The sequence below is a fragment of the Enterobacter sp. ENT02 genome (assembly GCF_019219165.1).
Classification (GTDB): Bacteria; Pseudomonadota; Gammaproteobacteria; order Enterobacterales; family Enterobacteriaceae; genus Enterobacter; species Enterobacter mori.
The window spans coordinates 115,344-229,684 of sequence record NZ_JAHUWD010000003.1 but is presented as its reverse complement, the minus strand read 5'-3'; the positions used below and the strand labels follow the sequence as shown (position 1 = coordinate 229,684).

Genomic DNA, 114,341 nt, shown 5'->3' with positions numbered 1-114,341 from the left:
GGAAGCCTCCGCAGCGGGCGCAGCGGAGGTGACGGCGTCCTGCATCTCAGCGAGGCTGGTTTTCGAAGAGGTAAAACCGCGCGTCAGAACGTCTGCGATGCGCCCCGCATCCTGATCGGCCAGACCATACGCGGCCTGCGTACTGGCGATCATATCGGCCGCTCTTGCCGCGTCGACATTCCCCGCCAGGCTAAGGTTGACCGCTGGCGCGGTGGCCGCAAGCAACCCATCAGCGTCAAAACCGGATTGGGCCAGCTCGCGCTGCGCCAGCGCGATCGTATCGACAGGGACGCCGGTGCTGGCGCTGACCTCCCGCGCCTGCTGTCGGATGGCCTCAAGCCGGGCGTCGCCCTTCGCCAGACCAAGGTTCGCCTGAATGGATGACATCTGCTTCTCAAAACTGATGCCAGGGGCCATAAACCGGGACGTCTGGTCAAAACCTGCCTTTGCCATACCCACGCCCGCATTAGCCAACTGATGCACCCGCGAGGCCACGCGTTTGCCTGACTCGTAGCGAGTCTGAACGGTATTAAGCCGCTCCTGCTGCTGATTGACGCGGGCCAGCGCATCACGCTGTCGATTAAGCTGCTGCGTTTTTTCGCTGATGTGGGTGCGTAAACGACGCTCGTCCGACGAGAGCGTGCGCGTATTTATTCCCGCCTGAGCGAGTTCAGTGCGCTGGCGTTGTACCGCGTAGCGCAGGTTGTTGTACTCGAGCTTAAGGTCGGCTGCTGATTTTCGGGCAGCGGACAGCGCATCTGCCTGCGCCTGGGTGGGGTTTTGCGTGTTCTTAAATTGCACCGCCAGGGCCGCGGCCTGCTGTCCGGCCTGGTCAAGCGACTGTTCCGTCATGGCGAGCCGGGCGTTTGCTTTCCTGAAGCCGTCAATACGCCCCGCCTGCTCATCGAGCGCGCGCAGCGCCGCCTGCGAATCAAGGATCTCGCCCTCGAGAGAGAGGCCGGCATGTTGGATAGCCTTGAGCGGTCGGGTGGCCCGGTCAACGGCACTCAGCAGCTCCTGAAGTCTGACATTATTGCTCATGGTGGTTTCCGCTTCGCTGCAGCGCCTTTTCGCGCCATATAAGGAGTTCGGTCACGCTCAGGGAGTACAGTTCTGACAGCGGCCAGTGAAAGATCACCGCGATATCCGCCATCAGGTCGTCGACCGACAGGTTTTCAGGAAATTTCAGCGAGCCGAAGTCGGTGACAAAAAACCGACCACCTTACCGGCAAAAGAGAGAAGGTCGGAGGCATCCAGACGCGCAATCTCATGCTCGGTTAATGCGGGAGAGGTCATCCGTGGCAGTACCTTAATCAGGGCATCCACATCGGATTGCGCCAGCGACGCCAGCGAGACGCCACGCAGGGTGCCGGCATTGGGTTTGACGACGGTCACTTTTTCGATTTTTTGTTCACCGCGCAGAACGGGGCTATCAAGCATGACGGTGTGAGGATTTTCGCTTTCGTTGATATTTTCCATCTCGTTACTCTCAAAAAAAGGGGAGTAACCGGCCAGCAATTCTGGCCGGTTAAGAAGTTACAGGCCGATGGCCTTACGATGTTCCGCCAGACGATCGACACCGTCGACTTTCAGCACCATGTTGATGATGTCAATCTCGATGACCTCTTTGCCATCAATGGTGAGCTGGTAATAAGCACACTCGGTCGACATCTTAGTGGTGCCGCTTTCACCCTGCTTGTTCTCACCACCGTCAAACTCTTTGTGACGGCCGCGCATCACAATCTCGACCGCTGAGATTTCACCGGTGTCGTCACGCTGGAAAGAGCCTGTAAAACGCAGCGGCACGCTGTCCGCGCCCGGAGAGGCATACTGCGCCCACAGCGCGACGTCAGGGAGACCGCCGATGGTCCACTCCAGCGCCAGGGCATCATCGTCCAGGCCGAGGTCGACGGAGACCGAGCCCGGCATACCGCCGCCGCGATACTTCTCCAGCTTGCGGGTCAGCTTCGGTAAGGTGACGGACTCAACCACGCCCATGTAGCTCAGGCCGTCGTTGAACATATTCAGATATTTAAGTTTGCGTGGTAACGCCATGCTTCAGCTCCTTAGCTGTTAACCGAATCTGACAGATCGGCCAGATAGGTATCGGTGATGCGCTGGCGCAGGGTCAGATTCTCCAGCGGCGGAACAGGGGTGTAGTCGTAATCGATATACAGTTTCCCCGCTTTCAGGGTCGACACGTCATTGGATTCCGGGTCATACCAGCAGGAGCCGTCAACGATGTAGCCGTTGGTTTTCAGTTCGCGGAATTTGGCGTTAATGCCGGAAATGATGTCGCGAATCAGCGTTGGGGTAATGGGCTTATCCATTGCCCATGCGTGCGCTTCCGCCATGGTGTCGGCCAGTACCTGCGCGGTACGGGTGTAGTTTTCAAACAGGAATAACGGGTCGTCAGAGCAGGTGCGGTTGCCCCAGAATTTGAAACCGTCATTGCGAATCAGCGTCGTCACGCCAGCCTGGTTAAGCAGGTTGGCATCGGTGGCCTGTTCCTGCAGATCCCAGGATACGGAAGCGCTCACGCCGGTGACGCCGTTGACGCCCACGTTTGACAGGGTTTTATGCCAGCCGGTGGTCTGGTCGATTTTGGCGCGCAGGCCAAGCGCGCGCGCGGTTGCCCAGGCCATTTTAGTGGCGTTCGTCGCGGTATCCCACGCCAGGAAGTCCGGATGGATGACCATCAGCTCACGCTGGCTAAAGTTTTTGCGGTAGGCGATCGCCTCAGGAATGGTTTTACAGCCCCATGCGCTGACATAGCCAAACGCACGCAGGCTCTGGCACGTCGCGGCCAGCGCGGTGGCCACTTCCAGCGAATCCAGCCCCGGAACGCCGAGAATACGCGGCTTAACACCGGTGACGGTTTTTGCGGTCAGAAGCGCCTTCAGGCCGGTGTATTTACCGTTTTCGTCGGTGGTACCGATGATGTTAGAGATAGTCTCTTTCTGTGCGGCTTCAGGGTTTTCCGGGTCGTCGATACCTTCAGCAACGCGGACAACCACAACGACCGGCTTGCACTGGTCGGCGATAGCCTGAAGGGAAGCGGACAGCGTCCCCTGTTTACCGGCTTTCGCAATGGCGGATTGCACATTGGTAATGAGCACAGGCTCGTTAAGCGGGAATGTCTGTTCGTCAGCATCGCTGGCCGTACAGACCATACCGATGATTGCCGTCGAGACGGTGGAAATGGTGCGCGTGCCATCGTTGATTTCGATGACTTCCACGCCGTGGTGATAGTCGCCCATCTGTTTAACTCCGTGGTTTAGTGGTGAGGCTATTTTCTCTTGAGCGGAGGAGGTATGAAACGTAATGACGTTGGAGAGAAAACAGCACAACGCACAGTTAGCGGTTGAGTTTATTAACAGGGGAAATTGATCGGTTTGAGCGTCCAATTTGGTTAAATTGAACGCTGCTAACATGTAGCGCTATTGTAGTTATCGTTGCGCCATTAACGAGGCAGTAACAATGTTTCTTTGATTGTGCATCACTGGGGAAGTGACTGCATGGTATCCATTCGGCCTTTGCTGGCTAAGGTTATTTATCGGTGATGGAAGAGAAGAGGGCCATGAAGAATATCCTTACGATTAAGCCCTCTATAGGCGGTTTTTTATCTTTTCAGTAGTCTGTCACATCGGTAGTACAGGCCATTCAATCTTCGGTGCGACATTGGGTGAAACTCGGCTAAGGCAAACACGGTACTTTTTCCACGCCGCCAACATGCTGACCTCGTTCTCGGTCGCCGCCCCTAAAACTATTGCATCCTGTAATGTTTCAATGGTAAGCGTAGCTTCCTGCATCAGCCGTTTTTTTTCACTTTCGGCAAATGACACCGCTGCGGTGCGTTCTGCTTCCATGTCTTTCTCCCAACCTTCGCCATCCCAGCGCATATAGTTTCCGTCAGGGGCTATTGTCGTTACATCTGCAGGCAAAGCCCCGAGCCTGGTGATGTACACGCGCTCGCCCGTTTCTTTGCTGTAGAGCGTTTGATTTCTAAAGTCCTCGATTAGCTCCCACTTCGTTCCGTTAAATACGGCGACTTTTCCTTCTGGCGTGTTGGGTGGCGCAACATTGGTGCAGTCCGCCGGAAGACCTGTATTAGCTGGTATGTAGACATCACCCGCGCCAATAAACTCTCTGGTGTCTACGCAGAGGTTATAAATTCGGATAGTGCGGTCTTTACCTGAAAATTTAAAAGCCATTATGCAAGCCTCACAATGTAGTTATAAGCAATATTTTTAATGGTGTTCTCTGCGTTACCGGCATTGGCAATGGTGATGGTGTGGGTGTGTGCCCCTATTACAACTGAGTGAGTGTGCGACCCTACAGCCACCGAATGCGTGTGGGCACCTACGGTGACCGTATGCGCATGCGCGCCAGCGCTAGCCGCTGTTCCGCTTACACTGTGAGTATGCGCTCCTGCATTGACGGTATAAGAGGACGTATCAGCATAGCCAGCTTTGTTGTAGACATTTCGATCAATATAAACGCCATTCCCGCCGCCGCCATCACGCCATGCTCGCTGAGCGTGGCTGTGGTCGCCTGCGGATTCGGCCGTACCGGAAATGCTGTGTGTATGCGCACCGGTGCTGTTTGATGTCTTTGTTCCATAATCAAAGGCACTGGTCGTTTTCGTCCCGTAATCAAATGCGCTGGTATTTTTCGTCCCAAGATCGGTTGATGAAGCAGATGCCCCGTGAGTGTGCGACTTTATTCCGTCCTGCTCCTGTGACAGCACTGCGCGACCGCTTGCGGGTTTCCCCTTAATCGTCCATCCGCGCATATCCGGGATTACACCTGACGGATAGGCCGAAGCCAGAAGGGGATAAGCCGATTTATCGAAGGTTTGTCCCGCCATAATGGCATACCCGACTGGCGCTACGTCCGACGGCCACGCAATTGGCGCGCCAACAGGAAACGCATCATCTGGCGTCCAGACAGTCCATGCCCCCGTAGAATACTGGCTACGTGTATAACTACGGGAACTGTTGTAAACGCGGAAAACCTGCGTGACACCAGCATTTTTATAGATAAGCAGCGTCCCGGCGTTATTTTCTGGATAGTGCCTTGCGGCAGAGGTATTGGCGTTCGCTGGCTGATAATAAATTCCCGGCGTTTTCAGCGTATCCAAATCCTCTGTCGAAAGTCCGATAGCTTGACTGTTAAAAATATCCTGAGAGGTTACATCGATATCATTCGTCAATGCCCGACCGTTTACCTTACGCTCGGTCGGCACGCGCCCATTAGCGTTGTCATTGGCAGCCTTAACTGCTTTCAACGTCGCTGCGAGAGTTTCAGACGCACTATCGATCGCGCTGCTGAGCTGAACGAGCCCCTTGCGCGCCGTAGTGGCATCCACCGCGGTGTACTTGGCGTTTGCCAGATCGTACGCCGTCTTCACCGCCTTCGGCGTCGCCGCCTGCACCTCAGACACACTGTCAGTCGCGCTGCTAAGCTGGACAATCCCCTTTTGCGCCGTGGTGGCGTCCTGAGCCGCGTATTTCCCTTTCGCCAGGTCGTACGCCGCCTTCACCGCTTTCGGCGTTGCAGCGAGCACTTCGGAGGCGCTATCAATGGCGCTGCTGAGCTGTGTAAAGCCCTTCGCAACAAGGGTCGCGTCCGGATGGCGGCGCGACTGCTCGTGCTCCGCGAGCTTCCCGTCAACGTAATCCTGCGTCGCCATTACCGTTGAGGTGTCAATCGTCAGCTCAACGGACGCGATATCGCTGACCATGATGACCATGCGCAACGTCTGCGCGCGCCCCGAGCCCTCCACCAGCGTGGGTTTATAGCTTTCAGCCATGTTCCCGACGGCAATCAGCGTTCCGGCATCGTCATACAGCCCCATCTCGCGCATCCAGAAACCGCCAACCTCAGGCGGGATCAGCAGCTCTGCCACAACGTAGTTTTTGTTCTTCTTGTCCTGGCTGATTTTATTCAGCGCGTGGCGCCAGACTTCCTTCACCAGCTTTGTCTGGCTGGCATCAGGCACCGGTAACGCTCCGCCACCGTCGCCGACCGCCATCGCTGTAAAGTTCACTTTCTTCCCGTTCGGGACGGTTGCTGCAGCCAGTTTTTCCGCACCGGCTTTGGTGATAACCGTTTTATATTTCACTGTCATTGTGCTCTCGCTTATCCGGGGTAAACCGTGATGATGTCGCCGTCATAGCTCAGGGCGCCGGTATAGAGATAACCCGGGATGTCCTGGATGATATTCAGGCCGATAAGGTGACGGCTGGCAGGCTTTGCATCAGCAATAAGCCTCTCCATCTCGTAATACATTTCCTCGGTGATGCCCGTGTCTAACACGCCGATATCAAGGCGGAAGGTGCCGGGCGGATCGTTGGTTTGCCACCACTCGGTGACGTTAATCAGATAACCCAGCGGCTCCACTACGCGACGCACGGCGCCTATCGTTCCCTTGTGGGCATGGATAAACCACGCCGCGCGGATCACGTCACGCTTGGTGGCCTCCGGCCAGTTCTCATCCCAGCGGTCGACCGAGAACGCCCAGGCCAGCCACGGCAGCAAGTTTGCCGGGCAGGTATCTGCGCTCCAGAGATGGCGCAGCGGCACCGGCGTTTTTTCGATCTCCGCGCAGGCGCGCGCGGCCGCCACCTCAAGAGGCGACGAACCAACCGGCAGAAGACGGGTATCACTCATCGTTCCCCCCTACGGTCACGCTGTACTGGCTGCACCATGAGGCCTGCGTCTCATCGAGCACGATATCGGCTGCCGGCGCCGTCAGCTCCACGCGCTGCACCCCTTCCACATGAAGTGCGGCGTAAATAGCAGACTTGCGGATATCGCGCCCCAGCCGGTGCTGTGCCGTGATATAGGCCTGCAGCCGGGCTCTGGCCGCGTTGAGCACGGGTTCACTTTCAGGGCCAGGGAATAAGAACAGCGAGGCCACAATGCTGTAGTCGACAATGTTGGCTGACTGGACGGTCACGCGGTCGGCGACAGGCCTGACATCCTCATCGTTCAGCGCATTGCGAACGGCGGTGAGCAGCGCTTCGGACGCCACGCCGTTATTCTCCCGGGAGAGCACGGAAACCGTGACGTTCGCAGGCTGGGGGCTAATCACGGAAATGTCCGCCACCCGCCCATCCGCGCTGCGGCCATGGAACTGATAAGCGCCCGTCGAACCGGCCACGCTTAGCCCTTCCGGCGCCTGCTGGATCCGCAGACGAAAGTCGGTATCGGATTCCATGACCGCTGGCGTGGGCGGGAACGTGGTGTCGTCGGCGGGCGTAATCACCAGACGCTGAAGATTAGCGTTTGCCCCAATCTGGTCGAGATCGCTGCCCGCGGCGTAGGCCAGCATGACCGCTCGCGCGGCCTCATTTACGCGCTGACGCCAGATAACTTCCCGATACGCGTTTTCCTGCAGGAGCTTCACAATCGGCTCTGACTCCAGCGTCAGCGTGCGTGCGATCGCCTCTTGCTCCGCCTCAGGATAGAGCGAGACAAAGGTGGCCTTACGTTCTGCCAGCAGCGTCTCATAATCCACCTCCTCCACGACATCAGGCGCGGCGAGCTGGCTCAGATCAACAATAGCCATAGGGTTTAACTCAGTGAAATGGTGATAGAAAAGGAGCGATCGGACGTTGGTCGCGTGCCGGTGATATCGACATACAACGTCCCGTCATTCTCCGAGCGTTCGAACGCGATTGCCGTCAGGGTCATCCGCGGTTCCCACTTCTGGATCGCGGAGTAACAGGCGGCCATAATTTGCAGGCGCAGCGCCGGACTCTGGGGCCGGTCGATCATCGCCGCCAGCAAGGAGCCGTACTCACGACGCATGACCCGCGAGCCAACGGGCGTAACCAGAATGTCGCGCACGCTTTGCCTGATATGTTCAGCTTCTGAAATGCTGAGCCCGGTTTGACTGTTCATTCCCGTGTAGCGCACCGTCATTGTGTCCCCTTAGTCCAGCTTCCGCCGCTTTGCACACTGCCGTGGGCATGGTTGTCCACCTGTACCCCATTGGAGGTGAATTGACCGCCGGAGTGTTGGATATTTCCGGCCATCACCCCGCCCTTTTGCACCTCAAGCGAGGCGGTAATTAACTTGTTGGTACACACTACTTCGGGTGTATCAAGCGTGATGCGGGTCGCGGATTTCACGAGCACCACCGGTACGGTCGCGCTCAGTGATTCCGATGCGGTGATGGCTGCCGTTTTGATGCCGGTTGCCGTCAGCGCCCCGCTCCCGGGCTCGTACTCGATAACCGCCCCGTCGGGAAAGCTAACGTAAAGCGCATCGGGTGACGTCGACGGTGCCGGATGCTCGTCAGAGAAAATGCCCGGCAACACAAAGGCGGTATCCAGCTCTCCGCCGATGGCCAGCAGCAGTACCTGTTCGCCCTCGGACGGTGCCCACCACACGCGCGAACGGCCAGCGCGGCAGGTCATCCAGTTCAGCCAGGTGGTGTTCATCCCACCGGACTGGACGCGACAGAGCCCTCTTTTGAGGTCAACATCGGTCACAACACCGACACGAATAAGATTGCGGATCGCGCGAGCGATGCCGTGTATGGAGGTTAATGTATTCATAAGAAGAGAATGCCGTGCAGGGCGATCGGCAGCAACGAGACGGGGTTTGATGCGGGATGAAACAACAAGCAGTATTGCCGACTGGCCAGCCAACAGGGCTGCGGGCTGGCCATCAGCGCAGTCACACCTCCCAGCGGCTCACCAGCTCACCGTTGATGTACAGCTCAATCGGGCGCGTGACGGGTTTCGGCAGCGGCGGCTCCGGGGAATAGGTGGCGAGCAAGGTCCCCTCCTCCTGGGCAACCAGAATGCGCTCGGTCAGCTGCAGGCTAAAGCCGATCTCTGCCGTTTCATCGTCATTTAAGGCGACCTGAAAGAGAAAGCCATTTTTTTGCCCCTGTTCGAGGGTAAACATGTCCGGCTGGTTTTCCCGAAGCCAGGCCAGCACCGGAACAAAAATGCCCTCGCTGTCGCCGGAAAAACCGCTGACTTTCGCCTTCAGCTCATATTTCTTTTCAAACGAGAGCGAGGACGCCAGGCGTGCATCGATATTCCCGCTCCCGACGGACATCGCCAGGCGCTCCGGGTTTGCGCGCAGTTGTGGAACAGCGTCAATTAAGGCCTGACGCAGGCTCTTGAGTTTGTGCATCGCGTGTATCCTGACAGTCTTTAATGGTTTCAACCTGCAACGCGCAGGCAGTAAGGGCATGCTCAAGCCTGCGAATATCGGCACTCAGATCGCCGTTAGTGGTGGGCTCGCTTGCCGGCATCGGGCAGAGGCTCACCTTCGGGCAAGCGTGGTAAACAATGTGCGGCGGAGGCGCAGGCGGCGCGGACGTGCAGCCTGCGGACAGCATCAGGCAGCTGAGCGGTATACCAGCGGCGTAACTCTTCATTTTCATTTATCAACTTCCCAATGGCCACTTCGCGTCTGGCCAACGTTTCTCCGGCAGCGGCAAGCTCATCGCGGAGCCTGACCTGCGCGTTTTCATTTTCTCTGGCCAGCCGCTGCGAGACGTTAAGCTGTTGGTTCAGCGTGTTGATCGCGCTTTTTTGTTCGCGGACGATCTGGTTGGTTTTGGTCAGGGAGCGGGACAGGTTCTGATTGTCATGTCGATACCACAGGGTCATGGCCACCAGCGCGGCCAGCATCAGAAGAAGCGTTCTCATCGGCCCTCCTTCAGACACCAGGCCTTTTCACGGGCGCGACGGTTTTCAAGCCCAGCGTTTTTGTTCCCGTTGACGTACACCCAGCGGGTCAGCTCACCGCACGCCTGCGGCCACTCCTTGCGATTTATCAACGACACCAGCGTCGAACGGCAGGCGGCGCCGGTTCCCACGTTAAAGGCAAAACTGACCAGCGCATCATAGACACGGGGCGGCATCTCCACCGGTGCGCAGGCGGCAAGCCGTTTCTCAACCTTCATGACGTCGGCAATCAGGTTCGCCGCCGCGTCACGTTCGGTAATGTCTCTCGTCGGCACGACACCGGCCGTGTGGCCAATGCCTGACGTCCATACGCCCGCGCTACACCGGTAGGGCGACAGACGACACCCTTCGAGATCGGCGATCAGCACCAGCCCTTCGGGCGAGGTTTTCAGTAGCCGAAAGTCCGGCATGAGCACCGCCAGCGTAAGCACGCTGGCGATGCTGCAACGCTTAATGATTGAGTTCACGAATGCTCTTCTTATCGAGGCCTAACGATTTGAGATAGCGCCAGGTTTTTCGCTTAAACCAGTAATTCGTCAGCGCGGTAAAAATGGCGCAGAGACTTCCCACGTAGAGCGCGACTTTCTCAGGAGACATCGCCCCAAACCAGGCCAACGCCACGGCCAGCCAGTAGGCAATAAACGTGGTGATTTTCTCCAGACTCAGTCCCATAGGTTCACGGTTTCTTTTCTGGGTGCGCTATCCACCTCAGGCATGTCTATTTCGCAGCCATGAGGCAGAACAACGCCGTACTCAGCGAGGCCAGGATTGGCTTTCAGAACGGTTTCGACGACGCCTGCCGTGCGCCCGTAATAACGGGCACAGATGGCATCAAGCGTATCGCCCTGCATTGCATAGATCTTCATCAGACGCTCCAACATCCGGATTACCAGGTACGGTAGAGTTTCCAGAGCCAGCGCCCTTTCCGCTAGCGCTGGCGGATGGACAATCGCGGACACAACAGGCCGTCCGCGAGCCGCGAGCGGCCGCCTGGCGAGCACAAAATCTGAATGAAGCGCGTCGTGCCGGTATAAGAGGCTGAGGCTAGCGCCAGCTCTCGTCTTCCCAGACTTCGCGGAGAATGGTGTCCAGCGCTTCGCGTTCGGCCTCGCCGTCAACGCCCAGCAGCTCAACGCCGGTCATGGAGCCTTCTTTCACCGTCACCCGCGTTGACGGGAACAGGGGCCTAATCCTGCGGGTGAGTTCGCACTGGAATGCCGCCACGATGGACGGGCCAACGTGCTGATCTTTATCCAGCGTGATATTCACCCGCACATTGCTTTCTTTTTTGATTCGTTCTGGAACAGGCGATGCCGAGAAAACAACGGTAAACGCATTGTTTTTGATTAAATTCCCTCTCGCAATCTCAGCAATTAAATTCAGGGCAATCTCACGATCTCTCTCCTGACAGGTTCCTTCTGTCGTCAGTCGCGCAATCATCTCGACTCGTTCAATCATGACTTGCTCATTCAACTCTCTGTCCACACAACCTCCACCACGAGATACTGTATAAACATACAGTAGCACGTATTCATAAAAAGAGTGAAGCGAAAAATCAGAATGCCTTGCGGTATGTACATGATATCGATGGAGATTAGCGTTCCCGTTGGGTGAGCAGGCCCGTTAAATGCCCAATACGTTCAAGGATTTTCCGCGCCTTTTCCTGATAAGAACGCGCTGCCGGAAAGAGCGAACCGTCAGCGGCGCCTCTGCACCATTTGTCGTTAAAGCGGCTGACGCCGCCCGCCATAAGATGCAGGGCCTCTCCCCGGCTGATGGCGATTCCGGTGGCGAGCCGGATCTCGTCAATCACCCTCTCCGGAACCCCGTTCTGCGGATCCCGCTCATAGACAAAGGGTGCCGATGCGCCGGGCCGGATGCGTTTGATGCGCTCGGTTAATGCCCGTCGCGCACGCCGGTTAAGGGGTTGAGAGGGATCGCTCACCGTACAGTTAATGACAGAACTCCGAGGAGGTGCAGGCGCAACCTGAAGGTCCACGGCCCGCTTCGGCACAATTTTCCACTGCGTGAGCCGGGTCAACACCGGGCTGCCCGCACCGACGGCGGAATCGTACACGCCGCGGATGCGAACGGTCTCCTCGCCGTACTGGTTAAATTCGGCGCGCGGTTCATACAGCGTGCGCACCTGCAAATCATCGCGACGCACAAACGGCCCGCCCTGTGCGGTGACGTAACCCGCCCAGTCCCCGGCGTCCGCCGCGTCATGGACGGCTGCAAACTCCACGCTCAGACCGCGCGCGGCCTCGGTGTCCGTCAGTCGACGCAGCTCGCGGTAGACCGTTACCGGCGCGCCGCCGATGAACTGAAACTGGCGAATGTGCCAGCGCCCTGCCCAGGCCGACACGGCGCACGCCGTCTCCTTTAGCAGCCCGCCGCTTTCATTATCGGTTTCGCCATCCAGCGCATAGCCGTCGATGTTCTTTGAGATGTATTTGGCGATATAGCCGGTGGCACTGCCTTTTTGCGGATCGATGGCGTCCGCGTGAAAGCGCACCCGTGCGGCGCTTTCGCTCTGCAGCTCAGCGGCATCCTCCTCCCGCGCGTAGTCCCCTATAATCTGGCGTACACATTCGACATCTTCCGGCAGCATAAACATCAACATGTGCCAGTGGGGCGTACCGTCGTGATGGGGTTCCGCAACGCGGATACCAAAAATGCGCCGCCCCTCCCGGTGCAGCTTTGCGCGAATGCGCGCCCACAGCCGCGTGAAGTAGCGCTGCGTATCCGCCGGGCTCGCCCCGTCCCACTTCGCGTTGGGGTAGCCTGCGCTCACGGTCGCGTGATACCGCGCAGGCGCGGTTAACGTATAGAACTCGCCCACATAGCCCAGCGCCTGGCAGATGTTTTCGAAGCCGCGAATGCGGGTCATCAGTTCACAGCGACGTATCGCCGGATTGGCTACCGAGCTGTCGTATTTATCAATCAGGCTGATGCGATTGCCCTCTTCATCTTCCAGCTCCATGCCCTTGAGAAATTCGCGGGTGCGGCGCTTCTGCTCGCGCCATTCCGTCACGCAGCGCTTGCTCGCATACGCCGTTCTCTTTTTGCTGACGTTGCCGAGGGCAATCTGCACATGCTCGCGCCAGGCGGCCGCGATCCGACGCAATCGCCCGCGCCACCACGCCTCGGAAAACAGGCGGATCACCGCCGCGGCAACATCATCTTTGTTGAAAAACGTCGTCGACACCCGCTCCCAGTGCGGGGGCGATACGTTAAACTGCCGTGCGATCAGTCCGGCGCGCTGATACCAGACGTACAGCGTCTGGTATTCACCCATGTCAGCATCGTTAATATTCGCCAGCTCGCCGCGAATAAAGCTGGCGATATCGGCGGCCAGCAGGTCGATATCCGCGCGGGACATATCGGGAAGTCGGTTATAGCGGGCAACCAGCTCGACCATCCGCGAGGCAAGGTATTGCAGAAGTCGGGTGTCGAAATGGCCTTCAAATACGGCCCGGGAGACCGCGTCGTGCAGGCCCGCGCAGGCATAGCGTTCAGAAACCTGCCGCAGGCGGGGCAGTATCCTGTTGCAGAAGCGGATCAAAAAGGCATTGGCCTGCGGGCTGCCCCGACGCTGTTCGAGAGCGTCGACCGTGCGCCAGACGTCAACGCGCACGCAGTCAGGCTGCTGTGAGAGGGCAATTCTTGCCTGCTGCAGCGCCGCGAAAAGGCGATCGCGGCGCTGCAGTTGGGCATGGGTAAGGTAGGGGCTGACAACGGCCGACCGCGGAGCGTTCCATGGATACTCAAATGACGTAGCCAACTCATCCTCCCCGGACGTGTTTATTTTTCATCTCCGCGATCTCCTGGCAGGTGACGCACAGCGCCACGCCGGGCACCGCCATGCGGCGCGCTTCGGGTATCGGGGCCTCGCAGTCCTCGCAGAGGAAACGCGAAGGTGATGCGGGCCGTCTGCGGGCGTGATTAATGTGCCGCTCTCTGTCTTCCTGCTCGCGCGCCTGCGCAAGATCGATAAAATCGGCCATCAGTGCAGCTCCTGTGATTCGCGCTCGTAGCGGGCCGCTTCGAGGCACAGCAGTTCGGCAACGTCTTCTCCGCTCATGCCGGTTTTAAAGATATGGCTTGCCAGCGCCTCCAGGCGCAGGGAGACCGCGCGGGCTCGCGCGCATCGCTCCTCTGTTTTTGCCTCCTTCAGCAGGCGTTTCAGTTCTTCACTTCCGAGTGGATAAGAGCGGTTTTCACTGTTTCGCATCACGCGTTCTCCTTAATTTCAGGCAATAGAATGCCCCGCGGGTTTACGCCATTCGTTTTTGGGTTGGGTTACATCGGCATGGTCAGCCGTTCAGGAAATAAACTCACAACAGCACGAAAATGGTTCATGGCGGTAATCAGCGCCCGTTTCTCCTCAGTCGTCAGCTCGCTGATATCGCACTCGTGGCGGGCGACGGGCAATCTCGCCAGGAAAAAGATGGCGGCCAGCGCCCTGCAGTTCTCCTCAAAACAGGGATCGCGCTTATCGCGCAGCTCGGCCATAAACCGCGCCAGCTCTTTTCCGCTATCGCTCCCGTATCGGGCGCGCAGTTCAGCGACGTGGTTAAGCCCGCTAAGACGAGCCCCCACGCTAAGTGGAACCCTCGCACGGGCAGCTTCTATCGCCATATCACCCCTCGCGTAAATTCACGCACGCTAATGCGCTGATAACGGGCACAGCACGGCTTTTTCCGCCGTTTGAGGATTGCGATTTCAGAAGCCATGCTGCATGATTCCCATTTTGATACTGTCTGCAATCATTAGCCTCTGTTTGCCAACGCCTGCCGCTGATTGCCCGAATTTGTAATGATACTAATACCCAAATGAGTATTAGTAAACACCCAAAGGAATATATTTTGATATTGGATTCTCAAGTGAATAATGAAGAGTTACTCGATAGAATCTGTCAGGTATATGGTTTCACGCAGAAAATCCAGCTGGCCCGTCACTTTAATATCGCCGCCAGCTCGCTTCAGAACCGCTATGCGCGCGGTACCATCTCTTATGACTTTGCGGTTCAGTGCGCGCTGGACACCGGCGCCAGCCTTCGCTGGCTAATGACCGGACAAGGTGCGCAGTTTGAAGGTAACCCCGCGACGGGTGATCCCGTTTCGGTTTCCGCGTTCACCCTTAGTGATGGAAGACTGGAAGAAAATACTATTTTGAGTATCGATTCTGCTGTCTTTAGCAAACCGCTGGCGCGTGGCATCGCCGTCCGGGCGGAGGGCAAGCTGCACTTTATCGAGAAAGAGGCGTCGTTAACCGACGGTCTGTGGCTGGTTGAGATTGAAGGTACCACCAGCATCCGCGACTTAACGCTGCTGCCGGGTAAAAAGCTCCACGTGGCGGGGGGCAAGGTTCCCTTTGAATGCGGTATCGACGAGATCAAAACGGTGGGTCGCGTGGTGGGGATTTACAGCGAGGTGAGCTGATGGCGTGCGGGTAATCAAAACCGCATGTTCGCAATAAAAAAAGCCAACCCCCGCATTCCTGCGGCGTTGGCCCTGTTTTTAAGGCAGTGACGCTTACAACAAGTTAAAAGACATAACGCATGCCAAGGGTAAATTCATTAGAGACGATGTGTGCTTTCATTTGTTCGTCTTTTAAGCCACGCGCGTTGGTAAAGTTGTTATATCCGCTTTCGATCTTACCCATATCGATATAACGGTAGCCCAAATCAACATACAGACGTTCAACCGGCATATAGCTGACTCCTGCACCTAACGCGTAGGTCAAATTGCTTTGGGTGGTAGACGCATATTCACGACCTGCATTACCCTGCCAGCCGCCCGCTTTGATCTTACTCACACCCACCCCTGCGGTACCGTACACGGAAACACCGTAACCCAGCTCATAATCGCGATATACGTTGAGCATCAGACGCTCGGTTTCGGTCTGCAGGTGGTTATAGCTATTAGCGAATGTGCTGGAGCCGCTGGTGTATTCCGTCTTCTGCTTAAAGGTATATTCACCTTCGGTACGCCAGCCGTTACCGAACTGATAACCTGCGGCAATCGCCGCGCCGCCAAAGTGCTCTTTCTCTTTACCGCCGACGAACTGCCCGACACCCGGGCGAGCGCTGGTATCCATCTCTTTCGCTCGCTGCTCGATCTGCAGGTATTTTGCCGAACCGTAATACCCTTCCTCGGTATTTGCCGCCAGAACGGTCATAGGGATTATCGCGATCGGCAGGGCGACTACAATAGCTTTCATCTTCATCTACACTCCGTTGAAAAATTATTCCGCTCGTCGAACCCTCGTTCGCCGATGCCAGGAAAACACACTCAGTGAGACGAATCATAGGCAGTCCCGAAAGGGCAAACTATTAGGATGAATACGCGTTTTACCTGGTAATTTTACGTAGGGATTTGTCTCGATTTTTACTCTATTTTTTCTATTTCAATCAGTTACCGGTGATTAGGGAGCGCCGTAAGGATAGACAGTATGAAATAGCTGTCATTGGTATCGAGTAAGGCAACGGTAGACGATTAAATTTCCTGAAGCTGCCTCGATATTTCCATAATTAACTTTTTATCACCAACTGAATTTTATTTTCTCCGCGATCTGATACGAAAAACAATATCCACCGTTTGCACGCTAACCGGACTGATACTGCCCCTGTTCATCCTCGAGCGGAAACGCAGTAAGACAGTTCTGCATGTTGCGAGCTTTATTCACGGGTGGGCTGTCAATACCTTCCCCTTAGCGGCAAGTGGCTCTCAAATACAGGTTTTATCAACGGCATGCCTGTCAAAATCCGGGTGATGAAGGATTGTATTGTCATTACGCCACAACATACACGCGAATTATGGGGATGTCTGGAAGGGATGAGTGTGGTGAATATCAATAAAAAGAAAGTGGCGCAGTGGCTGAAGACATTTCCGGGAGCGCTGAATGATTTGGATGATGTGCCGGTGATAAAACGAGGGTAAATGGCGTTTAAAAAAATAAAATCCCGGTGTTAAAACCGGGATTGGATAACTTAATATAGATGCTACTTTTTAAGCAAGCGCGGGAGTTGATTATTTAACTCAAGGATACAGGCATCCATATACTTCTGGGTTTCAACAACCACCTTCTTATAATTCTCACTTTCCCATTCTGACAGATTCGCTTCCACAGGAACTGGGGAACATTCAGCTACAGTATAAGCGGAAAACATATTTCCACCCTCAGGTTTCTTATAGAAAAGCACCTTATATTTCAGCTGATAAACGGGAGTAGTTGCCGTAGCATCTTTAAAGATCAATGCCCAGGTAGCATGGCCAATATAGAGTTGCTCTTTATAAACATACCCGCTGGATTGGGAGTCCATCCACTTGCTGATAGTTTTCTTTGCACCTTGAACGAGATAAGGACCAGTAGGATTTTTGATCGACTCGATGATTTCCCCTTTATAATTTTCTTTATCAAAACTGCTAGGTTTTATATTTCCGGTTAACACAGACAAAACGGCTAGCCCTTTTCCTAAAGCGTTATGAGTCGGGGTAACTACGCGTAGTGAATTATCTGCGATACGATTATCATTAAGTTCTGCCAGTGCTGACACAGCCGTAATCTCAATTGAACTACCATTTGAAGAGGTTACTTTTTCAGGTTTTATCTTGCTGGCACAGCCCGTTAGCGCTACAACGAACAGTAAAGTAATTGCTGTGAATTTTGTTACTTTCATTTTCTTTCCTTGATATAAAATTACGAAGGAGAATATCCTTCTACTTGCTTACGCTTTCCGCTCTTTCGTACTTAGTTCAGGCCTAATTCGTTCCCCCCTGCTTCCTGCAATATCTACTACCGTTAAACGCCGAAAATTTGCCAGTGTTCAAGCGAAGAAACTGGAATTCTGAGTAAAGCCTGATAGAACGTTCCCGATTCAATGGCCGGGATCATTCACTCAACGATACCGATCAGGAATATTTTGTAACTGCATACCTAAGGACCAATTTTCTGGTATATTTTTCTTTCTGAACCAGTTAGCACCACTGTCGAGCCATTTTTGTCTGTAGCGTTTGATCGACTCCAAATTCATATCTTCATACCCAAACTCAACACCACAACAGTCACATATGTCATAACTTGGTATTTGACTATCTTCCCCCCAAGGAGGATCTAACTGTTCAGCGCCACATACTCGACATACATAAAATTCATTATTGTGCATTAAACTAGTCCAGGTTCGATTTACATCCATAATCAGCAGGGTCCGGCTTAAACATTGTCTTAGGAACTCCATCTGCCGTTTTAACAGCAAAAGTATTTGTTGTTCGGTTGTAATACAACGTTTCCCCGTTAGAATGTGTTTTAGTAAACCTATCCGCCCCGCCGATATGCGCCTGTTTGCCCGCAGCAAGACTGAAGTTATCGCCCGTCGAGAAGAAAATGCTGAAACTTTCGCTCTGGCCCTGCGCCTGAACGGCAACTTTCTGGCAGAGGCGTGATTCAGCACCGACACGCCGGCCACAGTCAGCATGGAACAAGGAAGACTAGTGATCGAGCCGGTTGGCTGACGGATAAAAGGATCCCGGCCCGGTGGCCGGGATCCTTTTTAAGCGATCATATTGTCTAAAATACGGCCTATTTCATTAAGTAATGTACAGACTTCTTCTTTAGAAGCCCCTATTCTGGTTCCAAACTCAGGAACAGAGATACCATTACAAATCTCATTCAAAGCTGAATTCAGGATTAATAGCTCATTCTCACCAATAGTTAATTGAGCTTGTTTACCTGCAACAGATATTACGTCCATTCATCACCTCAAATTATCAAAGTATGCCCTACCGTTTACCGGTCTAAAAGCCGTTCCGCCATCAGATGCTTTTGGATTACGAATTACAACAGTACCTGTAGATTGATCCCAGTAAGCCGAACGACCATTACTCAACTCTTTGGTAGATGTAGGATTCTTAACAACATTTTCAATGTGTTGTGCAAACTGAGCCCTTGTTCTTATACCCAAGCCAGTAAACTCCCCTTGCTGAAGGACATGTTTCTCAAAAGCATGCCCTCCCGCAATCTCTTTACCGACTAATTCAGAATTTAAATTCTTCCCATTCGTTGAACTATGGGCTTCATTGTTCCGCGCATTCTCCTCATCCTGCGGCTCCCAGCCTCCCGGCGAGCCTGAACCCGCACCGCCCAATTCTGCTTTCTCACCATCCGTCAGATCCTTGCCAATATTCGGGTTTGAAGCACTCCCTGAATCGTACTTATCCTGCAACGAACTGAGATACTTACTGGTGATCTCATCATTACCCATCATTTCAAGGGTAACAAGATGATCCAGTTCATCAGCGGTCATCTTGTCCGCCATATCCTTAACCGCAGCCCCGGCAAGTCCGGCAACGCCCGCTTTTGCACCGATTTCCAGCACCTGCTCTGCAACCTTCGTCCGGCACGGCGCAGCAACCGCGCAACCTCTGGCAACCAGCGCCAGCGAGTTATTCTCAGTCGACGATTTTCCAGCCTGCGCTCCCGCTATAGCTGACCCCGTACTGTCTCCCGCAAGCCCACCGGCCATCCCCGATGCTATCGTCGCCAGTGCGCTGATCGTCTGCTTCTGCGACTCATCCAGCTCATCTGCGGTCTTGCCCGGATACAGCGACGCCATTATCGCGTTTGCCGCAAGCTCTCCCGTCGCCGCGCCTGCCGCACCCGCTGCCGCACTGTTTCCCTGCAGCGCCGCAACCGCACCGCCCAGGATGGCATGCGCAATGGTTTTCGCTGCCGTATTGTCATCGATCCCCATGCCGTGACCAATACGGTATGCCAGCTCCGGTGCCGAGGCCCCCGCCAGCGCTGCCTTAAGGTCACTTCCCGCCAGCCCCTGAAGCGCGGCCGTCGCCGCCTGGATACCCCTCTGCAGGTCGCTGCCCGTGCCATATTTCGCCGTCGTGGTTTTGTACGCATCGGTCCCGCGCAGCGCATCCTGATAGGCCTTTTTCAGTGCGTCGCTGGCATCCGCCCCCGGCTCGGTTATCCCTTTATCTGCAAGCTCTTTTCTGCCTGCATTCAGCCCGTTTATCTCGCCCTGCGTATTCGCAATATCCACCGCCTGCGAGCCAATCTCACCAATCAGCTGCACTTCCTGCAGGCGCTGCTGCTCCTTCTCCTTGTCAAATATCGGGCTGATGCTGCCGTTGGCATGCTCCGCATCGCGGCTCAGGTCAGCCACATCCTGCTTCTGGCTCTCCTTATCGCGGATGATGAGGCTGCCCTCGCTCACCGCCGCCTGTGTAGTCCCTTCCGCGTGACCGCTGTTGCCGCCCCCGGCCAGCAGGGCATTCGCCATATTCCCGGCAAACTGTTCGCCGATGCTGCCGCCCGAGCTGATGCCCGCGCCCTGATGTTCGGTCTTAAAGTCTGCCTGGTTATGGATATCGCTGAAGCCCAGTGTCCCGGTATCGAGGCGGTTTTTATCCGCCGTCGCCGTCGAGGCAATCACCCCGCCGTCAAGCTGCGTATGGTTGCCCACCGTCACGTCAAACCCGCCGCTGCCGGCGAACAGCCCGCTCTGCTCCTGCACCGAGTCGTAGTCACTGGTCATTTTGTCGCGGCTGACGTTGATGCTGCCAGATGCCGTGCCTGCACCAAAGGTGTAACCCACACCGCCGCTGACGCTGTTCTGCTTGCTGTTGTAGTGGTCGCTGTCCTGAGTGCTGGCAATCGTCAGGTCACGACCGATATCCGCCACCACGGTTTCGCCGCTCACCTGCGCACCGGCGATTGTCGCGTCGCGCCCGGTGTTGATGGTCACGCGGTTACCCGCATCCACCGTGGTCTCGTTCTGCCAGACACCGTTGCCCTTCTCATGCCCCTTGCTGCTGTTGGCGTTTGCCGAGATGCTGATGCCCGCACCGCCGGAGCCGACACCCACCCCGAGGCCAAGGCTGCCGCCGCTGCTGCTGTTTTTACCCGTCGTCTGCTGCGTGTCCTGCGAGGCAATCAGGTTGACGTCCCGCGCCGCGTCCAGCGTCACGTCCTTCCCGGCCTTAATCTGGTTGCCCGCCACGGTGATGTCGCTTCCGGTGGCCTTTATCGTGACGTTATTGCCCGCGCTTAGGGTGCTGCCCGTGGTCGTCTCGCTCTCCATATGCGATGACGATTTGGACGACTGTGACCCAATCGACGCGCTGACGCCGACAGTGTTGTTATTGCGTTTGTCAGAATCGCCCTTCGCCTGGTCCAGCGCCACGGCCTGGCCAGCCTGTACGCCGGAAAGCGCCGCCTGCGTGCCCTGCAATGCGGCCAGGCGCGAGTCGCTGCTCTGCTTCGCGCTCTGCGCCGTGGTCACCGCGTTATTCACCGCGCTCCCCGCCGCCCCCGACAGCGCCACCGTCAGACCGCTGCTCTTCTGCTCGAACCTCTCATCGCGGGTGCGTTTATCGTGCCCCGGCTCAATCACCACGCTGTCGCCGGTAAGATGGATATCCTTCTGCGCGATGATATCCGCCCCGCCGATATGCGCCTGTTTGCCCGCCGTGATGCTGACGCTGCCGCCTGTCGAGCCGACCGTGCTGAAGCTTTCACTCTGCGTCGTGCCCTGCTCCCGCAGGTCGTGGGTGGTTTTGCTGCTGCCGATGGTGAAGCCGATACCGCCCGTGCCCATCAGACCCGACTTTTTGGTCTCCTTGAAGCGCCAGGAGGTGTCCGTGTTGGTCGCCGCCACGATGTCCACGTTATGACCTGCGGACAGGGCAACGTCGCCGTCTCCGGCGACCGCCGAACCTTTAACCAGCAGGTTGTTCCCTGCCGACACCGTCACGTTGTCGCCGCTCAGCAGCGAGCCTTTCTCCCGCGTCGCGCTGTCTTCCTCAATGGTGTGGGTGGTCTTCTTGCTGAGGAACCCCTTTTTGGTTTTGGTTTCTTCCTTAAAGTGGTAGTCACTCTCCGTCGCCGTTGCCAGGTTCACGTCGCGACCTGCCGCCACGCCGATATCACCTTGCGCTGTCACCTCTGCCGCCTGTGCGGTCACGTCCCGCCCGGCAAGAATGATCGTGTCACCGCCGCTGGCGATTGCCGTGCTCTGCTGGCGTACGGACTCATCGATAACGGTTTTCTTACCGCCCTGGCTGCTGCTCGTGGTGGTGGCTTCCGCCAGCAGGTTCACGTCCCGCCCGGCCTGAATGCCCACATCCCCTTCTGCCGCCATCGCCGCCGCACGGGCATTCACGTCGTTACCCGCCTGCAGGGTGAGGTCGCCGCCCGCACTCAGGGTACTGCCCTGATGCGTAACGGACGCCGTCTCCGTTGTCGTGCGGTTGCGACCGGAACGTCCCTCGCTCGTCGCCATCTCGTTGGCGGTAATGTTGATATCGTTCCCCGCCGCCATCCCCAGGCTGCCGCCCGACGACACGTTTGCGCCCGTCACGTTGATATCCTGTCCGGCGCGCATTGCCAGCCCGTCGGTGGCAGTGATGGATGCCGTCTTGCCGACATCCGTGCCGCTAAAACGCACATTGCCCGCATCGACATTCCACTGCTGCGCGCGAGTCACGTTGTTAATACTGCCCGTGACGCTTTCCAGCCCTACCGTTTTACCACTGATGGTGGAGCCGATGTTGTTGATGTCCCCCAGCGCGCTCAGGTTCAGCCCACCGCCCGAGCTGACGAGTCCGGCGTTGAGGTTGCTGATGCTGTTGCTGCTGTCGATGGACAGGGCATTCTGCGCCGTGATGGTGCTGCCGCTGTTGGTGACGTTGCCGCCCGCCAGCTGCACGTTATTACCGCTAATCACGCTGCCGCTGTGAACGGTGACATCCTTCGGTGAAAGGTAGACTTTCGGGACCATCACCGTCTGGCCGTTAATGCTCGCCGCTTCCCACCACAGCAGACTGTGATCAAGCGCGGCAACCTGCGCTGCTGTCAGCGCCACACCAAATGTCAGCCCCAGCGCCTGCTGCTGCGTGGCTGCGCTGTCCATCAGGTAGCGCATCTGATCGAGATCGGAACCGATGCCGTTGATATACCGGCTGCCGGTCTGGTTCAGAATGGCGTTGCTGACGTAACGGGTATCGAATGCCGCGTCGCCGAGGAAACGGTAATCGCGATCCGGGTTCAACCCCAGACGGTCGAGGAAATACGCCGAGCCAAGGAACTGGTTCCGATCGGTGTAGGCACTGTTGGTCTCACGCGGTGCATCGCCAGGCTTGATGCCGAGCATGCCATAGAGTCCATCAAACAGGCTGTTGTCCACCTTCCCGAGGCCATCAAGCTTAGGGCTCACCGTAATCAGATACGGGCTATCGGGGTCGGTAGATGGTACGAAGTAACCGTTATCACCGGACGGCAGTGGATAGTTACCGCTGCTGCCGTTCCGATCGGAAAGGGATGAACCGTCGGCGATGTCTTTCAGGGCGTCGGTGAAATTATCCAGAAGATCGGGGGCACTCATGTTTGTGCTGCTACCTGGAGTCAATGACTCACTGGTCAACCCCTCACCGATAGCTTCAGGCGTAAGTGTATTCAGCGTTGGGGCATGAATAGTGTTATTGAATCCCCCCGCGTTTGCAGTGACGTTGGTATTGCTGATGTCACTTTTAAAGTTCGCACTGACGTTACCGGCAGCACTGATAACCGAGCGGTATACACCGCCATCGGCCACAAATTCTGTCGTTCGTTCACCGAGGAGATAAGGCACCCAGCCATACCAGCCATAGTCCTCATCAAACCAGCCCCAACTTCCGTCTGCATAGTGCGTCAGAGGTTGCCATTTGCTGTCGTTGCAGTCCTGATAAAACCACTCACAACGATATTCAGCCTGAACGTAGGTAACGCGACGTCCACCTTCGGCAGAGAGGTTATTCAGTGTCCCTCCCGTAAGAACGGCGTTACGTCCCGCAAGAATATGGCTAGCACGGTTATCCAGCGTTCCTGCATTAATTATGATGTCGCGTCCGGCAGCCATTCGGGCGGAACTGCCGGTGGCCGATACGGACACAACGGACTCACTCAGCAGGAATTGCCGGATATCTTCCCCTGTGAGGCGGTAATCAATCCTGTCACTGCACTGTCCACTGCCGTTTGCACCACTTCCGGCGCAACGCTCATACCTGTCAAAAACAACCTTACTGCCATCGTTTTTCCAGTCTTCAAGCAAGAGGACAAAATCCGAAGGTCTGCCGTTGAGGTCATAACTGATGTAGTGTTCATCTGCGGCAGGAATGGCATCAGGGTATTCCCGTTCTGACTGGCTGACAGTCAGCCCATCGGCTTCATTGAGCAAATGGCGGGTATTCACGGTGATATCGCCGCGTGTGGTCTCAATCGTACCGGAGCGGTTAATCACGTCTTCATTTGCCTCACCGACTGCATTCCTCTGCATCCAGAGGCTGTTATCAGCAAGAATGTCGCCGTAAATATTGTGAATACGCGCAGCAAACAGGGAGAGATTATTGCCCGCATAAATCAGCGCTGTATTAAGCAGCGTACCTGCTGCCGTCATCGTCAGGCTGCCCGCGGTACCAGTGAAGCCGTTGATGGTGATATTTTCCCGCGAGGTAAGCTGCACGTCTCCGCCCGCCTGAAGCGAGCCGGAAGCATTCAGCAGCAGGCTTTGCGCATTAAACGTGCTGCTGCCGTTACCGGAGGTAAGCGTACCGCTGTTCGTAAATGCTCCACCCGCGCTGAGGGCGATGGCATTGCCCTGGATCACTCCGCTATTGGTGATGGCGTTTTGCGAGGAGACCGACAGCGTTTTACCTGCGGCCAGCGTACCGGTGTTCACGAGCGCATTAACCAGCTTCAGCGTCGCGTCGCCCAGGGAAACCACCTGACCATGACCGCTGAAGTTGGCGACATCGAGCAGCAGATTGCCCCCGCTGTAGAGTTTACCGCTGACGGTATCGGTGAGAGCGTCACCCGCTACCGTCAGCGAGGCAGTACCCAGCACCGTGCCGCTGTTAGTGATGTTCCGGTATTTCACCCCCAAATCCGCACCCTGAAGCGTGCCGCGGTTATCGAGCGAGCTGCCACGCAGCTCAGCGCTGCCCGTCGCCAGGACATTTCCACCATTCACGGCGTTCACCACATCCAGCAGCAGCGTGACGGCCTGAACCAGCCCGCCGCTACCGTTTACCAGCTCTGGCGTGGCCAGCGTGAGCTTTCCACCGGAGAGAATTTTGCCGTCATTCTGTAAACGGGTGGTGGCTTTCACCGTGGATTCACCACCGCCCTGCACCGTCCCCTGATTATTCAGCGTGGCGGACGACGCCTTCAGCGCGTTCTGGCTCAACAGAACACCACCAGCGGTGTTGTTCAGCACCCCGGAAACATCCAGCGTCAGCGCTTCACCCTGAAGCCGTCCGCTGTTGATCAGTTGCCCGGCTGTGATTGCGGTCGTTTTACCCTGAATCTGTCCGGCGTTCGTCGCATTACCGGCATTCATCGACAGGACGCCAGCCGTGAGTAATTTCCCGCCGCCCTGGTTGGTCAGCGTCTGGTTCAGCGCAACGGAAAGCGCATCAACCCCGGTGATTTCATCGCTGTTTGTCAGCGTATTCGCCTTCAGCGTCAGATCCTTGGCTATCCACTGCCCGCTGTTTGCAAGCGTCAGTGCTGAGAGCGCCAGTTCTCCGTTTGAGGTGACTTTGCTGCCCGTCGTACTGATAAGATTGCTGACAATCTGCGCATCCAGTACATCTGCCGCCTGGATCGCACCGCCGTTCGTAAGCGCCTGCGCATGAATAAGTACCCGTTTACCCTGCCATTGCCCGGCGTTACTGAGGTCACCGGCCGTCACCGTCAACTCACCCGCCGTCAGCAGCGCTCCCGATGCTTCATTCACCAGCGAGAGGAGCGGTGCAGCCATCTCCAGACGAGCAGCCAGCGTCAGCGCGGCGATCCCGGTCAGCGTGCCGCTGTTAGTGATACTGTCCTGATGCGCGGTGACACGGTTCCCCTGAACCGCTCCGCTGTTGCGCAGCGTATTCCCCGCGAGCGAGAGCGTGCCAGCCGATAACAGATTGCCGTGGTTAACGGTATTGCCCGCATTCAGCGTGATGTCGCCCTGGCTCATCAGTTCACCGGTATTGCTGAATGTCCCGGTGGTGAAGGCATTAAAGGAGCCGGTCGCCAGCGAGCTTCCGCTGTTATTCCAGTCGCGGCCGCGGAGACTGACACTCTGCCCCTGCAGCTGGCCAGCGGTGGTCAGCGTGGTACCTGAAAAGGTGAGGTTCCCACTCGTAAGCGTGCGCGAGCCTGCCGCTAAATCCAGCACTCCGGCGGTCACGGATAACGCGGTATCCCCCTGCAAGAGACCGCGACTGTCGAGACGATCGGCATTCAGCGTCAGCGTCTTCCCTACGATGCTGCCCGCGATGGACACCGATTGTGCCGTGATGCGGTTTGCTCCCTGCGCCAGCAGCAGGCCTCCTGTGCTGTTATTCAGCGTGTCGTAATCAACAAGGAGTGACGCGCCACTCAGCTCACCGCTGTTGGACAGGCGCGAACCGGAAAGGGACAGCCCGGCATCGCTGGTGATAATGCCGCTGTTTTTCACGTCAGAAACTGAAAGGGTGAGTACCGCCGGGCTGTACAGCACGCCGCTGCTGCGGTTATCCAGCAGATGAGTGACCAGCGACAGCGTCTGTCCCGCGTGGATCAGACCACTGTTTACGACGGCAGGGCTGCTGATGGCGAGCGATGACGCCGTCAGCGTCCCCCTGTTATTGAGATTACTGGTTTCAATCTTCAGGGCTGACGCTGAAGATTTTCCCCCGTGACTGAGAGCGTCAGTGGCTGTCAGGATAAGCCCATCTTTCGCAGCCTGCGTCCCATCAAGCTGCGCATTCTGCACGTCCACGCTGACGCTGTTACCCTGCGTCTGTGCCGTTGCCGTGGTCGTCAGGCTTTGACCCCGAATGCTCACGGAGCCGCCCGCGCTGGTTTCGCCTGCAAGGGTGGTAGCCGTATTGTTCAGCACCAGATCGCCATCGCTGTGGGTCACTGACTTTTCGGTGGTGATGAACGCGTCTGATGAGCCAGCAAGCCCTCTGGCACCGGAAAGCGTGCCGCTGTTTGTCACCTGTGCAGCCTTCAGCGTCAGCGTGTCATCGCTGACGAGCGCGCCGCTGTTATCCAGCTTACCGCTCGCGATAACGGTCGTTTTACCTTTCGCGCCGGTGTCACCAGACAGCATGGCGTTGCGCGCGTTGATACCCAGCGTGGAGGCGCTTTTCAGGGTGCCGGAACTGGTGATGTCGGTTCCTGAAACGTTCAGGCTGTTGCCCTGAACGGTGCCGGTATTGCTGAATATCCCGGTCTTCAACGAGGCATCCGTCCCCGCGGACAGCGTCCCGCTGTTGATCAGGTTCCCCGTGTTTATGGCAAGAGATTTTCCGGCAGTGGTACTGCCTCTCAGCAGGGTGTTCCCGGACGTGGAGAGCGCGATATTTCCGCTGGCACTGGTTCTGCTGCTGCTCTCCTGAGTCAGCGCCTGACCGCTGAGCGAGATATCTGAGGCGCTTACGCTTCCGCGCTGCGTCAGCTCACCGCCTTTCACCGACAGTTGCTGACCCGCGACGACAGAGCCGTTAAGCACGGCACGCTGCGTCGCCTCCAGCGAAATATGGCGTGATGCGGTCAGCTGCGTCCCGGTTTCCAGCGTTTTCGCGTTAACCGTGGCATCCTGCCCGGCGATGTTTTTCCCCTTAAGCGCCGCGTTTTCTGCCACGCTCACGGCAAGGTTACGACCGGCACCGGCCTGGGCATCCGCACTCTGGGTGAGGGCGTTTGCCGTCAACGTGGTGTCGGTTCCCGCAGTGAACGCGCCGCCGTTTTGCGTGAGGATACCGTTGGTCGCTAACTGAAGATTGTTCTCGGCGGCGATATGGGCCTGGTTGAGCGTCAGGGCGCTCTGCCCGGAGACAGTGAAGTTACCCCCGGCTTTATGGTCGCCGGTTAACGTCACGTCCGCCGCGCTGACCGTGGTGCTGCCGCTGGCAAGCGTGTTTTTCAGCACCACTTTCCCCGCGCTGCTGAGCGTAATATCGCCCTGACGCGCGTTAAGATCCCCCAGGTTTACCCCCAGCCCTGTTTCGCTGGACACCAGACGAATACGGTTGGCGTACATCCCGCCCAGCGCACCCGTGTCTACCGCCACCTTCGGCGCGTCACCTTCCCCTTTCAACGCGCTGACGCTGCCGTCTGCTGCGACGCGGTTCGCCCCGGCGACCACACGTACGTCTTTCGCATGCAGTTGGGCATTGATCTCGGTCGCGCGGGAAATAATCGATACGGCATCACTCTGGCTGCCATCCAGCCCGGCACCCTCAATGGTGACCGCACCTTTAGTCACATCAAGCGATTGCAGCTTCCCGCTGGCGTCGAGCACCGGTTTCCCCGTGGTGAGCGTCGCATTCGGCGTGTTGATAAACCCGCAGCCGTTACAGGTGATACCGTAGGGGTTCGCCACAATAACGTTTGCTGCCTTGCCCGCCACTTCGGTGTAGCCCTGTAAATGTGAGCGGTTCGCGCCGGTGACTTCGTTGATGATCCCTTTGGCTTCCTGCCCGGCTTTCAGGTTGGGGTTGTTTTGGATAATCGCGCCAAGCTGGGTCTGGTTCAGCTGTCCCGTGGCGTTATTCAGGATCAGCCCTTCTTTGCCGACGTTGTAATCGTGGTATTTATTATGGGAAATACCGGACTGATTCGGCGTGGCAATGTTCACGACCGGAACACCGTTGGCCGCCTTATCCATCTGCGTATTTCCGGACGGGGCAATCGTGGCGGCTACCGCAGGCAGCAGCGGCTGGGTTGCCAGCAATACGCTCAGTAACGCGCTGAGCGCACGCTGTGAAAAACGAACCTGATCCTTTTCCATCATCCCTGTCCCTTAAAAAGCCACTGAAAAACGGTAATAGATCACGAGGTGATCCGGTGCCAGCCAGTCCGGATAGTCCACCGGTGTGCCGACGGTAAACTGGCTGGAATACCCGCGATTCGTCGCGGTAAGCCCCAACGCGGTTCCCCACAGCGTGCCGGAGGCGTAACGATCCTGGCCGTCCTTCTTCAGCCAGCCGCCGTCAATTGCGGCAAGTACACCAACATCGCCGACCCACGGCAGCGTAAAGAGCGACCAGTTCAGCTCGTTTCGCCAGTAGCCGCCGTTATCCCCGGAGATGTACTGCTCCTTAAAGCCCCGAACGGACGTTTCGCCGCCCAGCGTCAGACGCTCGCTGCCGTACAACCTGTCCGGCGACCACTGAAAATAGACGCTGGTGAGCCACCAGAGTTTGTCCGCCACGGGACGCTGAAAGCTGCCGTTCAGGCTCCATTTGCGGAATTCGGCTTTTGGCACATCACCCTGTTTGTCGTTATCGTCTTCTGCACCCAACCACGGCACGCCCTGCGTAAAGGTTGGGTTCAGGGTCGCCACGCCCGAAGCGATTTTTTGTGTGTGGTTAATGCCCAATGAAACACTGGAGAGTTTGCGGCTGCTGGTGGCCAGCAAAACATCATCGAGATAGTTCCGGTTGATGCGGTGAGTGATGCCCGCCGACACGCCGGTTTTGATTTCGCCATTGCGGAACAATACCCAGGAGCCCGTCAGACGGTGCGTTTCGGTATCCCCCGTCGACCGCCAGAGGTAGCCGTTATTATCAATAGTGCTGAGGTAGTTGCTCCAGCTGTAGCTGTAGTCCAGCAGTCCGTAGCCGTAAGGGATGCTGACGCCTGCTGCAAAATTTTGAGCATCCTTGCTGTTGGAAAAATCACTGCTGCGCCCGCCGCTGATAAACCACTTATCCGCCAGACCCAGCAGGTTATTTCCGTACAACGCGCCAGTAAGCTGCCCGGTCCCGGTGCTCTTTTGCCCGCTGTTATCAAAACTGACGGAGCCGCTAAGGGGGAACTGTGGCGTGGCGGTCAGATTAACCACCGAGTAGCCCTGCCTGTCGCCGGGCAAAATTTCAATCTCAACGGGCCGCTGACGTACCCGGTTGAGCTGTTCCATGCCCTGTTCGATATCGCGCAGGTTAAGGATCTTCCCCTCAAGCCCGGGGAAGGTCATTTTCAATGTGCGGTCCGGCACACCTTCGAGGCGAATGTGCTGAAGCTTTCCTTCCAGCACGGCAAGATGGAGTACGCCGCCGGAGAGATCCTGCTCGGTTAAAAACGCGCGGCTGGTGATATAACCCCGGCTGATGTACCAGTCAGAAACCGCATCAGTCAGCCTGGTGAGACGAGCCATATCAAGGCACTGGTTAATCCAGGGGGCGGTCAAACGGTTTTTGGCAGAAGGTGAAAGCAGCGTCGCGCCCGACAGCTCAATGCGGCGAATGACGAAACAGGGTCCTTGCGGCGTGGAAGCGTCGTCTGGCGTAACGGGCCGCGGCACGATCGCGCTGCGCTCAAGCTCTTCACGCTGACGCTGGTTTTCATCGAGCAACTGCTGCTGCTGTTGTTGAATGGTATTACGGTCAGCCGGGGACAATGGAGCAGCCAGTGCAGCACCGGATGCCAGCAGGGTAACACCCGCCAGCGCGTTGATTATCGCCGTTTTCCCTAACATCACTGCCGCTCCTGCATAAAGTCCGTTTTCAAACTTGACTGTTAAAAAATGAGCAACTTATGTCAGGAAGGTAACCGATGTAAATAGATGTAAATGAGATTCAGATTATTTAAAGATACTTTCAGAGTTTTCAGTGTGTTTATCCGATCGTCCGCAAAAAGAGAGAGCGTGGCTGTGCAAGACAATGTGCTAAATGGACTCGTCATATCGCTAAAGAAATCCCCTGTCGCGCCGATCATCATCCGTGTGTATTATTTCCTGTAGCTTTTACAACAACTAACCTTAACTCAAATACTTAAGCGCCAAAGCGAAAGGCATCATGAGCACACCGATCAAACGGCTAGAAATCATAAAAAATGCCATCGAACTGGAAGATGACGACATCATCCAGAGCCAGCTGACGCGGCTGAAAAATGAAGCGTTTGACGAGGAGCTACAGGCAATCGTCGTGGCGCTTGAGAATAAGAACTACACCGCAGCCATCAGGGCCATCACCGCGTGGCTGCAGGGCCAGCGCGCCGTGACCCCGTGGCGTGACCCGCAGGTGGCCGCCAGCAAGCTGGAGCTGAAGGCGCTGGAAGAGCGTCTGCGCGATCTGATTGACCGCCGCAACGCCCGCGTGCAGCAGCTTGATGAGTTCAACGATCTCTATTTCTCCCGTCTCGGGCCGCTGATGCAGCAGATCCTCGCCCTGCGTAAAACGCTGGCGGAGCTAAACCTGCGCCGTCAGCAGGCGGAGGCGCGTCGTCGCGAAGAAGATTATCGCCGCTGTCAGCGCTATATGGCGCAGGCGGTAGAGGTGCTGGCAACGCTCACCCAGAGCTGGCGCGATCTCCCGGCCGATTCCGTACAGGCTGCCGAGGCGCGTAAACAGCTGCAGCAGCAAAGCAACCTGATTGCCAATCTTCTGGCCGAAGCGCTGGAACTGGAGAGCGGCTTAACGCGTGAAGAAGAGCCCGCGCGCCAGGCGCGCGATGAGGCTAACGAAGAGTACGAGAAGTATCGCGAGCAGCATCACGATGCCGAAGTGCGTCTGCGCAAAGGGAAAGATCTCTCAGAAGAGGATAGGAACGAGCTGAAACGCCTGTGGCGTCAGGCGAGCAAGCTGTGCCACCCGGATCTGGTGGCAGACGATCTGAAAGAAGAAGCTAACACCATGATGGTGCAGCTTAACCAGGCCAAACAGCGCGGGGATGTGAAAGCGATCCGTTCACTGGTGGCACGCCTGCAGCAGGGCTTTGAGCCAATGATGGCGAGCGACAGGCTGAACGATCTGGAGCGTATCCGCAAAAAAATGGCGCAGGTGCGCGAGCAAATCGACACCTTAGTGAACGAGCTGGCGGAGCTGGAGAAAGAAGAATCCTGGCTGCTGGTGTCGTCGCTGAACAATATGGAAGCCTACTTTGCCCAGCAGGAGAAGGCGCTGCATGAGGTCCGCGCCTCGCTCGAACATCAGGTGAGCGAAGCGCAGCTGGAGTCCGCAGCCTGACTATTTAGCGTGCCAGTATGCGCTGGCACGCACCAGCTGTTGGTCAATCGCGTCGGTTTCAAACTGGCGGCTCAGGTTTTTCACCACCTTCCCTTCCCCGGTCAGCCAGATAAAGTAATCCTCTTCGGGCACGGCCAGCGTCGCCAGATTATCGGCCACCGCCTGCGGGTTGTGGCCCACAATCCAGGTGAGGTTGAATTCACTCAGGTGCGCCAGATAGTCCTTATAAGATCCGTCACCCACGGTCACGACCGCATGAATGTCCGGGCGTACCGGCAGTTTTGCGATGCCTTCTAAACGGCGGCGCAGCGCGGGCATCCCGGATTCATCGCACACGTACAGCTGCCAGGCGTAATCTTCCGGCACCACCAGCGATCCGCGCGGCCCACCGATAGTGAGTTTGTCGCCAGGTTTGGCCGCTACCGCCCAGCTGCTGGCAACGCCGCCATCATGAACGAAGAAATCCAGCACCAGCTCATTTTTCTCCTCATCGAACAGGGGCGTATAGTCACGCGCCTGCGGGCGCACGCCGTCGCCCCACTCGATGCCTTCATCGGTGACAACGGGCGGAACAAAGGTCGCGCCCGGTGCAGGGAAAAAGACCTTGGTATGGTCGTCGAAACCGCGGGAGCTAAAGCCCTCCAGCGCCTCGCCGCCGAGGACAACGCGCTGGAAGCCAGCGCTGACGCGCTCGACGCGGAGCACGTTCAGCTCGCGAAAGCGCAGGTCATTGCGGACACGTTGAGGGTAACGGGTTGATGTCATTTTTATGCCCTTCTCAGGTGAATACGATATATCGAAATTGATTTTTTTAATGATAATGATTGCTATTAACCAGGAATGCAAGATCTTTTAGATTGCATCTGAATATATCTAAGATATAGTTTAGATATATCAATTTTAGAGGTTCACTATGCGACACGAACATGAAGGCGGTGGACGCCGACCGCGCTTTTTCGGCCACGGCGATCTACGGCTGGTGATCCTGGATATTCTGACCCGCAATGCCAGTCACGGTTATGAGCTGATCAAAGAGATCGAGAACCTGACGCAGGGGAACTACACGCCGAGCCCGGGCGTGATCTACCCAACCCTGGATTATCTGCAGGATCAGACGTTTATCACCATTACGGAAGAAGAGAGCGGTCGTAAGAAAATTGCGATAACTGCTGAAGGGCAAAACTGGCTGGATGAAAACCGGGAACAGCTGGAACAGATCCAGGTGCGCATCAAAGCGCGCAGCGTCGGCTTCCAGCTGCGCAAAAACCCGCAGATGAAGCGGGCGCTGGAAAACTTCAAAGCGGTGCTGGACCTGAAGGTGAATCAGGGAGAGCTCAGCGACGCGCAGCTCAAGCAGATCGTCGGGGTGATCGACCGCGCGGCGCTGGAGATCTCCCAGCTGGATTAAGCGAGCGCGCGCTCGCTGACGCGGAACACTTTTACCAACTCTTTCAGGTGCATCGCCTGATCGTTCAGCGATGCCGCCGCCGCAACGGACTCCTCCACCAGCGCCGAGTTCTGCTGGGTGGTGGCGTCAATCAGGCCAATCGCACTGTTGATCTGCGAGATGCCTTCCGTCTGCTCATGGCTGGCCTGACGGATCTCGCGCAGGATCACGTCCATCTCCTCCACGTTGCCGACCATCCCGTTGATCAGCCCGCTGGCTTTTTCCACCAGGTTCATCCCGTCCTGAGTCTGGCTGGTGGAGCTTTCAATCAGCTGGCGGATTTCACTCGCCGAAGAGGCGCTCTTCTGCGCCAGCTGGCGCACTTCGCCCGCGACCACCGCAAAGCCACGCCCGTGCTCTCCCGCACGTGCCGCCTCGACTGCTGCGTTCAGCGCCAGAATATTGGTCTGGAAGGCAATGGCGTCGATCAGGTCGATAATGTCGGACATCCGGTTGGATGTTTCGTTAATCAGGCGCATTTTGCTGGTCACCTGTTTCATCATCTCACCGTTGTTTTTCACCACCATGGCGGCATCGGCAGAGAGGGTGGTCGCTTCCCCGGTGTGCGACGCGGTGTTTTTCACCGTCGCGGTGATCTGCTCCATCGAGGCTGCCGTCTGCTCGACGGAGCTGGCCTGCTCTTCGGTGCGCGCGGCCAGATCCTGGTTGCCTGCGACAATCTGCGCGGCGGCGCTGGAGATGTTTTCCGAGCCGGTTTGCACCTGCTGCACAATCTCCAGCAGACGGGTTTTCATCTCCATCAGCGCATGCAACAACAGGCCGGTTTCGTCTTTACCGTGAGACGTAATGCTGCCGGTCAGATCGCCATCGGCAATGGCTTCTGCAAAGCTCACCGCCTCGCCCAGCGGACGGGTAATGGAGCGTACGATAAACCAGCCGATCAGGCTGCCCGCCGCCACGCTGAAGAGCGTGATCAGGAGCAGCAGCATGCGGTTGGTTCGGAAATCACCGTCCACCTGCGCGCCCGCGCTCTGCATCTCGTTGTTTTGGATGGCGATCAGCGCCTGCACCTTCGCTTTGTAAGCCTGCTGCACGGTGAGGGTGTTGGTCATCATCTCCTGGATAGCGCCCGCACGGTTGTTGTTCTGTACCGCCTGTAAAATGCGGTAGCGCGAGTCCAGATACTGCTGGCGCACGCTGCGGATATCCGCCAGCACCTGCTGAGACTTCTGATCCTGCAACGCGTTGTTCAGCTCGCCCAGGATCACCGTAATGTGCTCGCTGATCTCTTTCAGACGCTGCTGAGATTGACCCGTGTAGGTGCCCTGCTCGTCCAGCAGCATAAGCTGCTGCGTGCTTATAAATTCCTGGAAGTTGTCGATTAGCTGGTTGGCTTTTACCGTGGTTGGATAATCGTGGGTAATGATAGTCTGCATCCCGTTGTTCGCCCGATTCAGGCTCAGCAATGAGACACTCGCACTGACGATCATCAGAACAATAAAGAACCCAAACGCCAGAAATAATTTCGTGCCGATCTTTACGTCATGTAAGAACATATTTACTCCATCGATGTGATTATTTCTCAGACGATCACCGTTATCGGTAACGAACGCGCTAACTTTATGACTTTGATCGTTTTTTTATTTCATAACCATCACAATGGATAGGTACAGTCTATTAATTTTGGCGCATCGATCGTTGCGTAACCACCAGAGAGGGCATTTCTGAAATAGCATCGGGGAAAACTGACTTAGGCAGGCATAAATAACTGAGAGGATTTTTTTAGTTATTTAATATCACATTAACAATAAACATTAAAAATAATCACATTAAAACGCCGTTTATACCTGGTAGCATAAACGGCTTTTCTGGAACATTACTGGCTCAATGGAGCACGGTCACGGCATCTTTGAGACGTCCCGCACGGTGCTTCACCATGGCGGAGATCTGAGCGCTCTCCTCTACCAGGTCCGCATTTTTCTGGGTAATACTGTCCAGTTCGGCAACGGCCCGGGTTAACTCGGACAGCCCGGTAGCCTGTTCAGACGTAGCGTGGCTAATCTGGGCAATAAGCTGCGTGACGTTTTTCACCTGTTCAACAATGTCATCCATTGTGCGGCCTGCCGCGTGAACTTGATCGGAGCCGGACTGTACCTTGCTGGCGCTGGCGTCAATCAGCTTACGGATATCGTTGGCCGCACTGGCGCTGCGGCTGGCGAGATGACGAACCTCACCGGCCACGACCGCAAAGCCTTTGCCCTGTTCGCCTGCGCGTGCCGCTTCCACTGCCGCGTTCAGCGCCAGAATATTGGTCTGGAAAGCGATGTCATTGATAAGCGAAGTGATCGAGCCAATCCGCTGGGTGCTGTCAGCAATATCATCCATGGTTTTCACCACCGTCTGCATCGCATTTCCGCCTTTGGTCGCCGCGTTGCTGGCCGCCACGGAGAGCTTATCGACTTCGGCAGCGGTTTCAGAGTTGCTTTGTACCGAGGCGGCCATTTGATTCATCGTCGCCACGGTCTGCTGCACATTGGTGACGGTCTGACGCGTGCGGTCGTTGAGATCGTCATTCCCCTGCGCCAGCTTATCGCTGCCATCGCGCACGCTCACCACCTGGCTTGAAACATCATTGATTAACCAGCGACACATCAGCCCCAGCTGTCCGATCGCGCGCAGCGTCAGCCCCAGCTCGTCGCTGCGGTTCAGGTGCTGCACGCTGTTACGCTCACCGGTCGCGACCTTCAATGCCTGACGCGTGACATTTTCCATCGGTCGGACAATCTGCTGCTCGAACAGCATCGTCCCGACGACCATCACGACGGCAGCAGCCACCAGCGATGGCCACCCCGCAGAGGTTAACGCCAGCGTGGCAGCCATCACCGCAAACAGCGCCGCCATGACGCTACGAACCCGCCAGCGCAGCGGCATAGCCGGTAATTTCCCGAGCCAGCCTTTGCGCACCACCAGCCCTTTATGGATACGTTTTTTACAACGGCCTTCATTGAGCGCCTTATATAAAGGCTCCACGGTCGCAATCTCTTCAGCCGTCGCTTTTGTGCGAATCGACATATAGCCGGTCATTTTCCCGTGGCGCACCATCGGCACGGCGTTCGCTCGCACCCAGTAGTGGTCGCCGTTTTTGCGGCGGTTTTTGACAATCCCGCTCCACGGTTCCCCCTGTTGCAGCGTGTACCACATGTCGGCGAAGGCCGCTTTCGGCATGTCGGGGTGACGCACCATATTGTGAGGCTGTCCCATCAGTTCCTGGAGCGTATAGCCACTTACCTGCACAAAGGTGTCGTTGGCATGGGTCATGTAGCTCTGGAGATCGGTGGTAGACATAAGAGTGGTGTCACTATCCAGAGGGAATTCATTCTGGGTGACAAAGGATGGAGAGGACATGGCGGGCATTCCTTGCAGGTTATTCGAGTGTTAATTTTGTGGTTTATTGTTTTTTCGGCGGTTACAAATTTATCTTTAGTTGTTAAATCCGATCGAGATCGCAAATTTCGGGTAAACCGCACTTTCTGTACGCTTTTCTAATCGATTGATTTAAAATACTTTCGTAGAGAAATTACCTGCAAAGCATGATCTATTAACGCCCACTTAAGTGGCATCTTTCGCACCACTCCGGTGCAATTGACCCCATCCATCGCGCTTTCCCCTCCCGCCTTCATCCCATCAGGCTGGTATCGGCATGATTAAATATTGCGCAACATTATTTTAACCTGGTGTTTATCCCGATTTTCGTTAAGTCCGCTGAAGTGGCGTAATCCCTGCAATACTTAACGCAGTATCATGTGATACGCGATCCCCGGGAGCACATTTTGAACAGGTTACCTTCCAGCGCCTCGGCTCTTGCCTGTACCGCGCACGCACTGAATCTCATTGAGAAGCGAACGCTCGATCATGAGGAGATGAAACAACTTAACCGAGAGGTCATCGATTACTTTAAAGAGCATGTGAATCCTGGTTTTCTTGAGTATCGCAAATCTGTTACCGCCGGCGGGGATTACGGAGCCGTAGAGTGGCAAGCGGGAAGTCTGAACACGCTTGTCGACACCCAGGGACAGGAATTTATCGATTGCCTGGGGGGTTTTGGTATTTTCAACGTGGGGCACCGTAATCCAGTTGTGGTTTCCGCCGTACAGAATCAACTTGCGAAACAACCTCTCCATAGCCAGGAACTGCTCGACCCGCTTCGCGCCATGCTCGCGAAAACGCTGGCGGCCTTAACGCCCGGCAAACTGAAGTACAGCTTCTTTAGCAACAGCGGCACGGAATCGGTCGAAGCGGCGATTAAACTCGCCAAAGCGTACCAGTCCCCGCGCGGAAAATTCACCTTTATCGCCACCAGCGGCGCGTTCCACGGGAAATCCCTGGGAGCACTGTCGGCGACCGCCAAATCCACCTTCCGCAAACCGTTTATGCCGCTGCTGCCGGGCTTCCGCCACGTGCCGTTCGGTGACATTAACGCCATGCGTACCGTGCTGAGTGAATGCCGTAAAACCGGCGACGATGTGGCAGCGGTGATCCTGGAGCCTATCCAGGGTGAAGGCGGCGTGATCTTGCCTCCGCAAGGCTATCTGCCCGCCGTGCGACAGCTGTGCGATGAGTTTGGCGCGCTGCTGATCCTCGACGAAGTGCAAACCGGCATGGGGCGCACCGGCAAGATGTTTGCCTGCGAGCATGAAAACGTTCAGCCGGACATCCTGTGCCTGGCGAAGGCGCTCGGCGGCGGCGTGATGCCAATAGGCGCAACGGTAGCAACGGAAGAGGTGTTCTCGGTGCTGTTCGACAACCCGTTCCTGCATACCACCACCTTTGGCGGCAACCCGCTGGCCTGTGCGGCGGCGCTGGCGACCATCAACGTACTGCTGGAGCAAAACCTGCCCGCGCAGGCGGAGCAGAAAGGCGACATGCTGCTGGACGGCTTCCGCCAGTTGGGCCGGGAATACCCGGACCTTGTGCAGGAGGCGCGCGGTAAAGGGATGCTTATGGCAATCGAGTTTGTCGACAACGAAATCGGCTACAGCTTCGCGAGCGAGATGTTCCGCCAGCGGGTGCTGGTGGCCGGGACGCTCAACAACTCGAAAACCATCCGCATTGAGCCTCCGCTGACGCTGACGATTGAGCAGTGTGAGCAGGTGCTGAAAGCGGCGCGCAAAGCGCTGGCAGCGCTCAGGGTGAGTGTGGAAGAGGCGTAATCAACGCCCGGTGGCGCTACGCTTACCCGGCCGACAAAATACTGCATATGTAGGCCCGGTAAGCGTAGCGCCACCGGGCTGCTTTTTAACGGTGAAACTCCGCCACCGTCATAGTGAAGCGCAGTACGCTCTCCCCTTCGTTCGCATAACCGTGCGCCGCTTCGGTTTTCGCCACCGCCGACGCGCCAGCATTCAGCTGCGTAACCGTCTCGTCCACCGTCAGCGTCAACACGCCTTCGTTCACGTGCACCAGCTCAAAGGTTCCTGCCGGATGCCCTGTCGAGGTGAAATACTCCCCCGGATGCATCTCCCACTGCCACAGCTCAATCATGTCCGGGCCCGCGGTGCCTGCCAGCAGCCTGGCGTAACCGCCCTGTGCGCCCTGCCACAGAACCGGGATCGCCGCTTCTTCGATAACGTGCACCAGCGGCTCGCTGGAGACGTTGACGATATCCGCCACCGAGATGCCGAGCGCGGCGGCCAGCTTGCACAAAATGGCGATGCTGGGGTTGGCTGCGCCCTTTTCGATCTCCACCAGCATCCCTTTGCTGACGCTGGCTCGGCGGGACAGCTCGTCCAGCGACAGCTTTTTCTCTTTGCGCCAGCTGCGGATGCGGTTCGCCACGGCCAGGCTTACCTGGACAACATCGGCACCCTGCGCAGTCATTATATTGACTTTATCAGTCATTGGTCACTACCATGGTATAAAACAGTCAATACAGGATTATTTATGTCTCTCGTAACGCCGTCAATAGATTCGCGACTTGCCGACATTGCGCCCGGCTTTCGGGCGCTGAGCATTCTGGTTGAAGCCGCGCCGATTACCCAACCGGAGGTTGCGCCCGCCGCGCTGGCGCAGGCCTGCCAGCAGATGTTGAATGACGATGTGCCGTGGGCTGATGCACACCTTTCAGACTGGGATGAGGTGTTTAAAGCCTTTGGCGCGAAACCGAAACGCACGCCCTGTTCCGCCGCGGCCCTGCGCAAGCGGGTGCTGAAAGACGGTTCGCTGCCGTCGCTGGATCCGGTGGTGGATATCTATAACGCGGTGAGCATTCGCTATGCCATTCCGGTGGGCGGGGAAAATCTCGCGGCGTACTCGGGTGCGCCTCGCCTGACGCTGGCCGACGGCAGCGAGCCGTTTGATACCTTTAAAGAGGGCCAGCCGGTGGTGGAATACCCGGATGCTGGCGAGGTTATCTGGCGCGACGACCTCGGCGTCACCTGCCGCCGCTGGAACTGGCGTCAGGGAGTGCGTACCCGTCTGGACAGCCAGGCGACGTCTATGTGGTTTATTCTCGAAAGTTTGCCATCGATGCCGCTGGCGGCGCTTGAAGAGGCAGGCGCGGCGCTGGTTAATAATCTGCAGCGGCTGATGCCCGGGGCAACGGCCCAGGTGCAGTTGCTGGAACTGGCCTGAACAATGCCGGGTGGCGCTAACGCTTACCCGGCCTACCGCACTATTCCACATCCCGTAGGCCCGGTAAGCGCAGCGCCACCGGGCATGTCCGTTACTCCGGCAACAACCCCACAAAACTGCGTTTCTTACGCGGCTCCGACATCAATTCCTCAAGCTTATCCACGCACGCCAGATAGTGCGGCGTTTGCTTATGCGCCAGCACTGCCTCTTCGTCTTTATAGGCCTCGTAGATAAAGAACCGGGTTTTCACCCTCGGGTCCTGCAATACGTCAAAGCGCAGATTCCCCGGCTCCTTGATTGCCCCCTCGTGGTTGGCGCGAAACACGTCCAGAAACTCGTCCACCCGCTCGGGCTTGATGTTAATCTCAACCAGCGTCACGTTCATTATGCTTCTCCCTGTTTCTCTTCCTGCCAGAACTGGAACGCATCGCGGGCATTCCAGTTTTCGTGAACCACTTTCTTCACCGCCTTCAGCATGGCGAGCGGCGCGCTGGACTGGAAGATGTTGCGTCCCATGTCCACGCCGGATGCGCCCTGGTCAATCGCGCGCCAGCACATCTCCAGCGCCTCGTGCTCCGGCAGCTTTTTGCCTCCGGCGATCACAATCGGCACCGGGCAGCTGGCGGTCACTTTTTCAAAGCCCTCGTCCACATAGTAGGTTTTGACGAACTGCGCCCCCATTTCGGCGGCGATGCGGCTGGCCAGCGAGAAATAGCGCGCGTCCCGCGCCATCTCTTTACCCACGCCCGTCACCGCCAGCGTCGGCATGCCGTAGCGCGCGCCCGCATCCACCAGCTTGATGATGTTGTTGATTGACTGATGCTCAAACTCGCTGCCGATATACACCTGTGCCGCCACCGCGCAGACGTTCAGGCGCAGCGCGTCCTCCATCGCCACCGCCACGCACTCGTTCGACAGCTCGCCAAGAATCGAGTTACCCCCCGAGGCGCGCAGCACCACCGGTTTGTTCGTCGCAGCAGGCACCTGGCTCCTGAGGATGCCGCGGGTGCACATCAGCACGTCGGTTTCGCCAAACAGCGGCGCGATAGAGAGATCGATACGCTCAAGGCCGGTGGTCGGTCCCTGAAAGTAGCCGTGGTCAAAGGCCAGCATCACTGTACGGTTGCTCTGCGGATTGAAGATGCGCGAAAGCCTGGACTGCATACCCCAGTCCAGCGAGCCGCAGCCCTTCAGGGTGTAAGGCACATTCTGCTGCGGCGTGCCGATGCCAAAATCTTTGCCGTCTTTGATGTCGTCTAAATCAGCCATTTGCTCCCCCGTCAGAAATCGTATTTGCTGATGTTCTCTTTGGTGAACACCACGCGCTCCGGCAGCAGCACGATGCCGTTGCCCTTCGCCTCATACTGGTAGCCCTGCACGCTGTTCGGCTCGACCTTCAGCGCGCCGATGTCTTTTACGTCCACGCTGTCGCCGACGTTAAGATCGCCTTTTTTCAGCAGGCGATCGGCGACATTGACCGCAATTTTGCCCTGTTGTACGACATCCCACAGGCCGAATGCTTTTACCGTGCCGCGCTCAACGTACGGACGCATCACGTTCGGCGTGCTGAAGCCGACAATCGCCACCCCTTCGCGCCTCAGGTTTTCCGCCGCCTGCGCCGCTGCTGGCAGCGCGTTGGCGTCCGGGGCGATGATCGCATCCAGATCCGGATACGCTTTTAAGATCCCTTCGGCGGTTTGCAGAGATTTAGTGGCATCGTTATAGCCAAACTGGGTGGTGACGACCTGCCACTGAGGATGATCTTTCTCGATTTTGGCCTTCGCCTCTTTCACCCACTGGTTCTGGTCGGTAACGGTCGGGCTGGAGTAGAAGAACGCCACTTTAGCGTTCGGTTTGGTGACCTGTTTGCCCGCCATCTCCACCAGCAGGCCGCCGAGCTGCTCCGGCGTTCCCTGGTTGATGTAGATGCTGCGGCACTCCGGTTTGGTGTCGGAATCCCAGGTCAGGACCTTGACCCCGCGCTGCATCGCGCGCTTCAGTGCCGGGCAGAGGCCGTCCGGCGACACGGCGGAGACGATAATGGCGTTATAGCCCTGGTTGACGAAGTTATTGATGAGCTGCACCTGGCCGGAGACGCTCGGCTCGGTCGGGCCGTCGTAGGTGACGTCCACGCCGAGATCTTTCCCCGCCTCTTTCGCGCCGTTGCCGCCGCTGGTGAAGAAGCCCACGCCCACCAGCTTCGGGATAAAGGCAATGCGGTCCGCCGCCTGCGCCGAGGCGAAGCTGAGGGCCATTGCTAGGACGAACAGTTTTGTTTTCATCTTACGCTCCGGATAGTTTTCTAAAGAGAGAACGCACCCATTCACGGTGCAGACTCAGCGAACGTCCCATCACCACCACAACCAGCAGCGCCCCTGACAGCGCGCTCGACACCTGGTTAGGTATGCCGACCATCTGTAAACCCTGCTGCAGGTAGCCCACCAGCAGCGCCGCCAGCGCCGTACCAACAACCGAACCTGACCCGCCGTAGATATTGGCCCCGCCGAGCACGGCGGCAGTGAGCGCTGGCATCAGTAAATCGCGCCCCAGATCCGAACGCGCGGAGCCGAAATAGGAGACCATCACCAGCGCGGCAACCGCCGAGGCCACGCCCACCAGGCCGTACAGCGCATAGGGCATGCCGTTCACCGACAGCGCCGCATAGCGCGCCGCGCGAGGATTCTGGCCGATTAAAAACAGGTGACGACCAAAGCGCCCGCGATGGGTAATCAGCCAGAAGAAAAACGTAATCACCGCGAACAGCACCAGCGGGATCGGCAAGCCCAACACCGTGAGGTTAGCGAACGCCGTGAAGCTGTCCGGGAAGCCGCCGATGCCCTCGTAGCCCGTCGCCCCCGCCATGCCGGAGAGCAGCAGCGCGCCGCCGCCGTAGAGGTAGAGGGTGCCGAGAGTAATAACCAACGGGCTGATGCCGGTATAGTGAATAAGCGCGGCATTAAATAATCCGCACAGCAGGCCGAGCAGCAGCGTCAATGGAACGGCGAACGCCATTGGCCACCCCGCCTGCATCATGACGCCCAGCGCAATGGCACACAGGCCGATGGTCGAGCCGAGGGAGATGTCGATCCCGCCGCTGATAATCACCAGCGTGAGCGGTAGCGCCACAATGCCAATACAAATGAAGTCGCTGGTGCTGAACAACAGCATGTTGATATCAAGCATGCGCGGGTTGATGGCGCCAAAGAGCAGAATCTCCAGCACCAGTAAAATGAGCAGCGCGCTTTCCCAGTTAAGCCTCATTTACGCCACCTCTTTTTTGCGTTTTGGAAAAGGGGTCACGTGCTTTCCCCCTCTGTTGCCCGGCTGGAAGCGGCCATACTTCAGCGCCCGCTGGTGACGCGCCAGCGCCTGGCGCAGACGTCCGTCGAGCACCAGCACGCCCAGCAGCACCAGCCCGGCGATAAAGTCGTTCCACCACGCCGGGAGCCTGAATAGCACCAGCACGGTATCGATTTGCGTCAGGAAGAAGGCCCCGAGCAGCGCGCCGATCAGCGTGCCCGTGCCGCCCAGCAGCGAAATGCCGCCGAGCACGCAGGCGGCGATGGCCTTCATCTCCAGCCCGCTGCCGGTCTGGTTCGGCACAAAGCCAATCTGCGCGGCAAAGACAATTCCGGCGCAGGCCGCCAGCATGCCGTTCAGGGTAAAGGCAATCATGCGGGTGCGGTTCACCGCCACGCCCAGCTGGCGCGCGGCGGCGAGGTTATCCCCCACCGCGTAGAAATCACGACCGAACGCGGTGCGCGACAGCGTCCATGCGCCTGTGGCCGCGATAATCAACACGACTATTCCGAGCGGTGAAATGCCGATGGCGGCAGGCTCAGAGAGGGATTTCAGCGCTGGCGGCAGTCCTTCAATCCACTTCCCGCCCGTCCAGAGCAACATCGCCCCGCGGTACAACCCCAGCGTTCCGAGGGTGGCGACAATCGCCGGAATGCGCAGCCCCACCACCAGAAACCCGTTGAACGCCCCGGCCAGCGCACCAGTCGACAGCGCGAAGAGAATGGAAACGGGCAGGCTGTAGCCGCTGTTCAGCGCCACACCTACGGCGATCGCGGACAGCCCCACGGTGGAGCCAACGGACACGTCGATATTGCGGGTCAGCATCACAAGCGCGGCACCGATGGCTAGCAGGATCAGGATCTGCGCGCTGGCGAAGATCATCCCCAGCGTCTGCAGGCTGAAGTAAGACGGGTTCAGCGCCACCAGCACGGCGAATAGCGCCAGAATGGCGAGAAACGCGCTCAGCTCGCGGTTTTTGAGTAAGGTCTTCATGATTGCCCTCCGAACGCCAGCGCCATCATCTTGTCGAGGCTGACGGCGTGACGCGGCAGCTCGCCGCTGAGCACGCCCTGATGCATCACCAGCACCCGGTCCGCAAGGCCCGGGAACTCGTCGAGATCGCTTGAGATCATCAGCACCGCCACGTTCTGTGCTGCCACGCTTTTTATCAGCTGGTAGATGTCGGCGCGGGCCGAGACGTCCACCCCGCGCGTCGGTTCATCGACGATCAGCAGTAAAGGATTGGCCTCGAGACAGCGCGCCAGCAGCACCTTCTGCTGGTTGCCGCCGGAGAGCGTGCGTACGGTTTGATCCGCATGGTTAAGCTTGATCCCCAGCGCCCGGTGGTAACGCTCCACCACCGCAGACTCCCGCTTGCGCTGCTGCCAGAGAGACGGCTCGTTCAGCGCCACGGTGTTCCAGCGGATCGGCGCGTCGAGGAACAGGCCTGACACCTGCCTGTCTTCCGGCAGGTAGACCAGCCCTTTTTCCAGGCGTGAACTGACCGGATCGCCGGTAATCTCCTGGTTCTCCAGCCAGACGCGACCGCCGCGCACGGGCCGCAGACCATAGAGCGTTTCCGCAAACTCGGTGCGCCCGGATCCCACCAACCCGGCCAGGCCGACGATCTCCCCGGCGTAGATCTCAAGGCTGAGATCGATAAACCCCTCCCCGGTGAGATCGTCCACCCGCAGCACCGGGAAATCCTGCGGCTGGGTGCGGCGGTTGCCCGGCAGCGCCAGCCACAGCTTCTGCGTATCGCTGAGAGATTTATCGCGGCTTACCGGCGTCATGGCGGCGATCAGGGCGCTGTCGTCAAACTGCGCGGTTTCGCCGCTCAGCACGACCGCACCGTCGCGCATCACCGAGACGTGGCTCGCCAACTGGCGAATTTCCGGCAGCTTGTGCGAGATAAAAACAATCCCGACGCCGAGTGCCTGCAGGGCGCGGATCTGGCGAAACAGCCGCTCGGTTTCGCCCGGCGTGAGGGAGGCCGTGGGTTCGTCGAGGATCAGGATCCTGGCGTTGCGCATCAGGCCGCGCAGGATCTCCACCATCTGCTGATCCGCCACTTCCAGGGTGCTGGCGGCGGCGTCGAGGTTAAGCGGGCACTGCAGCTGCTGGAGCTTCTCCGCCAGCCGCTTTTCCAGATCGCGTTCGCGCGGCAGGCGGAACAGGATGTTTTCCCGCACCGTCAGGTTGGGGAACAGCAGCGGCTCCTGCGGCACCAGGTAAATGCCTAACCTGTGCGCCTGCACGGGCGTGAGCCGCGCATATGACTGCCCCTCGACAGAAAGTTCACCGTTGTCCGGCGTTTCCACCCCGGCGATGATCTTCATTAGCGTCGATTTTCCCGCGCCGTTCCCGCCCATCAGGGCGTGCACCTGGCCCGCAAGCAGCGTGAAATCAATGCCTTTCAGAACCGGCACCCCTGAGAACTGCTTGCTGATATTTCGCGCGTCGAGAAGTGGTGTCATCATCGCTCCGCTATTGAACAAATGATTTTTACATTTAATAATGTTCAAAAGCGTAGACGGTGAACTATATTTACAACCGTGCAGGGATCACAGTTTTATCGATTGAGATACAGATAAACCAGAAACGATCTAAAAGATCCGTTTTGTCGCGTGGCTCACATTTTCCCTTCGCGCCATCACGAACATATGATCTAAATTTTTATAAGAGTTCAATTATGAGCGATAAACGCACTGCGGAAGAAGGACGGTTTGCCGGGCTGGCGCTGGCGGAAGAAGAGCTGGTGGCGCGCGTGGCCTGGTGCTACTACCACGACGGGCTGACCCAAAACGACATCGGCGAGCGGCTCGGGCTGCCGCGCCTGAAGATCTCCCGCCTGCTGGAGAAGGGCCGTCAGTCCGGGGTGATCCGCGTGCAGATCAACTCCCGCTACGAGGGCTGCCTGGCGCTGGAAACCGAGCTCCAGCAGCGCTTTGGCCTGAAGCTGGTGCGCGTGATGCCCGCCCTGAATACCCCGCCGATGAACGTGCGGCTCGGCATTGGCGCGGCGCAGTCGCTGATGGGCGTACTGGAGCCCGGCCAGCTGCTGGCGGTGGGGTTTGGTGAAACCACCATGAGCAGCCTGCAGCACCTGAGCGGCTTTATCAGCTCACAGCAGATCCGCCTGGTGACGCTCTCCGGCGGCGTGGGGCCGTATATGACCGGTATCGGCCAGCTGGACGCGGCCTGCAGCGTGAGCATGATCCCCGCCCCGCTTCGCGTGTCATCTGCCGAGGTGGCCGGGATCTTAAAGCGTGAAACCAGCGTGCGGGACGTGATCCTCGCCGCCACCGCTGCCGACGTGGCGGTGGTCGGGATTGGTTCGGTGAACCAGCGACGCGATGCCACGATACTGCGCTCCGGCTATATCAGCGAAGGTGAACAGCTGATGTACGCCCGCAAAGGGGCGGTCGGCGACATTCTCGGCTATTTCCTCAATGCCGAGGGCGAGTGCGTTGAAGAGCTGGAGATCCACAAAGAACTGCTGGGCGTCACGCTCGATGAACTGGCGCAGCTGCCCACCATCGTTGGCGTGGCCGGAGGAGAAGAGAAAGCCGATGCGATTTATGCCGCACTGAAGGGCCGCCGTATCAATGGCCTGGTGACGGAGGAGACGACAGCCCGCGTGGTGCTGGCCCTGACGTAACGGGGTTGCCCTGCGCTAACAACGAGGCAAGCTCATGAGTTACCTTTTAGCGTTAGATGCAGGGACAGGCAGCATTCGCGCCGTGATTTTCGATTTACAGGGCAACCAGATTGCCGTCGGTCAGGCCGAGTGGAAGCACCTGAGCGTGGAGAACGTGCCGGGGTCGATGGAGTTCGACCTGGAGACCAACTGGCGGCTGGCCTGCCAGTGTATTTATCAGGCGCTGGAACGTGCGCACCTGAGCGCGGCGGATATTCAGTCCGTCGCCTGCTGCTCGATGCGCGAAGGGATAGTGCTGTATGACCGCAACGGCGAGGCCATCTGGGCCTGCGCCAACGTCGACGCCCGCGCCAGCCGCGAGGTCGCCGAACTCAAAGAGATCCACGACGACCGTTTTGAATCCGAAGTGTATGACGTTTCCGGCCAGACGCTGGCGCTGAGCGCCATGCCGCGCCTGCTGTGGCTGGCACACCATCGCCCGGATATTTACCGCAAGGCCGCCACCATCACCATGATCAGCGACTGGCTGGCGGCGAAGCTCTCGGGCGAGCTGGCGGTCGACCCGTCTAACGCGGGCACCACCGGCATGCTGGATCTCTTCTCCCGCGACTGGCGGCCGGCACTGCTCGACATGGCCGGCCTGCGCGCCGATATCCTCTCCCCGGTGAAAGAGACCGGCACCGTGCTGGGCGCTATCACCAATGAGGCCGCGCAGCAGAGCGGCCTGCGCGAAGGCACCCCGGTGGTGATGGGCGGCGGCGACGTGCAGCTGGGCTGTCTGGGGCTGGGCGTGGTTCGCGCCGGACAAACCGCGGTGCTGGGCGGTACCTTCTGGCAGCAGGTCGTAAACCTGCCGCAGGTGCGCACCGACCCCGAGATGAACATCCGCGTGAACCCGCACGTTATCCCCGGCATGGCGCAGGCGGAGTCGATCAGCTTCTTTACCGGGCTGACCATGCGCTGGTTCCGCGACGCCTTCTGCGCCGAGGAAAAGCTGATTGCCGAACGGATGGGGATGGATACCTATTCCCTGCTGGAAGAGATGGCGAGCCGCGTACCGGCAGGATCCCACGGGGTGATGCCGATCTTCTCCGACGCGATGCATTTTAAGCAGTGGTACCACGCCGCACCGTCGTTTATTAACCTCTCCATCGACCCGGAAAAGTGCAACAAAGCGACGCTGTTCCGCGCCCTGGAGGAGAATGCGGCGATTGTTTCGGCCTGCAACCTGGCGCAGATCTCGCGCTTCTCCGGCGTGACGTTTGAGAGCCTGGTCTTCGCGGGCGGCGGGGCTAAGGGCGCCCTCTGGAGCCAGATATTAAGCGATGTCACCGGGCTGGCGGTGCGCGTGCCGGAGGTGAAAGAGGCGACAGCGCTCGGCTGCGCAATTGCGGCAGGCGCGGGCGCGGGGCTGTTTGCGGATATGGCCTCGACGGGCGAGCGGCTGGTGAAGTGGAGCCGCGAGTTCACGCCGAACCCGCAGCACCGCGAGCTGTACGACGGCATGATGCAGAAGTGGCAGGCGGTGTACGCCGACCAGCTGGGGCTGGTGGACAGCGGGCTGACGACGTCGATGTGGCAGGCGCCGGGGCTGGTGCGGGCATCCCCCTAAGGGAGAGGGAGATTAAGTCCCCTCTCCCTGTGGGAGAGGGTTAGGGTGAGGGCATCAGGCCACACTAATATTTGAATCCCATCACAATCACTGCATTCCCCTTTTCCCTTTTACTTCGTGCTGGCTAAATTAGTAACTCATCCGACCACATAACAATAATTTTACACTGGAAGAGACTATGAGCCGCTACCCGTCGTTATTCGCCCCCCTCGATCTGGGGTTCACCACACTCAAAAACCGCGTGTTGATGGGCTCAATGCACACCGGGCTGGAGGAGCATCCGGACGGGGCCGAGCGTCTGGCGGCCTTCTATGCCGAGCGCGCCCGCCACGGGGTGGCGCTGATTGTCACCGGCGGCGTGGCCCCGGCTCCTTCCGGCGTGGGCATGGAGGGCGGCGCGGTCCTGAACGATGCGTCACAGCTGGCGCACCACCGCATTGTGACCGACGCGGTCCACTGCGAGGGCGGTAAAATCGCCCTGCAAATCCTGCACACCGGACGCTACAGTTATCAGCCGAACCTGGTCGCGCCGTCGGCTCTTCAGGCGCCGATTAACCGCTTTAAACCTCACGCTCTCACCCACGACGAGATCCTGGCATTGATTGACGACTTCGCCCGCTGCGCGGCGCTGGCGCGCGAGGCGGGCTACGACGGCGTTGAGGTGATGGGCTCAGAAGGCTACCTGATTAACGAGTTCCTCGCCGCCCGCACCAACCAGCGCGACGACGAATGGGGCGGCGACTATGCCCGCCGCATGCGTTTTGCCGTGGAGGTCGTGCGCGCCGTGCGCGAACGTGCGGGCGCTGATTTTATTATTGTTTTCCGTCTGTCGATGCTCGACCTGGTAGAGGGCGGCGGCACCTTCGACGAAACCGTCCAGCTGGCGCAGGCGATTGAAGCCGCTGGCGCCACCATTATCAACACCGGCATAGGCTGGCACGAGGCGCGCATCCCGACCATCGCCACGCCGGTACCGCGCGCGGCGTTCAGCTGGGTGACGCGCAGGCTGAAAGGCAAAGTATCTGTTCCGCTGGTCACCACTAACCGCATTAACGATCCGCAGGTGGCGGACGATGTGATTTCGCGAGGCGACGCCGATATGGTGTCGATGGCGCGTCCGTTCCTGGCTGATGCCGAACTGCTCTCCAAAGCGCAAAGCGGACGCGCGGATGAGATCAACACCTGCATCGGCTGTAACCAGGCCTGTCTGGATCAGATCTTCGTCGGCAAGGTCACCTCTTGCCTGGTTAACCCGCGCGCCTGTCACGAAACCAAAATGCCGATCGTTCCGGCGCAAAACAAAAAGCGCCTGGCCGTGGTGGGTGCAGGGCCGGCGGGCCTGGCGTTTGCAGTCAACGCCGCCTCGCGCGGGCACAGCGTGACGCTGTTTGATGCGCTGGCGGAGATTGGCGGCCAGTTTAATATCGCCAAACAGATCCCCGGCAAAGAGGAGTTTTATGAAACGCTGCGCTACTACCGCCGAATGATCGAGCTTACAGGCATCGATCTGCGGCTTAACCAGTTTGTCAGCGCGGCGGATCTGATCGGTTTCGACGAGGTGATCCTGGCGAGCGGGATCGTACCGCGCATGCCGGCGATCGAGGGCATCGATCATCCGAAGGTGTTGAGCTATCTGGATGTATTGCGTGACAAAACGCCGGTTGGCGAGAAGGTGGCGATTATCGGCTGCGGCGGGATCGGCTTTGATACCGCCATGTATTTAAGCCAGCCGGGCGAGGCCACCAGCCAGAACATTGCCGAGTTTTGCGTGGAATGGGGGATCGACACCAGCCTGAGCCAGTCCGGCGGGCTACGCCCGGAAGGGCCGCAACTACCGAAAAGCCCGCGCCAGATCGTGATGCTCCAGCGTAAAACCAGCAAGCCGGGCGAAGGGCTGGGCAAAACCACGGGCTGGATCCACCGCGCCACCCTGCTCTCACGCGGGGTGAAGATGATCCCGGCGGTCAGCTACCAGAAGATCGACGACGAGGGGCTGCACGTCACGATCGGCGGCGAACCGCAGCTGCTGCGTGTGGATCATGTCATTTTATGTGCCGGGCAGGAGCCGAAGCGCGATCTGGCGGATCCGCTGCGCGAAGCCGGTAAAACGGTGCATTTGATTGGCGGGTGCGACGTGGCGATGGAGCTGGACGCGCGGCGGGCAATTGCGCAGGGGACGAAGTTGGCTCTGGCGATCTAGGGCATTGCCGGGCGGCAGGGTAAAAGCAAAACGGCAACCCTGTTGCCGTTTTTAGTGTTTGCGCCCTCTCCCTGTGGGAGAGTGTTGGGGTGAGGGCATCAGGCCGCACATACCCAATCTTAACGACGACGCCCCAGCTTCACCGCCTTCAGCACCACGAACTTGTTATTGGTCGCAATGGTGACGCAGTTGCCGAAAATCTTCTTCAGCTTGTGGAAATAGTCCAGGTGGCGGTTTGCCACGATGTACAGCTCGCCGTTGATTTTCAGGCAGCGGCGCGCGTGGTGGAACATCTCCCAGGCGACATTATCCGTCAGAGCATGCTTCTGGTGGAACGGCGGGTTACAGAACACAGCGTTGAAGCGGAACGGCTCTACGCCCGACAGCGCGTTGTTGATCATAAACTCGCAGCGATCCTGCGCTTCCGGCATGTTGGTTTCCACGTTCAGACGGCTGGAGGCCACCGCCATTGGCGACTCGTCGCTGAACACCACGCTGGCGTCCGGGTTCTTCGCCAGCAGCGTCAGGCCAATCACGCCGTTACCGCAGCCCAGATCGACAATCTCACCTTCCAGATTTTCCGGCAGATGTTCCATAAAGAAACGCGCGCCGATATCCAGACCGGTGCGGGAGAAAACGTTCGCATGGTTGTGGATGGTCCAGTCGGTACCTTCCAGTTTCCAGCTCAGGGTCTCGGGCGCGTCGGCCAGTTCCGGCGCGCTGAAGGTGCAGTTGATCAGGCGCGCTTTTTTCCAGGCCAGCGTGGTGGTGGTTGGGCCGAGGACTTTCTCGAACAGCTCCAGCGTCGAGGTGTGAATATCGCGCGCTTTGGCACCCGCGATAATGCGGGTTTCTGGCGTCACGACCTTACGCAGCGCGCGCAGCTGCTGCTCCAGCAGCGCCATGGTTTTTGGCACCTTAATCAGCACCACGCCCGGCGCCTGCGGGTAATCCGCGGTGCTGTCGAGGAACTTCACGCTGGACTCTTCGATGTCGTTGTGACGCAGGTTTTCACGCGTCGCCAGCTCGCTTAAGTAAGAATCGCCGATGCTGTACGGGGTGTGTTCAGCCAGCGCGCAGCCCAGCGCGCCAAACGCGTCATTCAGGATCAAAACCGGGCCGCGGATTTCAGTCTCATCCAACTGCTGCAGCAGATATTCATCCGCCGCTTCCCACGCCATAAGCGGGTTGACGTCATCCGTTTCCGGGAAACGTTTAAGGTTGAGTGAACGGAAACCGTTGTCTAAGTGGCTCATCGGCCCTCCTGAATGGTAAAATTTCGGCGTTATCCCTGAAAAGGGTGCGTGAGTATACCCGTTTTCAACTTATTTTGGGGTTTTGATGAACCAGCTGACTTATCTCCAGGGCTACCCGGAGCATCTGCTTTCCCAGGTACGCACGTTAATTGCCGAGCAAAAACTGGGGGCGGTGCTGGAAAAACGCTACCCCGGCACGCACGATTTCGCGACCGATAAAGCCCTCTGGCAGTATACGCAGGATCTGAAAAGCCGTTATCTGAAGAGCGCGCCGCCGATCAACAAGGTGATGTACGACAACAAGATCCACGTGCTGAAAAACGCGCTCGGCCTGCACACCGCCATCTCCCGCGTGCAGGGCGGCAAGCTGAAGGCGAAGGCCGAAATCCGCGTCGCGACGGTTTTCCGTAACGCGCCGGAAGCCTTTCTGCGGATGATCGTCGTCCATGAGCTAGCGCATCTGAAAGAGAAAGAGCACGACAAAGCGTTCTATTCCCTGTGCTGCCACATGGAGCCGCAGTACCACCAACTGGAGTTTGATACCCGGCTATGGCTTACGCATTTATCGTTAAATAGTAATGCGGAATAGCGCACGCGAATTGTCATGATGACGTGCTACAGTGGCTAAAGGTTCCCCGCTACGGAGTACGTAAACGTTTATGATACGTTTCGCAGTCATTGGAACGAACTGGATCACGCGCCAGTTCGTCGACGCCGCCCACGAAACCGGCAAATATAAGCTTACCGCGGTCTATTCCCGCAGCCTTGAGCAGGCGCAAAGTTTTGCTAACGACTACCTCGTTGAGCATCTCTTCACCTCGCTCGACGAGATGGCGCAAAGCGACGCCATTGACGCGGTCTATATCGCCAGCCCGAACTCCCTGCACTTCCCGCAAACGAAGCTGTTCCTCAGCCATAAAAAGCATGTGATTTGCGAGAAGCCGCTGGCATCGAATATCCAGGAAGTGGAAGCGGCCATTGCGCTTGCCCGCGAAAACCAGGTGGTGCTGTTCGAAGCGTTTAAAACCGCCAGCCTGCCGAATTTCCTGCTGCTGCAGCAGTCCCTGCCGAAAATTGGCAAAGTGCGTAAAGCCTTTATCAACTACTGCCAGTACTCGTCGCGCTACCAGCGCTACCTGGACGGCGAGAACCCGAACACCTTTAACCCGGCCTTCTCTAACGGTTCGATTATGGATATCGGCTTCTACTGCCTGGCCTCTGCCGTGGCCCTGTGGGGCGAGCCGCATGGCGTAACGGCCACCGCCAGCCTGCTGGAGAGCGGCGTGGATGCGCACGGTTTAGCGGTGCTGGACTACGGCGATTTCAGCGTCACGCTGCAGCACTCCAAGGTGAGCGATTCCGTGCTGCCGAGCGAAATTCAGGGCGAAGCGGGCTCGCTGGTTATCGAGAAGATCTCCGAGTGCCAGAAGGTGAGCTTTGTGCCGCGCGGCGGTAAAGCGCAGGAGCTGACGCAGCCTCAGCATATTAACACTATGCTCTATGAGGCAGAGGTCTTCGCCCGTCTGGTGGAAGACAACGAAGTGAATCACCCGGGCCTCGCGGTGAGCCGCACCACGGCGAAACTGCAAACGGAGATCCGCCGTCAGACCGGCGTGGTGTTTCCGGCAGACGACGTGAGCGCGGAAGCTATCGCGTAAAACTGTGTAATGAAACCGTGCAGACCATTGACGAAATCAATGGTCTGACATATTTTGTTACCTGCAAAGGGGAGTAACTTCTTCGCCGGTGGATCGTCATTACGATGCGTTAAACACGCATCCGGTCGCCGGGCAACCCTCGTGGTTGTAAGTGAGACCTTGCCGGAAGGCGAGGTCTATGCATAAAAAGCTAACGGCTATCGTCTTCTGACCATGGCCGTTTTTGTTTTTTATGTGTAAGGAAAATAGTATGCATTCTGTCGGCACTCCAATGTTGTGGGGCGGATTCGCGGTTGTCGTGCTCATCATGCTGGCAATCGACCTCTTTTTGCAGGGCCGTCGCGGCGCGCACGGCATGAGCATCAAACAGGCTGCGGCCTGGTCTCTGGTGTGGGTTACCCTCTCCCTGCTGTTCTGTGCCGCCTTCTGGTGGTATCTGGCCTCGACCGAAGGCCGTGCGGTGGCCGATCCTCAGGCGCTCGCCTTCCTCACCGGCTATCTGATTGAAAAAGCCCTGGCGGTTGATAACGTTTTCGTCTGGCTGATGCTGTTCAGCTACTTTGCCGTACCTGCTGCCCTGCAGCGTCGCGTGCTGGTCTACGGCGTGCTGGGCGCGATTATCCTGCGTACCATCATGATCTTCGCCGGCAGTTGGCTGATCACCCAGTTCGAATGGCTGCTGTACGTCTTTGGCGCTTTCCTGCTGTTCACCGGTGTCAAAATGGCGCTGGCGAAAGAGGACGGCTCCGCGATTGGCGATCGCCCGCTGGTGAAGTGGATCCGTGGGCACCTGCGCATGACCGACAAGATTGAGAGCGAGCACTTCTTCGTGCGCAAGAACGGCCTGCTGTTTGCCACCCCGCTGCTGCTGGTGCTGATTCTGGTCGAGCTGAGCGACGTGATTTTCGCGGTGGACAGCATTCCGGCGATCTTCGCGGTGACCACCGACCCGTTCATTGTGCTGACCTCTAACCTGTTTGCGATCCTCGGCCTGCGTGCAATGTACTTCCTGCTGGCGGGCGCGGCAGAACGCTTCTCCATGCTGAAATACGGTCTGTCGGTGATCCTGGTGTTTATCGGTATCAAGATGCTGATCGTCGATTTCTACCATATCCCGATCGCCATTTCGCTCGGCGTGGTGTTCGGCATTCTGATCGTGACGCTGATTATCAATACCTGGGTTAACCGCCAGCACGATAAGAAGCAGCAGGCTTAATGCGTTTTGCCCGGTGGCGCTGCGCTTACCGGGCCTACAACGTCACCCCGTAGGCCGGGTAAGCGCAGCGCCACCCGGCATTTTCGTTAAGCAATAGTTAAAAAACATGACGTACCACGTAAAATCCAGCATTTTACGCTTCCCTCCTTTCGCGCATTCCCTATACTCGACCAGGCAAACATTTACTTACATCCGGACATAAATGTGACTTAGAGCACATTCGGAATGGAACGCAATTTCACTCAGGAATAATGTATGAGCACACAATCAACGGGGCTTTTTGCGCGCCTGGCGCAGGGGAGCCTGGTTAAACAAATTCTGGTAGGACTGGTACTCGGGATCCTGCTGGCGCTGGTGTCAAAACCTGCTGCTATCGCCACCGGCCTGCTGGGAACGCTGTTTGTTGGTGCACTGAAGGCCGTCGCACCGGTACTGGTTCTGATGCTGGTGATGGCGTCAATCGCTAACCACCAGCACGGACAAAAAACCAACATTCGCCCTATTCTGTTCCTGTATCTGCTGGGAACTTTCTCTGCGGCCTTAACGGCCGTCGTGTTTAGCTTCCTGTTCCCGTCCACGCTGCACCTGACCAGCGCGGCCGGTGATATCACTCCGCCGTCCGGCATTGTCGAAGTGCTTCGCGGCCTGCTGATGAGCATGGTCACTAACCCGATTGATGCCCTGCTGAATGCAAACTATATTGGCATCCTGGTCTGGGCGATTGGCCTGGGCTTCGCGCTGCGTCACGGCAACGAGACCACGAAAAACCTGGTTAACGACGTGTCGAACGCCGTGACCTTTATGGTAAAAATTGTTATTCGTTTTGCGCCAATCGGGATTTTCGGTCTGGTCTCCTCCACGCTGGCAACCACAGGGTTTGAAACCCTGTGGGGATACGCACAGCTTCTGATCGTGCTGATTGGCTGTATGCTGTTGGTCGCGCTGGTCATTAACCCACTGCTGGTGTTCTGGCAGATCCGCCGCAACCCGTATCCGCTGGTGCTGACCTGCCTGCGCGAGAGCGGCGTGTACGCCTTCTTCACCCGCAGTTCGGCGGCGAACATTCCGGTCAACATGGCGCTTGCAGAGAAGCTGAACCTGGACCGCGACACGTATTCCGTGTCGATCCCACTGGGTGCAACCGTGAACATGGCGGGCGCAGCAATCACTATTACCGTGCTGACCCTTGCGGCGGTGCATACGCTGGGTATTCCGGTGGATCTGCCGACCGCACTGCTGCTGAGCGTGGTGGCGTCGCTGTGTGCCTGTGGCGCATCGGGCGTGGCGGGCGGTTCGCTGCTGCTGATCCCGCTGGCGTGTAATATGTTTGGCATCCCGAACGAGATCGCGATGCAGGTTGTGGCCGTCGGCTTTATCATCGGCGTGCTGCAGGACTCCTGCGAAACCGCGCTGAACTCCTCTACCGACGTGCTGTTTACCGCAGCGGCCTGTCAGGCGGAAGACGCGCGTTTAGCGAAGAATGCCCTGCGAGGTTAACAGCAAAACGGCAACCTTGAGGTTGCCGTTTTTTAGTGTTTGTCCCCTCTCCCCGTGGGAGAGGGCCAGGGTGAGGGCACCAGCCCGCCCCCTGCTTACAGCGTCACACCACTCTTAAAAATCGCCAGCTCGCGGAAGTCATTCTTCTCGTTACAGGTCTGCTTACCGTTCGCAAATTCCACAATAGTGTCCACAAACTCCGTCAGCAGCTGCGGCATCGCTTTGCCGTGGATCAGTTGGCCCGCATCAAAGTCGATCCAGTGTTTTTTCTTTGTCGCCAGCTCGCTGTTGGTGGCGATTTTCACCGTCGGCACAAACCCGCCGTACGGCGTACCGCGACCGGTACTGAACAGCACCATATGACAGCCCGCTCCCGCCAGCGCGCTGGTGGCGACCGCATCGTTGCCCGGTGCGCTGAGCAGGTTCAGCCCGTGCGTTTTCAGGCGCTCGCCGTAGCGCAGCACGTCCACCACCTGGCTCGCGCCCGCTTTCTGTGTGCAGCCGAGAGATTTCTCTTCCAGCGTGGTAATCCCGCCCGCTTTGTTGCCCGGCGACGGGTTCTCATAAATCGGCTGATTATGGGCGATGAAGTACTGTTTGAAGTCGTTCACCATGGTGACGGTTTTCTCAAACGTCTCTTCGTCGCGGCAGTGGCTCATCAGAATACGCTCCGCGCCGAACATTTCCGGCACTTCGGTCAGCACCGTGGTGCCGCCGTTAGCGATGACATAGTCGGAGAAACGGCCGAGCATCGGGTTAGCGGTAATGCCGGAAAGACCATCAGACCCGCCGCATTCCAGACCAAACTTCAGCTCGCTCAGCTTGCCCGGCTCGCGCTTGTCATGGCGCATGACGTCATACAACTGATGAAGCTGCTCCACGCCCGCTTCCACTTCGTCGTCCTGATGCTGGCACACCATAAAATGCACGCGCTCAGGGTCGAATTCCCCCAGCGTATCGCGGAAAGCGTCAACCTGATTGTTCTCGCAGCCAAGGCCAATCACCAGCACCGCGCCTGCGTTCGGGTGGCGCACCATGTTTTGCAGCATGGTGCGGGTATTGATGTGGTCGTCGCCCAGTTGGGAGCAGCCGTAGGTATGGCTAAACAAATGCACGCCGTCAGTGCCTTCGGCATCGTTGGTCTCTTTTAGGAAACGCGTCTGAATTTGACGCGCAATCCCGTTCACGCAGCCGACGGTCGGGAGGATCCACAGTTCATTGCGGATCCCCACCTCGCCGCTGGCGCGACGGTAGATCTGCACGTCACGATCTGCCGCCTGTCCGGCTTCCGCCTGGAAATCAGGTTGATAGCTGTACTCGTCCAGATCGCTCAGATTGGTGCGAGTATTGTGGGAGTGAATATATTCACCCGGTGCAATATCCGCCAGCGCATGACCGATGGGCAAACCGTACTTCACCACGTTCTCCCCTTTCGCAATGGGGATCAGGGCAAACTTGTGTCCACGCCCAATGGCCTGGCGCAACGTGACCGACTGACCGTCGAACGTTACGTTCGTTCCTTCGGTCAAATCCGCCAGCGCGACGGCCACGTTATCCAGCGAATGGATTTTGATGTATTGCATATCAACCTCAGACGGCCTTAGTTCAGTTCAATGGCGAAGTAGTCACGCGCATTGTTAAAGCAGATGTTTTTCACCATTTCGCCCAGCAGCTGGATATCCGCTGGCGCTTCGCCCGCGTGCACCCAGCGGCCAATCATCTGGCACAGAATGCGGCGGAAGTATTCATGGCGGGTATAGGACAGGAAGCTGCGGCTGTCGGTCAGCATGCCGACAAAGCGGCTCAGCAGGCCAAGCTGCGCCAGCTGCGTCATTTGACGCTCCATGCCGTCTTTCTGATCGTTGAACCACCAGCCGGAGCCGAACTGCATCTTGCCCGGCAACCCTTCGCCCTGGAAGTTACCGACCATGGTACCCAGCACTTCGTTATCGCGCGGGTTCAGGCAGTAGAGGATGGTTTTTGGCAGCAGATTTTGCTCGTTCTGTTTGCTCAGCAGTTTGGACAGCTCTTCCGCCAGCGGACGGTCGTTGATGGAGTCGAAGCCCACATCCGCACCGATCAGTTTGAACTGGCGCTGGTTGTTATTGCGCAGCGCGCCGATATGGTACTGCTGTACCCAGCCGCGACGGGCGTATTCCGCACCGAGGAACACCAGCACCGCCGTTTTGAACTGGGCAATTTCATGTTCGCTCAGCGTTTCGCCGGAGAGACGACGCGCCAGGATGCTGTCCAGCTCGGTTTCGTTTGATTCGGCAAACAGCACCACGTCCAGCGCGTGGTCAGAGACTTTACAGCCGTGCGCCGCAAAGTGATCCAGGCGTTTGGTCAGCGCGGTTTGCAGGTCAGTAAAACGACGAATATCGGTATCGGACACTTCCGCCAGCTTCGCCATGTAGTCAGTGAAGGTGGCCTGCTCAATGTTGAAGGCTTTATCCGGGCGCCAGCTTGGCAGCACTTTAATGTCGAAAGAGGTGTCTTTCGCAACGACGGCGTGGTGCTCGAGCGAATCGACAGGATCGTCGGTGGTGCCGACCATCTTCACGTTCATCTGCTTCATGATGCCGCGTGCGGAGAACTGTTCCTGCGCCAGCAGCGCGTTGCATTGATCCCAGATTTCATCCGCAGTAGCGGGAGAAAGCAGTTTACCGGTGATGCCAAACGGACGACGCAGTTCAAGATGCGTCCAGTGGTATAGCGGGTTGCCGATGGTATGCGGAACGGTGGCCGCCCAGGCGTCAAACTTCTCGCGATCGGTGGCATCGCCGGTGCACAGGCGCTCAGCGACGCCGTTGGTGCGCATCGCGCGCCATTTATAGTGGTCACCCTTCAGCCAGATATCATACAGGTTTTTGAATCGGTAATTTTCGGCAACCTGCTGCGGCGGTAAATGGCAGTGGTAGTCGAAAATCGGCTGGTCCTTTGCGTAGTCGTGGTACAGGCGGCGAGCAAATTCAGTATCTAACAGAAAATCGTCGGTCATAAACGGCGTCATTATCGTCTTCCTCATTACGGGAGCGTCAGAAAGCGTATGTTCATATGCTGCAAAGTTATCACACCAATTTCCACCCACCGAAGTTTTTTTCGTGAGTCAGATCAATAAACGTCGACAAAAAAATTACCCCAAATGGAGTAAACCCTCTCACAAGCCGCGCCAATACTGGCTTTGCTCGCACCGCGGAATATCCCTACAAAGATTCACACATTTGTGATGTCACTCACCTTTTAAAGTTGTATGACAAGTTATCGTTTCGCCGTCGCAAACACTACGCCGACGGAATGCATTGCTGGTGTCAAGAACATCAGATTTAACGGTACGGAAACCGACTTATGCACGATGACTTATGGCAAGGTTCGGGCCGTTCCGGGACATCTCCCGGTTATGCCCCTCCCGTTACTGAACAACTCCCGGCAACGGTTGAGTTGTTACCGTGTTCTGGCACGGAAATAACATAACGATGAGGTTTTACATGCGTAAAATTAAAGGGTTACGTTGGTATATGATCGCACTGGTGACGCTCGGCACCGTGCTGGGCTACCTGACGCGTAACACAGTGGCAGCAGCGGCTCCAACGTTGATGGAAGAGTTGCACATCACCACGCAGCAATACTCCTACATCATTGCGGCTTATTCCGCGGCTTATACCATCATGCAGCCTGTTGCAGGCTATGTTCTGGATATTCTGGGTACCAAAATCGGCTATGCCTTCTTCGCCGTAGCATGGGCGATTTTCTGCGGTGCAACCGCACTGGCAGGCAGCTGGGGCGGCCTGGCGCTGGCGCGTGGTGCAGTCGGTGCGGCTGAAGCCGCCATGATCCCGGCGGGCCTGAAGGCAAGCTCCGAATGGTTCCCGGCAAAAGAGCGTTCCATCGCTGTAGGTTACTTCAACGTCGGCTCGTCGATTGGTGCCATGATTGCGCCGCCGCTGGTGGTCTGGGCTATCGTGATGCACAGCTGGCAGATGGCGTTCATCATCTCTGGCGTACTGAGCTTTGCATGGGCAATGGCGTGGCTGGTGTTCTATAAACACCCGCGCGACCAGAAAAAACTCTCTGAAGAAGAACGTGAATACATCATTGGTGGTCAGGAATCTCAGCATCAGACCAACAACGGCAAAAAAATGACCGTCTGGCAGATCCTGGGCACCCGTCAGTTCTGGGGTATCGCCCTGCCGCGCTTCCTGGCAGAACCGGCCTGGGGTACCTTCAACGCCTGGATCCCGCTGTTCATGTTTAAAGTGTACGGCTTTAACCTGAAAGAGATCGCGATGTTCGCCTGGATGCCAATGCTGTTCGCAGACCTGGGCTGTATCGTGGGCGGCTACCTGCCACCGCTGTTCCAGCGCTGGTTTGGGGTGAACCTGATTGTTTCCCGTAAAATGGTCGTCACCATGGGCGCCCTGCTGATGATCGGCCCTGGCATGATCGGCCTGTTCACCAGCCCATATGTGGCTATCGCCCTGCTGTGTATTGGTGGCTTTGCGCACCAGTCCCTGTCCGGCGCGCTGATTACGCTTTCGTCTGACGTCTTTGGTCGTAACGAAGTGGCAACGGCCAACGGCCTGACCGGTATGGCGGCATGGACCGCTAGCACCATGTTTGCGCTGGTGGTCGGTGCCCTGGCAGATACCATTGGCTTTAGCCCGCTGTTCGCGGTGCTGGCTATCTTCGACCTGATGGGTGCGGTGGTTATCTGGACGGTGCTGAAAAGTAAATCCGCAGACGAACTGGCGAAAGAGTCCCTCGGGAAACCCGCTACGCAGAGTTAGCATTATTGTGCCTGGAGCCGGGTGGCGGCTTCGCCTGACCCGGCCTACAAAACCCAATAAAATCGTAGGCCGGGTAAGCGCAGCGCCACCCGGCAAAATCTTCTCAAAAGCCGCCTCCGGGCGGCTTTTTTCATGGCGAAATCTGGAGACTGGCTCGCAAAAGTGGTATAACAAATCATCCGCCGTACCCTGCCTGGAGCGCATATGGAAATCACCGAACCACGTCGTTTATATCAACAACTTGCTGCCGAGCTGAAAGATCGCATCGAGCAAGGCGTCTATCTTGTCGGTGATAAACTTCCCGCTGAGCGCTTTATTGCGGATGAAAAGAGCGTGAGCCGCACGGTGGTGCGCGAAGCCATTATCATGCTGGAAGTGGAAGGCTACGTTGAGGTACGCAAAGGCTCCGGCATTCATGTGATTTCCAACCAGGCAAAACACTCCCCGGCACCGGACGAAAATCTGGAATTTGCCAGCTACGGTCCGTTTGAGCTGCTCCAGGCTCGCCAGCTGATCGAGAGTAATATTGCCGAATTCGCCGCTACGCAGGTCACCAAGCAGGACATCATGAAGCTGATGGAGATCCAGGAAAACGCGCGTAAAGAAAAATGTTTCCGCGATTCAGAATGGGATCTTCAGTTCCACGTCCAGGTGGCGCTGGCCACGCAGAATACGGCGCTGGCCGCAATCGTGGAAAAAATGTGGACTCAGCGCGTTCATAACCCGTACTGGAAGAAACTGCACGATCATATCGATTCGCGCACCGTGGATAACTGGTGCGACGATCACGATCAAATCCTTAAGGCACTGATTCGCAAAGATCCGCATGCGGCAAAACTGGCGATGTGGCAGCATCTGGAAAACACCAAACTGATGTTGTTCAACGAGACTAGCGACGACTTCGAATTTAACGCTGACCGCTATCTTTTTGCCGATAATCCCGTGGTTCATCTCGATACCGCATCCAGTCAGGCAAAATAGTCTACCTTTCTGCTGGCAGGCGCTTCGCTGCGCCTGATGGAGAACAGGGGTAAGCAAAACATATATAGTGTCAGCCTTTGTAAAATCCCTCGCTCCCTTCCAGGCCTTACGCCAAAATCACTTCACCCCTGCAAATTCTGTGACGCAGAACGTCGGGCTTTGTTACAATTGGATTCACTTCGTTATTTTGTAAGTTAGTGCTTGCTAACCAGCCAATTAACAGGGAACAGTGTTGGCCACACACCAATGTGTCCGCGAGCGACCATAATGAAATCACAACAATGTCGCCGTGCTGTTTTTCCCGGATTACAGGCGTGACGTTAACCGATTTCCAGGAACACTGAATGGAACTTTTGACCCAACTACTGAATGCCCTGTGGGCTCAGGATTTCGAAACGCTGGCCAACCCTTCCATGATTGGCATGCTTTATTTTGTCCTGTTTATGATTCTGTTCCTTGAGAACGGACTGCTTCCTGCCGCCTTTTTACCGGGCGACAGTCTGCTGGTGCTGGTAGGCGTACTCTGTGCGAAAGGGGCGATGGCCTTCCCGCAAACCGTATTGCTGTTAACCATTGCGGCCAGCCTGGGCTGCTGGGTGAGCTACATTCAGGGGCGATGGCTGGGCAACACACGGATCGTACAAAACTGGCTTTCGCATCTTCCGGCGCATTACCACCAGCGCGCGCACCATCTTTTCCATAAGCACGGGCTTTCGGCGCTGCTGATGGGCCGTTTTATCGCTTTTGTCCGTACTCTGCTTCCCACCATCGCCGGGCTGTCCGGTCTGAGCAGTACCCGCTTCCAGTTCTTTAACTGGATGAGCGGCCTGTTATGGGTACTGATCCTCACCACGTTGGGCTACGCGCTGGGTAAAACCCCGGTCTTCATGAAGTATGAAGATCAGTTGATGTCCTGCCTGATGTTGTTACCGGTGGTCCTGCTGGTCTTTGGCCTGGTGGGCTCGCTGGTTGTCCTGTGGAAAAAGAAATACGGTGCCAGGGGTTAACCATGGTTATCTCCCCGCTCGCCCTGCGTCGCGTCTCTTACGCCATGATCGCGCTGATGATGTTCAGCGTCCTGATCCTGGCATGGGCTGCGCTGCAGCATCAGGAATCGACGCTGGCAATACGTCCGGTGAATCAGGGTGCCAGCGTGCCGGATGGTTTTTCCATCTGGCATCATCTGGACGCCAACGGGATCCGCTTTAAAAGCATTACGCCGCAAGACGACGTGCTGCTGATAAAATTTGACTCCAGCGCGCAGAGTGCAGCGGCAAAAGCCGTGCTCGACAGAACGCTGCCGCAGGGTTATATCATTGCGCAGCAGGAAGACGACAGCCATGTTGCCTCCTGGATGTCGCTGCTACGCGATACGTCGCATCGGTTTGGTTAATTACCAGGATTCCGAATCTTTTCACTCACTTTGGTGATTACGCCGTTTACTTACTATGCTTAAGTACGCGGAGCACCCCTCAGATGTTCTCCGCATAGTTCTGGATCACGGCTCACGCCGTAACACAATGGAAGGTTTCGATAATGAAATTCCGCATTACCCTGGCTCTGGCCCTTTTGTCTTTAAGCACAGCTTCATACGCCACCTCTCTCTGTCAGGAGAAAGAACAGGATATTCAGCGCGAGATCGGTTATGCCGAAAAGCATAATAATCAGCACCGCGTTGATGGCCTGAAGAAAGCGTTAAGCGAAGTGAAAGCCAACTGTTCCGACAGTAAGCTGCGTGCCGATCACCAGAAAAAAATCGCTGAACAGAAGGACGAGATAGCCGAGCGCCGTCAAGACCTGCAGGAAGCGAAAGAGAAAGGGGATGCGGAAAAAATTGCCAAGCGCGAGAAGAAGTTGAAAGAAGCGCAGGACGACCTGAAAGCGCTGGAAGCTCGCGATTATTGAGTTAACGGAAATCTCAACAGGAGAGAATCATGTCAAAAGATACTACGTCAGAAAACCTGCGCGCTGAACTGAAATCACTGGCGGACACCCTGGAAGAGGTACTTAGCTCTTCTGCCGATAAGTCGAAAGAAGAGGTCAGCAAACTTCGTAGCAAAGCAGAGCAGGCGCTGAAAGAGAGCCGTTATCGCCTCGGTGAAACCGGCGATGCGTTAGCTAAACAGACCCGTGAAGCCGCCGCGCGCGCTGACGAATATGTTCGCGACAATCCGTGGACGGGTGTGGGTATTGGCGCTGCCGTTGGTGTAGTGCTGGGTGTCCTGCTGACGCGTCGTTGATTATGGAAGATCCTCGTCACGCACAAGGGCCTGCTAATAACGTCCTCGGTATCGGCCAGCGTATATTAACCACGCTGGTCGGCATTGCCGAAACGCGCGTCCGGCTGGCAGTGGTTGAACTGGAAGAGGAGAAAGCCAATCTCTTCCAGATGCTGCTCATGCTCGGGCTCACCATGCTCTTCGCCGCGTTCGGTCTGATGAGCCTGATGGTATTAATCATCTGGGCTATCGACCCGCAGTATCGTCTTAACGCGATGATCGCCACCACGGTGGTGTTACTGGTTGCGGCATTGATTGGCGGCATCTGGACAATGCGTAAAGCACGCAGGTCCACCTTCCTGCGCCACACGCGCCAGGAGCTGGCTAACGATCGTTCGCTGCTGGAGGATGACAAGCCGTGAGCGATAAAGCCGAACGTCAAAAGCGAAAAGCGTATCTGCTAAGCCAGATCCAACAGCAACGGTTGGATCTGTCCGCCGGTCGTCGCGACTGGATCGAGGCAACACGTCCGTTCGACCGGGGCTGGAACACCTTCCTGAGCCTGCGTTCCTGGGCGCTGGTGGGCAGCAGCGTGATGGCTATCTGGACGGTTCGTCATCCTAATATGCTGATCCGCTGGGCACGTCGCGGCTTTGGTGCCTGGAGCGCCTGGCGTCTGGTGAAAGCAACGTTGCGGCAGCAGCAGCTGCGGTGATAAAAGCAAAACGGTAACTCAGGTTACCGTTTTTTGTTTTTGCGCCCTCTCCCTGTGGGCTGAGGAATCCCCAGTAATTTTTTTACCGGAAGCGATGAATGTTGTTTCAGGATAATTAATGACTTACAGCGCCGCCCTGGTCCGGCTGTAAATCGCTGAGGCGTTTGCCTTCCGGCCGGGGCGAGGCGCATGGATGCGCCGAGAGGGCGGGCCTTACAGGGATGTTACCTCCGCCCGTCCCCGACAAGCCGGAAGGAATTAGCCGAAGGTACCGCGCAGCGGCGATTTACCGCCGGGAGCCCGGGTTGCCAGGGTGGTGGCGATTGAGCCACCCTGGCACGTTCACAGGTTATGACGTTACAAAGTAGCAAGGAACGTAAAGTGAACGGAATGACCACCAGAGCTGTATGTTCCCCCTCACCCCAGCCCTCTCCCTCAAGGGAGAGGGAGTCGTCTTTGCCGGCATTATTTGTGGGGATCCCTCAACCCTGTGGGTGAGGGCACCAGAGCGCTTGCCCTCTTACTCAATATCTTTGATAAAGATTGACAGTTTTCCTTGCTAACAATTGTCCCCCGCCCCGTTTATTATCCTCTCCATCGACAGCAGAGCCGCGGTATCTACCCGGAATTGCAGACAAATAAAGTTCAGCCGCTTATGTGGTTTCCTGGAGAGTAAAATGAAAAAATTAGAAGATGTTGGTGTACTGGTAGCACGTATTCTGATGCCAATTCTGTTCATCGTGGCAGGTTGGGGAAAAATCACCGGTTACGCGGGTACCCAGCAATATATGGAAGCCATGGGCGTGCCGGGGTTCCTGCTGCCTCTGACCATCCTGCTTGAGTTCGGCGGCGGCCTGGCAGTGCTGTTCGGCTTCCTGACCCGTACCACCGCGCTGTTCACCGCAGGCTTCACCCTGCTGACGGCTTTCCTGTTCCACAGCAACTTTGCGGAAGGCGTGAACTCTCTGATGTTCATGAAAAACCTGACCATCGCGGGTGGCTTCCTGCTGCTGGCCATCACTGGCCCAGGCGCATACAGCATCGACCGCCTTCTGAATAAGAAGTGGTAAGCACGCTATACTGATTGAACCCAAAGCGAGGAGATATCTCCTCGCTTTTGCTATCTGACGGAGGAGAAAAAAATGGGACAACTCGTAGACGGCGTCTGGCAGGATGTCTGGTATGACACCAAATCCACCGGGGGTCGCTTCAAGCGCTCTGTTTCGGCCTTCCGTAACTGGCTGACCGCCGACGGCGCACCTGGCCCGAGCGGCGAAGGCGGCTTCGCGGCAGAAAAAGACCGTTATCATCTCTATGTTTCCCTTGCCTGCCCATGGGCACACCGCACGCTGATTGTGCGCAAACTCAAAGGTCTCGAATCTTTAATTCCGGTTTCCGTAGTGAACCCGCTGATGCTGGAAAACGGCTGGACGTTCGACAGTGATTTCCCTGCCGCCACCGGTGACGACCTTTATCACCACGATTTTCTCTACCAGCTTTACCTGCGCGCCGATCCACACTACACCGGACGCGTCACCGTACCGGTATTGTGGGACAAGAAAAACCAAACGATCGTCAGCAACGAATCGGCGGAGATCATCCGCATGTTCAACACCGCGTTTGATGCCCACGGTGCCCGCGCCGGTGATTATTACCCGGTCGAGCTGCGCGATAAAATTGACGAGCTGAACGGCTGGATCTACGACAACGTAAACAACGGCGTCTACAAGGCCGGTTTTGCCACCAGCCAGGAAGCGTATGACGAAGCGGTTGGAAAGGTGTTTGAATCACTTGAGCGCCTGGAGCAGATCCTCGGCCAGCATCGCTACCTGACGGGCGACCAACTGACGGAAGCTGATATCCGCCTGTGGACGACGCTGGTGCGTTTTGATCCGGTGTACGTCACCCACTTTAAGTGTGATAAACACCGCATCAGCGATTATCTGAACCTGTATGGTTTCCTGCGCGATATCTACCAGATGCCGGGTATCGCCGAAACGGTCGACTTCGACCATATTCGCACCCACTATTTCCGCAGCCACAAGACGATTAACCCAACGGGCATCATCTCCATTGGGCCATGGCAGGATCTGGATGAACCTCACGGGCGCGACGTTCGTTTCGGATAAATATTCAGGGCATCAATAGATGCCCTTTTTTAATTCACAATCTCCATCTATCCTTACCTCGATCGCTTAGAAAACAAGTGATTGACTGACTAATGAGGCAAGGAAAATGGACTGGTATTTAAACGTACTGCGCAACTACATTGGATTTGGTGGCCGCGCCCGCCGCAAAGAGTACTGGATGTTCGTTCTGGTGAACTTCATCCTCGCCCTGGTGTTGAGTATTGTGGACAAAATTCTGGGCTGGGAGCGTGCCGGGGGAGAAGGCATTCTCACCACGATTTATGGCGTATTTATTATGCTGCCTTCCTGGGCGGTTCAGTTCCGACGCCTGCACGATACCGATCGTTCAGCCTGGTGGCTCTTGCTGCTGTTGATCCCGATCGTGGGCTGGATTGTGATCCTGGTCTTTAACTGTCAGAACGGCACGCCGGGTGAAAACCGCTTTGGTCCGGATCCGAAAGCTGGCATGTAAATCAGAGCCCGGTGGCGCTTTCGCTTACCGGGCCTACGATTTTATTTATTGTGGTGGGCAAACAGCTTTGGTATTTCGCGCAGGCACCAGGATTTGGCTTCGCCCATGCTGTCGCGTCGCCACGCCATAATGATATCCACCTCGCTGGTGTATTCCGGGCTGACAACGCGCAGCCGCCCTTCCGCAATGTCCTTTTCAACAAAAGGATAAGGCATCGTCGCCACACCCAGCCCGGCCAGCAATGCCTGACGTTTATCTTCCAGCGACGTGACGGTTAAACGCGGCTGTTTATCCAGCAGCTGTACCGTTAACACCGGACGTTCACGGGCGGTATCCGCTACCGCAACGCCACGATACTTCACGCGCGTAACCTCCGAAAGCGGCTCCGGCTCCTGATGGATCGGGTGATCAGGCGCGGCGACATAAACGTTCATCACGCTATAGAGCTTGCGGGAGTTAATTTCTGACGAAGAACGGAAGTGCATGTCCGGCGCAATAACAATATCCGCCCTGCCCGTTTCCAGACGCTCCCACGCCCCTGCCAGCACCTCGGTTATAATCGACAGCTGCGTATTGGCTTTCGCAGCCAGGCGGTCCACCAGTGGGAACAGCGCTTCAGTCGGCACCAGCGCTTCGGTAACTAACGTCAGATGGGTTTCCCAGCCGCGCGCCAGCGCTTCGGCGTCCGTCGTGAGTTTATCCGCCGCTTCCAGCAGCACACGACCGCGCTCCAGCAGCATGCGGCCAACGTTCGTGAATTTTGTTCGATGGCCGGAGCGGTCAAACAGCACCACGTCCAGCTCTTCCTCCAGCTTCTGCATGGTGTAGCTCAGCGCAGACGGAACGCGCCCCAGTTCATCTGCCGCCGCAGCAAAACTGCCGCGTCGGTCAATCGCGTCCATGACGCGCAGCGCCTCAAGCGTCAATGCTCTCTCTTTAGCCATCTCGTTCTCATTCAGGAAATTTGAACATACCGGGCAGAATATCTGGCTAACAATGCAGCGTCCATACCTTTACCATTGTTTTAGTGTAAAGAGAGGTCAAGTTTATGATTACGACAAGAACAGCTAAACAGTGCGGACAAGCCGATTTCGGTTGGCTGCAGGCCCGCTACACCTTTTCCTTTGGACACTACTTTGACCCTAAACTCCTCGGTTACGCTTCATTGCGCGTGTTGAACCAGGAAGTGCTCGCCCCGGGCGCCTCCTTCCAGCCACGTACGTATCCGAAAGTCGATATCCTGAACCTGATCCTGGAAGGCGAGGCAGAATACCGCGATAGCGAGGGCAATCATGTCCAGGCAAAGGCTGGCGAAGCGTTGTTAATTTCCACGCAGCCGGGCATCAGCTACAGCGAGCATAACCTCAGCAAAGACAAAACGCTGACCCGCATGCAGCTGTGGCTGGACGCCTGCCCTGAGCGGGAAAATCCGCTGGTGCAGAAGATAGATTTAACGGACGATAAACAGCAGCTGATTGCGTCGCCGGACGGCAGCAAAGGCAGTTTGCAACTGCGTCAGCAGGTGTGGCTGCACCACATCGAACTGAAGAAAGGTGAACAGGCGAGCTTCCAGCTTCACGGTCCGCGCGCCTATCTGCAGTCGATTCACGGTACGGTGCATGCGGTGACGCACACGGAAGAGAAAGAAGCGCTCACCTGCGGTGACGGGGCGTTTATTCGTGATGAAGCGAATATCACCCTTGCGGCGGATACGCCGCTACGCGCGCTGCTGATTGATTTGCCGGTTTAGAGAACGCCCTCACCCTAACCCTCTCCCACAGGGAGAGGGAACCGATCGAGCCCCTGAACTCGCTACGCCTTACTCGCCATAATCTCAATAATCTGCCGGTCCGTTGCCTGCATCGAACGGCACGCCAGTGCGCACAGGTTGCCAATCGACTGCTCCACATCGTGCGCCACAATGCCCTCATTGCCTGTTAGCCCCCGTCGCAGATCGTCCCGCTAGCGTTGCCGACTATGTTGCCGATTTCCAGCGATTGTGATTCAGATTGCAGCAGGTACTTAATGTTGGTGTGAGAAAATCTTAACCGGAGCAAGGGAGAAAAAATCCCCATGAACTGGTAAAAAAAATAACCAAGACTTTCTAAGAATGATGTACTTTTAAAAATAGTAGCCCCTCTTGAAAAAACGAATATTTCGGAATTTATAAAGATGGATGCCCTACTATCAGCCCTTTGTTTTTTATAGGATGACATCTCAACAAACCACCTGATGATTATGGTTATACTATGGACACCGTTGAAGAACTCAATGGAACATACTTTTATAAAGGTGTATGTAACATCTCCGCATCTGAGTTATTTTTTTGGATTTTTTTGGATGCCACCGATGAACAGTTCGGCGGATTAAAGGATGCAGTAATGATGGCCACTATGATTCTTGGTTTACCTATACTTGAAACCAGAACAAAGCCAGAAACGGCTACAATAGGCACATCTGTGGCATCTAAGTACCTGCGAGATCTACTGAATGTACAGCTACCACACCGACTACCTACAATTACACTTGCAAGCTTTAAATACAGAAAACCAATGTATACCAAAAACTTAGGTGCATTCATTGGCCGATGGATACCTGCACTAGGAATAACCATACTTGCTGCAGATGTTGCAATGATAAGTTACAAAACGCTTTCAAGATATAATACGATTGCTCACCCAAAAGACCGGATTTGGTGAAGATGAACAGTGAAGCTGATGTTTTAAAATTCTTCAGGGATAATTTACCAGAACAAGGCACATTTACGGGTAAACGGATTCCCCTCGGGATAGATGATGTTTTACAGGATTACACGGATCTGGATGATATCGTATATGCCATTGAGAGATTCGAAAAAGAGTATCTTATCGAAGTTAACACTGGAAATTATTTCCCCTGGATTCAAACATGGTTTTTCAGGAAATGGTTTACAAAAGAACCGGTAAAGCAAATATCAAAGCCATTGACGGTAAGAATGTTTGCCGAAGCGGTAAAAGCAGGAAAATGGATACACGATTGATTTATAGAAGGAGTTTTTTATCATGGCCGTACCTGTTCACATTTGGTTCTATGACGACGGTGGCTCACTCATTAAAGGTTCATGTGATGTTCAGGATCGTGAAGGGAGTGTTGAAATTAGAGGTTTAACCCATAATTTGAGTATTCCAACCGATCCACTCTCCGGAAGATTAACCGGAACGAGGAAACACGCGCCTTTCCTGTTCGAGAAGGAAATTGATAGCTCATCTCCTTATCTTTATAAGGCGGTAGCGACAGGGCAAAACCTTAAGAAAGTTGAGATTAGATATTACCGAATTAATGACGCAGGTTGGGAGGTTGAATACTTTAGAACTGAGCTGGAAGGTGTGAAAGTTGTCTCAATCTCCCCTATTGTTAACGATACACGTAACTGCCCTGGTACTGGCCACCTTGAATCTGTTCAATTGCGCTACGAAAAAGCGACCTGGACCTATTGCGACGGGAATATTCAGTTTGCTGATGCATGGAATGAACGTGCGTCGGCATGATGTTTAGAATTCATTCTCACAGAATCCAATTGAAGCGATTCTGTGAGTTTTCATTTTAAATGATTGATTCCAGCTCACTCAGCCAGCGCGTTAGCCATATCGGTTCTGATCTGCTTACGCTGTTCCGGCGTCAATACCTGGCTGACGTCGAAGTAATATTTCACGCGGTAATAACGGGTCTGCTCTTCAATTTTGCTGAAGGCGGTAAGCTGGCTTTTTACCGTGCTTTCGTCCCATTTACCCGCCTGGAACATGTCGATCAGCGCACCGTCCTTCACGCCCGTCATTGGGATCTTGCTGACATTTTGTTCCAGCTGCTGATGCAGATCGTCAATCTTTTTAACCTGCTCATTGCTGAGCTTCAGGTGCTGTACCAGCGGATCCTGCGATGGAGACGGGGCTGCCTCAACGTTCGCGGCCTGCGCGGTAAAACTGCACACCGCCAACGACGCTGCAACCAAAGCAATACGGGTTATTTTCATCATCTTACTGTCCTTACATTTTGTTATGGGGAAAAGCAGGAACATTGTTTTTCAAGAGCGGATGAATATGTGTGAGTAATTATATAAACAATTTTGTATGTTTAGCGGGCAAAAAAATGCCCCCTGCGTTGAGGGGGCATGAGACCTGAATGTCGTCAGATTGATTGCGTAAATGTTCGCGAAATCACATCCTGCTGCTGCTCGCGCGTCAGGGCGTTAAACCGCACCGCATAGCCTGAGACGCGGATCGTCAGGTTCGGGTAATTCTCGGGATGCGCGATGGCATCGAGGAGCATCTCCCGGTTCATGACGTTGACGTTCAGATGCTGCCCCCCCTCAATGGACGCTTCGTGGTGGAAGTACCCGTCCAGCAGCCCCACCAGGTTGGTTTTGCGCACCAGCTCGTCCTTGCCCAGCGCCTGCGGCACGATGGAGAAGGTGTACGAGATCCCGTCTTTGGCATAGGTGAAAGGCAGCTTGGCAACCGACGTTAGCGAGGCCACCGCCCCTTTTCTGTCGCGGCCGTGCATCGGGTTCGCGCCAGGCGCAAACGGCGTGCCGCCGCGGCGTCCGTCCGGCGTGTTCCCGGTCTTCTGGCCGTACACCACGTTTGAGGTGATGGTCAGGATAGACTGGGTTGGCACCGCGTTGCGGTAGGTTGGCAGCGCCTGAATTTTTTTCATAAAGCGCTCCACCAGGTCGCAGGCGATGCTGTCCACGCGGTCGTCGTTGTTGCCGTACTGCGGATAGTCCCCTTCAATCACGAAATCGACCGCCAGACCGGTATGGTCGCGCACCGGTTTCACCGTGGCGTATTTAATGGCCGACAGGGAATCCGCCGCCACCGACAGCCCGGCAATGCCGCAGGCCATGGTGCGATAGACGTCCCGGTCGTGCAGCGCCATCAGCGAGGCTTCGTAGCTGTACTTATCATGCATGTAGTGAATGAGGTTCAGAGCGCTAATGTACTGCACCGCCAGCCAGTCCATAAAGTGATCGAGGCTCGCCATCACGGTGTCGTAATCCAGCACGTCGTCCAGCAGCGGCTCGGTTTTCGGACCGACCTGAATCTTCAGCTTCTCGTCCACCCCGCCGTTGATCGCGTACAGCAGCGTTTTGGCGAGGTTGGCGCGCGCGCCAAAGAACTGCATCTGCTTGCCGATCACCATCGGGCTGACGCAGCAGGCAATGGCGTAATCGTCGCTGTTGAAGTCCGCGCGCATCAGATCGTCGTTCTCATACTGCAATGACGAGGTGACGATCGACACCTGCGCGGCGTATTTCTTGAACGCGATCGGCAGCTGTTCAGACCAGAGGATCGTCAGGTTCGGCTCCGGTGCAGGCCCCATGGTGTGCAGCGTATGCAGATAGCGGAAGCTGTTTTTGGTCACCAGCGTGCGGCCGTCCAGCCCCATGCCGCCGATCACTTCCGTCGCCCAGATCGGATCGCCGGAGAAGAGCGTGTCGAACTCCGGCGTGCGCAGGAAGCGCACCATGCGGATCTTCATGATGAAGTGGTCGATCAGCTCCTGCGCCTGGACTTCATTCAGCCTTCCTGCCTGCATGTCGCGTTCAATGTAGATATCGAGGAACGAGGCCGTGCGCCCCAGCGACATCGCCCCGCCGTTCTGGGATTTCACCGCGGCAAGGTAGGCAAAATAGACCCACTGCACCGCTTCCTGGGCGTTTATCGCCGGACGTGAGATATCAAAGCCGTAGTTCGCCGCCATCTGCTGGATCTGCAGCAGCGCGCGTCTGTGCTCCGCCAGCTCCTCACGCAGGCGGATCGTCGCCTCGAGCTCTTCACCGCGCTCCAGTTTCCCCTGCAGATCCGCAAACTGCAGTTCACGCTCGCGCACCAGATAAGCGATCCCGTACAGCGCCACGCGGCGATAGTCGCCGATGATGCGCCCGCGCCCGTAGCCGTCCGGCAAACCGGTCAGTACGCCGGATTTACGACAGCGCATCATCTCCGGCGAGTAGACGTCAAACACGCCCTGGTTGTGGGTTTTGCGCAGGTCGGTAAACAGGTATTCGAACTGCGGATCCATCTCGCGACCATAGGCTTCGAACGAGCTGCGGATCATGTTGATCCCACCGTACGGGTGCAGCGCGCGCTTGAGCGGCTTATCAGTTTGCAGACCAACGATCGTCTCCAGATCCTGGTCGATGTAGCCCGGCCCGTGGGCCGTAATGGTGGTGGCAATGTTGGTGTCAAAATCCACCGGGGCGTGGGTGGCATTCTCCTGGCGAATGCCGACCATTACCTTCTGCCACAGCGCCGTCGTTGCTGGCGTCGCCTGCGCGAGGAAAGCTTCATCGCCTTCATAAGGGGTGTAGTTATGCTGAATAAAATCGCGGACGTTGACGGCGTTTTTCCATTCTTCACCGCGAAACCCGGCCCATGCGTCGCTGTAGGGTGCGACGCCCGTATCGATTGTAACTTTCATGTGATTCTCGCTTTATCAGGCGTAAGCCGCAGCCGGGGTAACCTTCCCAAGACGGAGGGCGTCCAGCGCGATCATTTTTTCTTCGTTGGTAGGGACAACCGCGCAGGCCACGCGGGACGACTCGGTGCTAATGACGCGCTCACCCGCGCTGCCCGGCAGGGCATTTTTGGCATCGTCGAGGATGATGCCAAACACCTTCAGGCGTTCCGCCACCAGCGCGCGGACAAGCTTCGAGTTTTCGCCAATGCCGCCGGTAAAGACCACCCCATCCAGGCGGTGCAGCGACGCCGCGTGACCCGCAATGTGCCGCGCAATGCGGTGAACGAAGGTATGGATAGCCAGCTGTGCCCGCTCATTGCCTTCGTGCCAGGCTTTCTCCAGCGCGCGCAGGTCTGAAGAGATGCCGGAGATCCCCAGCAGCCCGGACTCTTTATTGACCACGCGCTCCAGATCTTCAAACGACTGGCCGGTCTGCTGGGCAATCCACGCCATTGCGCCAAAATCCACGTCTCCGCAGCGCGTGCCCATCACCAGCCCTTCCAGCGGCGTCATCCCCATTGAGGTATCGACGCTTTCGCCGTTGCGCACCGCGCAGATGGACGCCCCGTTCCCGAGATGGGCAATCACCAGCCCGCTGTCATCGGGGGACAGCCCGAGAAGCGTATGCGCCTGCGCGGCCACGTAACGGTGAGAAGTGCCGTGGAAACCGTAGCGGCGCACGCCCAGCGCTTCAAAATAGCGGTACGGTAGACCGTACAGATACGCCTGCGGCGGCAGCGTCTGGTGGAAGCTGGTATCAAATACCGCCACCTGCTGCACGCCCGGGAACAGGCGCTCTGCGGCTTCCACGCCGCTCAGGTTGGCGTAGTTATGCAGCGGCGCCAGCGGGGAGACCTGGCGGATCTGCGCAATCACCTCTTCCGTGATCAGGGTCGACTCGCTGAAGAGGTCGCCGCCGTGCGCAATGCGGTGGCCAATTAAGGCCACGCTGCTCATCAGGTTACGCTTCTCCAGCTCCAGGGCGATGGCAGCCAGCGCCCCTTCGTAGTCCTGGTGAGCCAGTCGGACCGGCTCACCCCCGTTCACGGAAATAAAGGCCTTCTCGGTGTTGATCCCGTCCGCAATCCCCGTCATCAGGGCATCGCAGCTGCTGGCGTCGAGCACCGAAAACTTAACAGAGGACGATCCGCAGTTAATAACCAGTACTACCGGAAACTCAATCATCATGTGACTCCGCTCTTCCTGAGCAATGGGTTAGAACAGTTTGTAAACGATATTCAGAATGGTCAGCAGGCCAACCACAGTAACGAAGATGTTCTCGGTACGGCCTTTGTATTTCGCCAGCGCCGGTGCTTTGCGGATGGCGTACATCGGCAGCAGGCACAGCAGAGAGGCGATGATTGGCGCGCCCATGGCTTCAATAAGGTCCAGAATGTTCGGGTTGGCGTAGGCCACAACCCAGGTGGAGCCCATGATGAAGATCATACTGATGGTGTTCAGCTTGCCGACGGAAACTTTCTTCTTATCGCCCTTATAGCCGAACTTAAGGACCAGACCGTTCAGCCCTTCCAGCGTGCCGAGGTAGTGACCAAAGAAGGATTTGAAGATAGCGACCAGCGCAATGATGGACGCGCCGTATTCCAGCACGGTGGCGAAGGTAGATTTAGTGCCTGACAGCGACGCGAAGTGGTTCGCCAGATAAGAGAGCACCGGAATGTTCTGCGCTTTGGCGTCCGCCATGTTCTGCGGAGAGAGGGTGAACAGGCAGCTGAAGGCGAAGAACATCACCACGGCCACCATCAGCAGGCTGGCGCGGCCGATGATTTTGGAACATTTCTGCTCGGTGAACTCTTTCCCGAACTCAGGTTCGTACTCTTCGCGCTTGGAGACCACAAACGAGGAGACGATAGGCGAGAAGTTGAAGGAGAAGACCATGATGGAGATCCCCAGCCATACGGTGACCAGAATTCCGTCATGACCGGTGAAGGCGATATCGCTCAGGTTGACCTGGTCGATCACCGCCGAGTTCCAGTAAGGGATCAGCGACAGGGAAATCAGCACCAGACTGGCGATAAACGGGAACACCAGGAAGCTCATGACCTTCACCATCAGGTCTTTACCAAACCAGATAACAAAGGCCATCAGCAGCAGCAGGAACAGCGCCACAAAGCCACGGTTCAGCGCGGGCAGCTGGAGCTGGTTTTCCCAGAAGGTCATGAAGGTGTTGGTAATAGTGACACCGTAAATCCACAACAGCGGGCAAATCGCAAAGAAGTAGAGGAACGTGATCACCACCCCGCCGGTCTTACCGAAGTGCTCTTCTACCGTTTCGGTGATGTTGCCCGAGACGTTACTGCCTGACAGACACAGGCGCGCCAGCGCCCGGTGGCAGTAGAACGCTATCGGGAACGCGAGAACCAGCATCAGCAGAATAGGGATCAGGCCACCGAAGCCTGCGCGAATGGGGAAGAACAGCACGCCCGCGCCAATTGCGGTACCAAACAGGCCAAGCGTCCAGGTGGTATCAGACTTACGCCAGGAGGACGTTTTTGTCTGGCCAACGATAATGCTTTCTGTGTTGCTCATAGGTCACCTTTATGCGTCAACGAAGCCGGTAATTTGGGAAACACGGGAGAGATCGATATTGCCGCCGGAAATAATGCAGACGGTTTTACGCCCCTGAATATAATGGTCAAGTTTGCCGCTTAATAACGCCGCGCAGGCCAGCGCGCCGGCACCTTCTGTCACCACTTTATTTCGCTGAATAAGCGCGATCATGCTGTTGCGAATATCGTCCTCGCTGACCAGAACAATGTCGTCAACTAATTCACGAACAATTTCGAAGGTTAATTTACCGGGACGAGAAACATCGCAGCCGTCCGCTAATGTGCCGGTGACACGATGGTTGACGATTTCCCCGGCCTGATAAGACGCTGCCATACCGTGAACGTTCTCAGACTGCACACCGATAATATTAATGGTCGGGTTGATGGATTTAATCGCCGTGGCAATCCCGGCAATTAATCCGCCGCCGCCGATAGGCACAATGACGTTATCCACGTCGTATAAATCTTCAAGAATTTCCAGACCGATGGTTCCCTGCCCGGCGATCACTTTTGGGTCATCGTAAGGTGGAATAAAAATGCGCCCTTCCATCTCGACGATTTCGCTGACTTTGGCGATGGTGTCGTTAAAGTTCTCGCCGTGGAGCACCACTTCGGCGGAGTAGTCGCGCGTGGCGGCAACCTTGGATTTCGGCGCGCCCATCGGCATCACCACTTTGCCGTCGATACCGAGCATGGCGCAGGAGAGCGACACGCCCTGCGCATGGTTTCCCGCCGAACAGGCGACCACGCCTTTGCGTTTTTCAGCATCGGTCAGCGAGCTTAACTTATTAAACGCGCCGCGAATTTTGAATGAACCGGTACGCTGCATGTTTTCAAACTTCAGGAATATCTCACCCTTACAACGTTCGCTGAGATAATTCGAGCGCGGCATACCGGTTTTATAGATTTTTCCTGCCAGTCGTTTTCTGGCATCCTGAATATCTTCAATCGTTACCGGGAGATCGTAGGTAATGTGCATAATATCCTCGTTATAATAATTCATTGTTTTCAGGCAAAGTCAGGGTATCAGAGCGTTAAGCTCCGGGTGTTTTAAAAATGAATGCTGCTAATTTATCGTCGTCTTTCGATATTCATCGACGAATATTGTTTTGCCAATTCAACTAATACTGACGCTGATTTTTTAATACTGTAATTTTTAGACCACACCGCGGCGTAACGCGCCACGGGTAATTCATCTTCCACCGGCAAGACAATAAACTGGTCAGAACCGAACGGCGCAATCATATCGCGGGGAATCACCGTAAGATAATCGGCATTGAGGACAAGGTTATAAATGGTAACGACGGAATCGGTCTGGACGATGTTTTCAATGCTGATGTGGTTGTCTTGCAGGGTGGTCAGAAGTTCTTTGTAGTAGCCCATATCGGTTTGCGGCATCACCCACTGCTCGTGCGTGAGCGATGCCAGTGTCGTCGGGCCGGTGCACGTTCGTGATTTGCTGGCGACCAGCACAAACTCGGACTCAAACAGCGGCTCGACATGCAGGTCCTGCAGCAGCATTTCATCGCTTAACGTACCGATGGCAAAATCCAGTCGGCCATCGCGGATAGCGGGCAGGAACGAAGAGAGCTGTGCTTCGTACATCGAGACGCGCGCTTTCGGGAACACTTCCTTGAATTTTTTGATCATCTCAGACAGGAAGGTGAAGCCTATCAGCGACGGATAGCCAAAGGAGACGTCCATAACGGTGCTAAAACTGAGGCTGTTGATCTCGCTCACCATGTTTTTCATTTCGCGGGTGATCGACTCTGAATACGAGAGCAGAACCTGGCCTGCTGCGGTCAACTTAACGCCCGTGTTTTTACGAATCATCACTTCAACACCGAAGTAGGACTCGATATCGCTGATGATTTTGCTGACGGCCGGTTGCGTCAGGCCCAGTTGTCTTGCCGCAGAACCTATGGAGCCACTTTTAATGACTTCCTGAAATACCACGAGGTGCTGTGTTTTCGGTAGAATAATAGTGTTCATAATATTCTGCGCTTATTTCCCTATGACGGAGCGAATTCTACCTAATAGTGTTTCAGGGGGTATGTGCTGTTACTCACAATTTGACTTTTCGCATCATTATCAACCTCGAAAAAACACCACTAAAACACATATATATCAATGAGTTAATAATATAAAAAAACACCAATACGCTGATATTGATCAACAAAAATGGCGGTAATAACTTTATTTTATGGTGATAACCACGGTGGATTTTTTGTATTTTAAAATATCAATAAAGACTATCTTTCAGACAATTAACGGCTAATAAACAACCATTTTCTATTTAAAACATTTTTGTGTTTTATCAAATAGAACAATAATGATGTTGCCCGCGCATACAAAAGGGTCGAATACATCACACATTCACACTGAGAATGTTTTTGAATTCAATATTCACATATCAAATGTGAAAACTATGAACACCATTACCGCAACATCAGCAACAAATTAACAACACTGAGAAAGCGTTCTTTTTTAGCGGGAAATTTTGTGATTGGGATCGTATAGGGTAAATGAACGAATTCATTAACCTCATAAACAGTGAAATGTGCTTAGCGTCGCATTTTTGATAATTGATATCATTTGCCCACATGGCCGGATGACCTGAAAGCAAAAACCCCGCCAAAGCGGGGGTTCTTTAAGAAGTTGAAGCTGACCGATAAGCCGGGTTCTGTCGTGGACAGTCATTCATCTAGGCCAGCAATCGCTCACTGGCTCAAGCAGCCTACCCGGGTTCAGTACGGGCCGTACCATGTGAACCCCTATTTGGCCTTGCTCCGGGTGGAGTTTACCGTGCCACGGACTGTTACCAGCCGCGCGGTGCGCTCTTACCGCACCCTTTCACCCTTACCTGATCCCGCTTGCGCGGGCCATCGGCGGTTTGCTCTCTGTTGCACTGGTCGTGGGTTTCCCCCCCAGGCGTTACCTGGCACCCTGCCCTATGGAGCCCGGACTTTCCTCCCCTCCGCCCGTCTCCCCCGAAAGGGACGACGACGAAGCGGCGACTGTCTGGTCAGCTTCGGCGCGCAGTATAGAGGGTTTGCGCGCCGCTGTCACCCTTGGGTGTGCATCCCCACCTGCAAAGTCGCGGCGATATTGCGTGAGGCGCGGTAAATGTTGTCATAGGCGCCACGAAACGCCTCTTCCAGTGAACCAATGCTGGTCAGCACGCTGAACACGGCGTCGATGCCGTACTGGTGCACTACGCCCACATCCGGGGTCAGGCTACCGGCAATGCCAATCACCGGCTTATGGTATTTTTTGGCGACGTTCGCCACACCGACGGGCACTTTGCCGTGAATGCTCTGGCTGTCGATACGCCCTTCCCCCGTCAGCACCCATGTGCAGTCGTGGATATGCTCTTCAAGGTTGAGCGCCTGGGTGACAATCTCAATCCCGCTCTTTAGTTCCGCACCGAGAAAGGCCATCAGCGCTGCACCCATACCGCCCGCAGCACCGGCTCCCGGTACGTGCTTTACGTCGATACGCAGGGATTTTTTAATCACGTCGGCAAAGTGGCTGAGATTGGCGTCCAGCTCGAGGATCATCCCCTCGGTCGCCCCTTTTTGTGGGCCAAAGACGCGCGACGCGCCTTTCTCTCCCACCAGCGGGTTGGTGACGTCGCAGGCGACGCGGATCGCGCAATGCTGAAGACGCGCATCAAGGCCCAAAAGATCAATACTGTTAAGCGCCATCAGGCTGCCGCCGCCGTAGCCGATCTCCGTGCCGTTGGCATCGCTGAGCTTCGCCCCGAGCGCCTGCATCATTCCCGCGCCACCGTCGTTGGTCGCGCTGCCGCCGATGCCGATAATAATATTGCGCGCGCCTTTATCCAGCGCGCAGAGGATAAGCTCCCCGGTGCCGCGTGAAGTGGTAACCAGCGGGTTACGCTGTGCCGGAGGGACCAATGCCAGACCGCTGGCTGCCGCCATCTCGATAAACGCCGTACTGCCGTCGCCGGACATTCCCCAGCAGGCATTCACCTTCTCCCCCAGCGGTCCCGTCACCACGGCATGATGTTCGCTACCACGGGTGGCGGCGATCATCGCTTCAACCGTGCCTTCCCCGCCGTCGGCGACGGGAACAGAAACATAAAGTGCGTCGGGGAAGATTTCCCGAAATCCTTTTTCTATCGCCTGAGCTACCTCGGTGGCAGAAAGGCTTTCTTTATAAGAGTCTGGCGCGATTACGATTTTCATAGTTGTAGCCTGTTACAGCACGGATCCGGCCTGGACCGTAGGCCCGGTAAGCAAAGCGCCACCGGGCAGGACGTCATTAGCGAGCAACTTCCACTTTCGCCAGTTTCTCGTAGTAGCACGCGATGGCGCTATGGTCGGCGGTGCCCAGACCGTCCGCGCGCAGCGCCTGCATCATCTCCATGACCGCAGCGGTCAGCGGCAGCTGTGCGCCCACGCCGTGAGAGGTATCCAGCGCGTTAGCCAGATCTTTAATGTGCAAGTCAATGCGGAAACCCGGCTTGAAGTTACGATCCATCACCATCGGCGCTTTCGCATCCAGCACGGTGCTGCCCGCCAGGCCGCCGCGGATCGCCTGATAGACCAAATCCGGGTTGACGCCCGCCTTGGTGGCCAGCGTCAACGCTTCTGACATCGCCGCGATATTCAGCGCCACAATCACCTGGTTTGCCAGCTTGGTGACGTTACCCGCGCCGATTTCACCGGTGTGCACCACGGAACCGGCCATGGCTTTCATCAGGTCGTAATATTTGTCGAAAACTGCCTTGTCGCCGCCCACCATCACCGACAGCGTGCCGTCGATGGCTTTTGGCTCGCCGCCGCTGACCGGTGCGTCCAGCATGTCCACGCCTTTCACCTTCAGCGCCTCGCTGATTTCACGGCTGGCCAGCGGGGCAATAGAGCTCATGTCGATAACCACCAGGCCCGGCTTCGCGCCGTCGATAATGCCGTTCTCGCCCAGAGCGACCTCTTTCACATGCGGGGAGTTTGGCAGCATGGTGATGATCACATCGCACTGCTCGGCAACCGCTTTGGCCGTGGTTGCCGCTTCTGCCCCGGCTGAAATCACTTCCGCCACGGCGTCTGCATTACGGTCTAACACCACCAGTGAGTAACCCGCTTTGATGAGGTTCTTACTCATTGGTTTACCCATGATACCTAAGCCAATAAAGCCCACTTTCAGCGTCATAATCTTTTCCTCAGTGATGGTTATTTTTTAAAAGCGTCTGCTAATTTCTGCGTGGCGGAGCGGAACACGCCGAGATCGCTACCCACGGCAACGAACGTCGCCCCCCACTCCAGATAGCGGCGGGCATCGGCTTCAACCGGGGCCAGAATGCCGCAGGGTTTGCCGTGCGCTTTGGCGCGAGCAAAGATGTGCTGAATGGCGCGCTGCACGTCAGGATGACCCGCATTGCCCAGATGCCCGAACGCAGCGGCCAGGTCGCTTGGACCGACAAAGATGCCGTCCACGCCGTCGGTTGCGGCGATGGCATCGACGTTATCCACGCCCTGCTGGCTCTCGATCTGCACCAGGATGGTGATGTTCTTGTTGGACTGGGCGAAGTAGTCCGGCACGGTGCCAAACATGTTGGCGCGGTGCGATACGGACACGCCGCGAATGCCCTCCGGCGGGTAGCGGGTAGAGGCCACGGCCAGCACCGCCTCTTCTTCCGTTTCCACGAACGGGATCAGGAAGTTGTAGAAACCGATATCCAGCAGGCGCTTGATGATGACCGGCTCGTTCGTCGGTACGCGTACCACCGGCGCGCTCGGGCTGCCCTTCAGCGCCATCAGCTGCGGAATAAAGGTGCTGATGTCATTTGGCGCATGTTCGCCGTCCAGCACCAGCCAGTCGAAACCGGCCAGTCCAAGCACTTCAGTGCTGATCGGGCTTGCCAGCGCGGACCAGCAGCCAATCTGGATCTGATGCGCCGCGAGGGCCGCTTTAAACTTGTTCGGGAAGATATCGTTACTCATCGCTTATACCTTTGCTTATTTCTGCAATTCCATACGTTTGATGTCGCCTACCACGAACAGGTAGCAGAACATCGCCATCAACGCTGAACAGCCAACAAATACCAGTGCCGCGTTGAACGAATGCAGCTCACTGACCAGATAACCAATGACCAGTGGAGTCGCGATGGACGCCACGTTGCCAAAGACGTTAAATACTCCGCCGCACAGGCCAACAATCTCTTTTGGCGCGGTGTCGGAAATCACCGGCCAGCCCAGCGCGCCGAAGCCTTTTCCGAAGAACGCCAGCGCCATCAGGGCTACCACCAGCGTGGTGTTGTTGGTGTAGTTGCACAGAATGATGGACGACGCCAGCAGCATGCCGAGCACAATCGGCAGCTTGCGCGCCAGGGTTATCGACTTGCCTTGCTTAATCAGATAATCCGAGAACACGCCGCCCAGCACGCCGCCAGCAAAACCGCACAGCGCCGGAATGGAGGCCACCAGACCCACTTTCAGAATCGACATCCCTTTTTCCTGCACCAGATAAATCGGGAACCAGGTAAGGAAGAACCAGGTGATGGTGTTGATAAAGTATTGACCAAAAAAGACGCCCAGCATCATGCGGTTGGTCAACAACTGTTTGATGTAATGGAGTTTAGGACCGCCTGCGACCTGCGCTCCGGGCTTTTTATGGTCCATATCCACCACCGCGCCGCCTTCGGAGATGAACTTCAGCTCCTGCTCTGACATGCGCGGGTGATCGGTCGGGTTATGGATATACTTCACCCATACGCCGGTCAGCACAAAGCCAATCACGCCCATCACGGTAAAGACGTGTTCCCAGCCCCAGGCGAAGGTCAGCCAGCCCAGCAGCGGAGAGAAGATGGCCAGCGAGAAATACTGCGCGGCGTTAAACAACGCAGACGCGGTGCCGCGCTCTTTGGTCGGGAACCAGGCCGCCACGATACGGGCGTTTGCCGGAAAAGACGGCGCTTCCGAGAAGCCGAGCATAAAGCGCATGATGAACATCGACACGCCCGCCCAGGCCAGCGGGAAGACATCCACAAAGCCCTGCAGGAAGGTGAACAGCGACCAGAAGAACAGGCTGTAGGTATAGACCTTTTTGGAACCGAACTTATCCAACAGCCAGCCGCCGGGAATTTGCATCAGCAGGTAGGCCCAGCCGAACGCAGAGAAGATATACCCCATCGAGACGGCACTGAGCTGCAGTTCTTTTGCCACTTCCGTACCGGCAATCGACAGCGTCGCACGGTCAGCGTAGTTAATGGCCGTGACGATAAAAATAATCAGTAATATTAAATAGCGAGTGGGCACACCCTTTTTCGATTCTACAACGGTATCCAGAATCATATTTATTTCCTCAGGCACAGCGAAATTTATATTTATAATTTTAGAAAACATATTTCCTGATTATTTATCGATAGCAGGCAATATCAGGTAATTAACCAGACGCAATATCAATGTGATTCAGTATAATCACCACTTTATGGCATCGCACTGGATTAACGCTCAATTATCACACCTGAAATGAATAAGTTTTTGAGCATATGCACAAAGCACTGGGCGCTGCTGCACAGAATCACGTATTCACAGCCACAGTGCGCTATCTCTCGCTTTAGGGGGTGACCTGGATCACATTCTTATATCTCAAGTCCTGACATTCTTTATTTAAGTAAGCAGCGTCTTTATTTCGAAAATAAGTAAATTACTATCTGTGTGGCTGCATTAATGATCAGACACTTTGCTGGAGAATAGTGAACAATGGCCGACATTGAAATTCGACAGGCATCGCCGACGGCGTTTTATATAAAAGTACATGACACCGATAACGTGGCGATTATTGTTAACGACAACGGCTTAAAAGCGGGAACCCGTTTCCCGGACGGGCTGGAACTGATTGAGCATATTCCGCAGGGGCATAAGGTGGCGCTGGTGGATATCCCGGCGCACGGTGAAATCGTGCGCTACGGTGAAATTATTGGCTATGCCGTTCGCGCTATCCCGCAGGGGAGCTGGATTGAAGAGTCGCTGGTTGAACTGCCAAAAGCGCCGCCGCTGAATACCCTGCCGCTGGCGACGCGCGTGCCTGAACCGCTTCCGCCGCTGGAGGGCTATACCTTCGAAGGCTACCGCAACGCGGACGGCAGCGTCGGCACCAAGAATCTGCTCGGCATTACTACCAGCGTGCACTGCGTGGCGGGCGTGGTGGATTACGTGGTCAAAATCATCGAGCGCGACCTGCTGCCGAAATACCCGAACGTGGATGGCGTAGTAGGCCTGAACCACCTCTACGGCTGCGGCGTGGCGATCAACGCGCCCGCTGCCGTGGTGCCGATCCGTACCATTCACAATATTGCCCTCAACCCGAACTTTGGCGGCGAGGTGATGGTCATCGGCCTGGGATGTGAAAAACTTCAGCCTGAGCGCCTGCTGCAGGGCACCGAGGATGTGAAAGCGATTCCGGTCGACGAGGCCAGCATCGTGCGCCTGCAGGACGAGCATCACGTCGGCTTCCGATCGATGGTCGACGATATTTTGCAGGTGGCTGAACGCCATCTGGACAAGCTCAACAAGCGCCAGCGCGAAACCTGCCCGGCCTCTGAGCTGGTGGTGGGCACCCAGTGCGGCGGCAGCGATGCGTTTTCCGGCGTGACCGCCAACCCGGCGGTGGGCTATGCGTCCGATCTGTTCGTGCGCTGCGGCGCCACGGTGATGTTCTCCGAAGTGACCGAAGTGCGTGACGCCATCCATCTGTTGACGCCGCGCGCCGTCAACGAAGAGGTGGGCAAGCGCCTGCTGGAAGAGATGGCCTGGTACGATAACTATCTTGATATGGGGCAAACCGACCGCAGCGCTAACCCGTCGCCGGGCAACAAAAAAGGCGGCCTGGCCAACGTGGTGGAAAAAGCCCTTGGCTCGATTGCTAAATCCGGCCAGAGCGCAATTGTCGAAGTGCTCTCTCCGGGCCAGCGCCCGACCAAACGCGGCCTGATTTATGCGGCAACGCCTGCCAGCGATTTCGTCTGCGGTACGCAGCAGGTGGCGTCCGGCATTACGGTTCAGGTCTTTACCACCGGGCGCGGCACGCCGTACGGCCTGATGGCGGTGCCGGTGATTAAAATGGCGACCCGCACCGAGTTGGCAAACCGCTGGTATGACTTAATGGATATCAACGCGGGCACCATCGCCACCGGGGAAGAGAGCATTGAGGACGTGGGCTGGAAGTTGTTCCACTTCATTCTGGATGTCGCCAGCGGCCGGAAGAAAACGTTCTCTGATCAATGGGGATTACATAATCAGCTGGCGGTGTTTAATCCTGCACCGGTGACGTGAGTTTGCTGTAAACCTCGCTTAGCATGGCTTCGGCCATGCTTTTTTTTGCTTTCATTCCTTTCGCATTCTTGCCTTTCATTTCGATTCTTTCATTTTTAAGATACCAATCACAAAATAACATTCCGAAACCCTATATTGTCTTTCACATAAACAAAACGAAAGGTTTCGGAGGAAAGATGTTCATCATCTCGTCGAAAGCGATGCTGCTGAAAGCACAGCGCGAAGGTTACGCCGTACCGGCATTCAATATTCATAATCTCGAAACGCTGCAGGTGGTCGTTGAAACGGCCTCTGAGATGCGCTCTCCGCTGATCGTGGCGGGTACGCCCGGCACATTCAGCTATGCCGGAACCGGTAACGTGGTCGCCATCGCCAGCGATCTGGCCAAAACGTACAACCAGCCACTGGCGATCCACCTCGATCATCACGAAGATTTCGACGATATCGCGCAGAAAGTCCAGAGCGGGATCCGCTCGGCGATGATTGACGGATCGCATCATCCATTCGCTGAAAATGTCGCGCTGGTGAAGAAAGTGACAGACTACTGCCACCGTTACGATGTGAGCGTGGAGGCTGAACTTGGCCGTCTTGGCGGGCAGGAAGATGACCTTGTGGTCGACAGCAAAGATGCGCTTTACACCAATCCGCTACAGGCACGCGAGTTTGTTGAATTAACGGGTATCGACTCATTGGCCGTCGCCATCGGTACCGCGCACGGCCTCTACACTGCCACGCCGAAACTTGATTTTGAACGTCTGGCAGAGATCCGCAATCAGGTCGATATCCCGCTGGTGCTGCACGGCGCTTCCGGTTTATCTGCGGCCGATATCCTTCAGGCCATTCGCCTCGGTATCTGCAAGGTCAACGTTGCCACAGAACTCAAAATCGCCTTCTCGAATGCCCTGAAAACCTATCTCGCTTCACATCCCGAAACCAGTGACCCGCGACATTACATGGTGCCCGCCAAACGCGCCATGAAAGAGGTGGTGCGCAAAGTTATTAACGATTGTGGTTGTGAAGGAAAGCTCTAAATACGAAAGCCTGAAGTCCTGACCTGGAGGAAACGTGAAAGATATTATTACCCGCCATAAAGCGGGAGAAGATCTCGGTATTTGCTCAGTTTGCTCAGCGCACCCGCTGGTTATCGAAGCCGCATTGCGGTTCGATCTGCATACCGACAACAAGGTACTGATTGAAGCCACCTCAAATCAGGTGAACCAGTTCGGCGGTTACACCGGTATGAACCCCGCTGATTTCCGTGATTTTGTTCTGAAGATCGCTAAAGAGGTGGGCTTTCCGCATGAACGTTTGATCCTGGGCGGCGATCATCTGGGGCCAAACTGCTGGCAAAACGAACCGGCAGACGCGGCGATGGAGAAATCCCTCGCATTGATCAAAGCCTATGTCGCGGCAGGGTTTAGCAAGATCCACCTGGACGCCTCAATGTCCTGCGCCGACGATCCTGTTCCACTCCCGCCAGGGGTAGTGGCACAACGTGCTGCCCGACTGTGCAAAGCCGCAGAAGAGACGGCCACTGAAGAACAAAAAGCGGCGCTAACCTACGTGATTGGTACAGAGGTTCCCGTTCCCGGCGGTGAAGCCAGCAGTATTAACAGCGTTCATGTTACCCGTGTGGAAGATGCCGCGCAGACGCTGGAAACGCATCGTGAGGCCTTTGCCGCGCTCGGCCTGAACGAGGCGATGACGCGTGTGATTGCGTTGGTTGTGCAACCCGGCGTGGAGTTCGACCATACGCAAATCATTCACTACCAGCCGCACGCGGCAGAAGCGCTTTCCGGCTGGATCCGCCAGACTCCTATGGTCTATGAGGCACACTCCACCGACTACCAGACTCGTCAGGCCTATCGCGCTTTGGTTCGCGATCACTTCGCGATCCTGAAAGTCGGTCCGGCGCTGACCTTTGCCCTGCGAGAAGCCATTTTTGCCCTCGCACAAATGGAGAAGGCCCTCATCGCCCCTGAGCAACGCAGCCATGTGCTTGACGTGATCGACGAAGTCATGCTGAACGAGCCGGATTACTGGAAAAAGTACTACCGCCCCACCTGGAGCCAGGCAATGGTGGATATTCACTTTAGCCTGTCCGATCGCATTCGCTACTACTGGCCGCACCCGCGCATCCGCCAAAGCGTTGAGAGGCTAATCGCTAATCTGAGCGCAACCTCCTTGCCTCTGGGGCTGATCAGCCAGTTTATGCCCGTCCAGTTCGAACGATTGTCGATGAATGAGATCGCCGCAACACCGCAAAATCTCATCATCGACAAAATACAGGATGTATTACGCGCCTATCGATTTGGCTGCACCCCTGAACCCGTCTGATGCCGGAGAGTGTATGAGTCACGTTTTTGTCCGTACCGGAATTGAGTTTGAAACCTGCCAGCAGGCGCTGGCGCATATTGGCGAGGAGATGCTGGCTAACGGTGTTGTACACGCCACCTACCCTGCCGCCCTTCAGGAAAGGGAGATGAACTACCCCACCGGCATTGCCCTTGAACGCCATGCGGTCGCTATTCCGCACTGCGAAGCCGTACATGCGAAACACCCCGCGATTTACCTGATTCGTCCGGACAAACCGGTGCATTTTCAGCAGGCCGATGATGATGGCGAGGTCGCCGTCTCACTCATCATCGCGTTAATCGTTGAAAACCCTGCGGCGCAAATGAAATTGCTGCGCCGCCTTTTCAGTGAGCTACAAAACCCGGATACGCTGGATATGCTGCTGGCTGCGCCCGCAGAGCGCCTGGCCGATCGTTTCCGGGAGACGATCCTTGAGCCTGTCGTCTGTGCCCAGGCTTCATAACATACTGATAATAAAAAAGGAGTGCCCTATGAAACGCAAAGTTATTGTTGCCTGTGGCGGTGCTGTCGCCACCTCAACCATGGCAGCAGAAGAGATCAAAGAACTGTGTGAAGCCCACCACATTGAGCTGGATCTGGTCCAGTGCAGGGTGACTGAAATCGAAACCTATATGGACGGTGCAGACCTGATTTGTACCACGGCGAAAGTTGACAGAGCCTTTGGCGACGTCCCGGTGGTGCATGGCATGCCGTTTGTATCCGGCGTCGGCATCGAAGCCCTGCAGCAAAAAATTCTGACCATCCTCGAGGGGTAAGAACATGTTTACCGAAATCATGCGGTACATCCTCGATCTGGGGCCAACCGTAATGCTGCCCATCGTCATCATCATCTTCTCGAAGCTGTTGGGGATGAAGCTGGGCGATTGCTTTAAATCCGGCCTACATATCGGCATTGGCTTCGTCGGGATCGGGCTGGTTATCGGCCTGATGCTTGACTCCATCGGCCCGGCGGCCAAAGCGATGGCTGAGCAGTTCCAGATTAACCTGCACGTGGTGGATGTCGGCTGGCCAGGTTCATCCCCAATGACCTGGGCATCACAGATTGCGCTTATCGCTATCCCTGTTGCCATTGGCGTCAACGTTATCATGCTGGTGACGCGGATGACGCGGGTGGTGAACGTCGATATCTGGAACATCTGGCACATGACCTTCACCGGTGCGATGCTGCACCTGGCAACCGGCTCTTACTGGCTGGGGATCCTGGGCGTTGTGGTGCACGCCGCGTTTGTTTACAAGCTGGGGGACTGGTTTGCCAAAGACACGCGGGACTTCTTCGGTCTGGAAGGGATCGCCATCCCTCACGGCTCGTCAGCTTACCTCGGCCCAATCGCCGTTCTGGTCGATACGATTATCGATAAAATCCCAGGCCTGAAGCGTATTCATTTTAGCGCTGACGACGTGCAAAAACGCTTTGGCCCGTTTGGGGAACCGGTCACGGTAGGGTTTGTGATGGGACTGGCCATTGGCCTGCTGGCAGGCTACGACGCCAAATCCGTTCTCCAGCTGGCCGTGAAAACCGCCGCCGTGATGCTGCTGATGCCGCGCGTTATCAAACCGATCATGGACGGCCTGACGCCGATTGCTAAACATGCCCGAAAACGTCTGCAGGCGAAGTTTGGTGGTCAGGAGTTCTTAATCGGCCTCGATCCGGCGCTGCTGCTGGGCCATACGTCCGTCGTCTCCGCCAGCCTGATTTTTATACCGCTCACTATCCTGATTGCTGTTCTGGTGCCAGGAAACCAGGTGTTGCCGTTCGGTGACCTTGCCACTATCGGCTTTTTTGTGGCGATGGCGGTCGCGGTGCATCAGGGCAACCTGTTCCGCACGCTTATCTCTGGCGTCATCATCATGGGCATTACGCTGTGGATTGCGACCCAGACCATCGGCCTGCACACCCAGCTTGCGCAAAATGCTGGCGCGTTGAAAGCTGGCGGGCTGGTGGCCTCCATGGACCAGGGCGGTTCACCCGTCACCTGGCTGCTCATCCAGTTGTTCACCTGGCAAAACGTGGTGGGGTTCATCGTAATTGGTGCAATTTACGTCACCGGCATCCTGCTCACCTGGCGACGTGCCCGCGTGTTTAACGCGGCAGAAAAGAACGCCGCTACCCCGCAAAGCCAGACGGTGTCTTGATATCCGGGGAGCCATGCTCCCCTCTTTTTCTGGAGTGAATATGAAATCAGTGGTAATTCACGCTGAGGGCAACGTGCGCGTTGAAGAACGTCCAATCCCTCACATTCAGGCTGCGGATGATGTGCAGGTGCGTATTGCCTGCTCAGGATTATGTGGCTCCGATATTCCGCGAATTTTTGCCGGAGGGGCACATTATTATCCCATCACCCTGGGGCATGAATTTAGCGGTCATGTCGAAGCCTGTGGTACCGAAGTGCACGATCTCAAGGCAGGCGATCCGGTTGCCTGCGTGCCATTACTGCCTTGCTTTTCCTGTCCGGCGTGTGAAAAAGGCTACTTCTCGCTCTGCAAGCAGTATCAGTTTGTCGGATCTCGCAGCGAAGGCGGCAACGCGGAATATATCGTGGTGAAGCGAGCAAACCTGTTCCGCCTTCCTGCAGAGATGGCAATTGAAGATGGTGCATTTATTGAGCCTATAACCGTAGGGCTACACGCGTTTCATCTTGCTTCCGGCTGCGAGGGTAAGAACGTCATCATTGTCGGCGCAGGCACTATCGGCCTGCTGGCGATGCAGTGTGCACTGGCATTGGGCGCCAACAGCGTTATCGCGATCGATATCAACGACGATAAGCTCGCGCTGGCAACAACACTGGGGGCAACTCAGGTGTTTAATAGCCGCGCTCTGGCCGCAGACGACATCCTCAACGCCTTGAGCGACAACCCGTTTGATCAGTTGGTTCTTGAGACTGCTGGCACACCGCAAACCGTTACGCTCGCCATTGATATCGCCGGGCCGCGGGCCCAGGTCGCTCTGGTGGGTACGCTGCATCATGACCTGAACTTACCTGCGGCGACATTTGGCAAGATACTGCGTAAGGAGTTGACGCTTCTGGGAAGCTGGATGAATTATTCGGCCCCGTGGCCGGGTGAAGAATGGGAAACCGCGGCACGCCTGCTCACAGATAAAAAACTGCAGCTAAAGCCCCTTATTGCTCATACCGGCGATAGCGATAGCTTTGCTCAGGCCGTGCAGGGACTCAACGGTGCGCCAATGCAGGGCAAAATCATGCTGCGCTTCGCGTAGTGCTTCGAGCCAGCAACCTGAGCTGGCTCACATTTCCTTTCGAATATTACCGTACCCCTTTCGCATACCTTCGATTAGAATAGAGGCAGTTAATTATCAGGCATTTCAATATGAACTCATTTGAGCGACGCAATAAAATCGTTGACCTCGTCAACGCTCAGGGCAGTGTCATGGTGCTGGATCTGTCGAATATGTTTGGCATTTCAGAAGTGACGATTCGAACAGATCTGCGCCTGCTGGAAGAAAAAGGATTGGTCACGCGTTTTCACGGTGGCGCAGCAAGACCCGGCAGCAGCCTGGCGGAAAGCGAAAATCAGGAAGTGGTGCTGGAAGACCGTTATAAGCTGGCAAGCGACCCTAAAAAGCGCATCGCACAGGCTGCAGCGGCCATGATTGAAGAAGGGATGACGATCATTCTCGATAGCGGTAGCACCACCATGCTCATCGCCGAAGCACTCACCAAAAAAGCCAATATCACCGTCATCACCAACAGCCTGCCTGCCGCGTTTGCCCTCTCGGAAAATAAAGATATTACGCTCGTGGTCTGCGGCGGTACCGTGCGCCATAAAACGCACTCTATGCATGGCACCATCGCCGAGCGCTCTCTGACCGGGATAAGCGCGGACCTGATGTTTGTCGGCGCGGACGGTATTGATGCCACCAACGGCATTACAACGTTCAATGAAGGCTATTCGATCAGCAGCGTGATGGCTGCCGCCGCGCATAAGGTGATTGCCGTGCTGGACGCCAGCAAGTTCAACCGGCGCGGGTTCAACCAGGTATTGCCGATGGAAAAAATCGACTGTGTAATTACGGATGATGGGATCGGAAAACACGAAAAAGAACTGTTGGGTAAAACGGGCACCGAGATCATTACGGTTTAGCAAACGACGCAGGTCAGCGTATGACCTGCGCAATTTTCTTTTCCGACATTTATTCCGACATTTATTCCGACACTTTAGATTTGTAGGCCGGGCAAGCGCAGCGCCGCCCGGCAAAAACAGGCGGAGTATGGATTACTCCCCCTGCTGCTCCAGCGCATACTTATACAGCGCATTTTTCTTCACGCCGTGAATTTCCGCCGCCAGCGCTGCGGCCTTCTTCAGCGGCAGTTCCGCCTGCAGCAGCGCCAGCGTGCGCAGCGCGTCGGCAGGCAGAGCATCTTCCTGCGCTTTATGCCCTTCGACAATCAGCACCATTTCGCCCTTGCGGCGGTTTTCGTCTTCCTTCACCCACGCCAGCAGTTCGCCCACTGGCGCGCCGTGGATCGTTTCCCAGGTTTTGGTCAGCTCGCGCGCCAGCACCACGTAGCGGGATTCACCCCAGACAGTCACCATATCTTCCAGACTTTCCAGCAGGCGGTGTGTGGATTCGTAAAAAATCAGGGTGCGCGGCTCGGCTTCCAGATCCTTCAATACGTCGCGACGGCCTTTGGATTTAGCTGGCAGGAAGCCTTCATAGCAGAAGCGGTCAGACGGCAGACCTGCGGCGCTTAACGCAGCAATCGCCGCGCACGGCCCCGGCAGCGGCACAACGCGAATACCGGCTTCGCGACAGGTACGCACCAGGTGATAGCCAGGATCGTTGATCAGCGGCGTACCGGCGTCGGAGACCAGCGCAATGTTCTGCCCTTCCTTAAGTTTCGCCACCAGCGTTTCGGCTTTTTGTTGCTCATTGTGATCGTGCAGGGCAAACAAACGGGCGTTAATCGCGAAATGTTGCAGCAGTAAGCCGGTGTGGCGGGTATCTTCAGCGGCAATTAAATCAACAGCTTGCAACACGGTGAGCGCACGTTGGGTAATATCAGACAAATTCCCGATAGGAGTAGGTACAATATAAAGCTGGCCTTGAGAATTATCTGCCGTTTCGTGTTGTTTCATTGTTTCGTCCGTATTGCCGATTTAATATTGAGCATTGCGTAAAAAAAATCACTGGATACAGTATGGTACCGTTAACGTTTCTTCGAAAAAAAGCCACGCGCAGCGTGCCGCTTCTGCTCGCAGCCCTGATCTTTGCAGGCTGTGGCACCCAGGCACCCGATCAGACCGCTGCCCATATGCAGGGATCCGCTCAGGCTGATTCTGGCTTTTATCTGCAACAAATGTCGCAGAGCTCAAATGATACCAAGACCAACTGGCAATTACTCGCCATTCGTGCACTGCTGAAAGAGGGTAAAACCCAGCAGGCCGCCGAACTGTTCAATCAGCTACCGCAGGATCTTAACGACGATCAGCGCCGCGAGCAGGGTCTGCTCTCTGCTGAACTGAAGGTGGCGCAGAAAGATTATGCGGCTGCGAAGAAAATCCTTGGAGACATCGACGTCGGTGCGCTGGACAAAAACCAGCAGGCGCGCTTCTGGCAGGCGGGCATTACCGCCGAGCAGGGTCGACCTTCCCTGACGCTATTGCGCGCGTTTATCGCCCAGGAGCCGCTGCTCGCCGGTGCGGATAAACAGAAAAATATCGATGCAACATGGCAGGCACTCGCCTCCATGACCCAAGAACAGGCGCAAACGCTGGTTATTAACGCCGACGAAAATGTTTTGCAGGGCTGGCTGGATCTGCAGCAGATGTGGTTTAACAACCGCAGCGACCCAACGATGCTGAAAGCAGGTATTACCGACTGGCAAACCCGCTACCCGCAAAACCCGGGCGCGAAAATGCTGCCGACGCAGCTGGTGAATGTGCAGAACTTTAAGCCAGCCTCTACCAGCAAAATCGCGCTGCTTCTGCCGTTGAACGGCCAGGCGGCGGTCTTTGGTCGCACCATTCAGCAAGGCTTTGAAGCGGCGAAAAACGGGACAACTGCCGTAAGCGGTAGTGCCATACCGGCTCAGTCCGCACAGGCAGCCAACGTGAACGACGTTGTCAGCCCTTCTGCCGCTGAAACCAGCGACCTGACTGCAGCACAAGCGCCAGCGCAGGGGACAATGCAGAACCCGGTCACCGCGCCGACGACGCCACCAGCCGCAACGCCTGCACCTGAAGCAGTACAGGCTCCTGCGGAAACTCAGGCTCCCGTGACGGCTGAACAGCCACAACCGCAAGCCGCGCCAGCAGAACAGCAACCTGCCACGCAGCCTCAGGCCGTGGCAACCACCAGCGCCAACCCGAGTGCTGAGCTGAAAATCTACGACACCACCGCTCAGCCGCTCGATCAAGTGCTGGCGCAGGTGCAAAAAGATGGCGCGAGCATCGTTGTCGGTCCCCTGCTGAAAAACGACGTGGAAACGCTGATAAAGAGCAACACCACGCTGAACGTGCTGGCGCTTAACCAGCCAGAGAACGTGCAGAACCGTGCCAACATCTGCTACTTTGCTCTCTCGCCAGAAGATGAAGCCCGCGACGCGGCGCGACATATTCACGAACAGGGTAAACAGGCGCCGCTGCTGCTGATCCCGCGCAGCGCGTTGGGCGATCGCGTCGCCAATGCCTTTGCCGATGAGTGGCAGAAGATCGGCGGTGGCGTGGTGCTGCAACAGAAATTTGGTTCCGCCTCAGAACTGCGCGCTGGCGTCAACGGCGGCGCAGGTATCGCCCTTAACGGCAGCCCGGTCAGCGCCAGCCTGCCGCAGCAGCAGAGCGTGACCATCGGCGGCCTGACCATTCCGGCCCCTCCTACCGACGCACAAATCAGCGGTGGCGGCAAAGTGGATGCGGCCTACATTGTCGCAACGCCGGAAGAGATTGCCTTCATCAAGCCGATGATTGCGATGCGCAACGGCAGCCAGAGCGGCGCAACCCTCTACGCCAGCTCGCGCAGCGCGCAGGGCACCGCAGGCCCGGATTTCCGTCTGGAAATGGACGGCCTGCAGTACAGCGAAATCCCAATGCTCGCGGGCAGCAACCCGCCGCTGATGCAGCAGGCGCTGAGCTCGGTACGTAACGACTACTCGCTGGCACGTCTGTACGCCATGGGCGTGGATGCGTGGGCGCTGGCAAACCACTTCACCCAGATGCGTCAGGTGCCGGGCTTCGAGCTCAACGGCAACACCGGCGATCTGACCGCCACTCAGGACTGTGTGATTAACAGGAAGTTATCATGGCTCAAATACCAGCAGGGGCAGATCGTCCCGGCCAGTTAAGCCGCAAAGCGACCGGCGATGCGTGGGAGTTAAAAGCGCGTCGCTGGCTTGAAGGCAAAGGACTGCGTTTTATCGCCGCCAACGTCCGCGGGCGCGGCGGCGAAATCGACCTGATCATGAAAGACGATCGGGTCACCGTGTTTGTAGAAGTGCGTTTTCGACAGTCCTCCCGTTTTGGCGGTGCTGCCGCCAGCGTGACGCTCGCCAAACAACATAAATTATTACAGACTGCCCACTTGTGGCTTGCCCGCCATAATGGGAGCTTTGATACTGTGGATTGCCGGTTCGATGTGATAGCCTTCACCGGAAATGAGATCGAATGGCTTAAAAACGCTTTTGGCGAAGACGCATAATTGAGATTTAAAGGGATAACGTGCTCGAAAGAATTAAAGTGTGCTTCACAGAAAGCATTCAAACACAGATTGCCGCGGCGGAAGCCCTCCCGGACGCGATCTCCCGCGCAGCAATGACGCTGGTGCAATCTCTTCTGAACGGCAACAAAATCCTCTGTTGTGGCAATGGCACTTCAGCCGCCAACGCACAGCATTTTGCTGCCAGCATGATCAATCGTTTTGAAACAGAACGCCCGAGTTTACCTGCCATTGCACTTAATACCGATAATGTGGTCTTAACAGCGATTGCTAACGATCGTCTGCATGACGAGATTTACGCGAAGCAGGTGCGCGCCTTAGGCCATGCCGGGGACGTGCTGCTGGCCATCTCCACGCGCGGTAACAGCCGGGATATCGTTAAAGCCGTTGAAGCGGCGGTCACCCGCGATATGACCATCGTTGCGCTGACCGGCTATGACGGCGGCGAGCTGGCAGGTTTACTGGGGCCGCAGGATGTGGAAATTCGCATTCCGTCTCACCGTAGCGCGCGTATTCAGGAGATGCACATGCTCACGGTGAACTGCTTATGCGATCTGATCGATAACACGCTTTTCCCTCACCAGGATGATTAAGGAGTTCTAATGAAGGCTTTATCGACCCTTGCAGTCCTTATGTCTGCACTTCTACTTCAGGGATGTATTGCCGCTGCTGTTGTCGGTACCGCAGCTGTCGGCACCAAAGCAGCGACCGATCCGCGTTCTGTCGGGACGCAGGTTGATGACGGTACGCTGGAGCTGCGCGTCAACAGTGCGCTGTCGAAAGACGAACAAATCAAGAAAGAAGCGCGTATTAACGTAACGGCTTATCAGGGCAAAGTGCTGCTGGCAGGCCAGGCGCCTAATACCGAATTAGCCTCCCGCGCTAAACAGATCGCGATGGGTGTAGAAGGTACAACAGAGGTGTTCAATGAAGTGCGCCAGGGCCAGCCAATTGGTTTGGGCGATGCGTCTTCCGATACCTGGATCACCACCAAAGTGCGCTCTCAGCTGCTGGGATCGGACCAGGTGAAATCGTCAAACGTGAAAGTGACCACCGAGAACGGCGAAGTGTTCCTGCTGGGTCTGGTGACTGAGCGTGAAGGGAAAGCGGCGGCGGATATCGCCAGCCGTGTGAGCGGCGTGAAGCACGTCACCACCGCGTTTACTTATATCAAGTAATTCACACCTGACGGTAAGCCCGGTAAGCGCCAGCGCCACCGGGCTTTTTTTTACATCAACGCAATACTGCCCACAATCACCCCACTCAACGCCACCAGCCCCGCCGTCAACCACAGCGCTTTCGCGGGGAATGACTTACGCAGCATGATAAGCGACGGCAGGCTGATCGCCGGCAGCGTAATCAGCAGCGCCAGTGCAGGCGCGGTGCCCATGCCCGCCAGCATCATGGTCTGGACAATCGGAATTTCCGCCGCCGTTGGGATCACGAAGAGGCAGCCTGCAACGGCCATCGCAATGACCCACATCAGCGTGTTGTCGATAGCGCCATCCGCATGCGGGAAGAGCCAGACGCGCGCCGCCCCCAATACCAGCACCGCCAGGATATAAACCGGGATGGTGCTCCAGAAAAGCTGCCACAGCGCGATACCCCAGCGAGCAAAAAAACCACCCTGCGGCTCGCTGATGTCCAGCTCAACGGCAGCGGTCTCAGGCGCGTTGTCCTTCACCAGTTTTTGCACCAGCGTCGCCACCACCAGCACCGTCGCCAGCCCGGCAACCAGGCGGATCGCAGCAAAATGCCACCCAAGCACAAAGCCCATAAAGACCAGCGTTGCCGGGTTGAGCAGCGGGTTACCCATCCAGAACGCCAGCGCGCCGCCCATCGACACGCGCTGACGACGCATACCCGCCGCAACCGGTGCGGCGCAGCAGGAGCACATCATGCCCGGCAGGGAGAAAATCGTCCCCAGCAGCGTGCCCTGAAAACGCGGCTGGCCGAGTGTTTTCACCAGCCAGTTGCGCGGGATGAGCACCTGTATCAGCGAGCCCAGAATCACGCCCAGTACAGCGGCTTTCCAGACGGCAAGGAAGTAGACCATGGCGTAATCCCACGCCGCCTGAAGCGGGCTGGAATCAGCCTGAGCGAGAATAGATTTACCGATGCTGTGCGTTTCGGCGGCGGTGAAGGCTTTGCCGTAGTACGGCTGCCATTTCACATACCAGAGGCCAACAATGACCACGAGAAAGAAAAGTGCAGGCTTCCACCATTGAACAGGTGTTGCCGCCTGAGATGAAGACTGACCAGTCATAGCATTCCCCGGAGAGTATTAGGTTATTAGCCGGGGGAGTTTACGCCTCGTCTTGGGCGATTTCACGCAGTTTTGCCGAAGGGATAATGTTGACCCCCGCTTTCAACGGTGCCAGCCCTTCTTTTAGCATCGCAAGGGCGACGTCCCGCGCCTCGATAGATTTCCAGTTGCCGGGAAGGATCTTAAACAGCGGGGCCAGGATCGACTCGTTAAATCGGCGTTCGTCCCTGTGGCCGCTTAGCATCGAGGGGCGCACAATCGTTAGCTGCTCCCATTTCTGCGCGATCAGCGCATCCTCCATCTTACCCTTCACCTTGTTGTAGAAAAAAGGCGATCCGGCATTGGCACCCAGCGCACTGACCACCAGAAAATGTTTGGCCCCCAGTTTTTTCGCCGTGAGCGCCGTGTCCACCACCAGCGTGTAGTCGGCATGGATAAATGCCTCTTTGCTGCCCGCCTCACGCCGCGTGGTACCCAGACAACAAAAGGCGATATCAATGGGATCCTGGACCTGCGCCAGCGCGTCCGTCAGCTGCGGATCGTGCGGGTTAAATACGCCGGAGACGTCCGCCAGCGGCCGACGCGTAGGCGCTGCAATGTAGTTCACGCGGCGATCCTGAATCAGCAACCGCAGCAGATGATCCCCCACCAGCCCGGTGGCGCCCGTAATCAGTACCTGACTCATCGTATCCCCTTTACAGAATTGTCCGTTTGCGAACTCAGCGTGGTCGACCACACTTATACCCTAAATAATTCGAGTTGCAGGAAGGCGGCAAGGGAGTGAATCCCCAGGAGCTTACATAAGTAAGTGACTGGGGTGAACGAGTGCAGCCAACGCACATGCAACTTGAAGTATGACGGGTATAGAAGTCTGTTACAGGTAAGTATTTACCACAAGCGGAGAAAAATCAGTCTGAAGCCAAAACAACGGAGGAAGCATGGGCAAGAAAATCGCAGTCTTGATTACCGACGAGTTTGAAGATTCAGAATTCACCTCTCCAGCAGAGGCGTTCCGCAAGGCGGGACACGAGGTCATCACCATTGAGAAAGAGGCGGGCAAAACGGTGACAGGCCATAAGGGCGAGGCCAGCGTGACGATTGACGAGTCAATTGATAACGTCAGCCCGTCCGATTTCGACGCCCTGCTGTTACCCGGCGGCCATTCACCCGACTCCCTGCGCGGAGATGAGCGCTTCGTCACCTTCACCCGTGACTTTGTGAGCACCGGTAAGCCGGTATTTGCTATCTGCCACGGCCCTCAGCTGCTAATCAGCGCCGAAGTCGTGCGCGGGCGTAAGCTTACCGCCGTGAAGCCGATCGTTATCGATCTGAAAAACGCAGGCGCTGAGTTCTACGATCAGGAGGTGGTCAACGACAAAGACCAGCTGATCACCAGCCGAACCCCGGACGATCTCCCGGCGTTTAACCGCGAAGCGCTACGCCTGCTCGGCGCGTAGCCAGTGCAGCTTCTTGCCAAAGCCCAGGGTGTTGTCGGTAAATTTCAGCTCATCGAGGCGGATTTCCCACACCGGGGCTTTTAGCGCAGCGGCAACGGGAAAGCGGCGCGTGTAGTGCCTACGATGCGCGTCGCTCTCTTCTCCATCCAGCCGACGAATTTCACCTTTGAACTGCACGCCGCGGATCAGCGCGACCGTTTTCGGCTGGCCATTCACCGTGCCTGCCACCTTTGCCTGCTGGCCGGTCATCTGCGCATGACGCGTGTTGTCTTCACTCATGACATAAAAAGCCACGCGCTCAGGGTCGTAGTAGTAAAACGCGTTGGCGCACCACATCTCACCCTCGTCACAGACGCACCAGGTGACAACATGCTGCTTCGCTAGCCAACGGTTAATGGCGGCCAGTGTTTCCATTTTCGTTCTCTCTCATGCTATGGTGCGTTCACCTTAACATACTGAATCTGTTTACCGTGTGCTGGTTTCTCTATCTTGTCCGAACCGCTGATAACGCTCTCTACACCGGGATCACCACCGATGTGGCGCGGCGTTTTTTACAACATCAAACGGGGAAAGGGGCAAAGGCGCTGCGGGGGAAAGGGGAACTGCAGCTGGCATTTTCGGCCGCAGTGGGCAACAGATCGCTGGCGCTCAGGCTGGAATACCGCATCAAGCAGCTCACGAAGCGCCAGAAAGAGCGCCTCGTCACCGGAGACGGCTCCTTTGAGGCGCTACGCGAGAGCCTGATTAAAAGCGATTGAAATGGTCGTGGTAGTCCACCAGGCCATTGACGCCGTTGAGGGCGTCGTCCGCCAGACGGTGCACCTGGAAAGCGAATTCCGTACCCGGCCAGCGGCAACGCAGGTCGTAATGTGCGGCCTGCTCGAAGCCTAATCGACCATAGAACGCCGGATCGCCCAGCGTGACCACAGCGGCATAGCCAAACTCATTCAGCGAGTCCAGCCCTTCATAGACCAGCTGGCGCGCCAGACCTTGCCCGCGATAGTTTTCATCTACCGCCAGCGGTGCCATTCCTACCCACTGAAGATCGTCGCCCTGAACGATGACCGGGCTGAAGGCGACATAGCCGACAACCTGACCTTCATCATCGGTAGCAACCAGACCCAGCGTGATCAGGCCGTCTTCACGGAGATCGTGGACCAGTTGAGCTTCCGCATCGCTCTCAAAAGAGCGGCGCAATAACGCATCGATACCCGGTGCATCAATCCCAATTTCGACTCGAATCAGCATGGCTCACCTACTGAAGTGTGTTTACTGTCCGGCGGGGTTTTCAGCCCGGCCTCAACAAAATCTGCCATTTGCATCAACATCACGCGCAGCGCTTTCGGCATCTGCTCCAGCTCAATGGCATCCATTAAATTCTTCACGTACAGGCCAAGTTCAGTATCGCCTTCAATCACCAGACGACGCTGGAAGAAGAGCGTATCCGGATCCTGCTTACGTGCGGCAATCATCAGCAGATCGCTGGCATCAGCGCTAAAGCTCACGTCCGCCTCGGCGGATTCGCGCACGATCAGCTGGCCGTTCTCTACGGAGGTAAACCAGCGCAGCCCGATGTCGCGTACCTCAATGCTCAGCCAGCGGCCTTCCAGGAACTCCAGCTCGCCGTCCTGCAGTGCCTGGCGGAACTGCCAGCTCAGGACCTGCTCCAGCACCTGGCGTTTAAGCGCGAACGGTGCCAGCTTGACCGGCACGCTCAGCATAGATGGACCCAATTGTACGAGACGTGAACGCAGTTTCTCCAGCACGAGCTTTACTCCCTGATATCTGTAATCCCGCTATTTTGCCACATCCATGCCAGAACATAGCGGCGTAAATCAACAAACCGTCGTCCGGCTTACCTCATTATTGGTGTCATCAATACGCCATTAGCTGCCTTAAATCAAAAATTGTCGCCTGTGGGTTAATTAAAATCCCAGCTCGTTAACAATTTTGCGATCCCTGCGATCGAGAACATCAGGATAAATTATGGAGCTGCTCTGCCCTGCCGGAAACCTTCCGGCGCTTAAGGCGGCCATCGAAAATGGGGCCGATGCGGTCTATATCGGGCTAAAGGATGATACCAATGCCCGCCATTTTGCTGGCCTCAACTTTACGGAGAAAAAGCTTCAGGAAGCCGTTAACTTCGTTCATCAGCACCGCCGCAAACTGCACATTGCCATCAACACCTTTGCCCATCCTGATGGCTACGCCCGCTGGCAGCGCGCGGTGGACATGGCGGCACAGCTGGGTGCCGATGCACTGATCCTGGCCGACCTTGCCATGCTTGAGTATGCAGCAGAACGCTATCCGCATATTGAGCGCCACGTCTCTGTTCAGGCATCCGCCACCAACGAAGAAGCCGTGCGTTTTTATCATCAAAACTTCGACGTGGCCCGCGTGGTGCTGCCGCGCGTGCTCTCTATTCATCAGGTTAAGCAACTCGCGCGCGTCACGCCAGTGCCGCTGGAAGTTTTTGCCTTTGGCAGCCTGTGCATCATGGCCGAAGGCCGCTGCTATCTCTCCTCTTATTTAACCGGTGAATCGCCGAATACCGTCGGAGCGTGCTCCCCTGCCCGCTTTGTTCGCTGGCAGCAGACCCCTCAGGGGCTCGAGTCTCGCCTGAATGAGGTGCTGATTGACCGCTATCAGGACGGTGAAAACGCCGGTTATCCAACCCTATGCAAAGGCCGCTACCTGGTCGACGGCGAGCGCTACCACGCGCTGGAGGAGCCCACCAGCCTCAACACGCTGGAACTGCTGCCGGAACTGCTGGCGGCCAATATTGCCTCGGTGAAAATCGAGGGTCGCCAACGCAGCCCGGCCTACGTGAGCCAGGTGGCGAAAGTATGGCGTCAGGCCATCGACCGTTGCATGGCGGACCCGCAGAACTACGCTCCGCAGGCGACCTGGATGGAGACGCTCGGTTCGATGTCCGAAGGCACGCAAACCACCCTTGGCGCGTATCACCGTAAATGGCAGTGAGATAACCATGAAATATTCATTAGGACCGGTGCTCTACTACTGGTCAAAAGAGACGCTGGAAGATTTTTACCAACAGGCCGCCGCCAGCAGCGCCGATGTGATTTACCTCGGCGAAGCGGTGTGCAGCAAGCGCCGCGCCACCAAAGTGGGCGACTGGCTGGATATGGCGAAAAGCCTGGCCGGAAGCGGCAAGCAGGTAGTGCTCTCGACGCTTGCGCTGGTGCAGGCGTCTTCCGAACTGGGCGAACTGAAGCGCTATGTCGAAAACGGCGAATTCCTGCTGGAAGCGAGCGATCTCGGCGTGGTGAACATGTGCGCTGAACGCAAGCTGCCGTTTGTCGCGGGCCATGCCCTGAACTGCTATAACGCCGTGACCCTGCGCCTGCTGCTTAAGCAGGGGATGACGCGCTGGTGCATGCCGGTGGAACTCTCCCGCGACTGGCTGGCAAACCTGCTGAATCAGTGCGACGAGCTGGGTATTCGCAATCAGTTTGAAGTGGAAGTGCTGAGCTACGGGCATCTGCCGCTGGCCTACTCCGCCCGCTGCTTTACCGCGCGCTCGGAAGACCGCCCGAAAGACGAATGCGAAACCTGCTGCATCAAGTACCCGAACGGACGCAGCATGCTGTCGCAGGAAAACCAGCAGGTGTTTGTCCTCAACGGCATTCAGACCATGAGCGGCTATGTCTATAACCTCGGCAACGAGCTGGCGTCGATGGACGGGCTGGTGGATATGGTGCGTTTGTCGCCGCTGGATACCGGCGTGTTCGCGATGCTGGACGCCTTCCGCGCCAATGAAAACGGCGCCGCTCCGCTGCCGCTGATGGCAAACAGCGACTGCAACGGTTACTGGAAACGTCTCGCCGGGCTGGAACTTCAGGCGTAAAAAAGGCTCACTTTGTTAACAACGGTTATCATTTTTTAATGCAGTATTAAAGATTCACCGTCGACAAAGTGAGCTGTTATGACTGACAAAACCATTCCGTTTTCGGTGCTGGATCTGGCGCCGATCCCTCAGGGTTCCTCGGCTCGAGAAGCCTTTTCGCACTCTCTCGATCTCGCTCAGCTGGCCGAAAAGCGTGGCTATCACCGCTACTGGCTGGCCGAGCACCACAACATGGTGGGCATCGCCAGCGCCGCCACCTCGGTACTGATAGGCTATCTGGCAGCCAATACCACTACCCTGCACCTGGGCTCCGGCGGCGTAATGCTGCCAAACCACGCCCCGCTGGTGATTGCCGAGCAGTTTGGCACCCTGAACACTCTCTATCCGGGGCGTATTGATTTGGGCCTTGGTCGTGCGCCGGGCAGCGACCAGCCGACCATGCGCGCCCTGCGCCGCCATATGAGCGGCGATATCGATAACTTCCCGCGCGATGTGGCCGAGCTGGTGGACTGGTTCGACGCGCGCGATCCTAACCCGCACGTGCGCCCGGTCCCGGGCTACGGTGAGAAGATCCCGGTTTGGTTGTTGGGATCAAGCCTGTATAGCGCACAGCTCGCCGCGCAGCTTGGGCTGCCGTTCGCGTTTGCCTCGCACTTCGCACCGGATATGCTGCATCAGGCGTTGCATCTTTACCGCACGAACTTCAAACCGTCCGAGCGTCTGGAGAAGCCGTACGCGATGGTCTGTATCAACATCATTGCCGCCGACAGCAATCGCGACGCGGAATTCCTGTTTACCTCCATGCAGCAGGCATTTGTGAAGCTGCGTCGCGGTGAGACGGGACAGCTTCCGCCGCCGGTGGAGAATATGCATCAGCTGTGGTCCGCCTCCGAACAGTATGGCGTTCAGCAGGCGTTGAGCATGTCGCTGGTGGGTGATAAAGCGAAAGTGCGTCACGGGCTGGACGCGGTGCTGCGCGAAACGCAGGCGGATGAAATCATGGTTAACGGCCAGATTTTCGATCACCAGGCGCGTTTGCATTCGTTTGAGCTGGCGATGCAGGTGAAAGAAGAGTTGGTGGGATAGTTTTTTTGCCGGATGGCGGCTTCGCCTTATCCGGCCTACGGTTTTCACCCTCTCCCTTCGGGAGAGGGTCGGGGTGAGGGGATCAGGCCGCACGGTTTAATGGTAAACAGGCAACAGGTTAAAACTCGACAGCACGTGGACCAGCGCGTTGCCAACGCCAAACACCAGGATCAGTGCAATCATCGGCTTGCCGCCCCAGACGCGGAATTTAGGGCTGCCGAAGCGTTTACGTGATTTACGAGCCAGCAGCGCCGGCACAATTGCCGCCCAGATGGTCGCCGCCAGTCCGGCATAGCCGATGGCGTACAGGAAACCGTTCGGCCACAGCAGACCACCCACAATCGGCGGCAGGAAGGTCAGCAGCGCGGTTTTGAAGCGCCCCATCGCAGAATCATCAAAGCCAAACAGATCCGCCAGGTAGTCAAACAGGCCCAGCGTCACGCCGAGGAATGAACTCGCCACCGCAAAGTTAGAGAAGACCACCAGCAGCAGATCCAGGCTGCGGCTGTTCAGTACGCCGCTCAGGGCCTGCACCAGCACGTCGATGTTACCGCCCTTCTGTGCAATGCCGATAAATTCTGGACGTGGGATGTTACCCATCGTCCCCAGCAGCCAAATCACGTACAGCCCCAGCGCCAGCAGCGTACCGTAGACCAGACACTTCACAATGGTGCGCGGATCTTTGCCGTAGTACTTCATCAGGCTCGGCACGTTGCCGTGGTAGCCAAACGACGCCAGACAGAACGGCAGCGTCATCAGCAGGTACGGCGTGTAGGAGGTATTCACTTCGGCGACGTTAAACAGCGTGGCGGGCGTCACGTGCCCCAGCAGGCTGCCGAAGGTCAGGAAGAAGGTGATGACCTTAGCGCCCAACACGATCGCCGTCATGCGGCTCACCGCCCTGGTACTCATCCAGACGATAAACGCCACGCCCAGTGCAAAGCAGAGCCCCGCCAGACGCGCCGGAACGTTCAACGACATCTCAGCAAAAGTGTGGTGCAGAATCGAGCCACTCGCGGAGATATACGCATAGGTCAGGATGTAGAGCACAAACGCGATGGACAGCCCGTTCACCAGGTTCCAGCCTTTGCCCAGCAGATCTTTGGTGATGGTGTCGAAGCTGGAGCCAATGCGATAGTTCAGGTTCGCCTCAAGGATCATCAGCCCGGAGTGGAGCATGCAGAACCAGGTGAACACCAGCGCCGCCAGCGACCAGAAGAACCACGCACCGGACATGACCACTGGCAGGGAGAACATCCCAGCACCAATGATGGTACCGCCGATGATCACCACGCCGCCAAGCAGCGAGGGTGACGTTTGGGTGGTGGTTAGTGTCGCCATACAGCCATTACTCCAGTCAAAAATGTGGTATGCAGTTTAATGTGCAGCACTGTACCAGTACAAGAGTACAAAGGGAATAAAAAAAGCCCCGATAACAATTATCGGGGCTGTATATATTACTTTACGTCAGTGGCGTAAGGCTTACGCGTCACGGCGACGGCTTGAGCTGTCGTCACGACGTGGGCCACGGCTTTCACGGCGTTCGCCGGAGAAACGACGTGGTTCACCACGACCTTCGCTACGACCGCCTTCACGACGTTCGCCACCGAAGCTGCGGCCACCGCCACGACGTTCGCCACCGCGGTCAGAGCGAGGCTGTGCATCACCCATCAGCTGCATGTTCATCGGCTTGTTCAGGATGCGAGTACGCGTAAAGTGCTGCAGTACTTCGCCCGGCATGCCTTTTGGCAGTTCGATGGTGGAGTGAGTACCGAACAGCTTGATGTTACCAATGTAACGGCTGCTGATGTCGCCTTCGTTTGCGATCGCGCCAACGATATGACGAACTTCAACACCGTCATCACGGCCAACTTCAATGCGGTACAGTTCCATTTCGCCAGCGTCACGACGCTCGCGACGTGGACGGTCTTCACCACCACGCTCTGGACGGTCACCGCGTGGGCCACGGTCATTGCGGTCATTACGGTCGCCACGACGTTCGAAACGATCGTCACGGTCACGGAATTCACGCTTAGGACGCATTGGCGCATCTGGTGGCACGATCAGGCTACGTTCGCCCTGAGCCATTTTCAGCAGTGCTGCAGCCAGGGTTTCCATGTCCAGCTCTTCGCCTTCAGCAACAGGCTGAATCTGCGACAGCAGCGCACGGTACTGATCCAGATCGCTGCTTTCCAGCTGCTGCTGGACTTTCGCGGCGAATTTTTCCAGGCGGCGTTTGCCCAGCAGTTCTGCGTTTGGCAGGTCAGCTTCTGGAATGGTCAGCTTCATGGTGCGTTCAATGTTACGCAGCAGACGACGCTCGCGGTTCTCAACGAACAGCAGCGCACGGCCCGCACGACCCGCACGACCGGTACGACCGATACGGTGAACGTAAGACTCAGAGTCCATTGGGATGTCGTAGTTAACAACCAGGCTGATACGCTCAACGTCCAGACCACGTGCTGCCACGTCGGTTGCAATCAGGATATCCAGACGACCGTCTTTCAGACGCTCCAGAGTCTGCTCACGCAGGGCCTGGTTCATGTCACCGTTCAGCGCTGCGCTGTTGTAGCCGCTACGCTCCAGGGCTTCAGCCACTTCCAGGGTCGCGTTTTTGGTACGAACGAAGATGATCGCCGCATCAAAATCTTCAGCTTCCAGGAAACGTACCAGCGCTTCGTTTTTGCGCATGCCGTACACAGACCAGTAGCTCTGGCTGATGTCCGGGCGAGTGGTCACGCTGGACTGAATACGCACTTCCTGCGGCTCTTTCATGAAGCGGCGGGTAATGCGACGGATAGCTTCCGGCATGGTTGCAGAGAACAGAGCGGTCTGATGACCTTCCGGGATCTGCGCCATGATGGTTTCGACGTCTTCGATGAAGCCCATACGCAGCATTTCATCTGCTTCATCCAGTACCAGGCCGCTCAGTTTAGAGAGGTCCAGAGTACCGCGCTTCAGGTGATCCAGCAGACGGCCCGGCGTACCGACGACAATCTGTGGGCCCTGGCGCAGGGCGCGTAACTGCACGTCATAACGCTGGCCGCCGTACAGGGCTACCACGTTTACGCCGCGCATATGTTTAGAGAATTCCGTCATTGCTTCAGCAACCTGAACAGCCAGTTCACGGGTTGGAGCCAGGACGAGGATCTGCGGCGCACGCAGGTCCGGATCGATGTTGTTCAGCAGCGGCAGCGAGAATGCTGCAGTTTTACCGCTACCAGTCTGGGCCATGCCCAGCACGTCACGACCAGAGAGCAGATGTGGGATACATTCTGCCTGGATCGGAGATGGTTTTTCGTAACCCAGATCGTTAAGGGCTTCAAGGATAGGAGCCTTCAGGCCCAGATCTGCAAAAGTGGTTTCGAATTCAGCCATGTAGTACAAGTGCCTCGATATTAATGGCGGCCAGTCTACATAACTCATCGTGAAAATTTTCGGTAATTTTCATTGAAAGTGTGAACCGGCTCAAAGTAGGTGTATTGACGAACAACAACGCCCTCACCAGTTAAGGTGATGGCAATCAAAAGATTACGGGCTGATGTTTATGTCGTCAGCTATTGCTGGTCCGATTCTGCCAGGTCGTCTTGCTCCTGGCCCAAGAGCGATAATTCCAACAATGCATAACGGTGCTCAACGAAGTTGTGTACGTTGTTAGCAACCGCTAATTTGAACAGTGCCGTAGCGCTGTCCATATCCCCCAGACTTAGGTAGTACTTACCTAAATAGAAGTTGGTTTCACTGAGATGCTCAGCGAGCGAGGTGTTATCCGTTGCGTCCGCCTTGAGGCGTTCCATTAGCGTTGCTTCGCTAATGTTGCCCAGGTAGAACTCGACAATGTTCCATCCCCATTGTTCCTTGTCCGATTTCTCGAAGCGCTGTTTCAGTGCTTCTTTGGCCTGCTTCTCATCGAGCTTCTGCTCAACGATGTAAAGCCACAGGCTGCGGAAAGGATCATTAGGATCGTCTTGATAAAACGCCAGCAGATCATCTTGCGCTAACTTATCACGACCGCCGTAATACAATGCGATACCGCGATTCAAGTGCGCGTAGTTGTAAGTTGGATCAAGCTCAAGTACAGAATCAAACGCTTCATAGGCAGCATCAAAATTGCCTGCCTGCGTTAAGTAAATGCCTAAGTAATTGAATACTTCAGGCATATCAGGTCGAATTGCCAGCGCTTGTGAAAAATCATTCCGCGCTAATGCCCTCAGACCGAGACTATCATACAACACTCCGCGCTCATATAAAAGCTGTGCGCGTTCGTCATCGGTTAAAGCCCGACTGGCAAGAATTTGTTCCATGCGTGCCAGAATCACTTCCTGCTGCAAAGTCGGTTGCAATGGCACTGCGAGGACTTCGCTCTTACGCCAGGCAGAGTTGCTGCATCCTGCCAGCGTTAAAGCTGTCGCAACGAAACACCAGCGCAAAAAAGGCTTCATTTCCCACTCCCGAAGACAACTATTGGATGAACGTCCTGTCCCCCGGCGGCTTAACAAGGCGTCCTGCCTGATAATAAACCCTCCGCCGAAGCGGAGGGCAAATGCTACCTTACTCGCCCTGTTCTGCGGCTGGCGCTTCTGGCGCAGCGGCAGGAGACTGCTCGGTTGCTTCTTTAATGCTCAGACGGATACGGCCCTGACGGTCAACTTCCAGAACCTTAACCGGCACTTCCTGACCCATCTGCAGGTAATCGGTCACTTTCTCAACGCGCTTGTCAGCGATCTGAGAGATGTGAACCAGACCTTCTTTACCGCCACCGATGGCAACGAATGCGCCAAAGTCAACGATACGGGTCACTTTACCGGCATAGATACGGCCCACTTCGATCTCTGCAGTGATCTCTTCGATGCGGCGGATAGCGAATTTCGCTTTTTCGCCGTCGGTTGCTGCGATCTTCACAGTACCGTCATCTTCGATTTCGATCGTGGTGCCAGTCTCTTCGGTCAGCGCACGGATTACGGAACCGCCCTTACCGATAACGTCTTTGATCTTGTCTGGATTGATCTTGATGGTGTGGATACGCGGAGCGAACTGAGAAATGTCGCCACGTGGCGCGTTAATCGCCTGTTCCATCACGCCCAGGATGTGCAGACGCGCACCTTTAGCCTGGTTCAGAGCAACCTGCATGATCTCTTTGGTGATACCTTCAATTTTGATATCCATCTGCAGCGCAGAGATACCTTCGCGGGAACCCGCGACTTTGAAGTCCATATCGCCCAGGTGGTCTTCGTCGCCCAGGATGTCAGACAGAACAACAAAGTTGTCGCCTTCTTTCACCAGACCCATAGCGATACCAGCCACAGCGGCTTTGATTGGTACGCCTGCATCCATCAGCGCCAGAGAGGCACCACACACGGAAGCCATGGAAGAAGAACCGTTAGATTCGGTGATTTCAGAAACCACACGCACGGTGTACGGGAATTTGTCAGCTTCTGGCATCACTGCCAGTACGCCGCGCTTCGCCAGACGACCGTGACCAATTTCACGACGCTTCGGCGAGCCAACCATACCGGTCTCACCTACGGAGTACGGAGGGAAGTTGTAGTGGAACAGGAAGCTGTCAGTACGCTCGCCCATCAGTTCGTCGATGTTCTGTGCGTCACGTGCGGTACCCAGGGTCGCGGTAACCAGCGCCTGCGTTTCGCCACGGGTGAACAGTGCGGAACCGTGAGTACGTGGCAGTACGCCAGTACGAACGTCCAGACCACGGATCATGTCTTTTTCGCGGCCATCGATACGCGGTTCGCCTGCCAGTACGCGGCTACGAACGGTGTTTTTCTCGATAGCGTGCAGAATTTCGCTCAGCTCGTTAGCATCCAGGGATTCATCTTCAGCCAACAGCGTCGCGATGGTTTCAGATTTGATGACGTCAACCTGAGCGTAACGCTCTTGTTTGTCGGTGATGCGGTATGCATCGCTCAGACGTGCGCCTGCCAGTGCAGCAACGCGTGCATTCAGCGCGTCGTTAACCGCTTCTGGCTGCCAGTCCCAACGTGGTTTACCGGCTTCTTTCACCAGGTCGTTGATGTTCTGGATAACGATCTGCTGCTGGTCGTGGCCAAATACCACAGCGCCCAGCATCTGGTCTTCGCTCAGCAGTTCAGCTTCGGATTCAACCATCAGAACCGCTGCTTCAGTACCGGCAACCACCAGGTCCAGCTTACTTTCTTTCAGCTCTTCCTGGGTTGGGTTCAGCACATACTGGTCGTTGATGTAGCCAACGCGCGCGGCACCGATTGGGCCATTGAATGGAATACCAGACAGTGACAGGGCAGCAGATGCGCCGATCATAGCAACGATGTCCGGGTTAACCTGTGGGTTAACGGAAACAACGGTCGCGATAACCTGTACTTCGTTAACGAAGCCTTCCGGGAACAGTGGACGAACCGGGCGGTCAATCAGACGCGCGATCAGGGTTTCGCCTTCGCTTGGACGGCCTTCACGACGGAAGAAACCACCCGGGATTTTACCGGCAGCGTAGGTACGCTCCTGGTAGTTAACAGTCAGCGGGAAGAAGTCCTGACCTGGTTTAGCTTTTTTCTGGCCTACAACGGTAACGAATACCGCGGTGTCATCCATGCTTACCATAACGGCAGCAGTAGCCTGACGTGCCATCATGCCGGTTTCCAGCGTGACGGTATGTTGACCATACTGGAATTTACGAACGATCGGATTCAGCAAAGTTCTGTCCTTTCTTAAATGTATGACAGCACACCACAGGTGTGCTGACGATTTAACCCGACCTTCTTCGCATCCTCGCGACTAATGACAACCGACACCCCCATGGGTGAAGCCTCTCATTAGCCGCGCGAACCTCTGCAATGAAGATCATTTATAGCAACAATACAATAGTTTCCAGTGAATTGCTGCCGTCTGGTTGAAAAAAGGGGCCATCAGGCCCCCTTTTCTGAAACTCGCAAGACTTAGCGACGCAGACCCAGACGCTCGATCAGCGCGGTGTAACGTGCAACATCTTTACGTTTCAGGTAGTCGAGCAGTTTACGACGCTGAGAAACCATACGCAGCAGACCACGACGGCTGTGGTGATCTTTTTTGTGCTCTGCAAAGTGACCCTGCAGGTGGTTAATCTGTGCAGTCAGCAGTGCAACCTGAACTTCGGTAGAACCGCTGTCGTTAGTACCACGACCAAACTCAGAAACGATTTTAGCTTTAGCTTCAACGCTTAGAGACATTTTCAAACTCCAGAATATAAAGAATGTAAGGATGCCGATCTCTAATTCAGCAATCCCAGTATACGACCAACAAATTGTTAAACAATTTGCAGATCGTTAAGCGGCGATATTCTACTCGTCTCCCCTGCTTATCGCAAGGTGAGGTGTTATCGCCGTCACGCTTCGATCGGATACTCGACGACCAGACGACGCGGCGCAACGCGCCCTTCACCGTCCATTTCGCCCATACCGATGAATTTCCCGTCGTCACCTTCCGTCACGCGTACCAGCCCTTCAAGCGGCGCATCCGCCGTACGAACCGGGTTGCCGTTCTTAAAGTAAACGGACGATGTTAAAGGAAGATTAACGATCGGGAAGTCCGCCGCCGGACTGTCCATTGGCATCAGCAAGGGATCCAGCAATTCTGCTGGCGCTATTCCCTGCACTTCCGCCTGTTCAACCAGCTCGCGAAGATGCTCAAGCGTCACCATGCGTTCGACCGGGTACTTGCTGACAGCCAGACGACGCAAGTAAATCACATGCGCCCCGCAGCCCAGCTTTTCACCGAGGTCATCGATGATGGTACGAATATAGGTGCCTTTCGAACAGTGTACTTCCAGCTCCAGCTCATCGCCTTCATGGCGAATGAACAGCAGTTCATACACGGTAATCGGACGGGCTTCACGCGGAACGTCGATGCCCTGGCGCGCATATTCGTAGAGCTTCTTGCCCTGATATTTCAGCGCCGAATACATCGACGGCACCTGCATCGTGTCACCACGGAAGCTTTCCAGCGCCGCATCAAGCTGCTCTGCGCTGAAGGTCACCGGGCGCTCTTCCACGACCTGGCCATCCGCGTCGGAGGTATCCGTGCGCTGGCCCAGCTTAGCGATAACGCGATAACGCTTATCGGAATCCAGCAGATACTGGGAGAACTTTGTCGCCTCTCCCAGGCAGACCGGCAGCATACCGGTCGCCAGCGGATCCAGCGCGCCCGTATGGCCCGCACGGTTGGCGTTAAAAATACGCTTCACTTTTTGCAGTACGTCGTTGCTGGATGCGCCCTGCGGTTTATCCAGCAGCAGTACGCCATGCACGTCGCGACCGCGACGACGAGGACGACTCATCAGTCCTCCTTGCTGTCGTCCGCTGGGTTCACACGACGCTCATCGTCATGTTTCACCACGCTGGTCACCAGGTTGGACATGCGCATACCTTCTACCAGCGAGTTATCGTAGAAGAAGGTCAGCTCAGGCACGATACGCAGACGCATCGCTTTGCCGAGCAGAGAGCGGATGAAACCAGATGCTTCCTGCAGCGCTTTAATGCCGTTTTTCACCGCGGCTTCGTCCTGATCGTTCAGGAAAGTCACGAACACTTTGGCATAAGCCAGATCGCGGGACATCTCAACGCCAGACACGGTGGTCATCATACCAATACGCGGGTCTTTAATTTCACGTTGCAGAATGAGTGCGATCTCTTTTTGCATTTCCTGCGCTACGCGCTGAGGGCGACCGAATTCTTTCGCCATAATAAATTCTCCAGACAAAAAAGGGGCTAAAAGCCCCTTTTAAAATTATTGCCGGGTGGCGCTTCGCTTACCCGGCCTACGCTAGTTAATCTTCTAAGGATTTTGGGTTGCAACAAGGCGGCAAGCTCGTGAATCCCCGGGAGCATAGATAACTATGTGACCGGGGTGAACGAGCGCAGCCAACGCAGTGGCGGCCCAAAAGCCGACGAAGATTAAGCGATGGTACGCTGAATTTCGATGATCTCGAACACTTCGATCATATCGCCAACGCGAACGTCGTTGTAGTTCTTCACGCCGATACCACATTCCATGCCGTTACGGACTTCGTTAACGTCATCTTTGAAGCGGCGCAGGGATTCCAGCTCGCCTTCGTAGATAACCACGTTGTCACGCAGTACGCGGATTGGGTTGTGACGCTTGATGTTACCTTCGGTAACCATACAGCCCGCGATCGCACCAAATTTCGGTGATTTGAACACGTCACGTACTTCAGCCAGACCGATGATCTGCTGTTTCAGCTCAGGAGACAGCATGCCGCTCATCGCTGCTTTCACTTCGTCGATCAGGTTATAGATGACGGAGTAGTAGCGCAGATCCAGGCTTTCAGCTTCAATCACTTTACGCGCAGACGCATCCGCACGAACGTTGAAGCCAACCAGGATAGCGTTAGAGGCAGCAGCCAGGGTTGCGTCGGTTTCGGTGATACCACCTACGCCAGAACCGATGATCTTCACTTTCACTTCGTCGGTAGACAGTTTCAGCAAGGAATCGGAGATCGCTTCCACAGAACCCTGAACGTCAGCTTTCAGAACAACGTTCACTTCGTGAACTTCGCCCTCGGTCATGTTCGCGAACATGTTCTCGAGTTTAGATTTCTGCTGACGAGCCAGTTTAACTTCACGGAATTTACCCTGACGATACAGTGCAACTTCACGCGCTTTCTTCTCGTCACGCACAACGGTCACTTCGTCACCGGCAGCCGGAACACCGGACAGGCCCAGGATTTCCACTGGAATGGACGGACCCGCTTCCAGCACTTCCTGACCCAGTTCGTTACGCATCGCACGAACGCGACCGTA

111 protein-coding genes, 1 other RNA gene and 2 pseudogenes (2 of these 114 cut by a window edge) are annotated in these 114,341 nt (G+C 56.5%); 45 read left to right on the top strand and 69 right to left on the bottom strand.

What is annotated here, in order from left to right; translation table 11 throughout:
* The 22 genes from KW829_RS12085 to KW829_RS11985 all read right to left on the bottom strand — a co-directional run.
* Window positions 1–1,041: the start of a phage tail tape measure protein gene (locus KW829_RS12085; RefSeq protein ID WP_218308296.1), read on the bottom strand. 1,239 nt of this gene lie to the left of the window's left edge; the window shows 1,041 of its 2,280 coding nt (coding positions 1–1,041); the start codon lies at window positions 1,039–1,041; its stop codon lies off the left edge, out of view.
* Window positions 1,031–1,189 carry a GpE family phage tail protein gene (locus KW829_RS12080; RefSeq protein ID WP_309232527.1) on the bottom strand — a complete coding sequence of 53 codons (159 nt, stop codon included), beginning with the start codon at window positions 1,187–1,189 and terminating at the stop codon, window positions 1,031–1,033. The genes KW829_RS12085 and KW829_RS12080 overlap by 11 nt, the downstream gene beginning before the upstream one ends.
* Window positions 1,186–1,479: a phage tail assembly protein gene (locus KW829_RS12075; RefSeq protein ID WP_089601104.1), complete on the bottom strand. Its 294-nt coding sequence runs from the start codon at window positions 1,477–1,479 to the stop codon at window positions 1,186–1,188. Before KW829_RS12075 ends, KW829_RS12080 begins: the two co-directional genes overlap by 4 nt.
* A 57-nt stretch (window positions 1,480–1,536) precedes the next feature.
* Window positions 1,537–2,055: a phage major tail tube protein gene (locus KW829_RS12070; protein WP_014833332.1), complete on the bottom strand. Its 519-nt coding sequence runs from the start codon at window positions 2,053–2,055 to the stop codon at window positions 1,537–1,539.
* A gap of 11 nt (window positions 2,056–2,066) precedes the next feature.
* A complete protein-coding gene (locus KW829_RS12065; RefSeq protein WP_218308295.1) occupies window positions 2,067–3,260 on the bottom strand; it encodes a phage tail sheath protein in 1,194 nt (397 codons plus the stop codon).
* 381 nt (window positions 3,261–3,641) lie between these two features.
* Window positions 3,642–4,214 carry a tail fiber assembly protein gene (locus tag KW829_RS12060; RefSeq protein WP_218308294.1) on the bottom strand — a complete coding sequence of 191 codons (573 nt, stop codon included), beginning with the start codon at window positions 4,212–4,214 and terminating at the stop codon, window positions 3,642–3,644.
* The gene (locus KW829_RS12055) at window positions 4,214–6,133 is read right to left on the bottom strand and encodes a phage tail protein (protein ID WP_218308293.1); all 1,920 of its coding nucleotides are present in this window, start codon (window positions 6,131–6,133) and stop codon (window positions 4,214–4,216) included. The genes KW829_RS12060 and KW829_RS12055 overlap by 1 nt, the downstream gene beginning before the upstream one ends.
* 11 nt (window positions 6,134–6,144) lie before the next feature.
* Window positions 6,145–6,675, bottom strand: a complete 531-nt coding sequence (locus KW829_RS12050) for a phage tail protein I (protein WP_010435777.1) — start codon at window positions 6,673–6,675, stop codon at window positions 6,145–6,147.
* Window positions 6,668–7,576, bottom strand: coding sequence for a baseplate assembly protein (locus KW829_RS12045; protein ID WP_010435780.1), 909 nt, complete (start codon window positions 7,574–7,576; stop codon window positions 6,668–6,670). Before KW829_RS12045 ends, KW829_RS12050 begins: the two co-directional genes overlap by 8 nt.
* Window positions 7,577–7,581: 5 nt before the next feature.
* A complete protein-coding gene (locus KW829_RS12040) occupies window positions 7,582–7,932 on the bottom strand; it encodes a GPW/gp25 family protein (protein ID WP_010435782.1) in 351 nt (116 codons plus the stop codon).
* Window positions 7,929–8,570 carry a phage baseplate assembly protein V gene (locus tag KW829_RS12035; protein ID WP_218308292.1) on the bottom strand — a complete coding sequence of 214 codons (642 nt, stop codon included), beginning with the start codon at window positions 8,568–8,570 and terminating at the stop codon, window positions 7,929–7,931. The genes KW829_RS12040 and KW829_RS12035 overlap by 4 nt, the downstream gene beginning before the upstream one ends.
* A gap of 121 nt (window positions 8,571–8,691) precedes the next feature.
* Window positions 8,692–9,159 (bottom strand): phage tail protein, encoded by a 468-nt coding sequence (locus tag KW829_RS12030; RefSeq protein WP_218308291.1) that lies wholly within the window; start codon window positions 9,157–9,159, stop codon window positions 8,692–8,694.
* Entirely contained in the window at window positions 9,122–9,367 is a 246-nt protein-coding gene (lysC, locus tag KW829_RS12025) for an Rz1-like lysis system protein LysC (protein WP_256350582.1), read from the bottom strand. The genes KW829_RS12030 and lysC overlap by 38 nt, the downstream gene beginning before the upstream one ends.
* Window positions 9,255–9,680, bottom strand: a complete 426-nt coding sequence (lysB, locus tag KW829_RS22930) for an Rz-like lysis system protein LysB (protein ID WP_256350581.1) — start codon at window positions 9,678–9,680, stop codon at window positions 9,255–9,257. Before lysB ends, lysC begins: the two co-directional genes overlap by 113 nt.
* Entirely contained in the window at window positions 9,677–10,186 is a 510-nt protein-coding gene (locus KW829_RS12020; protein ID WP_218308289.1) for a lysozyme, read from the bottom strand. The genes lysB and KW829_RS12020 overlap by 4 nt, the downstream gene beginning before the upstream one ends.
* Complete coding sequence (locus tag KW829_RS12015) at window positions 10,170–10,391, bottom strand: HP1 family phage holin (RefSeq protein ID WP_006178624.1); 222 nt, start codon at window positions 10,389–10,391, stop codon at window positions 10,170–10,172. The genes KW829_RS12020 and KW829_RS12015 overlap by 17 nt, the downstream gene beginning before the upstream one ends.
* Window positions 10,382–10,585, bottom strand: a complete 204-nt coding sequence (locus tag KW829_RS12010) for a tail protein X (RefSeq protein ID WP_010435799.1) — start codon at window positions 10,583–10,585, stop codon at window positions 10,382–10,384. The genes KW829_RS12015 and KW829_RS12010 overlap by 10 nt, the downstream gene beginning before the upstream one ends.
* A gap of 178 nt (window positions 10,586–10,763) precedes the next feature.
* Window positions 10,764–11,204 carry a DinI-like family protein gene (locus KW829_RS12005; RefSeq protein ID WP_089601086.1) on the bottom strand — a complete coding sequence of 147 codons (441 nt, stop codon included), beginning with the start codon at window positions 11,202–11,204 and terminating at the stop codon, window positions 10,764–10,766.
* A gap of 109 nt (window positions 11,205–11,313) precedes the next feature.
* The gene (locus tag KW829_RS12000) at window positions 11,314–13,503 is read right to left on the bottom strand and encodes a replication endonuclease (RefSeq protein WP_218308288.1); all 2,190 of its coding nucleotides are present in this window, start codon (window positions 13,501–13,503) and stop codon (window positions 11,314–11,316) included.
* A gap of 1 nt (window position 13,504) precedes the next feature.
* Window positions 13,505–13,726, bottom strand: coding sequence for a TraR/DksA family transcriptional regulator (locus tag KW829_RS11995; protein ID WP_047347784.1), 222 nt, complete (start codon window positions 13,724–13,726; stop codon window positions 13,505–13,507).
* Window positions 13,726–13,953, bottom strand: coding sequence for a DUF2732 family protein (locus KW829_RS11990; protein WP_010435811.1), 228 nt, complete (start codon window positions 13,951–13,953; stop codon window positions 13,726–13,728). Before KW829_RS11990 ends, KW829_RS11995 begins: the two co-directional genes overlap by 1 nt.
* 68 nt (window positions 13,954–14,021) lie before the next feature.
* Window positions 14,022–14,360: a DUF5347 domain-containing protein gene (locus KW829_RS11985; protein ID WP_010435814.1), complete on the bottom strand. Its 339-nt coding sequence runs from the start codon at window positions 14,358–14,360 to the stop codon at window positions 14,022–14,024.
* A gap of 227 nt (window positions 14,361–14,587) precedes the next feature.
* Here KW829_RS11985 and KW829_RS11980 point away from each other — a divergent pair, with 227 nt between their 5' ends.
* The gene (locus KW829_RS11980; protein WP_218308287.1) at window positions 14,588–15,163 is read left to right on the top strand and encodes a phage repressor protein CI; all 576 of its coding nucleotides are present in this window, start codon (window positions 14,588–14,590) and stop codon (window positions 15,161–15,163) included.
* A 103-nt stretch (window positions 15,164–15,266) separates the two neighbouring features.
* Here KW829_RS11980 and KW829_RS11975 read toward each other — a convergent pair whose 3' ends face one another.
* A complete protein-coding gene (locus KW829_RS11975; RefSeq protein ID WP_218308286.1) occupies window positions 15,267–15,950 on the bottom strand; it encodes an outer membrane protein in 684 nt (227 codons plus the stop codon).
* A 353-nt stretch (window positions 15,951–16,303) separates the two neighbouring features.
* Between KW829_RS11975 and KW829_RS11970 the strand changes: the two are divergent.
* Window positions 16,304–16,663, top strand: a pseudogene (locus KW829_RS11970) (SymE family type I addiction module toxin); the annotation flags it as partial.
* A 62-nt stretch (window positions 16,664–16,725) separates the two neighbouring features.
* Here KW829_RS11970 and KW829_RS11965 read toward each other — a convergent pair.
* From KW829_RS11965 to KW829_RS11945, 5 genes are all read right to left on the bottom strand, one after another.
* The gene (locus KW829_RS11965; protein WP_218308285.1) at window positions 16,726–17,403 is read right to left on the bottom strand and encodes a hypothetical protein; all 678 of its coding nucleotides are present in this window, start codon (window positions 17,401–17,403) and stop codon (window positions 16,726–16,728) included.
* 219 nt (window positions 17,404–17,622) lie between these two features.
* Window positions 17,623–17,889 (bottom strand): hypothetical protein, encoded by a 267-nt coding sequence (locus tag KW829_RS11960; RefSeq protein ID WP_218308284.1) that lies wholly within the window; start codon window positions 17,887–17,889, stop codon window positions 17,623–17,625.
* Window positions 17,890–18,273: 384 nt separating this feature from the next.
* Window positions 18,274–18,474 (bottom strand): hypothetical protein, encoded by a 201-nt coding sequence (locus KW829_RS11955; protein WP_072207571.1) that lies wholly within the window; start codon window positions 18,472–18,474, stop codon window positions 18,274–18,276.
* Between the two features lie 3 nt (window positions 18,475–18,477).
* Entirely contained in the window at window positions 18,478–28,548 is a 10,071-nt protein-coding gene (locus KW829_RS11950) for a hemagglutinin repeat-containing protein (protein ID WP_256350580.1), read from the bottom strand.
* 9 nt (window positions 28,549–28,557) lie between these two features.
* A complete protein-coding gene (locus KW829_RS11945; protein ID WP_218308283.1) occupies window positions 28,558–30,234 on the bottom strand; it encodes a ShlB/FhaC/HecB family hemolysin secretion/activation protein in 1,677 nt (558 codons plus the stop codon).
* Between the two features lie 319 nt (window positions 30,235–30,553).
* Here KW829_RS11945 and KW829_RS11940 point away from each other — a divergent pair, with 319 nt between their 5' ends.
* Window positions 30,554–31,723, top strand: coding sequence for a DNA repair protein (locus KW829_RS11940; protein WP_218308282.1), 1,170 nt, complete (start codon window positions 30,554–30,556; stop codon window positions 31,721–31,723).
* Here KW829_RS11940 and KW829_RS11935 read toward each other — a convergent pair whose 3' ends face one another.
* Window positions 31,724–32,488 carry a siderophore-interacting protein gene (locus tag KW829_RS11935; protein ID WP_218308281.1) on the bottom strand — a complete coding sequence of 255 codons (765 nt, stop codon included), beginning with the start codon at window positions 32,486–32,488 and terminating at the stop codon, window positions 31,724–31,726.
* Between the two features lie 148 nt (window positions 32,489–32,636).
* Here KW829_RS11935 and KW829_RS11930 point away from each other — a divergent pair, with 148 nt between their 5' ends.
* A complete protein-coding gene (locus tag KW829_RS11930; protein ID WP_010435828.1) occupies window positions 32,637–33,131 on the top strand; it encodes a PadR family transcriptional regulator in 495 nt (164 codons plus the stop codon).
* Here the strand turns inward: KW829_RS11930 and KW829_RS11925 are convergent.
* Complete coding sequence (locus KW829_RS11925; protein ID WP_218308280.1) at window positions 33,128–34,687, bottom strand: methyl-accepting chemotaxis protein; 1,560 nt, start codon at window positions 34,685–34,687, stop codon at window positions 33,128–33,130. The genes KW829_RS11930 and KW829_RS11925 overlap by 4 nt on opposite strands.
* Window positions 34,688–35,015: 328 nt before the next feature.
* Window positions 35,016–36,536: a PAS domain-containing methyl-accepting chemotaxis protein gene (locus KW829_RS11920; protein ID WP_218308279.1), complete on the bottom strand. Its 1,521-nt coding sequence runs from the start codon at window positions 36,534–36,536 to the stop codon at window positions 35,016–35,018.
* A 425-nt stretch (window positions 36,537–36,961) separates the two neighbouring features.
* On the opposite strand from KW829_RS11920, the gene ygjG reads away from it, so the two are divergent.
* Window positions 36,962–38,341, top strand: coding sequence for a putrescine aminotransferase (gene ygjG / locus KW829_RS11915; protein WP_042715413.1), 1,380 nt, complete (start codon window positions 36,962–36,964; stop codon window positions 38,339–38,341).
* Window positions 38,342–38,426: 85 nt separating this feature from the next.
* On the opposite strand, the gene KW829_RS11910 is transcribed toward ygjG, so the two are convergent.
* Window positions 38,427–39,029, bottom strand: a complete 603-nt coding sequence (locus tag KW829_RS11910; RefSeq protein WP_218308278.1) for a helix-turn-helix domain-containing protein — start codon at window positions 39,027–39,029, stop codon at window positions 38,427–38,429.
* Window positions 39,030–39,071: 42 nt separating this feature from the next.
* Between KW829_RS11910 and KW829_RS11905 the strand changes: the two genes are divergently transcribed.
* On the top strand, window positions 39,072–39,761 hold the full coding sequence (locus KW829_RS11905) for a B3/4 domain-containing protein (RefSeq protein WP_218308277.1): 690 nt from the start codon (window positions 39,072–39,074) through the stop codon (window positions 39,759–39,761).
* Between the two features lie 91 nt (window positions 39,762–39,852).
* On the opposite strand, the gene lsrG is transcribed toward KW829_RS11905, so the two are convergent.
* Genes lsrG through lsrA form a run of 6 tightly spaced genes read right to left on the bottom strand, consistent with a single transcriptional unit; the run spans window position 39,853 to window position 45,538 of the window.
* Entirely contained in the window at window positions 39,853–40,146 is a 294-nt protein-coding gene (lsrG, locus tag KW829_RS11900; RefSeq protein WP_010435840.1) for a (4S)-4-hydroxy-5-phosphonooxypentane-2,3-dione isomerase, read from the bottom strand.
* Complete coding sequence (gene lsrF, locus KW829_RS11895) at window positions 40,146–41,030, bottom strand: 3-hydroxy-5-phosphonooxypentane-2,4-dione thiolase (RefSeq protein ID WP_172701245.1); 885 nt, start codon at window positions 41,028–41,030, stop codon at window positions 40,146–40,148. The genes lsrG and lsrF overlap by 1 nt, the downstream gene beginning before the upstream one ends.
* 11 nt (window positions 41,031–41,041) lie before the next feature.
* The gene (gene lsrB, locus KW829_RS11890; RefSeq protein ID WP_218308276.1) at window positions 41,042–42,043 is read right to left on the bottom strand and encodes an autoinducer 2 ABC transporter substrate-binding protein LsrB; all 1,002 of its coding nucleotides are present in this window, start codon (window positions 42,041–42,043) and stop codon (window positions 41,042–41,044) included.
* A 1-nt stretch (window position 42,044) separates the two neighbouring features.
* Entirely contained in the window at window positions 42,045–43,022 is a 978-nt protein-coding gene (lsrD, locus tag KW829_RS11885; protein ID WP_108416165.1) for an autoinducer 2 ABC transporter permease LsrD, read from the bottom strand.
* Window positions 43,023–44,054, bottom strand: coding sequence for an autoinducer 2 ABC transporter permease LsrC (gene lsrC / locus KW829_RS11880; RefSeq protein ID WP_010435847.1), 1,032 nt, complete (start codon window positions 44,052–44,054; stop codon window positions 43,023–43,025).
* On the bottom strand, window positions 44,051–45,538 hold the full coding sequence (lsrA, locus tag KW829_RS11875) for an autoinducer 2 ABC transporter ATP-binding protein LsrA (RefSeq protein ID WP_218308478.1): 1,488 nt from the start codon (window positions 45,536–45,538) through the stop codon (window positions 44,051–44,053). The genes lsrC and lsrA overlap by 4 nt, the downstream gene beginning before the upstream one ends.
* 215 nt (window positions 45,539–45,753) lie before the next feature.
* Between lsrA and lsrR the strand changes: the two genes are divergently transcribed.
* From lsrR to KW829_RS11860, 3 genes are all read left to right on the top strand, one after another.
* Window positions 45,754–46,722: a transcriptional regulator LsrR gene (lsrR, locus tag KW829_RS11870; RefSeq protein ID WP_218308275.1), complete on the top strand. Its 969-nt coding sequence runs from the start codon at window positions 45,754–45,756 to the stop codon at window positions 46,720–46,722.
* Window positions 46,723–46,756: 34 nt separating this feature from the next.
* Complete coding sequence (lsrK, locus tag KW829_RS11865; protein WP_218308274.1) at window positions 46,757–48,334, top strand: autoinducer-2 kinase; 1,578 nt, start codon at window positions 46,757–46,759, stop codon at window positions 48,332–48,334.
* Window positions 48,335–48,512: 178 nt separating this feature from the next.
* A complete protein-coding gene (locus KW829_RS11860; protein ID WP_218308273.1) occupies window positions 48,513–50,534 on the top strand; it encodes an NADPH-dependent 2,4-dienoyl-CoA reductase in 2,022 nt (673 codons plus the stop codon).
* Window positions 50,535–50,653: 119 nt separating this feature from the next.
* On the opposite strand, the gene rlmG is transcribed toward KW829_RS11860, so the two are convergent.
* Window positions 50,654–51,790 carry a 23S rRNA (guanine(1835)-N(2))-methyltransferase RlmG gene (rlmG, locus tag KW829_RS11855; protein WP_218308272.1) on the bottom strand — a complete coding sequence of 379 codons (1,137 nt, stop codon included), beginning with the start codon at window positions 51,788–51,790 and terminating at the stop codon, window positions 50,654–50,656.
* A gap of 85 nt (window positions 51,791–51,875) precedes the next feature.
* On the opposite strand from rlmG, the gene KW829_RS11850 reads away from it, so the two are divergent.
* From KW829_RS11850 to sstT, 4 genes are all read left to right on the top strand, one after another.
* Complete coding sequence (locus KW829_RS11850) at window positions 51,876–52,379, top strand: YgjP-like metallopeptidase domain-containing protein (RefSeq protein WP_010435864.1); 504 nt, start codon at window positions 51,876–51,878, stop codon at window positions 52,377–52,379.
* 70 nt (window positions 52,380–52,449) lie between these two features.
* Window positions 52,450–53,448 carry a Gfo/Idh/MocA family protein gene (locus tag KW829_RS11845; RefSeq protein WP_010435866.1) on the top strand — a complete coding sequence of 333 codons (999 nt, stop codon included), beginning with the start codon at window positions 52,450–52,452 and terminating at the stop codon, window positions 53,446–53,448.
* 250 nt (window positions 53,449–53,698) lie between these two features.
* Window positions 53,699–54,664: a TerC family protein gene (locus KW829_RS11840; protein ID WP_010435870.1), complete on the top strand. Its 966-nt coding sequence runs from the start codon at window positions 53,699–53,701 to the stop codon at window positions 54,662–54,664.
* Between the two features lie 255 nt (window positions 54,665–54,919).
* On the top strand, window positions 54,920–56,161 hold the full coding sequence (gene sstT, locus KW829_RS11835) for a serine/threonine transporter SstT (RefSeq protein ID WP_010435872.1): 1,242 nt from the start codon (window positions 54,920–54,922) through the stop codon (window positions 56,159–56,161).
* Window positions 56,162–56,256: 95 nt separating this feature from the next.
* On the opposite strand, the gene KW829_RS11830 is transcribed toward sstT, so the two are convergent.
* Window positions 56,257–57,744 (bottom strand): UxaA family hydrolase, encoded by a 1,488-nt coding sequence (locus KW829_RS11830; RefSeq protein ID WP_089600210.1) that lies wholly within the window; start codon window positions 57,742–57,744, stop codon window positions 56,257–56,259.
* Between the two features lie 17 nt (window positions 57,745–57,761).
* The gene (gene uxaC, locus KW829_RS11825) at window positions 57,762–59,174 is read right to left on the bottom strand and encodes a glucuronate isomerase (protein ID WP_218308271.1); all 1,413 of its coding nucleotides are present in this window, start codon (window positions 59,172–59,174) and stop codon (window positions 57,762–57,764) included.
* Between the two features lie 475 nt (window positions 59,175–59,649).
* Here uxaC and KW829_RS11820 point away from each other — a divergent pair, with 475 nt between their 5' ends.
* The 11 genes from KW829_RS11820 (at window position 59,650) to KW829_RS11770 (ending at window position 67,464) form a co-directional block, all read left to right on the top strand.
* Entirely contained in the window at window positions 59,650–60,948 is a 1,299-nt protein-coding gene (locus tag KW829_RS11820) for an MFS transporter (protein WP_089600214.1), read from the top strand.
* A gap of 204 nt (window positions 60,949–61,152) precedes the next feature.
* A complete protein-coding gene (gene exuR, locus KW829_RS11815; protein ID WP_010435883.1) occupies window positions 61,153–61,929 on the top strand; it encodes a transcriptional regulator ExuR in 777 nt (258 codons plus the stop codon).
* Between the two features lie 344 nt (window positions 61,930–62,273).
* The gene (gene yqjA / locus KW829_RS11810; protein WP_010435886.1) at window positions 62,274–62,936 is read left to right on the top strand and encodes a DedA family general envelope maintenance protein YqjA; all 663 of its coding nucleotides are present in this window, start codon (window positions 62,274–62,276) and stop codon (window positions 62,934–62,936) included.
* 2 nt (window positions 62,937–62,938) lie between these two features.
* Window positions 62,939–63,322, top strand: coding sequence for an EnvZ/OmpR regulon moderator MzrA (gene mzrA, locus KW829_RS11805; protein ID WP_010435888.1), 384 nt, complete (start codon window positions 62,939–62,941; stop codon window positions 63,320–63,322).
* A 143-nt stretch (window positions 63,323–63,465) separates the two neighbouring features.
* A complete protein-coding gene (locus KW829_RS11800) occupies window positions 63,466–63,834 on the top strand; it encodes a DUF1090 domain-containing protein (RefSeq protein ID WP_010435889.1) in 369 nt (122 codons plus the stop codon).
* Window positions 63,835–63,863: 29 nt separating this feature from the next.
* Window positions 63,864–64,169, top strand: a complete 306-nt coding sequence (locus KW829_RS11795) for a YqjD family protein (RefSeq protein WP_010435890.1) — start codon at window positions 63,864–63,866, stop codon at window positions 64,167–64,169.
* Between the two features lie 2 nt (window positions 64,170–64,171).
* The gene (locus KW829_RS11790; protein WP_010435891.1) at window positions 64,172–64,570 is read left to right on the top strand and encodes a phage holin family protein; all 399 of its coding nucleotides are present in this window, start codon (window positions 64,172–64,174) and stop codon (window positions 64,568–64,570) included.
* Window positions 64,567–64,863 carry a YqjK-like family protein gene (locus KW829_RS11785; RefSeq protein WP_010435892.1) on the top strand — a complete coding sequence of 99 codons (297 nt, stop codon included), beginning with the start codon at window positions 64,567–64,569 and terminating at the stop codon, window positions 64,861–64,863. Before KW829_RS11790 ends, KW829_RS11785 begins: the two co-directional genes overlap by 4 nt.
* A gap of 677 nt (window positions 64,864–65,540) precedes the next feature.
* A complete protein-coding gene (locus KW829_RS11780) occupies window positions 65,541–65,933 on the top strand; it encodes a DoxX family protein (RefSeq protein ID WP_010435893.1) in 393 nt (130 codons plus the stop codon).
* Window positions 65,934–66,005: 72 nt separating this feature from the next.
* On the top strand, window positions 66,006–66,992 hold the full coding sequence (locus KW829_RS11775; protein ID WP_010435894.1) for a glutathione S-transferase family protein: 987 nt from the start codon (window positions 66,006–66,008) through the stop codon (window positions 66,990–66,992).
* Window positions 66,993–67,098: 106 nt separating this feature from the next.
* Entirely contained in the window at window positions 67,099–67,464 is a 366-nt protein-coding gene (locus KW829_RS11770; protein WP_010435895.1) for a DUF805 domain-containing protein, read from the top strand.
* 41 nt (window positions 67,465–67,505) lie between these two features.
* Here KW829_RS11770 and yhaJ read toward each other — a convergent pair whose 3' ends face one another.
* A complete protein-coding gene (gene yhaJ, locus KW829_RS11765; RefSeq protein ID WP_003862655.1) occupies window positions 67,506–68,408 on the bottom strand; it encodes a DNA-binding transcriptional regulator YhaJ in 903 nt (300 codons plus the stop codon).
* Between the two features lie 104 nt (window positions 68,409–68,512).
* Here yhaJ and KW829_RS11760 point away from each other — a divergent pair, with 104 nt between their 5' ends.
* The gene (locus KW829_RS11760; RefSeq protein WP_218308270.1) at window positions 68,513–69,214 is read left to right on the top strand and encodes a pirin family protein; all 702 of its coding nucleotides are present in this window, start codon (window positions 68,513–68,515) and stop codon (window positions 69,212–69,214) included.
* 62 nt (window positions 69,215–69,276) lie between these two features.
* On the opposite strand, the pseudogene KW829_RS11755 reads toward KW829_RS11760, so the two are convergent.
* Window positions 69,277–69,405: pseudogene (locus KW829_RS11755) on the bottom strand (hypothetical protein); the annotation flags it as partial.
* A gap of 308 nt (window positions 69,406–69,713) precedes the next feature.
* Here KW829_RS11755 and KW829_RS11750 point away from each other — a divergent pair.
* From KW829_RS11750 to KW829_RS11740, 3 genes are read left to right on the top strand one after another with little or no spacing between them, the layout of a single operon-like run.
* Complete coding sequence (locus KW829_RS11750) at window positions 69,714–70,163, top strand: STM2901 family protein (protein ID WP_010435901.1); 450 nt, start codon at window positions 69,714–69,716, stop codon at window positions 70,161–70,163.
* A 2-nt stretch (window positions 70,164–70,165) separates the two neighbouring features.
* Entirely contained in the window at window positions 70,166–70,483 is a 318-nt protein-coding gene (locus KW829_RS11745) for a DUF1493 family protein (protein WP_010435902.1), read from the top strand.
* Window positions 70,484–70,505: 22 nt separating this feature from the next.
* Window positions 70,506–70,991 carry a type VI secretion system tube protein TssD gene (locus KW829_RS11740; RefSeq protein ID WP_010435904.1) on the top strand — a complete coding sequence of 162 codons (486 nt, stop codon included), beginning with the start codon at window positions 70,506–70,508 and terminating at the stop codon, window positions 70,989–70,991.
* Between the two features lie 74 nt (window positions 70,992–71,065).
* Here KW829_RS11740 and KW829_RS11735 read toward each other — a convergent pair whose 3' ends face one another.
* The 11 genes from KW829_RS11735 to KW829_RS11685 form a co-directional block, all read right to left on the bottom strand.
* The gene (locus KW829_RS11735; protein ID WP_089599059.1) at window positions 71,066–71,476 is read right to left on the bottom strand and encodes a Spy/CpxP family protein refolding chaperone; all 411 of its coding nucleotides are present in this window, start codon (window positions 71,474–71,476) and stop codon (window positions 71,066–71,068) included.
* Window positions 71,477–71,628: 152 nt separating this feature from the next.
* Window positions 71,629–73,923, bottom strand: coding sequence for a formate C-acetyltransferase (gene pflB, locus KW829_RS11730; RefSeq protein WP_172701260.1), 2,295 nt, complete (start codon window positions 73,921–73,923; stop codon window positions 71,629–71,631).
* 15 nt (window positions 73,924–73,938) lie between these two features.
* The gene (tdcD, locus tag KW829_RS11725) at window positions 73,939–75,147 is read right to left on the bottom strand and encodes a propionate kinase (protein WP_218308477.1); all 1,209 of its coding nucleotides are present in this window, start codon (window positions 75,145–75,147) and stop codon (window positions 73,939–73,941) included.
* A gap of 30 nt (window positions 75,148–75,177) precedes the next feature.
* Window positions 75,178–76,509: a threonine/serine transporter TdcC gene (tdcC, locus tag KW829_RS11720; RefSeq protein ID WP_010435911.1), complete on the bottom strand. Its 1,332-nt coding sequence runs from the start codon at window positions 76,507–76,509 to the stop codon at window positions 75,178–75,180.
* 9 nt (window positions 76,510–76,518) lie between these two features.
* The gene (tdcB, locus tag KW829_RS11715; protein WP_010435913.1) at window positions 76,519–77,508 is read right to left on the bottom strand and encodes a bifunctional threonine ammonia-lyase/L-serine ammonia-lyase TdcB; all 990 of its coding nucleotides are present in this window, start codon (window positions 77,506–77,508) and stop codon (window positions 76,519–76,521) included.
* A 92-nt stretch (window positions 77,509–77,600) separates the two neighbouring features.
* A complete protein-coding gene (gene tdcA, locus KW829_RS11710) occupies window positions 77,601–78,521 on the bottom strand; it encodes a transcriptional regulator TdcA (protein ID WP_089599061.1) in 921 nt (306 codons plus the stop codon).
* A gap of 664 nt (window positions 78,522–79,185) precedes the next feature.
* Window positions 79,186–79,562: RNase P RNA component class A (gene rnpB / locus KW829_RS11705), an RNA gene on the bottom strand.
* Between the two features lie 32 nt (window positions 79,563–79,594).
* Window positions 79,595–80,740: a glycerate 2-kinase gene (gene garK, locus KW829_RS11700; protein WP_218308269.1), complete on the bottom strand. Its 1,146-nt coding sequence runs from the start codon at window positions 80,738–80,740 to the stop codon at window positions 79,595–79,597.
* 76 nt (window positions 80,741–80,816) lie between these two features.
* Window positions 80,817–81,707 (bottom strand): 2-hydroxy-3-oxopropionate reductase, encoded by an 891-nt coding sequence (gene garR / locus KW829_RS11695; protein ID WP_218308268.1) that lies wholly within the window; start codon window positions 81,705–81,707, stop codon window positions 80,817–80,819.
* Between the two features lie 20 nt (window positions 81,708–81,727).
* A complete protein-coding gene (gene garL / locus KW829_RS11690; protein ID WP_010435924.1) occupies window positions 81,728–82,498 on the bottom strand; it encodes a 2-dehydro-3-deoxyglucarate aldolase in 771 nt (256 codons plus the stop codon).
* Window positions 82,499–82,513: 15 nt separating this feature from the next.
* Window positions 82,514–83,848, bottom strand: a complete 1,335-nt coding sequence (locus tag KW829_RS11685) for an MFS transporter (RefSeq protein ID WP_010435927.1) — start codon at window positions 83,846–83,848, stop codon at window positions 82,514–82,516.
* A gap of 411 nt (window positions 83,849–84,259) precedes the next feature.
* On the opposite strand from KW829_RS11685, the gene garD reads away from it, so the two are divergent.
* From garD to KW829_RS11645, 8 genes are all read left to right on the top strand, one after another.
* The gene (gene garD, locus KW829_RS11680; RefSeq protein ID WP_089599845.1) at window positions 84,260–85,831 is read left to right on the top strand and encodes a galactarate dehydratase; all 1,572 of its coding nucleotides are present in this window, start codon (window positions 84,260–84,262) and stop codon (window positions 85,829–85,831) included.
* Between the two features lie 176 nt (window positions 85,832–86,007).
* Window positions 86,008–86,862 carry a tagatose bisphosphate family class II aldolase gene (locus KW829_RS11675; protein WP_172701264.1) on the top strand — a complete coding sequence of 285 codons (855 nt, stop codon included), beginning with the start codon at window positions 86,008–86,010 and terminating at the stop codon, window positions 86,860–86,862.
* A gap of 34 nt (window positions 86,863–86,896) precedes the next feature.
* Window positions 86,897–88,168, top strand: coding sequence for a tagatose-bisphosphate aldolase subunit GatZ (gene gatZ / locus KW829_RS11670; protein WP_218308267.1), 1,272 nt, complete (start codon window positions 86,897–86,899; stop codon window positions 88,166–88,168).
* Window positions 88,169–88,181: 13 nt separating this feature from the next.
* The gene (gene gatA / locus KW829_RS11665; protein ID WP_218308266.1) at window positions 88,182–88,649 is read left to right on the top strand and encodes a PTS galactitol transporter subunit IIA; all 468 of its coding nucleotides are present in this window, start codon (window positions 88,182–88,184) and stop codon (window positions 88,647–88,649) included.
* Window positions 88,650–88,677: 28 nt separating this feature from the next.
* Window positions 88,678–88,962 (top strand): PTS galactitol transporter subunit IIB, encoded by a 285-nt coding sequence (gene gatB, locus KW829_RS11660; RefSeq protein ID WP_218308265.1) that lies wholly within the window; start codon window positions 88,678–88,680, stop codon window positions 88,960–88,962.
* A gap of 4 nt (window positions 88,963–88,966) precedes the next feature.
* On the top strand, window positions 88,967–90,340 hold the full coding sequence (locus KW829_RS11655) for a galactitol-specific PTS transporter subunit IIC (RefSeq protein WP_218308264.1): 1,374 nt from the start codon (window positions 88,967–88,969) through the stop codon (window positions 90,338–90,340).
* Window positions 90,341–90,380: 40 nt separating this feature from the next.
* Window positions 90,381–91,424: a galactitol-1-phosphate 5-dehydrogenase gene (gene gatD / locus KW829_RS11650; protein WP_214605772.1), complete on the top strand. Its 1,044-nt coding sequence runs from the start codon at window positions 90,381–90,383 to the stop codon at window positions 91,422–91,424.
* A 110-nt stretch (window positions 91,425–91,534) separates the two neighbouring features.
* Window positions 91,535–92,308, top strand: coding sequence for a DeoR/GlpR family DNA-binding transcription regulator (locus KW829_RS11645; RefSeq protein ID WP_100166503.1), 774 nt, complete (start codon window positions 91,535–91,537; stop codon window positions 92,306–92,308).
* 132 nt (window positions 92,309–92,440) lie between these two features.
* On the opposite strand, the gene rsmI is transcribed toward KW829_RS11645, so the two are convergent.
* Complete coding sequence (gene rsmI / locus KW829_RS11640; RefSeq protein WP_063146524.1) at window positions 92,441–93,304, bottom strand: 16S rRNA (cytidine(1402)-2'-O)-methyltransferase; 864 nt, start codon at window positions 93,302–93,304, stop codon at window positions 92,441–92,443.
* 62 nt (window positions 93,305–93,366) lie between these two features.
* On the opposite strand from rsmI, the gene KW829_RS11635 reads away from it, so the two are divergent.
* Genes KW829_RS11635 through dolP form a run of 4 tightly spaced genes read left to right on the top strand, consistent with a single transcriptional unit; the run spans window position 93,367 to window position 97,057 of the window.
* Entirely contained in the window at window positions 93,367–95,508 is a 2,142-nt protein-coding gene (locus KW829_RS11635) for a penicillin-binding protein activator (protein WP_218308263.1), read from the top strand.
* The gene (locus KW829_RS11630; RefSeq protein ID WP_120159677.1) at window positions 95,466–95,861 is read left to right on the top strand and encodes a YraN family protein; all 396 of its coding nucleotides are present in this window, start codon (window positions 95,466–95,468) and stop codon (window positions 95,859–95,861) included. The genes KW829_RS11635 and KW829_RS11630 overlap by 43 nt, the downstream gene beginning before the upstream one ends.
* 20 nt (window positions 95,862–95,881) lie before the next feature.
* Window positions 95,882–96,472: a DnaA initiator-associating protein DiaA gene (diaA, locus tag KW829_RS11625; RefSeq protein ID WP_003861754.1), complete on the top strand. Its 591-nt coding sequence runs from the start codon at window positions 95,882–95,884 to the stop codon at window positions 96,470–96,472.
* 9 nt (window positions 96,473–96,481) lie between these two features.
* Window positions 96,482–97,057, top strand: coding sequence for a division/outer membrane stress-associated lipid-binding lipoprotein (gene dolP, locus KW829_RS11620; protein WP_089599837.1), 576 nt, complete (start codon window positions 96,482–96,484; stop codon window positions 97,055–97,057).
* A 50-nt stretch (window positions 97,058–97,107) separates the two neighbouring features.
* Here dolP and KW829_RS11615 read toward each other — a convergent pair whose 3' ends face one another.
* A complete protein-coding gene (locus tag KW829_RS11615; protein ID WP_010435957.1) occupies window positions 97,108–98,145 on the bottom strand; it encodes a permease in 1,038 nt (345 codons plus the stop codon).
* Between the two features lie 40 nt (window positions 98,146–98,185).
* On the bottom strand, window positions 98,186–98,830 hold the full coding sequence (locus KW829_RS11610; protein ID WP_148401084.1) for an NAD(P)H-binding protein: 645 nt from the start codon (window positions 98,828–98,830) through the stop codon (window positions 98,186–98,188).
* 253 nt (window positions 98,831–99,083) lie between these two features.
* On the opposite strand from KW829_RS11610, the gene KW829_RS11605 reads away from it, so the two are divergent.
* Entirely contained in the window at window positions 99,084–99,602 is a 519-nt protein-coding gene (locus KW829_RS11605) for a type 1 glutamine amidotransferase domain-containing protein (RefSeq protein ID WP_218308262.1), read from the top strand.
* On the opposite strand, the gene KW829_RS11600 is transcribed toward KW829_RS11605, so the two are convergent.
* On the bottom strand, window positions 99,582–100,016 hold the full coding sequence (locus tag KW829_RS11600) for a YhbP family protein (protein WP_126815480.1): 435 nt from the start codon (window positions 100,014–100,016) through the stop codon (window positions 99,582–99,584). The genes KW829_RS11605 and KW829_RS11600 overlap by 21 nt on opposite strands.
* 14 nt (window positions 100,017–100,030) lie before the next feature.
* On the opposite strand from KW829_RS11600, the gene KW829_RS11595 reads away from it, so the two are divergent.
* Window positions 100,031–100,360, top strand: coding sequence for a GIY-YIG nuclease family protein (locus KW829_RS11595; protein WP_193541618.1), 330 nt, complete (start codon window positions 100,031–100,033; stop codon window positions 100,358–100,360).
* Here the strand turns inward: KW829_RS11595 and KW829_RS11590 are convergent.
* Together KW829_RS11590 and KW829_RS11585 are read right to left on the bottom strand one after the other, a co-directional pair.
* On the bottom strand, window positions 100,347–100,850 hold the full coding sequence (locus KW829_RS11590) for a GNAT family N-acetyltransferase (RefSeq protein ID WP_218308261.1): 504 nt from the start codon (window positions 100,848–100,850) through the stop codon (window positions 100,347–100,349). The two genes, KW829_RS11595 and KW829_RS11590, sit on opposite strands and share 14 nt — an antisense overlap.
* Window positions 100,844–101,368 carry an SCP2 domain-containing protein gene (locus KW829_RS11585; RefSeq protein ID WP_010435965.1) on the bottom strand — a complete coding sequence of 175 codons (525 nt, stop codon included), beginning with the start codon at window positions 101,366–101,368 and terminating at the stop codon, window positions 100,844–100,846. Before KW829_RS11585 ends, KW829_RS11590 begins: the two co-directional genes overlap by 7 nt.
* A 220-nt stretch (window positions 101,369–101,588) precedes the next feature.
* Between KW829_RS11585 and KW829_RS11580 the strand changes: the two genes are divergently transcribed.
* The 3 genes from KW829_RS11580 to KW829_RS11570 all read left to right on the top strand — a co-directional run bounded on the left by KW829_RS11580 (window position 101,589) and on the right by KW829_RS11570 (window position 104,556).
* Window positions 101,589–102,584, top strand: coding sequence for a peptidase U32 family protein (locus KW829_RS11580; protein WP_010435966.1), 996 nt, complete (start codon window positions 101,589–101,591; stop codon window positions 102,582–102,584).
* A 7-nt stretch (window positions 102,585–102,591) separates the two neighbouring features.
* A complete protein-coding gene (locus tag KW829_RS11575; protein WP_218308260.1) occupies window positions 102,592–103,470 on the top strand; it encodes a U32 family peptidase in 879 nt (292 codons plus the stop codon).
* 78 nt (window positions 103,471–103,548) lie between these two features.
* On the top strand, window positions 103,549–104,556 hold the full coding sequence (locus tag KW829_RS11570) for an LLM class flavin-dependent oxidoreductase (RefSeq protein WP_047646424.1): 1,008 nt from the start codon (window positions 103,549–103,551) through the stop codon (window positions 104,554–104,556).
* A gap of 96 nt (window positions 104,557–104,652) precedes the next feature.
* On the opposite strand, the gene mtr is transcribed toward KW829_RS11570, so the two are convergent.
* The 9 genes from mtr to infB all read right to left on the bottom strand — a co-directional run.
* Window positions 104,653–105,897, bottom strand: coding sequence for a tryptophan permease (mtr, locus tag KW829_RS11565; RefSeq protein WP_029485209.1), 1,245 nt, complete (start codon window positions 105,895–105,897; stop codon window positions 104,653–104,655).
* A gap of 141 nt (window positions 105,898–106,038) precedes the next feature.
* Window positions 106,039–107,934: a DEAD/DEAH family ATP-dependent RNA helicase gene (locus KW829_RS11560; RefSeq protein WP_218308259.1), complete on the bottom strand. Its 1,896-nt coding sequence runs from the start codon at window positions 107,932–107,934 to the stop codon at window positions 106,039–106,041.
* Window positions 107,927–108,007: a protein YrbN gene (gene yrbN, locus KW829_RS11555; RefSeq protein WP_098946273.1), complete on the bottom strand. Its 81-nt coding sequence runs from the start codon at window positions 108,005–108,007 to the stop codon at window positions 107,927–107,929. The genes KW829_RS11560 and yrbN overlap by 8 nt, the downstream gene beginning before the upstream one ends.
* A gap of 106 nt (window positions 108,008–108,113) precedes the next feature.
* Entirely contained in the window at window positions 108,114–108,998 is an 885-nt protein-coding gene (gene nlpI / locus KW829_RS11550; protein WP_003861782.1) for a lipoprotein NlpI, read from the bottom strand.
* A gap of 109 nt (window positions 108,999–109,107) precedes the next feature.
* Entirely contained in the window at window positions 109,108–111,240 is a 2,133-nt protein-coding gene (pnp, locus tag KW829_RS11545; RefSeq protein WP_089599830.1) for a polyribonucleotide nucleotidyltransferase, read from the bottom strand.
* Between the two features lie 242 nt (window positions 111,241–111,482).
* Window positions 111,483–111,752, bottom strand: coding sequence for a 30S ribosomal protein S15 (gene rpsO, locus KW829_RS11540; protein ID WP_003861789.1), 270 nt, complete (start codon window positions 111,750–111,752; stop codon window positions 111,483–111,485).
* 155 nt (window positions 111,753–111,907) lie between these two features.
* Complete coding sequence (gene truB / locus KW829_RS11535; RefSeq protein WP_172701276.1) at window positions 111,908–112,858, bottom strand: tRNA pseudouridine(55) synthase TruB; 951 nt, start codon at window positions 112,856–112,858, stop codon at window positions 111,908–111,910.
* Window positions 112,858–113,262 (bottom strand): 30S ribosome-binding factor RbfA, encoded by a 405-nt coding sequence (rbfA, locus tag KW829_RS11530; RefSeq protein ID WP_010435986.1) that lies wholly within the window; start codon window positions 113,260–113,262, stop codon window positions 112,858–112,860. Before rbfA ends, truB begins: the two co-directional genes overlap by 1 nt.
* Window positions 113,263–113,474: 212 nt before the next feature.
* Window positions 113,475–114,341, bottom strand: the final stretch of a protein-coding gene (infB, locus tag KW829_RS11525; RefSeq protein WP_089599828.1) for a translation initiation factor IF-2. The gene runs 1,821 nt beyond the window's last position; 867 of the gene's 2,688 nt are visible here — the last part of the coding sequence; its start codon lies off the right edge, out of view; the stop codon is at window positions 113,475–113,477.

Bases quoted from the DNA above. Each gene is read 5' to 3' on its own strand.
- garL (WP_010435924.1), bottom strand. From the start codon at position 82,498: ATGAGTAACGATATCTTCCCGAACAAGTTTAAAGCGGCCCTCGCGGCG.
- yqjA (WP_010435886.1), top strand. From the start codon at position 62,274: ATGGAACTTTTGACCCAACTACTGAATGCCCTGTGGGCTCAGGATTTC.
- KW829_RS11860 (WP_218308273.1), top strand. From the start codon at position 48,513: ATGAGCCGCTACCCGTCGTTATTCGCCCCCCTCGATCTGGGGTTCACC.
- KW829_RS11985 (WP_010435814.1), bottom strand. From the start codon at position 14,360: ATGGCGATAGAAGCTGCCCGTGCGAGGGTTCCACTTAGCGTGGGGGCT.
- KW829_RS12060 (WP_218308294.1), bottom strand. From the start codon at position 4,214: ATGGCTTTTAAATTTTCAGGTAAAGACCGCACTATCCGAATTTATAAC.
- KW829_RS11930 (WP_010435828.1), top strand. From the start codon at position 32,637: ATGCGACACGAACATGAAGGCGGTGGACGCCGACCGCGCTTTTTCGGC.
- mzrA (WP_010435888.1), top strand. From the start codon at position 62,939: ATGGTTATCTCCCCGCTCGCCCTGCGTCGCGTCTCTTACGCCATGATC.
- lysB (WP_256350581.1), bottom strand. From the start codon at position 9,680: ATGAGAACGCTTCTTCTGATGCTGGCCGCGCTGGTGGCCATGACCCTG.
- exuR (WP_010435883.1), top strand. From the start codon at position 61,153: ATGGAAATCACCGAACCACGTCGTTTATATCAACAACTTGCTGCCGAG.
- KW829_RS11775 (WP_010435894.1), top strand. From the start codon at position 66,006: ATGGGACAACTCGTAGACGGCGTCTGGCAGGATGTCTGGTATGACACC.
- KW829_RS11580 (WP_010435966.1), top strand. From the start codon at position 101,589: ATGGAGCTGCTCTGCCCTGCCGGAAACCTTCCGGCGCTTAAGGCGGCC.
- KW829_RS12030 (WP_218308291.1), bottom strand. From the start codon at position 9,159: ATGCACAAACTCAAGAGCCTGCGTCAGGCCTTAATTGACGCTGTTCCA.
- KW829_RS11595 (WP_193541618.1), top strand. From the start codon at position 100,031: ATGCTATGGTGCGTTCACCTTAACATACTGAATCTGTTTACCGTGTGC.
- KW829_RS11590 (WP_218308261.1), bottom strand. From the start codon at position 100,850: ATGCTGATTCGAGTCGAAATTGGGATTGATGCACCGGGTATCGATGCG.
- KW829_RS11655 (WP_218308264.1), top strand. From the start codon at position 88,967: ATGTTTACCGAAATCATGCGGTACATCCTCGATCTGGGGCCAACCGTA.
- lsrK (WP_218308274.1), top strand. From the start codon at position 46,757: ATGAGTTACCTTTTAGCGTTAGATGCAGGGACAGGCAGCATTCGCGCC.
- yrbN (WP_098946273.1), bottom strand. From the start codon at position 108,007: ATGAAAATTACCGAAAATTTTCACGATGAGTTATGTAGACTGGCCGCC.
- uxaC (WP_218308271.1), bottom strand. From the start codon at position 59,174: ATGACGCCGTTTATGACCGACGATTTTCTGTTAGATACTGAATTTGCT.
- KW829_RS11575 (WP_218308260.1), top strand. From the start codon at position 102,592: ATGAAATATTCATTAGGACCGGTGCTCTACTACTGGTCAAAAGAGACG.
- lsrA (WP_218308478.1), bottom strand. From the start codon at position 45,538: ATGACACCACTTCTCGACGCGCGAAATATCAGCAAGCAGTTCTCAGGG.
- KW829_RS11685 (WP_010435927.1), bottom strand. From the start codon at position 83,848: ATGATTCTGGATACCGTTGTAGAATCGAAAAAGGGTGTGCCCACTCGC.
- KW829_RS11910 (WP_218308278.1), bottom strand. From the start codon at position 39,029: ATGACTGATAAAGTCAATATAATGACTGCGCAGGGTGCCGATGTTGTC.
- KW829_RS11760 (WP_218308270.1), top strand. From the start codon at position 68,513: ATGATTACGACAAGAACAGCTAAACAGTGCGGACAAGCCGATTTCGGT.
- KW829_RS11850 (WP_010435864.1), top strand. From the start codon at position 51,876: ATGAACCAGCTGACTTATCTCCAGGGCTACCCGGAGCATCTGCTTTCC.
- KW829_RS11975 (WP_218308286.1), bottom strand. From the start codon at position 15,950: ATGAAGATGAAAGCTATTGTAGTCGCCCTGCCGATCGCGATAATCCCT.
- garR (WP_218308268.1), bottom strand. From the start codon at position 81,707: ATGACGCTGAAAGTGGGCTTTATTGGCTTAGGTATCATGGGTAAACCA.
- truB (WP_172701276.1), bottom strand. From the start codon at position 112,858: ATGAGTCGTCCTCGTCGTCGCGGTCGCGACGTGCATGGCGTACTGCTG.
- KW829_RS12015 (WP_006178624.1), bottom strand. From the start codon at position 10,391: ATGGGACTGAGTCTGGAGAAAATCACCACGTTTATTGCCTACTGGCTG.
- lsrR (WP_218308275.1), top strand. From the start codon at position 45,754: ATGAGCGATAAACGCACTGCGGAAGAAGGACGGTTTGCCGGGCTGGCG.
- KW829_RS11800 (WP_010435889.1), top strand. From the start codon at position 63,466: ATGAAATTCCGCATTACCCTGGCTCTGGCCCTTTTGTCTTTAAGCACA.
- KW829_RS11630 (WP_120159677.1), top strand. From the start codon at position 95,466: ATGGCTCAAATACCAGCAGGGGCAGATCGTCCCGGCCAGTTAAGCCGC.
- dolP (WP_089599837.1), top strand. From the start codon at position 96,482: ATGAAGGCTTTATCGACCCTTGCAGTCCTTATGTCTGCACTTCTACTT.
- KW829_RS11645 (WP_100166503.1), top strand. From the start codon at position 91,535: ATGAACTCATTTGAGCGACGCAATAAAATCGTTGACCTCGTCAACGCT.
- tdcA (WP_089599061.1), bottom strand. From the start codon at position 78,521: ATGAACACTATTATTCTACCGAAAACACAGCACCTCGTGGTATTTCAG.
- KW829_RS11780 (WP_010435893.1), top strand. From the start codon at position 65,541: ATGAAAAAATTAGAAGATGTTGGTGTACTGGTAGCACGTATTCTGATG.
- KW829_RS11920 (WP_218308279.1), bottom strand. From the start codon at position 36,536: ATGTCCTCTCCATCCTTTGTCACCCAGAATGAATTCCCTCTGGATAGT.
- KW829_RS11735 (WP_089599059.1), bottom strand. From the start codon at position 71,476: ATGATGAAAATAACCCGTATTGCTTTGGTTGCAGCGTCGTTGGCGGTG.
- tdcB (WP_010435913.1), bottom strand. From the start codon at position 77,508: ATGCACATTACCTACGATCTCCCGGTAACGATTGAAGATATTCAGGAT.
- KW829_RS11820 (WP_089600214.1), top strand. From the start codon at position 59,650: ATGCGTAAAATTAAAGGGTTACGTTGGTATATGATCGCACTGGTGACG.
- KW829_RS11965 (WP_218308285.1), bottom strand. From the start codon at position 17,403: ATGAAAGTAACAAAATTCACAGCAATTACTTTACTGTTCGTTGTAGCG.
- rlmG (WP_218308272.1), bottom strand. From the start codon at position 51,790: ATGAGCCACTTAGACAACGGTTTCCGTTCACTCAACCTTAAACGTTTC.
- rpsO (WP_003861789.1), bottom strand. From the start codon at position 111,752: ATGTCTCTAAGCGTTGAAGCTAAAGCTAAAATCGTTTCTGAGTTTGGT.
- mtr (WP_029485209.1), bottom strand. From the start codon at position 105,897: ATGGCGACACTAACCACCACCCAAACGTCACCCTCGCTGCTTGGCGGC.
- KW829_RS11605 (WP_218308262.1), top strand. From the start codon at position 99,084: ATGGGCAAGAAAATCGCAGTCTTGATTACCGACGAGTTTGAAGATTCA.
- KW829_RS11750 (WP_010435901.1), top strand. From the start codon at position 69,714: ATGGACACCGTTGAAGAACTCAATGGAACATACTTTTATAAAGGTGTA.
- KW829_RS11600 (WP_126815480.1), bottom strand. From the start codon at position 100,016: ATGGAAACACTGGCCGCCATTAACCGTTGGCTAGCGAAGCAGCATGTT.
- KW829_RS11905 (WP_218308277.1), top strand. From the start codon at position 39,072: ATGTCTCTCGTAACGCCGTCAATAGATTCGCGACTTGCCGACATTGCG.
- lsrC (WP_010435847.1), bottom strand. From the start codon at position 44,054: ATGAAGACCTTACTCAAAAACCGCGAGCTGAGCGCGTTTCTCGCCATT.
- KW829_RS11830 (WP_089600210.1), bottom strand. From the start codon at position 57,744: ATGCAATACATCAAAATCCATTCGCTGGATAACGTGGCCGTCGCGCTG.
- KW829_RS11990 (WP_010435811.1), bottom strand. From the start codon at position 13,953: ATGCGAAACAGTGAAAACCGCTCTTATCCACTCGGAAGTGAAGAACTG.
- KW829_RS11945 (WP_218308283.1), bottom strand. From the start codon at position 30,234: ATGTTAGGGAAAACGGCGATAATCAACGCGCTGGCGGGTGTTACCCTG.
- gatB (WP_218308265.1), top strand. From the start codon at position 88,678: ATGAAACGCAAAGTTATTGTTGCCTGTGGCGGTGCTGTCGCCACCTCA.
- KW829_RS11955 (WP_072207571.1), bottom strand. From the start codon at position 18,474: ATGGACGTAATATCTGTTGCAGGTAAACAAGCTCAATTAACTATTGGT.
- KW829_RS11570 (WP_047646424.1), top strand. From the start codon at position 103,549: ATGACTGACAAAACCATTCCGTTTTCGGTGCTGGATCTGGCGCCGATC.
- KW829_RS12045 (WP_010435780.1), bottom strand. From the start codon at position 7,576: ATGGCTATTGTTGATCTGAGCCAGCTCGCCGCGCCTGATGTCGTGGAG.
- KW829_RS11770 (WP_010435895.1), top strand. From the start codon at position 67,099: ATGGACTGGTATTTAAACGTACTGCGCAACTACATTGGATTTGGTGGC.
- KW829_RS11560 (WP_218308259.1), bottom strand. From the start codon at position 107,934: ATGGCTGAATTCGAAACCACTTTTGCAGATCTGGGCCTGAAGGCTCCT.
- garD (WP_089599845.1), top strand. From the start codon at position 84,260: ATGGCCGACATTGAAATTCGACAGGCATCGCCGACGGCGTTTTATATA.
- KW829_RS12065 (WP_218308295.1), bottom strand. From the start codon at position 3,260: ATGGGCGACTATCACCACGGCGTGGAAGTCATCGAAATCAACGATGGC.
- KW829_RS12035 (WP_218308292.1), bottom strand. From the start codon at position 8,570: ATGAATACATTAACCTCCATACACGGCATCGCTCGCGCGATCCGCAAT.
- KW829_RS11745 (WP_010435902.1), top strand. From the start codon at position 70,166: ATGAACAGTGAAGCTGATGTTTTAAAATTCTTCAGGGATAATTTACCA.
- KW829_RS11960 (WP_218308284.1), bottom strand. From the start codon at position 17,889: ATGCACAATAATGAATTTTATGTATGTCGAGTATGTGGCGCTGAACAG.
- KW829_RS11940 (WP_218308282.1), top strand. From the start codon at position 30,554: ATGAGCACACCGATCAAACGGCTAGAAATCATAAAAAATGCCATCGAA.
- lsrG (WP_010435840.1), bottom strand. From the start codon at position 40,146: ATGAACGTGACGCTGGTTGAGATTAACATCAAGCCCGAGCGGGTGGAC.
- lysC (WP_256350582.1), bottom strand. From the start codon at position 9,367: ATGCTGTCCGCAGGCTGCACGTCCGCGCCGCCTGCGCCTCCGCCGCAC.
- KW829_RS11950 (WP_256350580.1), bottom strand. From the start codon at position 28,548: ATGATGGAAAAGGATCAGGTTCGTTTTTCACAGCGTGCGCTCAGCGCG.
- KW829_RS11995 (WP_047347784.1), bottom strand. From the start codon at position 13,726: ATGGCCGATTTTATCGATCTTGCGCAGGCGCGCGAGCAGGAAGACAGA.
- lsrD (WP_108416165.1), bottom strand. From the start codon at position 43,022: ATGAGGCTTAACTGGGAAAGCGCGCTGCTCATTTTACTGGTGCTGGAG.
- KW829_RS11845 (WP_010435866.1), top strand. From the start codon at position 52,450: ATGATACGTTTCGCAGTCATTGGAACGAACTGGATCACGCGCCAGTTC.
- lsrF (WP_172701245.1), bottom strand. From the start codon at position 41,030: ATGGCTGATTTAGACGACATCAAAGACGGCAAAGATTTTGGCATCGGC.
- KW829_RS11610 (WP_148401084.1), bottom strand. From the start codon at position 98,830: ATGAGTCAGGTACTGATTACGGGCGCCACCGGGCTGGTGGGGGATCAT.
- gatA (WP_218308266.1), top strand. From the start codon at position 88,182: ATGAGTCACGTTTTTGTCCGTACCGGAATTGAGTTTGAAACCTGCCAG.
- KW829_RS11925 (WP_218308280.1), bottom strand. From the start codon at position 34,687: ATGTTCTTACATGACGTAAAGATCGGCACGAAATTATTTCTGGCGTTT.
- KW829_RS11935 (WP_218308281.1), bottom strand. From the start codon at position 32,488: ATGACATCAACCCGTTACCCTCAACGTGTCCGCAATGACCTGCGCTTT.
- KW829_RS12010 (WP_010435799.1), bottom strand. From the start codon at position 10,585: ATGAAGATCTATGCAATGCAGGGCGATACGCTTGATGCCATCTGTGCC.
- KW829_RS11795 (WP_010435890.1), top strand. From the start codon at position 63,864: ATGTCAAAAGATACTACGTCAGAAAACCTGCGCGCTGAACTGAAATCA.
- rbfA (WP_010435986.1), bottom strand. From the start codon at position 113,262: ATGGCGAAAGAATTCGGTCGCCCTCAGCGCGTAGCGCAGGAAATGCAA.
- garK (WP_218308269.1), bottom strand. From the start codon at position 80,740: ATGAAAATCGTAATCGCGCCAGACTCTTATAAAGAAAGCCTTTCTGCC.
- KW829_RS11635 (WP_218308263.1), top strand. From the start codon at position 93,367: ATGGTACCGTTAACGTTTCTTCGAAAAAAAGCCACGCGCAGCGTGCCG.
- KW829_RS11675 (WP_172701264.1), top strand. From the start codon at position 86,008: ATGTTCATCATCTCGTCGAAAGCGATGCTGCTGAAAGCACAGCGCGAA.
- gatD (WP_214605772.1), top strand. From the start codon at position 90,381: ATGAAATCAGTGGTAATTCACGCTGAGGGCAACGTGCGCGTTGAAGAA.
- KW829_RS12075 (WP_089601104.1), bottom strand. From the start codon at position 1,479: ATGGAAAATATCAACGAAAGCGAAAATCCTCACACCGTCATGCTTGAT.
- rsmI (WP_063146524.1), bottom strand. From the start codon at position 93,304: ATGAAACAACACGAAACGGCAGATAATTCTCAAGGCCAGCTTTATATT.
- sstT (WP_010435872.1), top strand. From the start codon at position 54,920: ATGAGCACACAATCAACGGGGCTTTTTGCGCGCCTGGCGCAGGGGAGC.
- KW829_RS11840 (WP_010435870.1), top strand. From the start codon at position 53,699: ATGCATTCTGTCGGCACTCCAATGTTGTGGGGCGGATTCGCGGTTGTC.
- KW829_RS12040 (WP_010435782.1), bottom strand. From the start codon at position 7,932: ATGACGGTGCGCTACACGGGAATGAACAGTCAAACCGGGCTCAGCATT.
- KW829_RS12055 (WP_218308293.1), bottom strand. From the start codon at position 6,133: ATGACAGTGAAATATAAAACGGTTATCACCAAAGCCGGTGCGGAAAAA.
- nlpI (WP_003861782.1), bottom strand. From the start codon at position 108,998: ATGAAGCCTTTTTTGCGCTGGTGTTTCGTTGCGACAGCTTTAACGCTG.
- lsrB (WP_218308276.1), bottom strand. From the start codon at position 42,043: ATGAAAACAAAACTGTTCGTCCTAGCAATGGCCCTCAGCTTCGCCTCG.
- tdcD (WP_218308477.1), bottom strand. From the start codon at position 75,147: ATGATTGAGTTTCCGGTAGTACTGGTTATTAACTGCGGATCGTCCTCT.
- KW829_RS12050 (WP_010435777.1), bottom strand. From the start codon at position 6,675: ATGAGTGATACCCGTCTTCTGCCGGTTGGTTCGTCGCCTCTTGAGGTG.
- pflB (WP_172701260.1), bottom strand. From the start codon at position 73,923: ATGAAAGTTACAATCGATACGGGCGTCGCACCCTACAGCGACGCATGG.
- yhaJ (WP_003862655.1), bottom strand. From the start codon at position 68,408: ATGGCTAAAGAGAGAGCATTGACGCTTGAGGCGCTGCGCGTCATGGAC.
- KW829_RS11615 (WP_010435957.1), bottom strand. From the start codon at position 98,145: ATGACTGGTCAGTCTTCATCTCAGGCGGCAACACCTGTTCAATGGTGG.
- KW829_RS12070 (WP_014833332.1), bottom strand. From the start codon at position 2,055: ATGGCGTTACCACGCAAACTTAAATATCTGAATATGTTCAACGACGGC.
- tdcC (WP_010435911.1), bottom strand. From the start codon at position 76,509: ATGAGCAACACAGAAAGCATTATCGTTGGCCAGACAAAAACGTCCTCC.
- KW829_RS11740 (WP_010435904.1), top strand. From the start codon at position 70,506: ATGGCCGTACCTGTTCACATTTGGTTCTATGACGACGGTGGCTCACTC.
- KW829_RS11790 (WP_010435891.1), top strand. From the start codon at position 64,172: ATGGAAGATCCTCGTCACGCACAAGGGCCTGCTAATAACGTCCTCGGT.